This window comes from Neisseria sp. HMSC058F07 (assembly GCF_001810035.1).
In the GTDB taxonomy this organism is placed as follows: domain Bacteria; phylum Pseudomonadota; class Gammaproteobacteria; order Burkholderiales; family Neisseriaceae; genus Neisseria; species Neisseria perflava.
Window position 1 is genome coordinate 1 of the sequence record NZ_KV799693.1, and the last position, 94,707, is coordinate 94,707.

Below are 94,707 nucleotides of genomic sequence, written 5' to 3' on the forward strand. Positions count from 1 at the left end.
CGTAGGTGCGGGTGTGGTTTCTTCTGTAATTGCTTAATTGAGGGATATTGATAAATGGCAAACCAAAAAATCCGTATCCGCCTGAAAGCTTATGATTACAGTCTGATTGACCGTTCTGCGCAAGAAATCGTTGAAACTGCCAAACGTACTGGCGCTGTTGTTAAAGGTCCGATTCCTTTGCCAACTAAAATCGAACGTTTCAACATCTTGCGTTCTCCTCACGTGAATAAAACTTCTCGTGAACAATTGGAAATCCGTACCCACTTGCGTCTGATGGACATCGTGGACTGGACTGACAAAACTACTGATGCACTGATGAAACTGGATCTTCCAGCGGGTGTGGATGTAGAAATTAAAGTTCAATAAGAACTGAAAAACCGAACAGCTTGGCTGTTCGGTTTTTTTATAGAATTCTTAGGCCGTCTGAAAATTGTCAGACATTTGGCAACGCTTCATCCGAAAAAAATGATGGTTTTAAGAAGTTAAATTGAAATTTTTGTTGATATTTCTTTGATTTGTCAATTATAATGGTGGACTTGGTACATCCGTATCAAGTTTAACTTTGTCTGAAAGGCAGGCCAATCGTAGCCCGCCCCTTTACTTAAAAGGAAAATAATCATGACTTTAGGTCTGGTTGGACGCAAAGTTGGTATGACTCGCGTGTTCGACGAACAGGGTGTTTCTGTTCCGGTAACTGTTTTGGATATGTCTGCCAACCGCGTTACACAAGTGAAATCCAAAGATACTGACGGCTACACTGCTGTACAAGTTACCTTTGGTCAGAAAAAAGCTAATCGTGTCAACAAAACTGAAGCCGGTCACTTTGCTAAAGCGAGTGTTGAAGCTGGTCGCGGTTTGGTTGAGTTTGCTTTGACTGAAGAAAAGCTGGCTGAATTAAAAGTCGGTGATGAAATTACCGTTTCTATGTTTGAAGTTGGTCAATTGGTAGATGTAACCGGTACCTCTAAAGGTAAAGGTTTCTCTGGTACGATCAAACGTCATAACTTCGGTGCTCAACGTACTTCCCACGGTAACTCCCGTTCTCACCGTGTTCCTGGTTCTATCGGTATGGCACAAGACCCTGGTCGCGTGTTCCCTGGTAAACGTATGGCAGGTCAATACGGTAACACTAAAGCAACTGTTCAAAAATTGGAAGTTGTGCGTGTTGATGCTGAACGCCAACTCTTGTTGGTTAAAGGTGCTGTTCCGGGTTCGGTTAACAGCGACGTCGTGGTTCGTCCTAGCGTGAAAGTAGGTGCGTAATGGAATTGAAAGTAATTGACGCTAAAGGACAAGTATCTGGCAGCTTGGCTGTTTCTGATGCTTTGTTTGCTCGTGAATACAATGAAGCTCTGGTTCACCAACTGGTTACTGCTTACTTGGCAAATGCCCGTTCTGGTAATCGTGCTCAAAAGACTCGTGCCGAAGTAAACCACTCTACTAAAAAACCATGGCGCCAAAAAGGTACCGGTCGTGCTCGTTCCGGTATGACTTCTTCTCCGCTGTGGCGTAAAGGTGGTCGTGCATTCCCAAACAAACCTGACGAAAACTTCACTCAAAAAGTGAACCGTAAAATGTACCGTGCCGGTATGGCGACTATTTTGTCCCAATTGGCTCGTGATGAACGTTTGTTTGCAATCGAAGCATTGACTGCTGAAACTCCTAAAACCAAAGTTTTTGCTGAACAAGTGAAAAATTTGGGTTTGGAGCAAGTTCTGTTTGTAACTAAACAGCTCGACGAGAATGTTTACTTGGCTTCACGCAACTTGCCTAACGTATTGGTTTTGGAAGCTCAACAAGTTGATCCTTACAGCTTGCTGCGTTACAAAAAAGTCGTTATCACTAAAGATGCAGTTGCACAATTAGAGGAGCAATGGGTATGAATCAACAACGTTTGACTCAAGTAATCTTGGCACCTATCGTTTCTGAAAAAAGCAACGTATTGGCTGAAAAACGTAATCAAATGACGTTTAAAGTTTTGGCAAATGCAACAAAACCTGAAATTAAAGCGGCTGTTGAGCTGCTGTTCGGCGTTCAAGTTGCAGACGTTACTACTGTTACCATTAAAGGTAAAGTTAAACGTTTTGGTCGCACTTTAGGTCGTCGCAGCGATGTTAAAAAGGCTTATGTAAGCTTGGCTGCCGGTCAAGAGTTGGATTTGGAAGCCGCTGCTGCAGCTGCAGATAAGGAATAAACAAAATGGCAATCGTTAAAATGAAGCCGACCTCTGCAGGCCGTCGCGGCATGGTTCGCGTGGTAACAGAAGGTTTGCACAAAGGTGCACCTTATGCACCTCTGCTAGAAAAGAAAAATTCTACTGCCGGTCGTAACAACAATGGTCATATCACTACCCGTCATAAAGGTGGTGGCCATAAACATCATTACCGCGTTGTAGATTTTAAACGTAACAAAGACGGTATCCCTGCAAAAGTAGAGCGTATCGAATATGACCCTAACCGTACTGCATTTATCGCACTGTTGTGCTATGCAGATGGTGAGCGTCGCTACATCATTGCTCCTCGTGGTATTCAAGCCGGTGCAGTATTGGTTTCCGGTGCTGAGGCTGCTATCAAAGTAGGTAACACTTTGCCGATCCGCAATATTCCTGTTGGTACAACTATTCACTGTATCGAAATGAAACCAGGTAAAGGTGCGCAAATTGCGCGTTCTGCTGGTGCTTCTGCGGTATTGCTTGCAAAAGAAGGTGCTTACGCTCAAGTTCGTTTGCGTTCTGGTGAAGTACGCAAAATTAGCGTAAATTGCCGTGCAACTATCGGTGAAGTTGGTAACGAAGAACAAAGCCTCAAAAAAATCGGTAAAGCTGGTGCTAACCGCTGGCGTGGTATTCGTCCGACCGTTCGTGGTGTTGTAATGAACCCTGTTGATCACCCGCATGGTGGTGGTGAAGGCCGTACTGGTGAAGCTCGCGAACCGGTTAGCCCATGGGGTACTCCTGCTAAGGGCTACCGCACTCGTAATAACAAACGCACGGATAACATGATTGTTCGTCGTCGTTACTCAAATAAAGGTTAATTAGTATGGCTCGTTCATTAAAAAAAGGCCCATATGTAGACCTGCATTTGCTGAAAAAAGTAGATGCTGCTCGTGCAAGCAACGACAAACGCCCAATTAAAACTTGGTCACGTCGTTCTACCATTTTGCCTGATTTCATTGGTCTGACTATCGCTGTACACAACGGTCGCACTCACGTGCCTGTGTTTATCAGTGACAACATGGTTGGTCATAAATTAGGTGAGTTCTCATTGACCCGTACCTTTAAAGGCCACTTGGCCGATAAAAAGGCTAAAAAGAAATAAGGTGAATCATGAGAGTAAGTGCACAACATAAAAACGCCCGTATTTCAGCTCAAAAAGCTCGTTTGGTAGCTGATTTGATTCGTGGTAAAGACGTTGCCCAAGCTTTGAATATCTTGGCATTCAGCCCTAAAAAAGGTGCTGAGCTGATTAAAAAAGTATTGGAATCAGCAATCGCCAATGCCGAACACAACAATGGTGCAGACATTGACGAACTGAAAGTGGTAACTATCTTTGTTGACAAAGGTCCAAGCTTGAAACGTTTTCAAGCTCGTGCCAAAGGTCGCGGTAACCGCATCGAGAAACAAACTTGTCATATTAACGTGACAGTGGGCAACTAAGGAAAAGCTATGGGACAAAAGATTAACCCTACAGGCTTTCGCCTGGCGGTAACTAAAGACTGGTCTTCAAAATGGTTTGCTAAAAGCACCGACTTTTCTACTGTTTTGAAACAAGATATTGATGTTCGTAACTACTTGCGTAAAAAACTGGCTAATGCTTCAGTTGGTCGCGTAGTGATCGAGCGTCCTGCTAAATCTGCACGTATTACTATTCACTCTGCTCGTCCAGGTGTGGTTATTGGTAAAAAAGGTGAGGATATTGAAATCTTGAAGCGTGACTTGCAAACTCTGATGGGTGTGCCTGTTCATGTAAATATTGAAGAGATTCGTCGTCCTGAATTGGATGCACAAATCATTGCTGATGGTATTGCCCAGCAGCTTGAAAAACGTGTTCAATTCCGTCGCGCTATGAAACGTGCAATGCAAAATGCAATGCGTTCTGGTGCTAAAGGCATCAAGATCATGACTTCAGGTCGTCTGAATGGTGCTGATATCGCTCGTAGCGAATGGTACCGTGAAGGTCGTGTGCCTTTGCATACTTTGCGTGCGAACGTAGATTATGCAACTAGCGAAGCGCACACTACTTATGGTGTACTGGGTCTGAAAGTTTGGGTTTATACAGAAGGTAATATTAAATCTTCTAAACCTGAGCATGAGAAGAAACAAAGAAAGGCAGGTGGACGTAATGCTGCAGCCAACTAGACTGAAATATCGCAAGCAACAAAAAGGTCGTAATACCGGTATTGCTACTCGCGGTAACAAAGTAAGTTTCGGTGAGTTCGGTTTGAAAGCCGTAGGTCGTGGTCGTTTGACTGCCCGCCAAATCGAAGCTGCTCGTCGTACTATGACTCGTCATATTAAACGTGGCGGTCGTATTTGGATTCGTGTATTCCCTGATAAACCAATTACTGAAAAACCTATCCAAGTTCGTATGGGTGGCGGTAAAGGTAATGTGGAATATTACATTGCTGAAGTTAAACCAGGCAAAGTATTGTACGAAATGGACGGTGTTCCTGAGTCTTTGGCTCGTGAAGCATTTGAATTGGCCGCTGCCAAATTGCCTATTCCTACAACCTTTGTAGTAAGACAGGTGGGTCAATAATGAAAGCAAATGAATTGAAAGACAAATCTATTGAGCAATTAAACTCTGATTTGTTGGACTTGTTGAAAGCTCAGTTTGGCTTACGCATGCAAAATGCAACCGGTCAGTTGGGTAAATCTAGCGAGTTGAAACGTGTACGTCGCGATATTGCTCGTATTAAAACCATTTTAACTGAAAAAGGTGCTAAGTAATGAGCGAAGCTAAAAATGTTCGTACTTTGCAAGGCAAAGTGGTAAGCGACAAAATGGACAAAACTGTTACAGTATTGGTTGAACGTAAGGTTAAACACCCTCTGTACGGTAAAATTATTCGTTTATCAACTAAAATCCATGCCCATGATGAAAACAATCAATATGGCATTGGTGATGTAGTGGTAATCGAGGAATCTCGTCCTTTGTCAAAAACCAAGTCTTGGGTTGTAAAGGAATTGGTTGAGAAAGCCCGTACTGTTTGATTTAAAACACAGTAATGCAGCTTAATAAGAAACGAAGTCTTGCAGCAAAGTTAATTTGCGTGTAAACTTCGTTTCTTATCTTCCAGCTTCTTATGGAAGTTTCTCTCCCTTCGGGATCCAAGACTGGTTTACTAGAACCGTGATGGTTTCATTTAATAAGCAGCTTAAAGTAAGGTGCGAGTTATATGAAAGTGGTAAATTAAGTTGGTTAATTTAAAGGTACTAATATGATTCAAATGCAGACCATCTTAGATGTGGCTGATAACTCTGGTGCGCGTCGCGTAATGTGCATCAAAGTATTAGGCGGATCTAAGCGTCGCTACGCTTCTGTTGGCGACATTATTAAAGTTGCAGTTAAAGATGCAGCCCCGCGTGGTCGTGTCAAAAAAGGTGATGTATACAATGCGGTAGTTGTTCGTACTGCTAAAGGTGTGCGTCGTCCTGATGGTGCGTTAATTAAATTCGATAACAATGCTGCTGTGTTGTTGAATAATAAACTTGAACCTCTGGGTACCCGTATTTTTGGTCCGGTAACCCGTGAATTGCGTACTGAGCGATTTATGAAAATCGTTTCATTGGCGCCTGAAGTATTATAAGGAATAGCGCGATGAATAAAATCATTAAAGGCGATCAGGTTGTAGTGATTACCGGTAAAGATAAAGGTAAGCAAGGTCAAGTAGTTCGAGTATTGGGTGATAAAGTTGTTGTTGAGGGTGTTAATGTTGTAAAACGCCATCAAAAACCTAATCCAATGCGTGGTATTGAGGGTGGCATTATTGCTAAAGAAATGCCTTTAGATATTTCTAATATTGCAATCCTGAATCCGGAAACTAATAAAGCAGACCGTGTTGGTATTAAGCTGATTGAAAATGAAGGCAAAGTTAAACGCGTTCGTTTCTTCAAATCAAATGGCTCTATCATTGGAGCATAAGGAGATAACATGGCTCGTTTGAGAGAGTTTTATAAAGATACAGTTGTTCCTGAATTGGTTAAACAATTTGGTTACAAATCAGTAATGGAAGTTCCACGTATTGAAAAAATCACCTTAAATATGGGTGTAGGTGAAGCTGTTGCTGATAAAAAAGTAATGGAGCATGCTGTTTCTGATTTAGAGAAAATTGCTGGTCAAAAACCAGTTGTTACTGTTGCTCGTAAATCTATCGCAGGTTTTAAAATCCGTGATAACTATCCAGTTGGTTGCAAAGTAACATTGCGTCGTGATCAAATGTTTGAATTCTTAGATCGTTTGATTACTATTGCATTGCCTCGCGTACGTGACTTCCGCGGTGTAAGCGGTAAATCATTTGATGGTCGTGGCAATTACAATATGGGCGTTCGTGAGCAAATTATTTTCCCGGAAATTGAATACGATAAAATCGATGCTTTGCGTGGTTTGAATATTACTATTACAACTACTGCAAAAACTGATGAAGAAGCGAAAGCTTTGTTGTCACTGTTCAAGTTTCCGTTTAAAGGATAATCATGGCTAAGAAAGCACTTATTAATCGTGAGCTGAAACGTCAAGCATTGGCGAAAAAGTTTGCAGCTAAACGTGAGGCAATTTTCGCTGTTATTAATGATGCTAATGCGACTGAAGAAGAACGTTTTGAGGCACGTTTGAAATTTCAATCCATTCCTCGTAATGCAGCACCTGTACGTCAACGTCGTCGTTGTGCTTTAACAGGTCGTCCTCGTGGCACTTTCCGTAAATTTGGTTTGGGCCGTATTAAAATCCGTGAAATCGCTATGCGTGGCGAGATCCCTGGTGTTGTTAAAGCTAGCTGGTAATAGGAGTATAAATAATGAGTATGCATGATCCTATTTCCGATATGTTGACTCGTATTCGCAATGCGCAACGTGCTAATAAAGCAGCAGTTGCCATGCCTTCTTCTAAACTGAAATGTGCAATTGCAAAAGTTCTGAAAGAAGAAGGTTATATCGAGGATTTTGCGGTTTCTGCTGATGCAAAACCGGTATTGGAAATTCAATTGAAATACTATGCAGGTCGTCCTGTGATTGAGCAAATTAAACGTGTTTCACGTCCAGGTTTGCGTATTTACAAAGCATCAAGTGAGATCCCTAGCGTAATGAATGGCCTGGGTGTCGCTATTGTTAGTACTTCTAAAGGTGTAATGACTGATCGCAAAGCCCGTTCTGAGGGTGTTGGTGGTGAGTTGTTGTGCATCGTAGCCTAGTGGAGAAAAGTAAATGTCACGCGTCGCAAAAAACCCAGTGACTGTTCCTGCTGGTGTAGAAGTAAAATTCGGAACAGATGCATTGGTTATCAAAGGTAAAAACGGCGAATTGTCTTTTCCTTTGCATTCCGATGTTGCTATTGAACTGAACGATGGTAAATTGACTTTTGCTGCAAAAAATGACAGTAAACAGGCTAATGCTATGTCTGGTACTGCTCGTGCATTGGTTAATAACATGGTTAAGGGTGTTTCTGAAGGTTTTGAGAAAAAACTTCAATTGATTGGTGTGGGTTATCGTGCCCAAGCTCAGGGCAAAGTTTTGAACTTGTCTTTGGGTTTCTCTCATCCAATCGTATACGAAATGCCTGAAGGTGTTTCTGTTCAAACTCCTAGCCAAACAGAAATCGTTTTGACTGGTGCAGATAAACAAGTGGTTGGCCAAGTCGCTGCTGAAATTCGTGCATTCCGTTCTCCTGAGCCTTATAAAGGTAAAGGTGTTCGTTATGTGGGTGAAGTAGTAGTGATGAAAGAAGCTAAGAAAAAATAATTGAGGTTCACTAATGGATAAACATACAACCCGACTCCGTCGTGCACGCAAAACCCGTGCGCGTATTGCGGACTTGAAAATGGTAAGATTATGTGTGTTCCGCAGCAATAATCATATTTATGCTCAAGTAATTAGTGCTGAAGGTGATAAAGTATTGGCTCAAGCCTCTACATTGGAAGCTGAAGTACGTAGTAGCCTGAAATCAGGTAGTAACGTTGAAGCAGCAGCTGTAGTTGGTAAGCGTATTGCTGAAAAAGCTAAAGCAGTGGGTGTTGAAAAAGTTGCTTTTGACCGTTCAGGTTTCCAATATCACGGTCGTGTGAAAGCTTTGGCTGAAGCTGCACGTGAAAATGGTTTAAGCTTCTAATATTTGGAGACTTTCAGATGGCAAAACATGAAATTGAAGAACGCGGTGACGGCCTGATTGAAAAGATGGTCGCAGTTAATCGCGTGACTAAAGTAGTTAAAGGTGGCCGTATCATGGCTTTCTCTGCACTGACTGTTGTTGGTGATGGTGATGGTCGCATCGGTATGGGCAAAGGTAAATCAAAAGAAGTACCAGTTGCTGTTCAAAAAGCAATGGATCAAGCTCGACGCTCTATGATTAAAGTACCTTTGAAAAACGGTACTATTCATCATGAAGTTATTGGTCGTCATGGTGCTACTAAGGTATTTATGCAACCTGCTAAAGAAGGTAGCGGTGTGAAAGCTGGTGGTCCAATGCGTTTAGTATTTGATGCTATGGGTATTCATAACATTTCAGCTAAAGTACATGGTTCTACTAATCCTTACAATATTGTACGCGCTACATTAGACGGTTTGTCTAAATTGTATACCCCTGCTGATATTGCTGCTAAACGTGGCTTGACAGTAGAAGATATTTTGGGAGCTAACCATGACTGAGCAAAAAAAGATTAAAGTTACATTGGTTAAGAGCCTGATCGGTACAATTGAATCTCATCGTGCATGTGCTCGCGGTTTAGGTTTGCGCCGTCGTGAACATACTGTAGAGGTTTTGGATACCCCTGAAAACCGTGGCATGATCAATAAAATCAGCTACTTGTTGAAAGTGGAGTCTTAATATGTTTTTGAATACTATTCAACCTGCTGAGGGTGCTACTCACGCTAGTCGTCGTGTAGGCCGTGGTATTGGTAGCGGCTTGGGTAAGACAGGTGGTCGTGGTCATAAAGGTCAAAAAAGCCGTTCTGGTGGCTTCCACAAGGTAGGTTTTGAAGGCGGTCAAATGCCTTTGCAACGTCGTCTGCCGAAACGTGGTTTCAAATCTTTGACTGCGGCCGCTAATGCTGAAGTTCGTTTGAGTGAATTGAATCTGATTGCTGTGAACGAGATTGATGTCTTGGTTCTTAAACAAGCTGGTCTGATTCCTGCAACTGCTTCTAATGTAAAAGTTATTGCTTCTGGTGAAATCTCAAAAGCAGTTACCTTGAAAGGTGTAAAAGCTACTAAAGGTGCTAAAGCTGCTATTGAAGCTGCCGGTGGTAAAGTAGAAGAATAAGGCTTGCACTACAGTGGCTAATCAACAATCTTTATCAGGATTATCCAAATTTGGTGATCTGAAAAAACGTCTGGTGTTCCTTTTAGGTGCTTTAGTCGTTTTCCGTATTGGTGCTCATATACCGGTACCGGGCGTAGATGCTGTTGCATTAGCTAAGTTATACGAAGGCGCTGCAAACGGCATATTCGGAATGTTAAATATGTTCTCGGGTGGTTCGTTGGAGCGCTTTAGTATATTTGCAATTGGTATCATGCCTTATATTTCATCGTCGATTATTGTTCAGCTTGCTTCTGAAATTGTTCCTTCTTTAAAAGCTTTAAAGAAGGAAGGTGAGGCTGGTAGGAAAATAATTACGAAATATACTAGGTATGGGACGGTATTATTGGCTGTATTGCAAAGCTTTGGTGTTGCAACATTTGTTTATCAACAAGGTGTTGTTGTAACGAGTTCGCTTGAGTTTCATATTTCTACAGTGGTCTGTTTGGTTACAGGTACTATGTTTCTGATGTGGTTAGGGGAGCAAATTACCGAGCGTGGTATTGGTAATGGTATTTCTTTAATTATTACAGCAGGCATTGTATCGGGTATCCCATCCGGTATTGTTCGGTTATTAACTTTGACTGAACAAGGCTCTATGAGTATGTTGATGGCGGTATCAATTGTGATTGGTATTTTGCTGTTGATCTATGCTGTAGTTTATTTTGAGAGTGCTCAGCGTAAAGTTCCTGTGCATTATGCTAAAAGACAGTTTGGCTCTGGAATAATGCCGGGACAAAGCATTCATATGCCGTTCAAGCTAAATATGGCAGGTGTTATTCCTCCTATTTTTGCTTCCAGTATTATTTTATTTCCATCTACACTTTTAGGTTGGTTTGGTTCAAATAGTACGAATTCTGTTCTTCATAAGGTTGCTGCAATGCTGCAACACGGACAGCCTTTGTATATTGGATTGTTTGCAACAACTATTATCTTCTTCTGCTATTTCTATACTGCTTTAGTATTTAGCCCTAAAGAAATGGCTGAGAATTTGAAGAAAAGTGGTGCATTTGTACCTGGTATTCGCCCAGGTGAGCAAACTTCTAGATATTTGGAAAAAGTTGTACTGAGACTAACATTATTTGGTGCTTTGTATATCACTACAATCTGTCTGATACCTGAATTTTTAACGACAGCATTGAATGTACCTTTCTATTTAGGCGGAACATCTTTGCTTATCTTGGTTGTCGTTACAATGGATTTTAGGACGCAAATCAATTCCTACGTAATGAGCAGTCAGTATGAAGATTTGATGAGTCGTCCAGATATGAAATCTTTATCACGTAAGTAGGCTTATGGCTAAAGAAGATACCATACAGATGCAGGGTGAAATCCTTGAGACTTTGCCCAATGCAACGTTTAAAGTAAAACTGGAAAATGATCATGTAGTACTTGGTCATATCTCTGGAAAAATGCGAATGCACTATATCCGTATTTCTCCAGGTGATAAGGTAACAGTTGAATTAACTCCTTATGATTTAACCCGTGCTCGGATTGTTTTCCGAGCAAGATAAACGATAAAAGGAAATAAAATGCGTGTACAACCTTCTGTAAAGAAAATTTGTCGCAATTGCAAGATTATTCGTCGTAATCGTGTAGTTCGCGTAATTTGTACTGACCCACGTCACAAACAACGTCAAGGTTAAGAAGCTAGTTTTCTTAACTATTGATTTTGTGGTATAGTGACATACTTTGCCCTAAAAAGGAAAAAATATGGCTCGTATTGCAGGGGTAAATATCCCTAATAATGCCCATATCGTAATTGGCCTTCAGGCTATTTATGGTATTGGTGCGACTCGTGCTAAATTGATTTGTGAGGCAGCAAATATTGCTCCTACTACTAAAGCAAAAGATTTGGACGAGGCTCAATTAGACGCTTTGCGTGAGCAAGTTGCTAAATATGAAGTTGAAGGCGATTTGCGTCGTGAAGTAACGATGAGCATTAAACGACTGATGGATATGGGTTGCTATCGCGGCTTCCGTCATCGTCGTGGCTTGCCTTGTCGTGGTCAACGCACTCGCACAAATGCTCGTACCCGTAAAGGTCCGCGCAAAGCGATTGCCGGTAAGAAATAAATTTTAAGGAATTTGATTAATGGCTAAAGCAAACACAGCTTCGCGTGTACGTAAAAAAGTACGTAAAACCGTAAGCGAAGGTATTGTGCACGTTCATGCATCTTTCAACAATACCATCATTACAATCACTGACCGTCAAGGCAATGCATTGTCTTGGGCTACCTCTGGCGGCGCTGGTTTTAAAGGTTCTCGTAAAAGTACACCATTTGCAGCACAAGTTGCAGCAGAAGCAGCTGGTAAAGTTGCCCAAGAGTATGGCGTTAAAAATTTAGAAGTCCGCATTAAAGGCCCTGGCCCTGGTCGCGAATCTTCTGTACGTGCTTTAAACGCTCTTGGTTTCAAGATTACCAGCATTACTGACGTTACCCCGTTGCCTCATAACGGTTGCCGTCCGCCTAAAAAACGTCGTATTTAATATTGGAGTGATTTAAAACATGGCACGTTATATTGGCCCTAAATGTAAATTAGCACGTCGCGAAGGTACGGATCTGTTTTTGAAGAGTGCACGTCGCTCTTTGGATTCAAAATGTAAAATGGATTCTGCACCTGGTCAGCACGGTGCGAAAAAACCACGTTTGTCAGACTACGGTTTGCAATTGCGTGAAAAACAAAAAATCCGTCGTATTTATGGTGTGTTAGAACGCCAATTCCGTCGTTACTTTGCGGAAGCTGATCGTCGTAAAGGTTCTACCGGTGAATTGCTGTTGCAATTGCTGGAGTCCCGTTTGGATAATGTCGTTTATCGTATGGGTTTTGGCTCTACCCGCGCTGAAGCACGTCAATTGGTTTCTCATAAAGCTATCGTTGTAAACGGTCAGGTTGTTAATATCCCTTCTTTCCAAGTTAAAGCAGGCGATGTTGTAGCTGTTCGTGAAAAAGCTAAGAAACAAGTACGTATCCAAGAGGCATTGAGCTTGGCTACTCAAATTGGCTTGCCAAGCTGGGTATCTGTTGATGCCGACAAATTGGAAGGTGTATTCAAAAATATGCCGGATCGCTCAGAATTGTCTGGCGATATTAATGAACAGCTGGTGGTAGAGTTCTACTCTAAATAATGCTAGCTCAATGAGGGACAGTTAAATGCAAAATAGCACAACCGAATTTTTGAAACCTCGTCAAATCGATGTAGATACCTTGTCTTCTACTCGAGCTAAGGTGTCTATGCAGCCATTTGAGCGTGGTTTTGGTCATACTTTAGGTAATGCTTTGCGTCGTATCTTACTGTCATCCATGAATGGCTTTGCCCCAACTGAAGTAGTTATTTCTGACGTATTGCACGAATACTCTACTATTGATGGTGTTCAGGAGGATGTTGTTGACGTTCTCTTGAACATTAAAGGTATCGTATTCAAGCTTCACGGTCGTAACCAAGTTCAGTTGACTTTGAAGAAAACAGGTGCCGGTGCAGTTGTAGCCGGTGATATTGATTTGCCACACGATGTGGAAATCATCAATCCTGAACATGTTATTTGCCACTTGGCTGACAATGGCCAAATCGACATGGAAATTAAAGTAGAGCAAGGTCGTGGTTATCAGTCTGTTTCAGGCCGTCGCGTATTGCGTGATGAGAACAAACAGATTGGTGCGATTCAGTTGGATGCGAGCTTTTCGCCCATCAGTCGTGTTAGCTTTGAAGTTGAACCTGCACGCGTAGAGCAACGCACGGATTTGGATAAATTGGTTTTGGATATTGAAACCAATGGTTCTATTGATCCAGAAGAAGCTGTACGTAGTGCCGCACGTATCTTAATTGACCAAATGTCTATTTTTGCAGATCTGCAAGGTACTCCGGTTGAAGAGGTTGAAGAAAAAGCACCTCCTATCGATCCTATCTTGCTGCGTCCTGTAGATGATTTGGAATTAACCGTACGTTCAGCTAATTGTCTGAAAGCTGAAGATATTTACTATATTGGCGATTTGATTCAACGTACTGAAACCGAGCTTCTCAAGACCCCTAATTTGGGTCGTAAATCTTTGAATGAGATCAAAGAAGTGTTGGCCTCTAAAGGTCTGACATTAGGTTCCAAATTAGAAGCTTGGCCGCCTGTAGGCTTAGAAAAGCCGTAAGTTTGAAGATTAAAGGATAATGACATGCGTCATCGTAATGGCAACCGCAAATTAAACCGTACTAGCAGCCACCGTGCTGCGATGCTGCGCAATATGGCGAATTCCTTGTTGACTCACGAAACCATCGTGACAACTTTGCCTAAAGCAAAAGAATTGCGCCGCGTAGTTGAGCCCTTGATTACCTTGGGTAAAAAACCTTCTTTGGCAAACCGTCGTTTGGCTTTTGACCGCACTCGCGATCGTGATGTTGTAGTTAAATTGTTTGACGAATTGGGTCCACGCTTTGCTGCTCGTAACGGCGGCTATATTCGTGTACTGAAATACGGTTTCCGTAAAGGCGACAATGCTCCTTTGGCATTGGTTGAATTGGTTGATAAAGCAGCTGATTCTGCTGAATAAGCAAATTAATATGAAAGCACTACCTGTTTAGGTGGTGCTTTTTTATTTGGATAGACCCTTTCTCATTTCGCAGTGCTACAATACTTCAACGGGAAACCCTTATTCTATAAGGGTTTCCCGTTTTATTTTGTCTAAAAAAGCAGCCTTAAAATAATAATAGTTGGTCGGAATTTACCCTTTTTTCTTGGATTTTCAGCTCTCCCAACAGCAGTTTCATGGTGGTATATTGCTTTTCTGTTACTTCCAAACAGCGGATTGAGCCTTCTTGCGGTAGGTTTGCACATAGCCTATTGTGGTGTTTTTGCAACGAATCTCGACCTTTGACAATACGGCTGTATACGGAAAGTTGGAGCATTTGGTATCCATCTTTTAAAGGAACTGGCGGAATTGATTGGCGGCTTTGCGCTTGGCCGCCGTGGTAACAGGTAGGTCGAAGAAGACGATAATCCTCATAAATTTAGCCTCACTCATATTGGTATTCTTTCAATGGCAAGATTTCGGGCAGTTTCAGCTGTTTAGCGTTTTTGTTAGTTACGCTGGCTTGAAATGAAGAAATCATTTTGTCGATGGCAGCCAAGGTGCTGAAATGTTGCCGTTCGATGCAGATTTGATAGTGAAGGATCTTGATAAGGTTTTGTTTGAGGTTGGGTGTCAGTTCAGTTTTCAGACGGCCTTGTTTATGCAAATGTATAACGACCAGGTCGGCCAATGGGCGTAAGGGTTCGAGAAAGTCATCGGCGAGGTTGAATGGATTTAGTTCGCTCCTATGAAACAAGCCTAATGCAGGCAACCAACCATATAAGGTCAGGGCGCGTGCTACTGCTGCACGGAGTACGGCGTAGGTGTAGTTCAATGCGGCATTGACGTACGGGTAAACTTTTCCCCAAAGAGGGCTTGGAAGTAGAGGGCGGCAGCTTGGGCTTCACGGTTTCCTGTATCGCCTGAACGGACTTCGACTGCCAAAGTGCGCAGCCGTTTGGTTGCAAGATCATTGCCTGTTTCGTCTGCGACAAATGCTTGATTTAGGATTTTTTGGCGGACGATATGTTGCCAGAGTTGCTTTTTTAAGGGTTCGCTTATATTCAGTTGCAGCTTGAGGATTTTAAGTTGGCGGTGATATTGGGCATAAGGCAGCCATTGTCCGTAGGGTAGGAATTGCTCATCACATGTCAGCAGGGTTGCACTATGATCGGCTAAGGCTGATAAGAGCGGGGCGGTAATTAGGGTTTCGCGGTTTTCGATGATGATAACGGCGATGTCTTCTAATGGTACGGTATGGGACTCGCCGTTTTGTTGAATCAGCAGTTGCCGGCGTTGTAAGGATAATTTACCGCCGTTTTGAATGAGCAGGCTGCGCCAAGTCATGTTTTTCCCCTTATTTTTTATAAAAAATCCCTGCTTCAGGCCGTCTGAAACAGGGATAGATTAATTTAACGGACAGGTGGGCGTTTTTTCAGACGGCATGGTCTGATTTCTTTGCCGAGTTCGTCGATTTGGTATTTTGGGAATGAAAGGGCGGTTTTGACACCGATTCGATATATGCCGTCTTCGTCGAATTTTTGCAGCAGAATCCGTTGTTTTTTACTGCGAGGAAAACGGCTGGTTTCAACACGCGCTTTAAATTCCTGCCATTCGCGGCTGTTGTCTTTGCCGTTGAAGTATTCGTAAGGGGTTTGATTACCTTTGTTTTGGTTTTCGCTGCCCAATACCAGCACTTTATTGTTGAAACTGTCGTCCCATGTGCGCGAGAACGGCAGGGCATGGTCGATTTCGATATAGCCTTTTTCGTTCAGACGGCCTAGGTTGATTTCTTTGCCCGAATACAGGCATTTGCCGTGTTGTTGCTCGTACAGGCGCAGTTTCAGAATATCTTTGGATTTGGGTTCGCCGACAAAATTGGGGAAATACTCTTGGAACTTAGCGGCGGCTTTTTCCCGGTCTTTACGGTTTTCTTCTTGGCGTTTTTCGATTTCTTTGCGGTCTTTAAACGATTTGCCTACTTCCCTTGCCGTTTCAATATGGATACGTGCAGGGGAGCCGTACCGGCGTACAACGGCATTTATGACTTTTCTGGCTTGAGATAAGGCGCGCAAGACGACGGGGTTGCGGATTTCGTCGGCGGGAATCGGCGGCAGATAAATCTTTTCTTCCGCATTTTTCTTGCCGTAATGGTCTCCGTAGATTTCGGCGCAGGCTTCATCGTAACGTTTGCCTTGCTCCATTAGAGGCACAATTCGGCGCAATGCTTTCAAGGAAATTTGGACGAACTTGTCGAAGCTGATGTGTTTTAACAGCGCTTCTAAAATTTCGGGCTGAACACGGTCTTTCAGACGGCCTGTAATGTCTTCATCGGTTTTGAACAGGGAGAATGCCGTGCCGATTTCGTCTTGTAATTCGGGAGAAAGGTTTAATGGGGATTTTTTGTCTTTCAATCCTTCTTTTTCCAGCGCACGGCTGATGGCATGGTAGGCCTTCATTTCCATCAATGTTGAGGCTTCGGCATTGTCTTTACCATAGCGCAAGCCTTTGAAAAAGGCGGTATCTTCTAAACCCAGCAGCTTACGGGCTTGTGCGTAAGTCAGTTTGGATTTTCTGTATGGCTCGTCCATAAGCGTGGCGCGTTCGGTAGTGGTCAATGGCCGCTCGCTGCCTTGCTCTAAAATACGCAGGTTGTTCAGCTTGGTCAGCCAGATGAAACGTCCGGCGGTGTAGGTGTTTTTAGCGGCTTTCGGCTCTGTCGGCTCAAAGGTGCAATACCCCAACATTTTTTGAACAGCATCGCCAGACAGGGCAGGGCGTTGCGCCATCAGCAGGGTTTCAATACCTTCTTTAAGGCCGTCTGAAACATGCGGATTGCCGAATTCTTTTTGTTTTTCAAACAGTAAATTCAGCTCTGCTTGTAAATCTTTGCGGTTGAACGTATGCGAATAATCGCCGCGTTGGTTGCGGATATGGCCGCTTTCTTTCTCAAATTTATTTAAAGCTAATTCGGCTGGTGTGCGGAAATTGCCTGTTTGTAAGGCATGGGCATTGTCGGCTACGCCTTTAAGCAAAGCGCCAAGCTCCTTATCGGCAGTTTCGCCCTCGTTTTTTCTTTGCGACAAATAGCCGCGATGTTTGATTAAATGCAACAAGACTGCCGACCACTCCAAAGGCGTCAGTTTGCGATCTAATGCGGCTGCGCGAAGTTGCCATGGTGTATTCGGTAAGGATTTAATCAAGCCGTTTTCATCAAAATCGGCGGCTTGTAATACGCCTTCGCGTTTCAATAGACGGCGGGCCCGAAGCAGACGGTGGGCGCGACGGCGGGTCAGGCGGCGAACACTGCGTGCCAAGCGTCTTGCCGCTGCGAGAGAGTCGCCTGTTTTCGGTACTTCTGCACGCTCAAATACGCGCACGCCCAAATCAATCAGGCGGATGGGGTTTTCTTCTTCGTTAATTTCTACCATCGCCCAGCCGACGGATGCAATGCCGATATCGAGACCGAGGATGTAGTTGATTGGATTGGGTTTGAATGCAGCCATCAGTTTCTCCGTAATGTGATGTTTGGTAAGTATAAATATATCCTAGGTAAGTATTACTATGCAAATGAAATGCTTGACTGGGTGCCGATTTGGAATTAGAATCCGTCCATATTGTTGCACTGCGAAATGAGAAACGTTGCTACAATAAGGCCGTCTGAAAAGATGTGCCGCAACGCTCTGCCCCTTAAGGCTTCTGCTTTAAGGGGCATCGTTTTATCTAGATGGCAGGGATTAAAAAGGCCGTCTGAAATTTCAGACGGCCTTTGGTATTACCAGATATCGGATTTGATTTTGCGTTTCAAGCCTGGGTGTTCAGAGAGTTTGAACTCTGGGTCTTTACCCATTTTCAGCTTGGCTGTGTAGTCTTTCAACAGCAGGAAGGCAAGTGGTGACAGGAGCAGGATGGCAACGAGGTTAATCCATGCCATGATGCCCATGGCCATGTCTGCCATATCCCATACCAAGGGTACGTTGGCAACTGCGCCGAAGTAGACCCATGCCAAAACCAGCATACGGAAAACGGCGGTAACCAGCCAATGGCTCTTGATGAATTGGACGTTGGACTCAGCATAGGCATAGTTGCCGATAACGGTTGAAAAGGCAAACATAAACAGGATGGCGGCAAGGAAGCCCGCGCCCCATTCGCCTACCTGGCTGACGATTGCCGCTTGGGTCAGCGCCGCACCACTCAGGTCGCCGTAAGGCTGTTGATAGGTCAAGACGATAAAGGCAGTGCATGAGCAGACGATGATGGTATCGACGAAAACGCCCAGCATTTGAATCATGCCTTGGGAGACGGGGTGTTTCACTTCGGCTGCGGCTGCGGCGTTCGGCGCAGAACCCATACCCGCCTCATTGGAATACAGGCCGCGTTTGATACCCTGCATCATGGTGGTCGAAATCAGACCGCCGAGGAAACCGCCTGCAGCCGAATCGAAGTTGAACGCGTTGGAGAAAATCTGATCGAACACATCAGGAATCAGGGAAATATTGGTAGCAATGATGAAGAGTGCTATGACGAGATATAAAACCGCCATCAGCGGAACGATAATTTCCGCGGCTTTAGATACGCGACGGATACCGCCGAAGATAATAGGGGCAGTCAGAATGACCAGGGCGACACCGACATAGTGTTGATCCCAGCCCCATGCCGCTTTGGTGGTATCGGCGATGGTATTGGTCTGTACGGCTTCAAATACAAAGCCGAAACAGAAAATCAGGCTCAGGGCGAACAAAACGCCCAGCCATTTTTGTCCCAGGCCTTGAGTTATGTAGTAGGCAGGACCGCCGCGGAAGTGGTGGTTGTCGTAGTCCCGGACTTTAAAGAGTTGGGCCAGTGAAGATTCGACAAACGCCGAACTCATGCCGATTAAGGCGGTTACCCACATCCAGAATACCGCGCCCGGCCCGCCGAGTTTGATGGCAATCGCCACGCCGGCGATGTTGCCCACGCCTACGCGGCTGGCCAAGCCGGTAACGAATGCTTGGAACGGTGTGATTCCGTGCGGATCATCACCTTGTTTGCGGCCGCCCAGCATTTCTTTGATACTGCGGCCGAAGAGGCGGAATTGTACAAAACCGGTGGTAACGGTGAAAAAGAGGCCTGCGCCTAAAAGCATATATACCAACCCCGACCACATTGGGTCGTTGATGGCGTTTACCCAGCCGTGAAGCTGTTCGAAAAATTGATCCATACAAACCTTTCAGAGTTTTTGCATTTTCAGACAGCCTGTGTGTGTGGGCTGTCCTGTAATTGGATGTATTCTAGCAGACTGTCAACAAACTGAAAAACGTTTACATATTCTTTTTTATATTATGCTTTTGATTATCATGGAATTTTATTATTATAATGTAAAGGAATTGTCGATTTTAATTTTTCCGTTTTACATATTTGAACAAAAAGGCCGTCTGAAAACAGAATCTTGTTTTCAGACGGCCTTGATTTTATTTCAATGTGTTATTCGGGACGCATTTGCGGGAACAGAATCACGTCGCGGATGGTTTGCGAATCGGTCAGCAACATTACCAAGCGGTCGATGCCGATGCCGCAGCCGCCGGTCGGCGGCAGGCCGAATTCCATGGCACGGATGTAGTCGGCATCGTAGTGCATGGCTTCGTCGTCGCCAGCGTCTTTTTGCGCCACTTGTGCCTTGAAGCGTTCGGCTTGATCTTCCGGATCGTTCAACTCGGAGTAGCCGTTTGCCAGTTCGCGGCCGACAACGAAAAGCTCGAAGCGTTCGGTCAAACCCGGTTTGCTGTCGGATGCGCGTGCCAATGGCGATACTTCGACAGGGTAGTCGATGATGAAAGTCGGGTTCCACAGTTTGCTTTCTGCACAACCTTCAAACAGGGCAAGTTGCAGGCTGCCGATGCCCGGAGACGGAGGCAGGCTTTCGCCGTGTTTGACGATTTCTTTTTTCAGCCATTCTTCATCGTTCAACTGCTCGTCGGTGTAGTGCGGATTGTATTTCTTGATGGCTTCGAGAATGGTCAGGCGTTCAAACGGGCTTTCCAAATCGACTTCTTTGCCGTTGTAGCTGATTTTTGCCGTGCCGTTTACCGCGCGGGAAGCGTTGCGGATGATGTCTTCCGCCATTTGCATCATGCGTTCGTAGTCGGAGAAGGCTTCGTAGAATTCGATCATGGTGAATTCAGGGTTGTGGCGTACGGACATGCCCTCGTTACGGAAGCTGCGGTTGATTTCAAACACGCGTTCCAAGCCGCCGACAACCAAGCGTTTCAGATACAGCTCGGGAGCGATGCGCAGATAGAGCGGAATGTCCAAGGCATTGTGGTGGGTAACGAACGGTTTTGCCGTCGCACCGCCCGGAATCGGGTGCATCATTGGGGTTTCAACTTCCAAATAATGCTCGTTGACCATGAAATTGCGCACGGATTGGATGATTTGGCTGCGTTTGATGAAGGTATTGCGTGATTCTTCGTTGGCAATCAAATCGACGTAGCGTTGACGGTATTTGGTTTCCTGATCGCTCAAACCTTTGTGTTTGTCCGGCAGAGGGCGCAGGGATTTGGATAGCAGGCGGATGTTGGACACGCGCACGGTCAATTCGCCGTGGTTGGTTTTGAACAAAGTACCTTCCGCGCCGACGATGTCGCCCAAGTCCCAGTGGTTGAAGTCGTCCAAAACTTCTTGGCTCACACCTTTGTTGTTCAGATAAAGCTGGATTTGACCGGTAACGTCTTGAATGGTGGCGAAGCTGGCTTTGCCCATTTGACGTTTGAGCATCATGCGGCCGGCTACTTTGACGGGAATGCCTTGCGGGTCGAGTTCTTCTTTGCTGATTTCACCGTATTGGGTATGCAGGTCGGCGGCGAAGCTGTCGCGTTTGAAATCGTTAGGGTAGGCGTTGCGTTCTTTGCGGATGTTGTGCAGTTTCTCGCGGCGCAGGGCGATGATTTGGTTTTCGTCCAACTGCGGCTCGATTTGAGGATTGTTTTGTTCGCTCATGGTGTTTTCCGGAAAAATAAGTCAGGCTGCCGGAGTGTTCAGACGGCCTGAATAAAGTGAAAAATTGGCTCTATTTTACGCGATGTCGGTATTTTTTTCTATAAAGCCAGAAAGGCCGTCTGAAACCTGAAAAATCGGTTTCAGACGGCCTTTTGTTTTATGAAGGGCAGTATCGGCAGTTAGATATCGGTTTCTAAATAAACAACTTGGGTTTGCAGATATTCTTCCAAGCCGTGTTTGCCGTCGGCGCCGCCGATACCTGATTTTTTCCAACCGGCATGGAAGCCCTGCATGGCTTCAAAGTTTTCGCGGTTGATGTAGGTTTCGCCGAAACGCAGACGGCGGGTTACATAAAACGCTTCATTCAGATTGGTGGTATAGACGGAGCTGGTCAGGCCGAATTCGCTGTCGTTTGCCAAAGCAATGACTTGATCGAGCGTGTCGAAAGTGGCAACAGGCAGGACGGGGCCGAAGGTTTCTTCCTTCATGATGTCCATGCTGTTGTCGGTATTGGTCAGCAGGGTAGGTTCGAAGAAGTAGCCTTTGCCGTCGGCACGTTTGCCGCCGCAAACCAAAGTTGCGCCTTGTCGAACTGCACGTTCGACTTTCTCGGCAACGGCTTTGACGGCGCGCTCTTCAATCAATGGGCCCATTTCCAGTGCGCCAGGTTCGGCCTTAGCTGGATTGCCGTAGCGCACGCCTTTCATGGCGGCGGTCATTTTTTCAATAAATGCGTCTTTCAGGCTGTTGTGGACATACACGCGTTCGGCGCAGTTACAGATTTGACCAGTATTGCCCACGCGTGAAGCCAAGATGGATTTGACGGCCAGATCCAGGTCGGCATCTTTCAAAACGATGGCAGGGGCTTTGCCGCCCAGTTCCAGTGAGACTTTGGTAATGTTGGCGGCGGCGGCTTCCATCACTTGGCGGCCGGCATCGACAGAACCGGTCAGGCTGACCATGTCGACTTGCGGATGTGATGCCAAGGCATTGCCGATTTCTGCGCCCGGACCGTTGACGACGTTGAATACACCGGCCGGTAAGCCTGAAGCATGAACGATTTCAGCAAAGATGTGGCAGTTAATCGGGGTAACGCTGCTTGGTTTGACGACGATGGTATTGCCGGTTACCAAAGCCGGGCCCATTTTGCGGGCGATCAGGAAGAATGGGAAGTTCCACGGCAAAATGCCGGCGATCACACCTAAAGGACGTTTGAACAATAAAATATTTTCACGCGGGCGGTCGCTCTGGATGATTTCACCTTCATAACGGCGCGCCCATTCGGCTTGGTAGTCGAGATAATCGGCAGTGAACATAACTTCTATGCGTGCCAAATCTTTGGTTTTGCCGCCTTCGGCGACAATGGTGTCGGTCAGCTCGTCGGCACGTTCGCGGATGCCTTGGGCAATTTTGCGCAGGTATGCGCCGCGCTCAACGGCAGGCAAACGCTCCCATGTAGTTTGCGCATCTCTGGCCGCGGCAACGGCACGATCAACATCGGCTTTTCCACCTTTAGGCTCACGCGCGATGACTTCTTCGGTTGCCGGATTCAATACATCACGCCATGTACCGTTAAAGTCGGTTTCAAAGCGGCCGTTGATATACATAGACAGTTGTTTCATCAAACCTTCTCCTGTTGTTGTAGTTGGATGTAGTTTTAGTCTATGCCTAAATTGTCTGGCATACAAGAGGATTTGGCATGGGTTGATGGTAGGTATTTGGAAGTTTTTAGAAAAAGATGTTGGGTGGGGGAGTTGGGTTTGATTGATTCAAGAGGTTGGTGCTGGTGTGATGCCTTGAGTTGCATCCATAACAGCATTGTGACAAAGCTCGGATATTGCTTGATTTTGATGATGAGAAAGGTATCAAGTGAAGAAAGGCTTGATGGAGAATATAAAAAAAACCTGCTTTTTTCAAAGCAGGTTTTCATATTTGGTGGGTCGTGAGCGATTCGAACGCTCGACCAACGGATTAAAAGTCCGCTGCTCTACCGACTGAGCTAACGACCCGATAAGCTGTGCATTATAGGGAGATTGTTTCTTTTCGTCAACTGTTTTTTTGAAATTTTTTTCAAAAAACGTAAACCAGCTGTTATTTGGCGTTAATTCTCCCTTTTTCGAGTATTAATTATGTTATGATTCTCTAATCTGTCAGTTCTGATGGATATTTTTTAGACCAAAGGATATACAACATGAAAAAATTATTGATTGCTGCGATGATGGTGGCTGGTTTGGCTGCTTGTTCTCAAGAGGCGAAACAGGAAACTCAAGAAGCGGCTTCTGCCGTTGCTTCTGATGTGAACGCTGCTGCCGAACACGCGGCTTCTGCTGTCGATGCTGCTTCTTCCGAAGCTAAAGGTGCAGCTGAGCAAGCTGTTTCTGATGTTAAAGACGCTGCTGCAGATGCTAAAGCAACTGCAGATAAAGCAGTTTCTGACGCAAAAGATGCTGCCGGTAAAGCGGTTGAAGAAGCTAAAGATGCAGTTTCTGATGCTAAAGATGCTGCCAAAGACGCAGCTAAAGACGCTATGGGTAAAGCAGCCGATGCGACTCAAGAAGCTGCCGACAAATTGAAAGACGCTGCTAAATAAGCTGGTGTTTGATATTTGAAAAGGCCGTCTGAAATGTTCAGACGGCCTTTTTATATCGGCAGATTATTTCTTCTCTTGCTGACGCGTGTACACCAAAGAAGTCAGGATGGACGCGCCCAGTGCGCCGAAGACGACGGACAGGGAAATTGAGATCGGGATATGTACCCAGTGCATAATCAGCATCTTGATACCGATAAAGCTCAACACGAAAGCCAAGCCGTATTTGAGGAAAATAAAGCGTTCGGCAAAGTCTGCCAGTAAAAAGTACATGGCACGCAGGCCCAAGATGGCAAAAATGTTGGAAGTGAGGACGATGAAAGGGTCGGTGGTTACGGCAAAAATAGCGGGGATGCTGTCCACGGCGAAGATGACGTCGCTCAATTCGATCATAATCAATACCAGCAAAAGCGGTGTAGCGATGCGTTTGCCGTTCTCGATGGTAAAGAATTTTTCACCGTCAAACTGTTGGCTGGTCGGGATGACTTTTTTGAGTAGGGTCAGGATTTTGTTTTGGGAAAGGTCTTCCTCTTCGTCCGATTCGGGTTTCATCATGTGGATGCCGGTATAGAGCAGGAATGCGCCGAAAAGGTAGAGAATCCATTCGAATTGCTGTACCAGTGCCGCGCCGATGAAAATCATGATGGCGCGCAGGACGATGGCGCCGAATACGCCATAGAGCAAGACGCGGTGTTGGAATTTGGGTTCGACTTTGAAGTAGCCGAAAATCATCAGGAAAACGAAGATGTTATCAACGGCAAGGGATTTTTCAAGCACATAGCCGGTGAAGAATTCGAGGACTTTTTCTTTGGCGACAATGGCCCCGTAAGTTGGGTTGCCCGCCAGTTCAAAATAGAGCCAGCCTGCAAACGTGCAGGATACGGCCACCCAAATGCCGCTCCAGGCGAGGGCTTCTTTGATGCTGACTTTGTGGGCACCGTTTTTTTTCAGCGATACCATATCGATGGCGATCATGATTAAGACGGCAATAAAGAAGATGCCGTAAAACATCGGCGAGCCGACGGACGGGTATTGGGTCATAAACAATCCTTGTGTGTGGGATATGGGTAAGGTTTACCAAGACAGGTAGAACATCGCCTTGGCAAAAAAGACGATAAACAGCATATGGCTGAATACGACGGCGTGTATGTATTTCGACCAGCCGACGGTGAGGGTGTGCCGTGCCATTTTGACGACGGCGATGGCAAAATGTACCAAAACGCTTATTGCCAACAGGATTTTGATGCTCAGCATGATGCCGAAAGAGCTGTCGAATGGGTGGTGCAGTATCGGTAGGTAGCGGTTGTACACCATCACGATGCCGCTGATGAACAAGGTAATGACGACAGGCGGCATTACGCGGACGGCACGATAGGACATGGCACGTTCGACTTCGCGGCGCGATTCGCGCGAAACGCGGCCGGTGTGCAAAACGGAGAGAACCAGCATTTCGAAAAATACGCCGCCGACAAAGGCAATCGCGCAATAAACGTGGATGATGTGTGCCAGTGCGTAGATACTCATGACGGGTGTTTCCGGTAATTCAGACAAGTCGTCATTGTATCACTACCGAATGCGGTTGATGTATGCGCAATTTTATGCCAAATATATTAAATTTTATAAATATTCTATTGGAATTTCCGTTTGTTTTTGAAGTTAACCGTTCATCAAAAGCGTTATCTTAGTTTAATCTGTCTTTACTTATCAGAAAATATATTAATGAAAGGTTGTGCCATACTGCTCCATATACAGCTTAACCCCTGATGGAGAATCAAACCATGAAGAAAACTTTTGCAAAAACTGTGACCTTGATCATGCTGGCCGCTTCTTTGGGTGCATGTGCCAATATGACTCAAACCCAACGCAACACTGCTGCTGGTGCGGTATTGGGTGGTGTGGCAGGTAACTTGATTGGTGGCGATACCGGCTCTACCTTGGGTGGTGCGGCTTTGGGTGGTGTTATCGGCAGTCAGGTTCATACCCGCTACTAATCCTTTATTCGGTTAAAAATAAAAAGGCCGTCTGAACATTCAGACGGCCTTTTATTTTGCGGTTTATTCGTTGACGAAGGTTACGCCGGTCAGTTGCGATTGCAAAATGGCAGTGCGCAAAGCAGTCAGTGCTTTCGGACGGACAAAGTTGCGGCGATAGGCTAAAACGACACGGCGGTGCGGTGCATTGCCTTCAAACGGGATAATGCTGAAAAGCATGTGGTCGTTTTCGGTCAATGCGGTAGCCGGCATGACGCTGATAGCCAAACCGCTGGCAACCATGTGGCGGATGGTGTTGATGGAGCTGCCTTGCAGGGTATTGGTCAAACCTTGGATTTTCTGTTTGGAAGCCAATTCGGAACAGCTCGCCAACACTTGGTCGCGCATACAGTTGCCTTCGGACAGCAGCAACACTTGTTCTTCGCCCAAAAGCTGAGGCGTAACGGCATCGAGTTCTTCAAAGTGATGTCCTTTGGGAACAATGACGAAGAAAGGTTCGTCATACAGAGGCTCGGTTACGATGCCCGGCTCTTGGAACGGTTCGGCAACGACGATTGCATCGACATCGCCACGTTTGAGCGACTCGGTCAGGATGTGGGTATAGTTCTCTTCCAGCATCAGCGGCATTTTCGGTGCGGTTTCACGCAGCGCGGTAATGAGCTTGGGCAGAAGGTAGGGGGCAACGGTAAAAATCAGGCCGAGTTTGAACGCACCTTCCAATTCGTTTTGCTCTTCATTGGCAAGGTGCTTGATGAGTTCGGCTTCTTCCAAAACCCGTCGGGCTTGGGCGACAATGCGCTCGCCCGCTTCGGTTGTGATGATGTCGTTGCTGCTACGGTCGAACAGGGATACCGACAGCTCTTCCTCCAGCTTTTTGATGGCGATGGAGAGGGTGGGCTGGCTGACAAAGCAGCGTCGTGCGGCACGTCCGAAGTGACGTTCTTGTGCGACGGCTACGATGTAACGCAATTCGGTCAAGGTCATGTGTTAAGCCTTTTTTTGTTCCGGCAGGGTGATGTTCAGCTCAAGAACGTCCAAGCCGTCTTGTTTCTCTTGGGAGATGCGGATGTCGTCCAATGATACGTTGACGTATTTGGACAGGACCTCCAACAACTCTTTACGCAGGGTCGGCAGATAGTCCGGAGCTTGGCCTTCTTGTGCGCGTTCTTGCGCGATGATGATTTGCAGGCGGTCGCGCGCGACTGTGGCGGTTTTCGGCTTTCTGCCGAACAGCATATCGAGCAGTGACATGTATTAACCTCCGAACAGTCGTTTTAAGAAGCTTTTCTTCTCAGCTTCGAGGAAACGCATTTCGCGGTTTTCACCCAAGAGGCGGGCGATAACGTCCTTGTAGGCTTCTGCTGCTGCGGCATTGTCTTGGTGGATGACAGGTTCGCCGGCGTTGGAAGCTTGCAGGACGTTTTGTGATTCAGGAATCACACCGATCAACGGAATACGCAAGATATCGCAGATGTCTTGTACAGACAGCATTTCGCCTTTAGCCACGCGCTCAGGGGAGTAGCGGGTAATCAGCAAGTGCTCTTTAACAGTACCGCCTTGTTCGGCTTTGCGGGATTTGCTTTGCAAAATGCCCAAGATACGGTCGGAGTCGCGGACGCTGGATACTTCCGGATTGGTGGTAATGATGGCTTCGTCGGCAAAGTAGAGTGCCATCAGTGCACCTTGTTCGATACCGGCAGGGGAATCGCAGATAATGAATTCGAAGCCCATTTTTTCGCTGGCCAGCTCTTTCATCACGTTGTCCACGCCTTCGCGGGTCAGTGCGTCTTTATCGCGGGTTTGCGAAGCGGGCAGGATGTAGAGGTTTTCGCAGTTTTTGTCTTTAATCAGGGCTTGGTTGAGTGTGGCTTCGCCTTGGATGACGTTGATGAGGTCATACACGACGCGGCGTTCGCAACCCATAATCAGGTCGAGGTTGCGCAAACCGACGTCGAAGTCGATTACGGCGGTTTTGTGGCCGCGCAGGGCCAGGCCGGTTGCGATGCTGGCGCTGGTAGTGGTCTTGCCTACGCCGCCTTTACCTGAAGTTACTACGATGATTTTGGACACGATATTTCCTTTTTAAGTACTGATGTTTATTCGGCGTCGATTGCGCTGATAACCAGTCGGTTGTCTTGCAATGATACTTGTACGGGTTTTTTGTGCAGATGCTCGGGCAGGTCTTGCTCGAAGTTGCGGTAGATGCCGGCAACGGAGACTAATTCGGCCTGCATGGAATGAATAAAGATGCGCGCGTTGGTGTTGCCTTTTGCACCGGCCAACGCTCTGCCGCGCATGGGGGCGTAAATATGGATGTTGCCGTCGGCGATAAGCTCCGCACCTTGGCTGACGATGCCGGTAACGATGAGGTCGCCGTTTTCAGCGTAAACCTGCTGGCCGGTACGTACGGGCGTGCTGACCAATACGGTCGGATTATTGATAACGGTGGCTTGTACGTCTTGCGGCTGCGGTGCTTGGCGCGGGGTAGGCGCTGCCTGTGTGTCGGCTGCTTGGGTGGAGTTGCCTTGTTTGAATACCAAGTGGTAACGCGCCGCCGCCGCTGCCCATGTGTCGCTGGTGTGGTGCAGCCCTAAAATTTGCATGCCGTAACGGGCAAACAGGGAAATCATGCCGCCCAAATCGATGGATTCGGGATGGTCGAAATCTTGTACGTCTAAAATGAAGGGAACGAATTCGTCTTGGGATTGGCCTGCCAGTTGGCGCAGGAATTCTTCCAATTCGGTTAGATCTGCGGTGTGCAGATGGATGGATAAGACGTCCAAACGTGACGTTTTTATGTCGAATGCGGGTTTCATTGTAATGAAATAATAAAATTTTTTAATGACGTAAGTTTACCGTGTAAATCTTGGCTATTCAATCTGTTTGGCCGTCTGAAACCAAAATATTTTGTTTGAACGTTTTTTAGCTGTATTTAGTGTGGTTTTTTGGTGTGAACGTAGGTTTCAGACGGCCTTGGGAAAGGGATAGCCGTGTGTGTCGATGTCGTCGGCGGCGGCCCACGGCGTGTGGATGAGGGTGGACGGCAGGTGCGCCAATTCGGGGAGGTAACTGCGGATGTAGCTGCCGTCGGGGTCGATTTGGTGCGAACGGTGGGCATAGCGGACGGTGGCCGTGTCTTGGGCGGCAAGGTGCCAGTTGGCTTGGTTGAGCGCAGGGTCGGTGCCAGTTTGGACGGAGGCTGTCCACGCGATGCCTTGGTTGGGGTCGAAGTTGAGGGCATGGCAGAAATAGTGGGCGCACAGCTGCTGGAGAACGGGGTGTAAGTGGCCGGTGGCTTCGAGGCCGCGGATGGAGGCGTCGATGATGGGCACGCCGGTTTGGCCGTGTCGCCAGTATTCGCGTACCGGGGCGGCATCGGTTGTTTCGGGCAGGCGGCGGTGGTAGGCGAGCTGGTAGCAGTAGTCGCGGAAAATGAGCTTGTCCAGCCACTCGAAATGTCGGTTTGCCAAGCTTTCGGCAGCCAGCAGGCGCGGGGAAATGCAGCCTGCGGACAGGTAGGCATTGAGGAGGCTGGTGTTTTTTCGTGCCGGAAAATTTTGGGTAATCGGGTAGTGAACCAAATTCTGTTTGAACGCGTGCCATTGCGTTAAGGCTGCGGTTTCGCCGCTCTGCTGATAGGCAGGCAATACTGCGCCGGTATGGGCTGGAAACAGTGGAACGTTTTGTCCGATTTGAACAGGCAATTTGGTTTCAGACGGCCTTTGTCCTGAATAAGCCTGCAACCATGCTTGTTTATAGGCGGCAAAATCGGTGTAGGGCAGGCCGTTGGCATCCATGAGGGGGGATTTGGCCAAAATGCCGCGGTCGTTGGCGTGTTGCAGGGCAATGCCTGCTTGGTCGAAATTGTGCCAGAGGTGGTTGTCTTGGCGGATTTCGGCTTCGGTGTAGGCTTCGTCTGTGATGACGGTATGGGCATTAAGCGCAGCAGCCAAGGGGAGGAGGTCTTCGTCGGAAGCGACGACATATAAGGGAATATGGTGTGCCGCCAGACGGGTATGCAGTTCTTGTGCGGCTTGATAATGGAACAGGCTTTGACGCGGATTGTGGTTTTCAGACGGTCTTTGGCTGACCCAGACGCAGGTGATGGGCAAACCGCTTGCAACGGCGGCATTAAGCGCGGCATTGTCATGCAGGCGGAGGTTGCGGCGGAACCAGACAAGGACGTGAGCAGATTTCATGAGCATGTTCCGACGAAAAAGGGGAAACCATTTTATCAGAATCGGCCTCATGTATCAGGCCGTCTGAAAAATCTTTTGGTTTGATTTCGCTATATAATTTTGGTTTTAGCAATGAGGCGGCAACCATGACCGAGCAAACCGTTTTGGCACTCATTACCTGCCAAACTTATCCCGAACCATCGGACAACCTGAAAACATTGGCGGCATGCTTGGAAAGCATGGGCGTGAAAACCGTATTTGATGCGTGGCAAAACCATCCGTCTGCGACGTTTTTACTGCCTTTGTGCGCATGGGATTATGCCGCCGAACCCGAAGCCTTCCGCCAATGGCTGGAACATGCCGGGCAGGCGGGGCAGCGTTTTATCAATCCGCCCGAATTGATGGCTTGGAATATGGAAAAGACTTATTTATGCGATTTGGCGGCGCGCGGAGCGCAAGTGATTCCCAGTGTGTTCGTTCCGCCGCAAAAAGCCGAATTGGCCGACATCCTGAACCAACAGGGCTGGACGGAAGCGGTCATCAAGCCGGCATTTGGGCAGAGCGGCAAAGGCGTGGTTAAAGTTTGTGCGGAGGCATTGGACGTGAACATGGCGGATTATCCGCAAGGTATGATTGTTCAACCATATATCCGCGAAATCGAAACAGCAGGCGAAACATCGCTGGTGTTTTTCAACGGCGCATTCAGCCATGCCGTGCGCCGTCAGCCGCCGCAAGGCGAATGGCGCGCCAACTCGGCCTATGGTGTGTCGGTGTTCGGTATTGAGCCACCCGAGTTTGCCATCAGTGCCGCACAAGATGTACTGGCCGCTTTGCCGCAAATGCCGGTTTACGCCCGAGTGGATGGTACATTGGTCGGTGACACCTTCCTGCTCAATGAGTTGGAACTCATCGAGCCAGCCCTGTATTTGCACACCAGCGAAGGCGCAACGGAACGCTTTGCCCGAGTGCTGGCGCAGTTGCTTGGGCAACATTCATCAACCTGATTTTATCAATATAATTAACAAACCTCAGGCCGTCTGAAAACCATCTTTCAGACGGCCTGAAGCTTTTTAAAACAAGATTTGCATGTTTGTATTTTTCAATAATGTGCCATTTGTCGATTGTGTCATTTTAATTGTTGCAGTCTTAATTGATGGTTGATTAACTTTCATTTGGCATTTTATCTCGGCCGCAGCCTTTATTTTTAGCGGATTGTAAACAATCTGATCGGTCTAAATAGATATCTTTTTAGGGTAAAACCTCAAAAATCTTTTTAAAAAGAAAGATATTGTCTTATTGAATATTCTGTGCTGAAATTACATGACACTACAAAAAGTAGTGCATAAAAAATAAAACAGACAAAGGAGAAAGCCATGCAATTGTTTTTAGACAATCTCAAAGCCTTTTTCGAAACCATCAGCGGCTGGGTCTGGGGACCTATTATGTTGATGCTGCTGGTCGGTACGGGCATTTTGCTGACCGTTTTGCTGAAAGGCTTGCAGTTCACCATGTTGGGTTATGCGCTGAAACAGGCGTTTATGCCGTCAAAGAAGCATGAAGACGGCGAAGACCACGAAGGCGATATTTCCCATTTTGCGGCGTTGATGACCGCGCTGTCTGCCACCATCGGTACGGGTAACATTGCCGGTGTGGCGACTGCGGTGGTAACCGGCGGTCCGGGCGCAGTATTTTGGATGTGGATGACCGCCATTTTCGGTATGGCCACCAAATACGGCGAGGGCGTGTTGGCGGTGAAATACCGCGTCACCAATTCCAAAGGCGAAATGTCCGGCGGCCCGATGTATTACATCGAAAAAGGCTTGGGCAAAAACTGGAAATGGATGGCCGTCGCGTTTGCGCTGTTCGGCACATTCGCTTCCTTCGGTATCGGCAGCTCGGTGCAGTCCAACTCGGTTGCGCAGGCAGTGCAAACCAGCTTCGGCGTCGAACCTGCCTACACCGGTGTGATATTGACTGTATTAACGGCCATCGTGCTTTTGGGCGGCATTAAGGGCATCGCCAAAGCCGCGTCCTTTATCGTGCCTGCCATGGCAGTGTTTTATGTAGTAGGCGGTATTGCCATTATCGCGATTAATTCCGATGTGCTGATGCCTGCCGTCAAACTGATTTTCTCCGATGCGTTTAGTGCGCAAGCCGTGGCCGGCGGCGCTATCGGTACGGTCATCCGCTACGGCGTGGCACGCGGAGTGTTCTCCAATGAGGCGGGTATGGGTTCTGCGCCGATTGCCGCCGCCGCCGCGAAAACCGACCACCCCGTCCGTCAGGCTTTGGTTTCCATGACCGGTACTTTTTTGGACACCATCGTTGTCTGCTCGATTACCGGTATCGTGTTGGTCATGGGTCTGCTCGGCGCAGGCGGCGAGTTTGTGAAACCTGAATTGAGCGGCGCGGCGCTGACAACCGTTACTTTCCAAAAAATGCTGCCCGGCATCGGCGGCTGGATTGTCACCATCGGCCTGATTTTCTTTGCCTACTCAACCATTCTCGGCTGGTGTTATTACGGCGAGAAATGCGCGGTTTACGTCTTCGGCGAGAAGTTTGCCGGTTTGTACCGCGTGGGTTACGTCTCTTCCGTCATGCTGGGTACCGTATTGAGCCTTGATTTGGTGTGGCTGGCTTCGGACACATTTAACGGCTTGATGGCATTGCCCAACCTGATTGCGCTTCTGTTGATGGCGAAAGTCATCGTCAATGAAACGCGCGACTTCAAACAAAAAATCAAAAACGGCGAATTGCCGCATTAATATCCAAGGCCGTCTGAATATGAACATTCAGACGGCCCGATGTATATTAAGTTTGTTTTGAAAAAAGTCAGAGGAGGAGAAAAATGAAAGTGCTTGTTTTAGGTGCTGGTGTTGCCGGCGTATCTTCCGCGTGGTATCTGGCAGAGGCAGGACATGAAGTAACGGTCATCGACCGCGCCGAGGGCGTGGCGATGGAAACCAGTTTTGCCAATGCCGGCCAGCTTTCCTACGGCTATACCACGCCTTGGGCTGCACCCGGTATCCCGACCAAAGCGCTGAAATGGCTGTTTAAAAGCCATCCGCCTTTGCTGTTTCGCCCTGACGGCAGCCTGTATCAAATCGAATGGCTGTGGCAAATGCTGCAAAACTGCACGGCAGCGCGCTATCAAATCAATAAAGAGCGCATGGTCAGGATTTCCGAATACAGCCGTGAAATGTTCCGCCGTTTTGAAGCGCAAACCGGCATGAATTTTGAAGGGCGCAAAAAAGGGACGTTGCAGATTTTCCGCCAAGCCAAAGAAGTCGAAGCGGCAGAACAAGACATTGCCGTTTTGGAACGCTACGGCGTACCGTACCGCCGTCTGAAACCCGAAGAATGCGCAGAGTTTGAGCCTGCGCTGGCGCGCGTTACCACCAAAATTGCCGGCGGCCTGCACCTACCTGCGGACGCGACCGGCGACTGCCACCTCTTCACTGAAAACCTATACAAATTGTGTCAAGAAAAGGGCATACAGTTCCACTTCAACCAAACCATCAGCCGCATCGACCACAATGGGCTGCGCATCAAAGCCGTTGAAACCGAAACAGGGCGGTTTGAAGCAGATGCCGTTGTCTGCGCGCTCGGCTGCTTTAGCAGGACTGTGTTGGCGCAGTTGGATCTCAATCTGCCGATTTATCCCGTCAAAGGCTATTCCTTGACCCTGCCGGTCACCAATTCAGACGGCGCGCCGGTGTCCACCGTTTTAGATGAGAGCTACAAAGTCGCCATCACGCGCTTTGACAACAGAATCCGCGTCGGCGGCATGGCGGAATTGTCGGGCTACGAAATCAAACTGCCCGAAAAACGCCGCGAAACCTTGGCTTTGGTCGTCAACGACTTGTTCCCAGAAGGCGGCGATTTGAGTCAGGCATTGTTCTGGAGCGGCCTCAGACCGATGACGCCCGACAGCACACCGTTAATCGGGCGCACCCGCTTTGATAATCTCTTCCTGAATACCGGCCACGGCACTTTAGGCTGGACCATGTCGCTGGGTTCGGCAAAATTAACCGCCGATATCGTGAGCGGCAAAGATACCGAAATCCGAAGCGACGATTTGAGCCTGTCACGCTATCAGGCTTAAGCTGAAAAGCGATAAGGTTTAGCGGCATTTCAAATTTAAAGGCCGTCTGAAAATTATTTTTCAGACGGCCTTTTGTTTCAAAATCCGGGTATTTAATCAATAAAATAAATAATAACTATTATCATGCGCATTAAAAAGTGTTAGTCTGAACCTGTCCCAGCTTTTAGCGCAGGTTTTCTCATGCCCGATTTTTCGATGTCCAATTTGGCCGTTGCCTTTTCCATCACGTTGGCTGCCGGTTTGTTTACCGTATTAGGCAGCGGCTTGGTGATGTTTTCCAAAACGCCCAATCCGCGTGTGTTGTCGTTTGGTTTGGCATTTGCCGGCGGTGCGATGGTGTATGTTTCCCTGACGGAAATTTTCAGTAAATCCAGTGAGGCGTTCGCTGAAATTTATGATAAAGACCACGCGTTTGCGGCGGCGACCATGGCATTTTTGGCTGGGATGGGCGGCATCGCGCTGATTGACCGCCTGGTGCCGAACCCGCATGAAACCTTGGACGCGCAAGACCCATCGTTTCAAGAAAGCAAACGCCGCCATATTGCGCGAGTCGGCATGATGGCGGCGTTTGCGATTACGGCGCACAATTTCCCCGAAGGCTTGGCGACATTTTTTGCCACCTTGGAAAATCCGGCGGTCGGGATGCCTTTGGCCTTGGCGATTGCCATCCATAATATTCCGGAGGGCATTTCCATTGCCGCGCCGGTTTATTTTGCCACCCGAAGCCGTAAGAAAACGGTATGGGCGTGCCTGCTATCCGGCTTGGCCGAGCCTTTGGGTGCGGCTTTGGGCTATTTGATTTTACAGCCGTTTTTGTCGCCTGCCGTGTTTGGTTCGGTGTTCGGCGTGATAGCCGGCGTGATGGTGTTTTTGGCGTTGGACGAGCTGCTGCCGGCCGCCAAACGTTATTCAGACGGCCACGAAACCGTTTACGGCCTGACAACGGGCATGGCGGTGATTGCCGTCAGCCTGGTATTGTTCCATTTTTAAAACCCGTATGCCAAAGGCCGTCTGAAATGATTCAGACGGCCTTTTTGCGTTATAATCCGCACATCAAAAATAACCTTAATTTCACAAAGTTCCATCATGTTAGACAAATACAATCCAGCCGAAATCGAATCCAAACATTATCAAAACTGGGAAGAGCAAGGCTATTTCCAGCCTGATATGGATTTGACGAAACCGTCTTTCTCCATCCAACTGCCGCCGCCCAATGTAACCGGCACGCTGCACATGGGCCATGCCTTCAACCAAACCATCATGGACGGTCTGACCCGCTACTACCGTATGAAAGGCTGTAACACCGCCTGGATTCCCGGCACCGACCACGCGGGCATCGCCACGCAAATCGTGGTCGAGCGTCAGCTTGCCGCGCAAAACGTGTCCCGTCATGACTTGGGTCGCAAAAAATTCTTGGAAAAAGTGTGGGAATGGAAAGAAGTTTCCGGCGGTACGATTACCCAGCAAATGCGCCGCGTGGGCTGCTCTGCCGACTGGACGCGCGAATATTTCACGATGGACGACGTGCGTGCCGAAACCGTGACCGAAGTGTTTGTGCGCCTGTATGAACAGGGCTTGATTTACCGCGGCAAACGCTTGGTGAACTGGGATCCCGTGCTTGGCACGGCGGTATCGGATTTGGAAGTGGAAAGCGTGGAAGAACAAGGCTCTATGTGGCACATCCGCTATCCGCTGGCGGACAATCCCGCCGAAGCCGTTATCGTGGCGACCACCCGCCCCGAAACGCTGCTGGGCGACGTTGCCGTTGCCGTCAATCCCGAAGACGAACGTTATACCCACTTAATCGGCAAAGAATTAATCCTGCCGCTGACCGGCCGCACCATCCCCGTGATTGCCGACGAATACGTTGAAAAAGATTTCGGCACAGGCTGCGTGAAAATTACGCCTGCGCACGACTTCAACGACTACGAAGTCGGCAAACGCCACGACACGCGTTTGGTTAATGTGTTCGATTTGGAAGCCAAAGTGCTGGCAAACGCCGAAGTGTTTAACTTCAAAGGCGAAGCGCAACCAGGCTTTGCCCTGCCTGAAAAATACGCAGGCTTGGACCGCTTTGTCGCGCGCAAACAAATGGTTGCCGATTTGCAGGAACAAGGCTTCTTGGTCGAAATCAAACCGCACACGCTGATGACGCCGAAAGGCGACCGTACAGGTTCGGTCATTGAGCCGATGCTGACCAGCCAATGGTTTGTCGCCATGTCCGCCACGCCAAACGGCGGCGAGCCTGACAGCGAATTCAAAGGCTTGAGCCTCGCCGACAAAGCCAAAAAAGCCGTCGACAGCGGCGCGGTACGCTTTATCCCTGAAAACTGGGTCAATACCTACAACCAATGGATGAACAACATCCAAGACTGGTGTATTTCACGCCAACTGTGGTGGGGTCATCAAATCCCTGCGTGGTATGACAACGAAGGCAATGTGTACGTTGCCCGCAATCAGGAAGAAGCCGAAAAACAAGCCGGCAAAACCGGTTTGACCCGTGAAGAAGACGTATTGGATACATGGTTCTCCTCCGCGCTTGTGCCGTTCTCCACACTCGGCTGGCCGTCTGAAACCGACGAACTCAAAGCCTTCCTGCCGTCCAATGTCTTGGTTACCGGCTACGAAATCATCTTCTTCTGGGTGGCGCGCATGATTATGATGACCACCCACTTCACCGGCAAAGTGCCGTTTAAAGACGTGTACATCCACGGCATCGTACGCGACCACGAAGGCAAAAAAATGTCCAAATCCGAAGGCAACGTCATCGACCCTGTGGATTTGATCGACGGCATCGACTTGGACAAGCTGCTGGTAAAACGTACCACCGGCCTGCGCAAACCCGAAACCGCGCCGAAAGTGGAAGAAGCCACGAAAAAACTTTTCCTCGAAGGCATTCCGAGCATGGGCGCGGACGCATTGCGCTTCACCATGGCGAGCTACGCCAGCCTCGGCCGCAGCGTCAACTTCGACTTCAAACGCGCCGAAGGCTACCGCAACTTCTGCAATAAATTGTGGAACGCCACCAACTTCGTGTTGATGAACACCGAAGACAAAGACTGCGGCCAAGACGAAATGCAGCCGTTGGCGTTTACCTTTGCCGACCAATGGATTATCGGCAAACTGCAACAAGCCGAAGCCGCCGTTGCCGAAGCCTTTGAAACCTACCGCTTCGACCTTGCCGCACAAACGCTGTACGAATTTGTGTGGAACGAATATTGCGACTGGTACATCGAGCTGGCAAAAGTGCAAATCCAAACCGGCTGCCCGACAACCCAGCGCACCACACGCCGCACCCTCGTGCGCGTACTCGAAACCATCCTGCGCCTGCTGCACCCAATCATGCCGTTCATTACCGAAGAGCTGTGGCAGGTTGTTGCGCCTCTGGCGAATGCCAAAACTGCCGACAGCATCATGTTGGCCGCCTATCCGCAAGCCGATAAAGAAAAAATCGTTCAGACGGCCTTCGACAAAATGGCCGCATTGAAAGACTTGGTGGAAGAAGTACGCAAACTGCGCGGCGAAATGGGTATCGCGCCAAACGTCAAAGCGCCGCTCTTCGTCGAAGGCAGCGCAGAACTCGAAGGCCTGCTCAAATACTTGCCGTCGCTGACCCGACTGACCGAAGCCAAGCTGGTGGACAACCTGCCCGAAGCGGAAGATGCACCTGTCGCCGTCTGCAACGGCGCACGCCTGATGCTGAAAGTCGAAATCGACAAAGCCGCAGAAACCGCCCGTTTGAGCAAAGAAGCCGAGAAGCTGCAAAAAGCCTTGGACAAACTCAATGCCAAACTCTCCAAACCCGGCTACACCGAAAAAGCCCCGGCGCATTTGGTGGAAAAAGATAAAGCCGATTTGACGGAATTGGAAGACAAAATGGCGAAAGTGCAAACTCAGTTGGCGAAGTTGAAAGGGTAGTATTGTTTGGTTGTGAGAAAGGCAGCCTGAAAACGGTGAGGTGATTTTCAGGCTGCTTTAATTAGAAATAAGGAACAAATTATGTTGGTGAATAATGATAAAAAAAGATACAGCTATAACAATATTGATACTAGAAATAAAAAATTTATCCATAAAAATTTTAATAAAACCACTAGCTACCACTCTAACTTTTCCCACTCCAAATTTATCAATGCCTCTTTTATAGGTGCTAAATTTAAATTTAGTTCACTATTTGGCTCTACTTTTGATAATTGTTACTTAAGGGGAACACTATTCAGAAAATGCAACTTAAAAGAATGTATCTTTAAAAATTGTATTATATCATCCTCCTTATTTGAAAACAGCAAACTAGAGAGTTGTTATTTTGAGAATTGCAAAATTCTTAATTCCCCATCATTATCAAATGCTATTTTGCATAATAAAGAAAATATTACTAATGAAATCCTAGAACAGTACCCTCAAGAACATTGTTTCAGTAAACAATTAATTGAAGAGGTTAAGTTACTAAAGAAAAATGAATTCATTCGTAAATCTTCTATTTTGCATTTAAAAAAACAACGGATAGAAACAGTTTCACTAAAAGTTCTCGTAGAAGAGTTTGGTGAAGAATTCTTAATTAATAACCTAAAAAATCTGAATATTATGGTAACTCGCAATTTTTCATCGCTAAGTTACATAACCAACATCTTGAAAAAAATACAGAATAATGATAAAAAGGAATTCCTCGGCTCCACTACGCTTGATATTCCAAAATTGACTGATGAATGCTCGTCTACGGACTGATGCGAGGTTAAGGCTTTCATTTTAAATATGTTGATGGAGGGATTGCCTATGGTGATGGATTGTTTTACTGTTTTAAGTTTTGTTTCATTAGTTGTTTACAAAATTATGTTGAACGTCAATATCAAGTGGTCTAGTGGGGTTCTAATAGCAAGCATAGGTTGGGTCAAGACCCAACAAAACCGTTAAATCATCTGTTTTGTGTTAGATTTTCAACCCAAGTTACCAAAAGGCCGTCTGAAACTTAATTTTCAGACGGCCTTTTTCTTTTTCAATCCATCAAATTCAATCAAACCAAACAATCTGACTTTCATCCACGCTGATGCGGATTTCCTGTCCGGTTTGCGGTTTGTCTGTATCGTGGTCGGCGTGGGGATACCAAATCAAATCGCCGTATTGCGGATGGGCGAGGGTAAGGCGTATGCCTTCGGCTAGGGGGACGGCTTCGCTGATGCGGACGGCTGTGCCGTTCGGGTCGAATCGGATGGCGTGTTGGGGGATGTAGCGTGTGTCGCCGGTGTTGGCCAAACCGAGCAGCAGGGCGGCTTGGGCGTTGACGGGGCGGCGGATAAGGGTTTCCGGCGTGCCGTGTTGGAGGATGCGGCCTTCGTGCATGATGGCGATGGTGTCGGCCATGGTGCAGGCTTCCTCGGCGGAGTGGGTCACGAGGATGGCGGGGATGTTTTGGCTGCGGATGCGTTCGGCGGTCAGGGTGCGCAGGTGGCGGCGCAGGTGGGTGTCGAGGCTGGAGAAGGCTTCGTCTAAGAGCAACAGCGACGGGCGCGTGATTAGGGCGCGTGCGAGGGCGAGGCGTTGCTGTTCGCCGCCGGAGAGGCTTTCGGGTTTGCGTTGCGCTTCGTGTTCCAAACCGATGTCGCGCAAGGCATGCATGGATTGTTCTTCGATTTCGGCTTTGGGCAGACGGCGCATTTTGAGGCCGAAACCGACGTTGTCGAGGGCGGTTAAATGCGGCAAAAGGGCGTAGTCTTGAAACATCAGCGAGATATTGCGTTTTTCAGACGGCATGTCGGTGATGTTGTCGCCGTTGAGCCAGACTTCGCCGCTGTCGGGACGCACTAGGCCGACGATGGTTTTGAGCAGGGTGGATTTGCCGCAGCCGGAGCGGCCGAGTACGGCAAGGATTTCGCCTGCTTCGACGTTTAGGTTGATGTCTTGGGCAACGGTTTTGCTGCCGAAGCGTTTGTTGATGTTTTTGAGTTGCAACATGGTTTCAGACGGCCTTTAAAAATAGGGTCGGCAACGGATGCTGTCGAGCCATGCGGACAGCGGATGTTTGGGGTCAATCAGGCTGTATCGCCGGCAGGCTTCGATCGTGACCAGCTGGGCATCGTGCATCATGTGTCCGCCCAACATGGCATCGAGCAGGGTGGGGATGTCCATCAGTTCAAAACCGGCGACTTCGCCGTCTTGGTTGGCGGGTTGGAAGCCTTCGGGCAGGACGATGTCGAAGATATGCAGGATTTCGTTGTGGACACCGCGGTTAACGGGGCGCAAACTATATATTTGGGCGGTCGGTCGGATATGGGGTGTCAGAGAAGCGGGAATGCCTGCTTCTTCTTCGCCCTCGCGGCAGACAGCTTCAGACGGCCTCTCGCCGCTGCTGATGCCGCCGCCGGTCAGGTTGTCGAGTTTGTTTGGATCGACGGCTTTGTGCGGACTGCGGCGGCCTATCCAAAAGCGCAAACCGTCTTCTGTTTCGACCAATCCGTTCAAATGCACTGCCTGACTCATCAGGCCGAACGGACGGAAGGCTGCGCGTTCGAGTGCGCATAAAGGCTTGCCCGACTGGTCGCAGATGTCGAACTTTTCACCGCGCCAACCTTTGAGCCAACCGCACTCGCGCCATTGTTGCGCCAGCGTTTGTAAACTGTCGCCCATCTGAGCCCAGCTGTCTGTTTCCAAATTCAGGCCGTCTGAAAGGGTTGACTGCCTGCCTGTCCAATCTTGCCCGAGGCGTTCGCGCCATAATGGGTTCAGACGGCCTAAAGGCAGGCCGTTGAGATACAGAATGCACCAATCGTCGGATGCGCCATAGCTTGTCTGCGCCCAATCCCACAATGCGTCGTGGACATCGGGTGTGAATACTTGTTCAAAACGGAAAGACTGAGACATGGCGCATCCTCCAAAAGAACTAAAGATACGTCGATTTTAGCCGTTTACGGCGAATTTGCAAAACAACCGCACTACCCGAAAACCGCTATAATAGAGTAAACCATCCGAAACGAGCACATCATGAGCGAATTGAGCGAAATCCTCGCCTATAACCAACATTTCGTCGAAACGGGCGAATACGAAAAATACTTTACCAACAAATACCCCGGCCGCGAGCTGGCCATTCTTTCCTGCATGGACGCACGCATTATCGAGCTGCTGCCCAATGCGTTGGGCTTGAAAAACGGTGACGCCAAGCTCATCAAAAACGCCGGCGCGTTGGTGACCCACCCTTGGGGTTCGGTGATGCGCAGTTTGTTGGTCGCCGTATTTGAACTCAAAGTCAAAGAAATCATGGTCATTGCCCACCACGACTGCGGTATGCGCGGATTGCATGCCGAAGAGTTCCTCCAACGCGTACACGACAGCAATATCCCCGACGACCGCATCGAAACCCTGCGTAATGCTGGTATCGATTTGGACGGCTGGCTGACCGGTTTTGACAACGTCGAAGACAGCGTGCGCCATACCGTCGAGCTGATTCGCAAACATCCGCTGATGCCCGACAACATCGCCATCCACGGCCTAGTCATCCACCCGACCACAGGCAAGCTCAACCTGATTGTTGACGGCAGCCTGCCTGCTTCAGACGGCCAAAACATCTAACGCAGACACCACCACGAAATGAAAAACATCGGATTATTCGGCGGCACGTTTGACCCCATCCACAACGGCCACCTCCACATCGCCCGCGCCTTCGCCGACGAAATCAGTTTGGACCTTGTCGTCTTCCTGCCGGCAGGCGACCCGTACCACAAAGACAGCACGCGCACGCCGGCACAAGAGCGCCTCAATATGGTCGAACTCGCCATCGCCGACGAGCCGAAATTCGCCGCCAGTGACTGCGACATCGTCCGCGACGGCGCGACTTATACGTTTGACACCGTCCAAATCTTCCGCCAGCAGTTTCCTGGCGCGCAACTGTGGTGGCTGATGGGCAGCGACAGCCTGATGCAGCTGCACACATGGAAAAAATGGCAAACCCTCGTGCGCCAGACCCATATCGCCATCGCCATGCGCCAAGGCGACAACCTCAACAAAACCCCGCGCGAATTGCACGCATGGCTCGGCGAAGCCCTGCAAAACGGCAGCGTCCGCATCCTCAACGCGCCGCTGCACAACACCAGCTCCACCCAAATCCGTGCCGATCTCGCCAAAACCCACCATTCAGACGGCCTGCCGCAACCGGTCGCCCAATACATCCGCCAACACAAACTCTATGGAAAATAGCGTTTATTCAGGCAGATAAGCTATAATGCCGTCTGAAAACATTTCAACTAGGAAAATAATGAACGAACAAGAATTGCAAGACCTGCAAAAAATGGTCGAAGTGGCCGTAAACGCCCTCGAAGACATTAAAGCCAAAGACATCTCTGTTTTGGAAACCCAAGACAAAACCTCCCTGTTCGCCCGCATGATTATTGCCAGCGGCGACAGCACACGCCAAGTCAAAGCACTGGCAAATAACGTTGCCGTCGATTTGAAAGAAGCCGGTTTTGAAATCCTCAGCACCGAAGGCGACAGCGGCGAATGGACGCTTGTCGACGCAGGCGACCTCGTTGTCCACGTCATGCTCCCTGCCGTGCGCGACTTCTACGACATCGACACCTTGTGGGGCGGAGAAAAACCGAGTTTCCACGCCGGTATGCAAAAACCTTGGCACGCCGCCGACTAAAACGGTTTATCCATACAAAGGCCGTCTGAAACTTGAAAGCAAGCAAGTTTCAGACGGCCTTTTGCTATAATTCCATTCTTTTCACATTATTTAATTCATTGCACCATCATGCCGCAACCCGATTTCGCCCAAACCCTCTCCAAAGACCGCCATTTTCTGCGATCTGCCTTTAAGAACCCCAATAAATACGGCGGCCTGGCCAAGGTTGAGGAAAAATACAAAAAATCGCACGACCTCTATCTGCAACGCCTGTCCAAACTGCCCAAGCCCGAATTCGACAACACGCTGCCCGTTCACGAAAAGCTCGACGAAATCAAAAAAGCCATTGCCGAAAATCAGGTAACGATTATTTGCGGCGAAACCGGTTCGGGCAAAACCACGCAGTTGCCCAAGATTTGTTTGGAACTCGGGCGTGGGGCGGCAGGATTGATCGGGCATACCCAGCCGCGCCGTTTGGCTGCGCGTTCCGTAGCAGAGCGGATTGCCGAAGAGCTGAAATCCGAAATCGGCAACGCGGTCGGCTATAAAGTGCGCTTTACCGACCACACCTCGCGCGATGCCTGCGTCAAGTTGATGACCGACGGCATCCTGCTGGCAGAAACCCAGACCGACCATTATCTCGCCGCATACGACACGATTATCATCGACGAAGCGCACGAACGCAGCCTGAACATCGACTTCCTCTTGGGCTATTTGAAACAGCTGCTGCCGCGCCGCCCTGATTTGAAAGTCATCATCACCTCGGCAACGATAGATGCAGAACGCTTCTCCCAACACTTCAACGGTGCCCCTGTTTTAGAAGTGAGCGGACGGACGTATCCCGTCGAAATCCTCTACCGACCGCTGACCAGCAAAGACGAAGACGACGCAGAAGTCGAGCTGACCGACGCAATTGTCGATGCAGCCGACGAATTGGTACGCTATGGCGAAGGCGATATTTTGGTGTTCCTGCCGGGCGAGCGCGAAATCCGCGAAGCCGCCGAAGCCCTGCGCAAATCCACGCTGCGCCGCAACGACGAAATCCTGCCCCTATTCGCACGCCTGTCGCACGCCGAGCAGCACAAAATCTTCCACCCATCAGGCGCAAAACGCCGCATCGTGCTGGCAACCAACGTCGCCGAAACCTCGCTCACCGTACCGGGCATTAAATACGTCATCGACACCGGCCTCGCGCGCGTCAAACGCTATTCCGCACGGGCGAAAGTGGAGCAGCTTCATGTCGAAAAAATCTCCCAAGCTGCCGCCTGCCAACGCTCCGGCCGCTGCGGACGCGTCTCCGCAGGCGTGTGTATCCGACTGTTTTCAGAAGAAGATTTCAACAGCCGCCCCGAATTTACCGCCCCCGAAATCGTCCGCAGCAACCTAGCCGCCGTCATCCTACGCATGGCATCGCTGAACTTGGGCGACGTAGCAGCATTCCCATTTTTAGAAATGCCCGATTCGCGGTATATCAATGACGGTTTTCAGGTATTACTGGAGTTGGGTGCGGTGGAGGCCATCTGAAAAGTAAAAGAAAATGGTAGATTATGTTTCATTTTCAGACGGCCTAAATCATTGAGAAACTAAAAACTATTGAAAAGGGAATATTGGGTTTTAAAACTCAATCGGTAAATTTTTTATTGTGAAATATTAATGATGAAAAAATCTTTCCTCACGCTTGTTCTGTATTCGTCTTTACTTACTGCCAGCGAAATTGCCTATCGCTTTGTATTCGGAATTGAAACTCTGCCGGCGGCAAAAATTGCAGAAACGTTTGCGCTGACATTTGTGATTGCTGCGCTGTATCTGTTTGCGCGTTATAAGGCTTCACGGTTGCTGATTGCGTTGTTTTTTGCGCTCAGCATCATTGCCAACAATGTGCATTACGCGGTTTATCAAAGTTGGATAACGGGCATTAATTATTGGCTGATGCTGAAAGAGGTTACCGAAGTTGGCAGCGCGGGCGCGTCGATGTTGGATAAGTTGTGGCTGCCTGTGTTGTGGGGCGTGTTGGAAGTCGTGCTGTTTTGCAGCCTTGCCAAGTTCCGCCGTAAGACGCATTTTGCTGCCGATATTTTGTTTATTGCGGCGATGTTGCTGATTTTTGGACGTTCATTCAGTACGACGCAGGAACACGGTATTTCGCCCAAACCAACATACAGCCGCATCAAAGCCAATTATTTCAGCTTTGGCTATTTTGTCGGGCGCGTGTTGCCGTATCAGTTGTTTGATTTAAGCAAGATTCCTGTGTTCAAACAGTCTGCGCCAAGCAAAATCGGGCAGGGCAGTGTTCAAAATATCGTCCTGATTATGGGCGAAAGTGAAAGCGCGACGCATTTGAAACTGTTTGGTTACGGACGCGAGACTTCGCCGTTTTTAACCCAGCTTTCGCAAGCCGACTTTAAGCCGATTGTGAAGCAAAGCTATTCCGCCGCTTTGATGACGGCTGTGTCTCTGCCCAGCTTTTTCAATGCGATACCGCATGCCAACGGCTACGAGCAAATCAGCAGCGGCGATACCAATATGTTCCGCCTCGCCAAAGAGCAGGGCTATGAAACGTATTTTTATAGCGCGCAGGCGGAAAATGAGATGGCGATTTTGAACTTAATCGGTAAGAAATGGATAGACCATCTGATTCAGCCGACGCAGCTGGGCTACGGCAACGGCGACAATATGCCTGATGAGAAGCTGCTGCCCTTGTTCGACAAAATCAATTTGCAGCAGGGCAAGCATTTTATCGTGTTACACCAACGCGGTTCGCACGTCCCATACGGCGCATTGTTGCAGCCTCAAGATAAAGTATTCGGCGAAGCCAATATTGTGGATAAGTACGACAACACCATCCACAAAACCGACCAAATGATTCAAACCGTATTCGAGCAGCTGCAAAAGCAGCCTGACGGCAACTGGCTGTTTGCCTATACCTCCGATCATGGCCAGTATGTGCGCCAGGATACCTACAATCAAGGCACGGTGCAGCCCGACAGCTATCTCGTGCCGCTGGTGTTGTACAGCCCGGATAAGGCCGTGCAACAGGCTGCCAACCAGGCTTTTGCACCTTGTGAGATTGCTTTCCATCAGCAACTTTCAACGTTCCTGATTCACACACTGGGCTACGATATGCCGGTTTCAGGTTGTAGCGAAGGCTCGGTAACGGGCAACCTGATTACGGGCGATGCAGGCAGCTTAAACATTCGCGACGGTAAGGCGGAATATGTTTATCCGCAATAAGCGGCGTGAAAACCAATAAAGACAAATTTAGATGATGTCGGGGAAGATGCCCGACCGACAAGACTATGCAAAATATGAAAAACCAAGTACGTGGATCAGGCATTGATGCACGGTCCAATCCAGCCAATGTTTCAGACGGCCTGCAAAACAGTTCGGGCAATACGCGCTACCGTCTGACCAAGCTCGGCGAACAAATGGCGCGCCTGCCCATTGACCCGAAAATCGCGCGCATTTTGCTGGCGGCAAAGAAACACGACTGCATGGCGGAAATATTGGTGATCGCGTCCGCGCTGTCGATTCAAGACCCGCGCGAGCGGCCGCTGGAGGCCCGCGATGCCGCGGCCAAGGCGCATGAACGCTTTACCGACAAGCAATCCGATTTCCTTGCCTATCTGAATATTTGGGACAGCTTCCAGCGCGAACGCGACAAAGGTTTGTCTAACAAGCAGCTGGTGCAATGGTGCCGCCAATATTTCCTGTCGCACCTGCGCATGCGCGAATGGCGCGAGCTGCACCACCAGCTTGCCCAAACCGCGATTGAAATGGGTTTGACCACCAAAGAAGCCGCGTTTCGACAACCTCCTTCCCAAGAGCAATTAAGACCGTCTGAAAGCCAAGGCGACCAAGATTTGGCGGCCAAGCTCAAACAAAAACAACTGGATAAGAAACAACATCGCGCCCAAGTCCGTGCCGCCAAAGAAGCCGGCTACGAACAAATCCACCGCGCCCTGCTGACCGGTCTTATCGCCAACGTCGGCATGAAATCGCCCGACGGCAACGACTACACCGGCGCGCGCGGCAGCCGTTTCCACCTTTTCCCTGCATCAGCCCTGTTCAAAGCCAAACCCAAATGGGTGATGGCGGCAGAATTGGTTGAAACCACGCGCCTTTACGCGCGCGATGTCGCCGTTATCCAGCCCGAATGGATCGAGCAGGAAGCGCTGCACCTCGTCCGCTACCATTATTTCGAGCCGCATTGGGAACAAAAACGCGGCGAAGTCGTCGCCAGCGAACGCGTGACGCTTTACGGCCTGACCGTATTGCCGCGCCGCCCCGTGTCTTACGGCAAAGTTGCGCCCGAAGAAGCGCGCGAAATCTTTATCCGCGGCGCATTGGTGGCGCAGGAAAGCAATCTTCAGACGGCCTTTTTTGCACACAATAAAAAGCTGATTAAAGAAATTACCGAACTCGAACACAAATCGCGCAAGCAAGACGTATTGGTCGATGACGAAGCCCTGTTTGCGTTTTATAACGAACGCCTGCCCGAGCTGGTGTGGAAAGACGCGAAAGGCGGCGTTTGGGGAAGCGAAGAGGGCGGACAAACCCAGTCGGACAAAATGGCCGATCAAAACGGACAAGCAAACCAGCGCAACGCAGGGCGTGTGGTGCAAGCTGCGCACGCGGATTCCAAAGATGCGTCCAGCCGCGAGCGTGAACCGAGTTCACACACCCTACAAAATGTTTCAGACGACCCCAAACCCAAAAAGCAGCCTGCATCTCAAAAAGGCCGTCTGAAACCTTTGCCCCTTGCCGATATCCGCACCTTTGAAGCCTGGCTCAAAACCGCCGAGCGCGACAATCCGCGCCTGCTGTTCCTCAGCCGCGACGATCTGATGCAACACGCCGCCGCACACATTACCGAAGAGCAATTCCCCAAATTCTGGCAAACCGCAGACGGCAAGTTCAAACTTTCCTACCGCTTCGAGCCGCACCATCCGCTCGACGGCGTGACCATGACCGTGCCGCTGACCGTCCTCAACCGCCTGCACGCGCCGTCGCTCGAATGGCTGGTGCCCGGTATGTTGCGCGAAAAAATCCAGCTGCTGATTAAAGCCCTGCCGAAGCAAATCCGCCGCATTTGCGTGCCCGTACCCGATTTCATCACCAAATTTCTCGAAAGCAATCCCGACCGCCAAGCGGCCATCATTCCCCAGTTGGCGCACTTTATCGCCAAAAGTGCCGGCGATATGCGGATTCTCGAGCAAATCGACCAAGACGCATGGGCGGCGCAAGAATTGCCCGAACACTGCTATCTGAATCTGCGCATTATCGACGACGGCGGACAAGAGCTTGCCGGCGGCCGCAAACTGCATGAATTGCAACAACAACTCGGCCAAGCCGCCGCCGTCACTTTCCGCGACAACACCCAAGAATTTGAGCGCGACAACGTGACCACATGGGACATCGGCACCCTGCCCGAATCCATCAAATTCGCACGCGGCAAGCAACAGCTCACCGGCTACCTCGGCCTGCAAAAAGAAAAAGACGGCCGCATCGCCCTGCGCCTGTTCGACACCATAGAAGCCGCCGAACAGGCACACCGTCAAGGCGTAATCGAATTGATGAAGCTGCAATTAAAAGAGCAGGTAAAAGATTTGAACAAAGGCATCCAAGGCTTTACCCAAGCCGCCATGCTGCTCAAACACATCAACGCTGACACCCTGCGCGACGACCTCACCCAAGCCGTTTGCGACCGCGCCTTTATCGGCGAAGACGAGCTGCCGCGCAACGAAAAAGCCTTCAAAGAGCAAATCAAACGCGCTCGCAGCCGCCTGCCCGCCGTCAAAGAAGCCCTCGGCCGCTACTTGCAGGAAACCGCCGCCGCCTACGCCGAACTGAATGGCAAACTCGGCAAACATCCATTGACCCACCTCCTAAGACTACGCCTGCAAACCCTGCTCGCCGCCGGCTTCGCCACCCGCACCCCGTGGGCACAATGGCCGCGCCTGCCCATCTACCTCAAAGCCATGACCCTGCGCCTCGAAAAATACAGCAGCAACCCCGCCCGCGACGCAGCCCGCGAAGCCGATATCCAAGAGCTGGAACAAATATGGCAGGAGAAAACCGACAGCTTGATAAAACAAGGCCTCCCCATTTCAGACGGCCTTGCTGGGTTTAAATGGATGATTGAAGAATTGAGGGTATCGTTGTTTGCGCAAGAGTTGAAGACACCGTATCCGGTGTCGGTGAAGAGGTTGATGAAGGTATGGGATGGACTTAATTAAAGGAAGATGCCGTCTGATTTTTTCAGACGGCATCTTTTATTTCCTCGACCAACCGATTTAATCGCTCCCTACAGATAGCTTTATTTTTTAATTCGCACTCCCAAACGACAATCACTTTGAAACCAATCTTTTCCAGCTCGATTTCATTTTTAATATCACGTTCGCGATTTTTTGTGATTTTTTCCAACCAAAAATCCGTATTGCTTTTCGGGATATGCCCTTTACTGCAAGAGTGCCCATGCCAAAAACAGCCGTGTATAAACACGACTGTTTTATATTTCGGTAAAACGATATCCGGTTTGCCTGCATAGCGTTTATCATTTTTTCGATAACGGAAACCTTGGGAAAAAAGAAATTTCCTTACCAATATTTCAGGTTTGGTTTCTTTACTGTGAATTTTTGACATCACGAAAGAACGTTGGGACGGGGTTAAAATATCAACCATTTAACCATTATTCCAATTCAGAATCCTCTAACCGCCTTTGTAAATGAGATAGTAATCCAAGAGCATCTAAACAATCTTTTTCAGTAAATAGACCAGAGTCTTTTAAATCTACAAATTCGACATGTGCAACAGGGTTACGACATCCCGTGACAACTCCCATTGAAAGATATTTTTGCCCCTCCTCTATCGATGTCAAAGTATCATCAGAAAATTTTTGCCCATTAGGTCTTTGATACTTAGTTGTTACCTTTAACTTTTGCTTTCCTTCTCTCTTTTCCATACCAAATACTTCACCCATGAGCCCCTGATCTCTAGACTGATGACATCCCGATCTATCTCGAGTATTCGAAATATATCTTTTTGCGCTTTCTAAAAATGCTTGATAGTAATTTTGCTGTTCATAATAATGCTTAGACGCATTTTGTATTTCCGAATGTAAACCTCGCCAATGATAATAGGGATATTCAGGGACTAACTTGTGCAATACCCCGACTACTTTTGTGTGTTCAACTTTAGGCAGTTCGGCCTCATCAATATGATCCAATATTTCTTTGACCGACCCCTTTATTTCTTCAGGCAATTTGCTTTGCCAATTATTAACATCTAACCCAGTGCTTTGTTTAACATTCTCATTTCTTTTCTCTTTTCTTTTTTTTCTCCAAGCTTGCTCAAGAACACGAACGATTTCTCCAAGGAAACGCGCAACTGTGAAGTTTTAGGATGTTTCCAATCCAATGATGTCCTGTCAGTAGCAATTAAATCTTCGCTATCATTATCTATAAAATCAACACTTAACCATCCTGTCAGATATGAGTAAAAATGGCTGGATGCGCTATCTATAAAGAATTCAGGGGTATTTACCATTCTGCCATTAGCAAACAACGTAATACCTTTCATATTATTCTTTAATGGCCTTTCCGTCGTGATAAATTTGCCTTTTATTAATTCACCGAATTTATATTGTTCGAATTTTGTAGATAAAACAGGTATGTCTGTTATTAAATCCTCGTATTCCCATTCAAACTCAGGAGTTAAAAGATCATATTTAAGGTTTCCGTCAATAGTTCTTGATTCCGAGCCGTTCAAGCTCATTTTAATTTGGAAATCCCGGGCTGGAAAATCAAACAAGCGGGCAAGATGCTCTACATAATTATCTAACGGATATCCTTGTTTTTTCGTCAGTTCGGTTAAAGTTATGGTTGTTCCGCTTTCGATATTGGATTCAACAGATTCTTTTCGAAACTCCGGTTGATAAATACCCTTACTTCTTCGAATCTCTGCATAATCCAAAGTAAAAGTAACCCGTTCGTTTCCTTGAATAGTAGAGATTTCAATTTTGTTACCCAGCCCGAATAATGCTAATTTACCAAGACCTTTTTTACCCGTTGGAATTCTTCCGCACGGTGAGGCTTGTTTTTCTTCCCTTCTGTTTCGACCGATTCTCAAATAAAAATCATTGATTTCATCGAAGCTCATTCCTATACCATTATCTTTAATAACGATTTTATGCTCCGGTGTATCGAATAACCTAACTTCCACTTCCGTGGCACATGCATCGTAGGCATTCGCTATCAACTCGGCAATCGCAGGAACAGTGTGCGAATACATCTTTACACCCAAATGTTCGATTACGGTTGGCTCGAAACTCATTTTCAATTTTTCTTCAGACATGTTTTCTCCTTTTCTAACATTCGATATTATCAACAATTGCCCTACCTATTTTTTCCGCATACATCGGAGGAACGGCATTACCAATCAAACGGGCTATTTTGTCCCTGCTACCAGCTTTAAAGACATAGTTACGAGGGAACGATTGCAATGTTGCACCTTCGCGCAGGGATAACGCCCTGTCTTCTTCGGGATGGACAAACCGTCCGTTGGAAATACTAAAGAATTTGGTCGTTATGGTAGGTGCGGGTTTATCCCACCATAGCCTACCAAACGTATCCTTAAAGCTATCATCTTTCCCGATAAAACATTTCAGCTGCAATTCGGGAATATGTGCAAAAGCCAAACGATTTCCTCCGTTTTTAGGTATCAAAGCCAATCGTTTCAGATTGATATCGGATAATCCCGCACAGCTATGCATAAAGTCTGTTTCATCTTGGTGCCCCGCAATAATTTTCGGAAAGCCGTTTTCCATTCCCAAAACATCGCGCACCGTAAGCCGTTTGCCCGAATACTTGACCGGCTCCAGCTTTTCTTTGGTTATTCTGTTTGCAATCAAAGTAAACCTCTTACGACTTTGGGGAATTCCGTAATCAGCCGTATTGTGAATACCGAAATGGACGGTAAATCCTTTTTCTTCCAATAATTTTATGAAATTATCAAGCCCGCTTTCTTTCATCCTGCTCAGAATTCCCGGAACATTCTCCACAACAACATATCCGGGATTAAAATATTCTACAAACCGTTGAAACTCCAAAAGCAAACTCTTGGATTTTTCCGATTTTCGTTTGTCTGTTTGAATAACGCTCCAATATTGACAAGGACTACAACCTATAAGAATCAAATCATCATCATCTTTTTTTAAGCCGAGTTCTTTTTCCAATGTTTCAGGCTGCAATTCAAAAATATCAGCCTGTATAAATTTGGCATCTATATTGGCTTCATATGTTTCTTTGCAGCTAGGTTCGTAATCTATTCCAGCTAGAACTTTGATGCCAGCAGATTGCATTCCATAGCTCATTCCTCCGCCACCACAGAAAAAATCAATTGCTTTTAAAAAAGTACCATTCTTCATTTTTATTTAAATAAATGCATTAGTAAAAATTTGTTTTGTATAACATATAATTTGTTGTTTATCAAGAAAAATTAATTTTTTAACTAGTGTGGTCTGTATAGTAAACCGTAGCTTGCATCAAGCCGCGTGTGCACCCAAAGGCACGCACGCAGTCTTCTGAAAAAATATTCTTCCCAATCAAACCAAAGGCCGTCTGAAAGTATTTCCCAACTTTCAGACGGCCTTTTTATATTCATATTTCTATTTATTTTTCCAACCGTGCAATCAGTTCGTCAGCCAAGTCGAGATAAGCTTGGGTGCCTTTGGCGTGGGCATCGTAGGCGAGGGCGGGAAGGCCGTGGCTGGGGGCTTCGGCAAGGCGGATGTTGCGGGGGATGACGGTATCGAAGAGCAGGTTGCCGAAGTGTTGTTTGAGCTGTTCGCTGACTTCGACGACAAGGCGGCTGCGGCTGTCGTACATGGTGCGGACGATGCCGGTTACGTCGAGGTCGGGGTTGATGGCTTGGCGGATTTTGCGGACGGTGGCCACGAGGTCGGAGATGCCTTCAAGGGCGTAGTATTCGCAAAGCATGGGGACGATGACGCCGTTGGCGGCAACTAAGCCGTTGAGGGTGAGCAGGGTAAGGGATGGGGGGCAGTCGATGAGGACGTAGTCGTAGTCGTCGGCAACGAGCTGCAGGGCGTTTTTAAGGCGGATTTCGCGTGCGATTTCTTGGACGAGTTCGACTTCTGCGCCGGCCAGTGTGCGGTTGGCGCCCAATACGTCGTAGCCGCCTTCTTTGCTGCGGACGACGGCGTTGGGGATGTCGGTTTCGCCGAGGACAACTTGGTAAACGCCGTTTTCGATGGTGGCTTTGTTGATGCCGCTGCCTGTGGTGGCGTTGCCTTGTGGGTCGAGGTCGACGACGAGGACGCGGCGGCCTTTGGAGGCCAGGGAGGCGGCTAGGTTGACGGTGGTGGTGGTTTTGCCGACTCCGCCTTTTTGGTTGGCGACGGCGAGGATTTGTGCGCTCATGTGCTTTGCTGTCGTGTTAAGTGTGGATGGCTGGATTGTACCGTTATTCGGTATGCTTGGGTTGTTTTCAGACGGCCTTTTTGCGGATGATGACGATATGGCGTTCGGCATTGAGTTGGGGAACGTGCAATGCTTCGACTTTTTCGACGGCGACGCTTTCGGGCAGTTTGTCGATTTCTTCTTGCGGGTATACGCCTTTCATGGCCGCCCAGTAGCCGCCGTCTTTGAGGAGGTGCTCTGTCCAGTTGACGAAGTCGGCGAGTTCGGCAAAGGCGCGGCTGGTGATGACGTCGGCGCGGCAGTCGGCGGCGGCTTCTACGCGGCCGCTGATGACGCGGACGTTTTTAAGGCCGAGTTCGATGACGGCTTGTTGTAAAAAGGCGGTTTTTTTGGTGTTGGCATCGAGGAGGGTGATGTCGAGGTCGGGGCGGCAGATGGCGGTGGGTATGCCGGGCTGTCCGCCGCCGGAGCCGACGTCGAGCATGGTTTGCGCGTGTTCGATATAGGGCAGGAGGGTCAGGCTGTCGAGCAGGTGGTGGCTGACGGTTTGGGCGGGATCGCGCAGGGCGGTCAGGTTGTAGGTTTTGTTCCACTTTTGCAGCAGGGCGGCATAGTCTAGAAGTTTGGCCTGTTTGGCTTCGTCGATGTCCAAACCCAGTGCCTGTATGCCGTCGCGGAGCTGTTGCGCCTGATTCATTTGTTATTCCTTATTGGTTAAAACGCGTTGGATGTAATGGTAACGGAAAGCATGCCGTCTGAAAATGTTTGCGCCTGTTGAATCAACGTTTCATCTTGTGAAAGACGATGGGCTGCTCCGGTGCGCGCGTGAGCTGTTTGGGCAGGGTCAGCATGGCGATGATCCATACGGAGAGTGTGTAGTAGAACACGCCTTGCCCGCGCATACCGGCCAATGCGGCATTGCCTAAGATGGCTTCAAAAATCAATCCTGCCGCCGCCGAGGCACACGCTGCGACCCCGGCAAGGAAGATGGCGTAACGCGAATGCCGGCGCATCATTTTTTTATACGCCAGCTTGGTCAGTCCGCCGGCAATCGGCAGGTTGAGGAAGGCAAACATGCCGCAGACGAACCATGCAACGGAGTCCTGCCAACCGCTTTGCCATGCCCATGTGCCGTCTTTGACCGTTATCAGCAGGCCTTGGCCGTCTGAAAAGGCGATTTGCACGATATTGTGCAATATCATCGCCAGCGGCAGGGTGAGGAACATCAGTGCGACCAATAGGGGGCGGTAGGGTTTTTCTTGTGTCAGATACATGGCGGTTTGCCTTGTTGTGGGATAAGTCGAAATGATAGCAGATTGGCGGTTGATTCACGTTTGTTAGCGCTGAAATTGCTGACAAAAACGGTCAATTAAAAAAGAAATGAAAAATTCTTTTTTCTTAGCAAACGTTGGCGGATAAAGGTTAAGAAAACGTTTTCAGACGGCCTAATCTCTTATTTTTATATGAACCGAACAGAAAATCTTTGCATTTCTCCGTAAAATCTACTAAATTCTCAATAACATATTATAAAGACCTGAAATCTGGAACCCAAACCGAAACTGCCTCCCGCCATTTACGCTCGGAAACTCAGCAGGCAACAAAAGTTTCACACACAACAAAAATACAAAATAATTCCTATGAAATCAGTTGTTTATAATGATAGATAACCACAAGGCAAACCATGCCTGACTTTAGTAGGAGTAAAACCATGGCTGAAGCAACCGATGTCGTATTAGTAGGCGGCGGCATTATGAGCGCCACTTTGGGCGTATTGCTCAAAGAACTCGAACCATCTTGGGAAATCACCCTGATCGAACGCTTGGAAGATGTAGCGTTGGAATCATCAAATGCATGGAATAATGCCGGTACGGGACACTCTGCGCTGTGTGAATTGAACTATGCGCCCCTGACTGCCGACGGCACGATCGATCCGACCCGTGCCCTCAATATTGCCGAACAATTCCATATCAGCCGCCAATTTTGGGCGACTTTGGTCGAAGAAGGCAAACTGACCGACCGCACTTTCATCAATTCCGTTCCCCATATGTCGCTGGTGATGAACGCCGACCATTGCAGTTATCTGCAAAAACGTTTCGACGTGTTCAAAAACCAAAAACTCTTTGAAAAAATGGAGTTTTCTACCGACCGCGCCAAAATTGCCGAATGGGCGCCGCTGGTTGTCAACGGCCGTGATGAAAACCAATCCATTGCCGCCAACTACTCCGCCGAAGGCACAGACGTCGATTTCGGCAGCCTGACCCGCCAGATGGTCAAATACTTGAGCGACAAAGGCGTAAAAATCAAATTCAACCGTCATGTCGACGACCTCAACCGCGAATCGGACGGCGCATGGGTGCTGAAAACCAGCAGCACCAAAGACGATGACGACCCGTTGACACTCCGCACCCGTTTCGTCTTCCTCGGCGCAGGCGGCGGCGCACTGACCCTGCTGCAAAAATCCGGTATCCCCGAAGGCAAAGGCTACGGCGGCTTCCCTGTTTCCGGCCTCTTCTTCCGCAACAGCAATCCCGAAACGGCCGCGCAACACAACGCCAAAGTGTACGGCCAAGCCTCCGTCGGCGCGCCCCCTATGTCCGTTCCGCATTTGGATACCCGCAACGTGGACGGCCAACGCCATTTGATGTTCGGCCCGTATGCAGGCTTCCGTCCCAACTTCCTCAAACAAGGCTCGCTCATGGATTTGCCGATGTCTATCCACATGGACAACCTCTATCCTATGCTCCGCGCCGGTTGGGCTAATATGCCGCTGACCAAATACCTCTTGGGTGAATTGCGTAAAACCAAAGAAGAACGCTTCACTTCGCTCTTAGAGTATTATCCGGAAGCCAATCCTGACGATTGGGAACTGATTACCGCCGGTCAACGCGTACAAATCATTAAAAAAGACCCGAAAAAAGGCGGTGTACTCCAATTCGGTACCGAAATCGTCGCCCATGCCGACGGCTCGCTGGCCGCATTGCTGGGCGCGTCCCCAGGTGCATCAACCGCCGTACCTTTGATGATTAAGCTGATCAACCAATGCTTCCCAGGTCATGCCGAATCATGGTCAGGCCGTCTGAAAGAATTGGTGCCCGGCTACGGTATCAAGCTGAACGACAATCCGACTTTGGCGGACGAAATCATTAGCTACAACGCGACCGTTTTGGGCATTCATCACTAAATTGAAGCAGACACAAAGGCGGGCATTCTTGCCCGCCTTTTTTCAAACCATTAAAATAACGGCATTCAGGCCGTCTGAAATCTAATCTGCAACAGCATGTTGTACGATTCAAACCCGAAAATCAGCCCCAATAGAAAAACGCCATGACCGATATTCTCAACAAAATCCTTGCCACCAAAGCAGAAGAAGTAGCCGCCCAAAAAGCCGCCGTTTCCTTGGAAGACATCAAAGCCCAAGCGCAGGCTGCTGCGCCGGTTCGCAGCTTTATCGGCTCGATCCGTGAAAAACACGCGCAGAATCTGCCAGCCATTATTGCCGAAGTCAAAAAAGCCAGCCCGAGCAAAGGCCTGATCCGTCCTGATTTTCATCCTGCTGAAATCGCCGCTGCCTATGAAAAAGCCGGAGCGGCCTGCTTGTCCGTGTTGACGGACGAACCTTACTTCCAAGGCTCGCCCGAGTATTTGAAACAGGCGCGTGCGGCCGTGGCGCTGCCGGTCTTGCGTAAAGACTTTATCATCGACGAATACCAAATCTATCAGGCGCGCGCGTGGGGTGCAGATGCAGTTCTTCTGATTGCCGCCGCATTGGAAGCCGAGCAGCTTGAGCGTTTTGAAGCCGTCGCCCACGAATTGGGCATGACTGTCTTGTTGGAGTTGCACGATGCGTCCGAGCTGGAAAAATGCCGCAACATGACCACAGCGCTGTGGGGCGTCAACAACCGCAACCTGCGTACGTTTGAAGTGACCCTGCAACAAACCCTCGACCTCTTGCCTGAATTAAACGGCAAAACCGTTGTAACTGAAAGCGGCATCCGCAACAAAGAAGACGTCGATTTCATGCGCAGCCACGGCGTGCATACTTTCCTGATCGGCGAAACCTTTATGCGAGCCGAAGATATTGAAGCCGAAGTCAAAAAACTGTTCTAAACCTAAAAAACATCAGGCCGTCTGAATTTTCAGACGGCCTGAATCCATTGGAGACGAGAAAAAATGTTTACTGTACAGCGCATTTACGCCTATCAACCCGATTCTAAACAAACCGCCGTCTTTATCGACCGCCTCTATCCGCGCGGCGTCCATAAAGAAGTTTTCGCTACGGCGCTCTGGCTGAAAGACATTACGCCCAGTGCAAACCTGCGCCGCTGGTATCACGAAAATCCGGCTGAGAATTTTGACAGTTTTGTCAGCCGTTATCATGAAGAGCTGCAAGGCGATGCCGAGCAGGCCGCCATCAAGCAGCTGCTGGATTTGGAAAAACAGCACGGCAATATTTTATTGCTGACCGCCGTCAAAGACCCTCGACATTCCCACGTCTCCGCACTGGCTCAATTTTTGGGCACAACGTTTGAATATCGCGATTAAAAAATCAGTGTTTGGGCTGAATACAAAAAGGCCGTCTGAAATCAAGGTTTCAGACGGCCTGCTATTTTCAAATCAAGAAGGATAACGGTGTGCCACCAATTTTCCGTCTATGTATTCGCCGATATAGACTTGTGAGGCTTCAAGGTGGAGGCGGTCGAGTTCCTGTTGCAGCCATTCTTCATCACGCTTAATGATTTCGAGGATGTCGGGGTCAACTTGGCCGTCTGTAATCAGCGGATAGCGCAGGCTTTCGTCGCCGTACTTAATGACGGCGAGCTGGCCGTTTTGTTCCATCACGGCACGTTTGACGGCAGAGATTTCGTAGATGCCGGCGGCGCGGAGTTTGAACATGAGGTCGTGTGCGCTGATGCCGTTTTTCATGCATTCATCGGTTTGGATTTTGCCGTTGACGATAACCCAGACGGATTTGCCGTCAATGATGGATTTGACCCAGCGGTTGTGGTTTTTGATGAATTTCAGGCTCAAGACCAACAGCGTCCACAAAATCAGCACGAGGAAAAATTGCAACAGGCCGACGCTGTCGCTGTAAATCACGCCGCCGATGATGCCGCCGAGTACATAGTTTTGCACTTGGTCCATGGCGGAGGTCGGCGCGAGGTTGCCTTTACCTAAGAGGTTGATTTGCAAAATCAAACCTAAAATACCCATCAGTAGTTTGAGGGCGAGCAGGGAGTATGCTTCCATGTGTGTGTATCCTGTTATTCTTTATCGATGAGTTCGATATTGTTGTTGACCAAATTGATGGGCGTCAGCGTGTAGGCGGAGAAGTCTTGATTGAAATGGACTTCGTAGTATTGGTTTTTGATGCCGATAATCATGCCGTTGAACAGGCGCGTGCTGTTGACGATGATGTCTTGTTTTTCAACTTTTTGGTTTTCAATCAAGGCATTGAGAAAACCCACCATGCGCGAAGTATCGGCGGCAAAGTTTTGACGCTCGCTGTATGAAAGATATTGCGTGCCGCAGATGAGGATGAGCAACAACAGCGCAATAATGCTCAGGTCGCGGTATTTGGTGTCCATGCGGTGGCGCAGGTATTGCGATACGGCGAGCAGGAGGATGACGAGGGCGGCGAAAATCAGGATATATTTCAAGTAGTCGTGGAAATACATATGATTTTCAAGATAAAAGTGAGAAAAGAATTTCATGGTATTTGATAAATTTGGGAAGGGTAATAAGGCCGTCTGAAACTTACATTTCAGACGGCCTTGTCTATTAAACAAGGATGTTGCGTTAAGTTTTCAAAATAGGGTGTTTTTAAAGCGGTATCAGTTGATAAATCCGTCGTCTTTCATTTTCTTTTCGGATATGTATTTAATTGTACATTCATACACATATATATTTTTGATAGGTATTGGGTAGTATCACGGCAAGATCTTCCAGTGTCCAATTTCTATTGGACTGAAAGGTGGGAGAGTTTAATTCTTGCTGTTCGATTTTTTGCCACTCTGTGTTGGCTTTTGGGGCGAATTCTTTGGTAGTTTTTTCGAATGCGCGAATACCGATGCGGTTTCTCTTGCTGTATATTCTGCCTGCCAAGTAACGTTGTTCAGGAAACTCATGCTCATGCCCCTTCAAGTTACCACTGCAATAGTTTTGAGTAGCTTCAGTATCAGCCAGCCGATCGGCATCATGTAAAACAGCAAGATAGTGGCTTTTACCTTGCAAAATCAGCCAAGCTGCAAAGCCATAAGTATTGTATTTATGCTTACCACCGTACACCAAAGATAGCGCAGACCAAATTAATCTATTGGGACTGGCAATGATTGTGCATTCGTACATCTTAAAGAAATAATCGAAATATAATAAATCCTCATCTGGTAAAGATTCCAATAACCGATTCAAGTTTTGGTTGAATTCCCCAATATTGCGAGATTCAGGACGTGCTTGATCAATGATGTTCCAAAAATCGTTGATTGTCATGGCTCCAATCTTCCGAATAATCCGAGACAGGCATAGACGCCGAGTTTAAACACGTTCTTTTTCCAAAATGACGACGTAGGCTTCACGCACGAAAAACAGCAGCATGCGGCGCTGGTCTTTTTCCATGGTAACAACCTTCCAGCCTTGTGAGGCGTGGCTGTTGAGGAAATCGCTGAATTTGACCGGATTGATTTTGGCACTGCCGAAAATCAAGCTGGAAAGCAGGTTCTCTTGATAAATGACGGCTTTATATTCTTTCATTTTATTCCTTTAAAATAAGGGGGCCTTAAAGCCCCCCATGATTCTACTCTTTATTGTTCAACTGCGGCAATACGGAACCTTCGCCCAAGGACAACAAACCGCTTTGCGAGTAAATACCCAGTTTGGAGCGGGTGTCGGTGATGTCGAGGTTGCGCATGGTCAGTTGGCCGATGCGGTCGAGCGGGGTGAACGCGGCGTCTTCGACTTTTTCCATGCTCAGGCGTTCGGGTTGGTAGGTCAGGTTAGGCGATTCGGTGTTCAGAATCGAATAGTCGTTGCCGCGGCGCAATTCGAGGGTAACTTCGCCGGTGATGGCTTTGGCAACCCAGCGTTGGGCGGTTTCGCGCAACATGAGGGCTTGGCTGTCAAACCAACGGCCTTGGTAGAGCAGGCGGCCGAGGCGCAGGCCGTTGATGCGGTATTGTTCGATGGTGTCTTCGTTGTGGATGCCGGTCACCAAACGTTCGTAAGCGATGTGGAACAATGCCATGCCCGGGGCTTCGTAGATGCCGCGCGATTTGGCCTCGATGATGCGGTTTTCGATTTGGTCGCTCATGCCCAAGCCGTGGCGGCCGCCGATGCGGTTGGCTTCGAGGAAGAGTTCGACAGGATCGGCGTATTCTTTGCCGTTCAATGCAACCGGCACGCCTTCTTCAAAGCGCACGCTGACTTCTTCGGGTTTGACTTCGACGTTTTCGTCCCAGAAGGCAACGCCCATGATGGGCTTGACGATTTTGATGCCGCTGTTGAGGAATTCCAAATCTTTGGCTTCATGCGTCGCGCCGAGCATATTGGAGTCGGTAGAGTAGGCTTTTTCAACCGACATTTTGTAGTTGAAGCCGTTGGCAATCAGAAATTCGCTCATTTCGTGGCGACCGCCGAGTTCGTCGATAAATTGTTGGTCGAGCCAAGGTTTGTAGATTTTCAGCGCGGGATTGGTCAAGAGGCCGTAGCGGTAGAAACGCTCGATGTCGTTGCCTTTGTAGGTGCTGCCGTCGCCCCAGATATTCACATCGTCTTCTTTCATGGCGGAAACGAGCATGGTGCCGGTCACGGCGCGGCCCAAAGGCGTGGTGTTGAAGTAGGCGATGCCGCCGGTGGAAACGTGGAACGCGCCGCATTGGATGGCAGCGATGCCTTCGTGTGCCAGTTGTGCGCGGCAATCAATCAGGCGGGCGTTTTCTGCGCCGTATTCCATCGCTTTTTTAGGAATGGCGTTGTAATCGTCTTCGTCAGGTTGGCCGAGGTTGGCGGTGTAGGCATAAGGCAGCGCGCCTTTGAGTTTCATCCACAATAGCGCGGCAGAGGTATCAAGACCGCCGGAGAAGGCGATGCCGACTTTTTGACCGATGGGGAGATTTTGTAAAATGGTATGGTTTTGGCTCATTGGGATTCCTCCAGACTTGAAAAGTTGAAACCATTATCTTATAAATGGAATACATTGTCAGCAATTAGGCCGTCTGAATGTTCGGAGGGCCGTATTAAAGAAACCTCATCATGAACGCTTTTAACCTCATTATCATCGGCGATGAAATCTTGCACGGCAGCCGTCAAGACAAGCACTTCGCCTTTTTTAAATCTTTATTGGAATCGCACGGGCTGAAGCTCAATCAGGTGCAATACCTGCCCGACGAACCCGATTTGTTGGTCAAACAACTGCGCCGCAGTTTTTCAGACGGCCTGCCGACTTTCGTTACCGGCGGTATTGGTTCTACGCCTGACGACCACACGCGCCAAGCCGCAGCGGCTGCTTTGGATTTGCCCGTCGTCCGCCATCCTGAAGCCGCCAAGTTTATCGAAGGCGTGACCCGGAAACGCGGCGAGCCGCTCGATTCGCCGGAACACGCCCAACGCCTGAAAATGGCAGATTTTCCCGAAGGCGCGGAATTGGTGCCCAATCCGTTTAACAACATCGCCGGATTTTCCATCCGCGAGCATTATTTCTTCCCCGGTTTCCCCGTGATGGCGCACCCGATGGCGGAGTGGGTATTGGAAACTTATTACGCCGACCGCTTCAACCAAACCGAACGCGGCAGCCGTAGCGTGTATGTGTTCGACCAACCCGAATCGCGCATTACGCCGATTATGGAACATCTTGAGCGTACCTACGCCGGTGTTCGTTCGTACAGTCTGCCCACCGTGGGCCGTACCGATTCAGACGGCCGTTATACTCCGCCGCATATCGAATTCGGCATCAAAGCGGAAGGCGAGGCCTGCCGCTTGTTGGATGCTGCGTGGGAAGATGCGTTGCAGGGTTTGCAGGCGATTGGCGCGACTTTGAAAGAAACGGTGGAATAATGCACTTATCCCCAGCCCAATCCAGACGCGCACTGACTTTTGTCTCTTTGCTGTTTTTGCCGCCGACCCTCATCATCGGCATTTGGCTGGCGCAATATGGCGGCTTTGCTTTTGAGCCGCCGCTGATGCACGCCGTCCATGCCCACGCAGGAACATGGTTTGACCCGATTGCCACCGTGTTGCACTATCTGGGCAAAACCGCGATTGCCGTGCCGCTGATCGGTGCAGTCGCTGCAGCCCTGTATTTTGCCGATAAGAAGCGCGAAGCACTGTTTTGCGTGTTGGCGGCATTGGTGCCGACTTTGAACATGCTGATTGTGAAGGTTTGGTTTGCCCGCGAACGTCCGCTGCTTTGGCCGCGCCTGATTGAAGAGAGCAATTTTTCCTTCCCCAGCGGCCACAGTACGTTTTCCGCCGCCATTGCCGTCATGCTGATATTGCTTTGCCGCCGCACGCGCTACCGCCGCGCCGCTTGGATAGGCGGTATTTCCTTTGCCCTGTTGACCGGGTTTTCGCGCATTTATTTGGGCGTGCATTATCCCACCGACGTTTGGGCAGGCTGGACCAACGGCACGCTGACTGCCTTGTTGGTGTATATGCTCATCTTCAGGCCGTCTGAAAAATAGAAGAAACGAATTATGAATACACGTTCACCCAACACGCCTTATTGGCTCAGAAACGGCCATGCCGACACTCTATTTGCCAAGTTGCTGCAAGGCAAGGCGCCCGACTACCGCCGCGAGCTTCTGCCCGACAGTACCGGCAAAACCCAAGTTGCCTACGATTTTGTCGACAGTGCCGACCCCGATGCGCCGTTGGTGGTTTTGTTCCACGGACTGGAAGGCAGCAGCGAGAGCCATTACGCGGTCGAGTTGATGAAAGCCGTACAGCAGCGCGGTTGGAACGGCGTGGTTGCCCATTTCCGCAGTTGCGGCGGCATAGAAAACACCGCGCCCGTGTTCTACCACCTAGGCGATACGCCCGAAATCGCCTTTATGCTCAACACGCTGGCACAACGCTATTCAACCATCTATGCCGTCGGCGTTTCTTTGGGGGGCAATGCCCTGGCCAAATATTTGGGCGAGCAGGGCAGCAATGCCGTTCCGCGCTCTTCTGCCGTCGTTTCCGCACCGGTTGATGCGGTAGCGGCAGGTACGCGTTTTGATCAGGGCATGACGCGCTTGATTTACACGCGCTATTTTTTAAATTCGCTGTTGCCGAAAGCCCAGGCGATTCCCCGGTTTCAGGCGGCCTTAAGCCAGCAAAACTGCAAAACGCTTGGCGATTTTGACGACCGCTTTACCGCGCCGTTACACGGTTTTGCCGACCGCCACGATTACTACCGCCGCAATTCTTGCAAACCGTTTCTGAAAGGCGTGGAGACGCCGCTGCTGCTGCTCAATGCCGTCAATGACCCTTTCCTGCCGCCGGAAGCCCTGCCGACCGGGCGGGACGTGTCCTCGGCCGTTACGCTGCTGCAACCGGCATACGGCGGTCATGTCGGCTTCGTTAGCCGCGATCGGGGCCGTCTGAATCTGCAATGGCTGCCGCAAACGGTGTTGGACTATTTCAAGCAGTATCAGCCGTAAATGAAAAAGGACATGTATGCGACATACCCTTAGAGTGTAGAAAGTAAAAAGGCCGTCTGAAAACAAGTTTCAGACGGCCTTTTGAATGGCTTGATTATTTTCCTTTGTTGTCGGCTTTGGCTTCTTTTTTCAGAGAAGCGTACAACTCAGGGTCGCGGTTTTTCAGCAAGGACGCAACGGCCAAGTCGTCACGGTTTACTTTAGCCAAATCGACGCGCTCGATGTGTACCAAACGCAGCAATTCGCGTACAGGTTTAGGCATATTGCGGCCGGATTCGTAACGGGAACCACCGGATTGAGTCACACCGATGCGGCTCCAGAAGTCCATTTGGTTCAGGCCGAGTTTTTTACGGATATCACGGATGTTTTCAATTTTTTCGAACGATTTCATGAATCTTCCTTATTGTGGTATTTGTTGCATGCCTCTAGGCATAAAAATGGGTCTGCAAGAATGCCGGCATCCCTTTTCCTGTAGGCTTTTGGGGTGATATGTGGGCGTATTGCAAATGACTGATCTAGATAATTAGACAGTATATTCGAAAGAAGTTTGCCGCTGTTTGCCATAATTTGTGTAAATATTTCTTAATTCATTATTTCGTATAATTTTTGGCATATAAATCATTAAATTATGCGATTATCTTAAATATGGCGTGGGCAAATTTTTACATAACTAAACAATTCATTATGGGTAAAAACTTAATTTTGAGCTTTTATTCGGTTTGACGGGTCGGGAAAACGGATAAATTTCAGGCCGTCTGAATCTGTATTTTTAGACGGCCTGAAAATTTCTCAAGTTTAAGGCTTGCCGGTGGCAGGGCTGATAGTGAGGATTTCGTAGCCGGTTTCGGTAACCAAGACTTCGTGTTCCCATTGGGCGGAAAGGGAGCGGTCTTTGGTGACCACTGTCCAACCGTCGTTCAGGATGCGCAGGTGGCGTTTGCCTTGGTTGATCATCGGCTCGATGGTAAAAATCATGCCCGGTTTGAGGACGAGGCCCTGACCTTTGCGGCCGTAGTGGACCACTTGCGGCGCTTCGTGGAAACCGCGGCCGATGCCGTGGCCGCAGAATTCTTGAACTACGGAGTAGCCGGCATTTTCGGCAACCTGTTGGCAGGCATAGCCAACATCGCCGAGGGTGGCGCCGGGTTTGACTGCTTCGATACCCGCCATCATGGAGGCATGGGTCACGTCGATCAGGCGTTGGGCAATTGGGGAGACTTTGCCGACGGTAAACATACGGCTGGAGTCGCCGTGGAAGCCGTCTTTTTTGATGGTCAGGTCGATGTTGACGATGTCGCCTTCTTTCAGCGGCTTGTCATCGGGAATACCGTGGCAGATGACGTGGTTGACGGAGGTGCAGCAGGATTTCGGGTAGGGCGGGTTGCCGTAGTTGAGGGGGGCGGGATAACCGCCTTGGACGTTGACGTGGTAGTCGTAAACGAGTTTGTCGATTTCGTTGGTGGTGACGCCGGGTTTGACGAATTGGCCGATGTAGTCGAGGGCTTCGGCGACCAAGCGGCCGAGTTCGCGCATTTTTTCGATTTCTTCGGGGGTTTTGATGATGACTTTGTCCATGAGGTTTCCTTCTTGTTTCAGACGGCATGGGGGCCGTCTGAACGGGACGGGTGTGCCGTCTGTTTAAAACAGGTTGTCGAGATTGTCTTTATTGCGCGGTTTGGTTTGTGGTTTGGCCTCAGGCTCGGCTTTGGGAGTCGGTTTGGACTCGGGGGCTTTGGCTTTTGCCGGTTTGTTTTCTGCTGCTTGTGCGGCCGGTTTGCTGTCTGCGGCTTTGTTTGCTACCGGCTGGCTGTCTGCTTGAGGTGTGTTTTGAGCGGTAGGGCTGTTGTTGTCGGATTGTGTTTTTTCTGATTTGTCGGTTTCGGCGCGTTTGTTTTCTGTGCGTTTGCCGCGGTGTGCGGCAGGACGGTCGTTTTTTGCACCTTCTTCGGCTTTGTCGCTTTTTTCGGTTTGGGGAACAACCGGGTTGCCGGAAGCAGTTTTTTCGTCGCCTTCTTGGGCGGGTTGGACGGTTTCAGGTTCGACAGTGCCGTTGGGGCGCCAAACTTCAATGCGTGTGTCGGTTTGTTCGGCAGGGCTTTTTTCGGGTACGTCGGTTTTACCGGAGTTTAGGGTGCTGAATACGCCGGCGACGAGGGCTGCGACGGCAATAAAGCTGACAAGGAATAAAGCGCGGATTAGGTGTTTGGGCTTAAGTTGGAAAGGGGTTTTATTATTCTTGGACATGATGGGTCGGGTAATCGTTGGAGGAATGGCCGTCTGAATATTCAGACGGCCCCGGGTTGCCTGTGAATCAGTTGGCAACGTAGTTTTGATAGAGGGTCACGACTTTTTGTACGCCGACGGTCGTGCTGACTTTTTGGGTCACGCGGGCTTGTTCGTCAGGCGTGAGGATGCCCATCACATAGGTCACGTTGCCGTAAGTCACGATTTTGACGCGTGCTTGGGTGGCCGGGCTGAGGCCCAACAGGGTGGCGCGGACCTTGGATGTGCCCCAGGTATCGTTAGTCACATCGCCGAGCGAACGCGCTTGTGAGGCAACGGTGATGTAGTTGTACACGCCTTCTGCGGCTTGTTCGGAACGGGCGATGCGTTCAACAAATTGTTTTTCGCCTTCGGTAGCCACTTGGCCGAGCAGGAGCAGGTGGCGGTTGTAGCCGACAACGTTCAGTTTGGGCTTGTAGCCTTGAACTTGGTTGTTTTGGCGCAGGTAGGAGCGTGCGGTGGTTTCGACGCGCAGTGCCATAACGTTGTCGTCGGTTTGCGCGCCGGTGGTGCGGCGGTCGACGGCGGATTTGGTGCCGACGGCTGCACCGCCGATCAGTGCGCCGACGCAGCCGCTCAGACTCAGGCTCAAGAGGGTCGCGGTCAGAACGGGGAGGGCGTAGCGTTTGATATTCTTCATATCCTTTTCCTTGGGTATGGACGGTTGGGTGTTCAGACGGCCTTTAAGGGATGGGCCGTCTGAAAAGAAAGGGTTACATGCCTTCAAGCAGGACGGAGTCGATGCAGTCGCACATGGCGTGAATCAGCAAAATATGGTTTTCCTGAATGCGGGCAGTGCGCGGATAAGGGACGTTGAGCAAAACGTCGGTATCTTTGAGCATGGCGGCGATTTTTCCGCCGTCGCGGCCGGTCATGGCAATGACGTGCATGTCGCGCTCGTGTGCCGCTTTGATGGCTTCGATGATGTTGGTGGAATTGCCGGAGGTGGAGATGCCGACCAATACGTCGCCGGCACGTCCGAGCGCGCGCACTTGTTTGCTGAATACGTGGTCGAAACCGTAGTCGTTACCGATGGCGGTCAGGGCGGAAGTGTCTGTTGTCAGTGCGACAGCGGCCAATTCCATGCGTTCTTTTTCAAAACGACCGGTCATTTCTGCGGCGAAGTGTTGCGCGTCGGCAGCCGAACCGCCGTTGCCGCAGGCCAGGATTTTGCCGTCGTTCATCAGGCATTGCAGCATCAGCTCGGCAGCCTGTGCAGTCGGCTCGACCAGTACTTTTTCGGCTTCTTGCTTGGAGCGGATGCTCTCGGCAAAATGTGCGGAAACGCGTTCTTGTAATGTTGTCATGAGGTTAACCTGTAATATTTTGAATCCATTCGGGCGGGCCGTCGCCCTCAATCAATACCGCGTCCAGGCGGCAGGGCGCATGGTTTAACCCGTGCTTTTGCAGATAATACTCTACACTTCGTTGCAATTTCAATAATTTGGACTGCGAGATGCTGTATGCGACACCACCGAAACCTCGGTTTTTGCGGTATTTTACTTCAACAAACACAATCGTACTGCCGTTTTTGACGATTAAATCGATTTCGCCGTAGGCGCAATGCCAGTTCCGCGCCAGCAGCGAGTAGCCTTTGCCCAGCAGGAATGCCAGCGCCGCATCTTCGGCCGCCGCCCCCTGTTTGTGGTTTAAGCGCATGAAAAGTTTACCCGTTATATAATTATTGTTTTTAAAGAGACGCCGTTTCAGACGGCCTTGAATCTATGTACACAAAACACCTGCAAAAAGCCGTCGACAGCATCGAAAAACAGACATTATACGTTGTCGCCACACCCATCGGCAATTTAGCCGACATAACGTTGCGTGCGCTGGCCGTGCTGCAAAAGGCCGACATGATCTGCGCCGAGGACACCCGTGTTACCGCCCAGCTTTTGAGTGCGTACGGCATTCAGGGAAAACTCGTGAGCGTGCGCGAACACAACGAGCAGCAAATGGCCGACAAAATCATCGCCTATCTTTCAGACGGCCTGAGCGTTGCCCAAGTTTCGGATGCGGGTACGCCTGCGGTTTGCGATCCGGGTGCAAAACTTGCTGCCCGCGTGCGCGAAGCCGGATTTAAAGTGGTGCCTGTGGTCGGCGCAAGCGCGGTCATGGGGGCGTTGAGCGTGGCCGGTGTGACGGAATCCGATTTTTACTTCAATGGTTTCTTGCCGCCTAAGGCTGGCGAACGCCAAAAGCTGCTGGCCAAATGGGCGGAAGCCGATTTTCCGATTGTGATGTTTGAAACGCCGCACCGCATCGAGGCAAGCCTTGCGGATATGGCCGCACAGTTTCCCGAACGCCGTTTGACTTTGGCGCGCGAAATCACCAAAACGTTTGAAACCTTCCTCAGCGGCACGGTTGCCGAAATCCAAGCCGCCCTCAAAAACGACAGCAACCAAACGCGCGGCGAGATGGTGCTGGTGTTGCACCCTTCGGTGAAAGAGAAACACAGCGATTTGCCCGAGGCGGCGCAAAATACCATGAAAATCCTTGCGGCCGAGTTGCCGACCAAACAAGCTGCCGAGCTTGCCGCCAAGATTACCGGCGAGAATAAAAAGGCGCTGTATGATTTAGCGTTGGAGTGGAAACGGATTTCAGACGACGCTTGAGGTCTTGCAGGCTTATTTTTCTCAACCTGTGGTGTGAACGATGCGACGATTTCCTACAGGCAAAACTGGGTATTGTTCGTTATCCGTTTGCCGGTTCTACAGGCTTTATATAGGTAAAGTTCTGTTTGCCGCATTGCTCCCCCCCCCCCCTTGTAATTTACAATGACACTGCATACAACTAGTATGTTCTTAAATCTTTCAATCTACGGGAGTGGACTTATGAAACAAAATATCATCGTTGCCTTATTCGACATCTCCAGCGAAGCTTATCAAGCCTTTTCTGAATTGAAAGCTTACTCGCAGACAACAGATGCTTTGGTGGCACAAGCCGTTTTGATTAAAAAGGAAAATGGTCTGATTATCCCAGCAGAAAGCACCGACTTTACCGCCAATACGGCCGAAAGCGCATGGACGGGCGGCCTCATTGGTTCACTGGTCGGCATCCTCGGCGGTCCTATCGGTGTTCTGTTGGGTGGAGCTACTGGCGCACTCATCGGCAGTGATGTAGGCACTGCCCAAACATTGGGAGAGGGGGCGTTGCTGGAAAATGCAGCCAAAAAACTGGATAACGGCAGTACTGCAATCATTATTTTGGCGCAAGAACTCAACGAAGCTATATTGGATGCTTTCTTCCACCGTTTCAAAACCGTTATTCTCCGGCAAGATGCAGCCGTTGCCCAAGAGGAGGTATTGGCAGCAATAGAAGCGGAGAAAGAAGTGGCACGTCAGGCACACGAAGCGTGGAAAAAACAGCGCAAAGCCGAACGCAAAGCCGAACGCCAAGGGAAAGTGGAAGCCTTCAAGGCCGACATCAAACAAAAATTCGACAAATTGGCAGCCAAGTTGAAATAACACTGCCACCAACCCAAGGTATGTAACCGCTCAAATTTTCCGTTTCGGATGCATGCCAAACCGGTTTGAGGCTACCTGAAAATCTATTTTTCAGGTAGCCTCTCCCTTTTTCATGCCCCGAGACCTTTGCAAAGGTCTCAACCTATGTTATTGCAAAGGTCTCGGCCTTTTTATAATTGGATTTTAGATCGATCCAATAGGTTCAATACGCTTCTAAGTTTGCGTTTCAGACGGCCTCAATGTTTGGCAAACCTGCTTCAACGCTGCCATGCGCTGCGCAAATATTCGATGCAGTCGGTCAGGGCGTAAAACGGGGCGTTGCCGTGATTGGCGTTGGGGTAGAGGGTGAAGCGGACATCCGCGCCGAGGTGGTGCAAAGTGCCGGCAAGGATTTTGGCTTGTGCGACCATGCCGCGGCTGGTTTGGTCGGGACGGTTGTTTCTGCCTTCATGCTCGCCTGCGCCGAGGCGGATGCCGATTCCTTGCGGCAAAGTGTCGGGCAGCCAATCGAGCACGCGGCGGTCTTGCCACCAGATAGACGGCGAAACCAGCAAATAATGGCGGAATCGTTCGGGACGGGTGAACAGGGAATAGAGGCCGTACAGTGCGCCGAACGAATGGCCGAAGACGGCTTGGTTTTGGGTGTCGATGCGGTATTTGCTGTTGAGCAGGGCGGAGAGTTCGTCATCGATAAAGCGGCTGAAGCGTTCGGCTTGGCCGTATTGTTTGCGTTCGGATTCGGGCGCGTTGTCGGGCAGCGGCGGCGTGTAGTCGAGGGCGCGTTGGCTTAAGTCGCGGATGGTGCCGCCGGTGTAGCCGATGCCGACAATCAGACAGGCGGCATGGCTTTTGGTGATGGGGTTGATGAGCAGGGATTGCGCCATATTGAGGATAGCAGGGAAAAAGGCATCCCCGTCAAGAATATACAGCACGGGATAGCCGCCTGCCGGACGCTCGCCGAGTGTCGCGGCTTGAATGCGGTAGGTGCGGCCGGTGTGGGTGGAAGTAAGGGCGGTTTCTTCGGCTTGCAGCAGGGTGGCGGCTTGCCAGTCGGGACGGATGGACATGATGGGGTGCTTTAATCAATGGTTGCTTAAGGGAAAAGGCCGTCTGAACAATGGTTTTCAGACGGCCTTATTGTACGGATTTCTGCCTTTTTAACAATACGCGCGATTAGCGTACGTCAACGTAGGAGCTGCTGTGCAGTTCGCGCAGGAGGTTGGTGGTCGCCTGTTGCGCTTTTTGTTGGGACAGGTATTGGCGGACGGCGTTTTGTTGGCGCTCTTCAGGCGTACCTGCTTCGCGGACGTCGTTCAGCTTGATGATGTGCCAGCCGAATTGGGTGCGGACAGGGGCGCTGATTTGGCCGGGTTTGAGTTTGTGGACGGCTTCTTCAAATGGAGCAACCATCATGCCATCGGCAAACCAGCCCAAATCGCCGCCGTTGCCGGCGCTGCTGTCTTGCGAGTATTGGCGTGCCAAACCGCCGAAATCTGCGCCGCTGCGGGCTTGTGAGTAGATTTTGCGGATGGTGCTTTCTGCGCCGACGGCGGCATTGTCGTTGTCGGCTTTAATGAGGATGTGTTGGGCATGGTATTGGCGCACAGGGTCTGCTTCAGGCAGGGTGACGCCTTGTTGTTTGGCCTGCTCGATGTAGCGTGCCACTTCGGAGTCGCTCACGCGGCTGTTTTGCATGATGGCTTGTTGGCGCACTTTTTCAACAATAATGCTGTCGGCGATGTCTTGACGGACGGCGGCAGACGGGTTTTTGATGTTGGGGTTGTGCGCGATAACGGCTTCGATTTCGCTATCGGTCGCTTGGATGTTGCGGCGTTTGCCTGCTTGGAGGATCAGGGATTGGTTGATCATTTGTGCCAAAACCTGTTGGCGCAGCTCGTTGGCGTCCATTTGCGTGCCTTTAGGCATGGTTTGACGCGCTTGCGCTACGGCTTGCGCTACTTGGCGGTGGGTAATGACTTCGTTGTCGACAACCGCGGCAATGCCGTCTGAAAGATGTACGCCGCTTTGTACGGCAGGCATGGTGGTGGCGCTGACGGCAGCTGCTTTGGCTGCGCGCGCTTTGCCTGCTTTGGCTTTAGGGGCGGCGTGTGCGCCTACTGCGAAAGTGAGTGCGGCGACGAGAATCAGGGGTTTGAAGTTCATTGTTTGACTACCTCGTTGGTTTTGCTGTAACCGGGGATGGCTAAGCGGAGTTTTTCGAATGGGTTGTTGCCGATATTGCTCAAGTCTTTGAGTTGGAGGTTGAAGAATACGGCGTTTTTGTGGCTGTTTTCGCCGGTAACATAGCGTTGGCCGACCAAGCTTGCGCTCCAGCAGCCGCAGTTGCTTTTGTATTCTGCACCGATGAGCATTTCCAGTGGTTTTTTGGCTTCGATTTCGTAGTTGTAACGGGCAACGGCGTACAGGTTTTTACTCAACGGCCATTGGGCGGCAAGGTCGATTTGGCTGAGTCTGTCGTAGAAATAGTCGCCGTTGGCTTGCAGATAGATGCGCTCGTTGCGTCCGTATTTGTAGCGCGCGCTTAAGACTTTGCCGGGTTCGGGGTTGTAGGCAATCCCTGCGGCGTAGCTTTCGGCACGGCTTTGGTTTTGGTTGTAGTGGATGTCCAAGTCGATGCGGATGCTCGGGGTAATGTTGCCGTGTGCAAAGGCTACCCAGTCGGACTGGCTGCGCGGATAACGGCTGACGCTGCCGTCAGGCAGGACGTTGTCGTTTTTGAAGTAAAACTTCTGGCCGATACCTGCACGGAAGAGTTCCGCACCGGTGTTGGGGTTGAGGATGCGGCTTTGTGTGGCCAGCGTCAGGCTGTTGGCCGAATTGATGCGGTCGTTGCCGGAATAAAGGTTTTCGCGGAACAGCTGCGAATAGGTAAAGCTGTTTTCGGAGCTGTCGAAATTGGGCAGGTCGTTTTGGGACTTGGTCGGAATGTAGTTGTAAAACAGGCGCGGTTCGAGCGTTTGCAGGTATTCTCCGCCGAAGAGCCGGGCCCTGCGCTCGAAGGTCAGGCCGCTGTCGACGTTGATGATCGGCAGGACGCGGCTGACATTGCGGCTGCTTTGGCCGTTGAAGCTGTTGAGGCTGTAATAAGTGGCGTGTACGCCGACTTTAGGCCGGATGTAGCCCCATTGGTTGTGGAAGTCCCATTTGACGCTCGGGTAGAGCACCACGCGGCTGCCGTCTTGCTTAGTATCGTGGTCAAAACGGGTGAATTGGCCGAATACGTTGAGTTGCGCTTTGCCGAGATGGCTTTGCCAACGGCCGGTCAGACGGGGCATGATGGCATAAGGCTCGTCTTTATAGCCGTCTTGGTTGGCCAGCGTTTGGTATTTTTGTACGCGCAACGAGCCGTCGAAGCTGCCGCCCAACAGTTTGTCGCTGTAATTGAGCCATGCCTGACGGTCGAGGTTGACGTTGCGCGCGATGTCTTCGCGGCCGTAGAAGTCGCGGTAGTAATCGTCGTCGGAAACTTGGTTGTAGTTGATGCCGCCGCTGATTTTGCTGTTCAGCTGCTGCTGGTGTTTCCATTTGAACTGGTAGCGGTTGTTGTGGACGCTTTTTTGGTCGTTCGGCATCCAGTCGCCATCGACTTCGCCGCTGTAATTCGGCTGCAGATAACGCACTTGGCCGCCCAGTTGCACACCGCGTTTGCTGATGATGCCCGGGCGGATGGTGGCATCCAAATTTGGGGCAAGGTTGAAGTAGTAGGGCAGGCTCAGCTCAAGGCCGTCTGAACCGGTGGCAATGGTCGGAACGAGCAGGCCGCTTTTGCGGTTGCCGTTGATAGGGAAGTCCGCCCAAGGCGTGTAGAGGACGGGGACGCCGCCGAATACCAGCGAAGCGTGTTTGGCCACGCCGATGCCTGTCGATTCATCGGCTTCAATGCTTTGGGCTTGGATATACCAGCTGGCGTCGCCGGGCGAACAGGTGTTGAATTTGGTATTGATGAGTTTGTAGAGGCCTTTGCCTTTGAGTTCGGCTTTTTCGCTGACACTTTGAAGGCGGCGGCCGCCTTGTTCGGTATTGAGGCGCACGGCGGTGCCGGAACCGGTTTGGTTTTTGAGGTTGTAAACCAATTGGTCGCCGGATACGGTCGAACCGTTTTGATACAGGGTGAAGCGGTCGCCGGCGGTAACGGTATCGGCGGCTTGGTCGTATTGCGCCCAATCGGCGTTGAGAACATCGGCATTGCGCTCGACAATGACGTCACCTTCGGCACGGACGCCGACTTGGGTCTGGCCTTCTATTTTATCGGCGTTGACGCGGGTGTAATCGGCAGGCAGGGCAGGCTCGCCGCTGCGTTTGATTTCGGCGGTTTCGGCCGGCTTGGCATCTTCATGGTCGCAAAACAGACAAGTGCTGCCCAAAGAAAGCGGGTCGGCTTCGCTTTGGCCGGTTTTTGCCGGTTTGGATTCGGCGGCGTGGGCAGGGGTATAGTCTTCCGCCTGCGGAACAGAAGCATCTTCCGCGCGCACGGCTGTTGCGCCAAAGCCCATAATTAAGGCGAGTACCAAGGGTTTGAGTGAAAATAAACGAGCCAAAATCGCCCCTTAAATCGGTTTGCCAGTTAGAATAGCGGTTATTGTAACCTGAAATTCTGCGATACCGCTATGCAACGACAAACCGAATTACAAAACTGGCTGGAGTCTGTTTACCCGAACCAGCCGTTCGAATTGAGCTTTGCGGCAGCCGATGCCGACTTCCGCCGCTATTTCCGTGCGACGTTTTCAGACGGCCAGACCGTCATCTGTATGGACGCGCCTCCTGAGAAGATGAGTGTTGCGCCTTATTTGAAAGTGCAAAAACTGTTTAATATGGTTAATGTGCCGCAAGTGCTTCATGTGGATGAAGCGTTGGGCTTTATGGTGTTGAACGATTTGGGCAATACCACATTCCTGACCGCCATGAATCAGGAAAACAGTGAAACCGCCCACAAAGCTCTGCTGCTCGAAGCCATCGATGAACTGATCGAACTACAAAAAGCCAGCCAACCCGGCAAACTGCCGGAATACGACCGCGAAGTCATGCTGCGCGAGATTAACCTGTTCCCCGAATGGTTTGTGGCCAAAGAATTGGGCCGCGAGTTGACCTTCAAACAACGCCAGTTGTGGCAGCAAACTGTCGATATGCTGCTGCCGCCCCTGTTGGCTCAGCCTAAAGTGTATGTCCACCGCGACTTTATTGTCCGCAATCTGATGCTGGCAAAAGGCCGTCCGGGCGTGTTGGACTTCCAAGACGCGCTTTACGGCCCAATTTCCTATGATTTGGTGTCGCTGCTGCGCGATGCATTTATCGAATGGGAAGAAGAATTTGTATTGGACTTGGTCATCCGTTACTGGGAAAAAGCACGCGCTGCCCAGCTGCCTGTGCCTGCCGAGTTTGACGAGTTCTACCGCTGGTTTGAATGGATGGGCGTACAACGCCATTTGAAAGTGGCCGGTATTTTTGCCCGTCTGTACTACCGCGACGGCAAAGACAAATACCGTCCTGAAATCCCGCGCTTCTTGAACTACTTGCGCCGCGTATCCCGCCGTTACAACGATTTGGCGCCGCTGTATGCGTTGCTGGTCGAATTGGTTGGCGATGACGAATTGGAAACAGGCTATACCTTCTAAGCTTGGTTTTTTAAGATTTGATTCCACTTTTCAGACGGCCTGATCAACAAAAGGCCGTCTGAAACCTTTACAGAACACATAAACATGACTTACATGATTTACCCCAAAACCTACGACGTGATTGTCGTCGGTGGCGGCCATGCCGGTACCGAAGCCGCGCTTGCCGCCGCACGCATGGGTGCGCAAACCCTGCTGCTCTCACACAACATCGAAACCCTCGGCCAAATGTCGTGCAACCCCTCCATCGGCGGTATCGGCAAAGGCCACCTCGTACGCGAACTCGACGCATTGGGCGGCGCAATGGCATTGGCAACCGACAAATCCGGTATCCAATTCCGCCGCTTGAATGCCAGCAAAGGCGCGGCGGTGCGAGCTACGCGCGCGCAGGCCGACCGTATCCTATATAAAGCCGCCATCCGCGAAATGTTGGAAAACCAAGAAAACCTCGACCTTTTCCAACAAGCCGTCGAAGACGTAACGCTCGACGGCGAACGCATCAGCGGCGTGGTTACTGCGATGGGCGTGGAGTTTAAAGCACGCGCTGTCGTGTTGACCGCCGGCACGTTTTTGTCCGGCAAAATCCACATCGGTTTGGAAAACTACGAAGGCGGCCGCGCGGGCGATCCAGCCGCCAAATCATTAGGCGGCCGTTTGCGCGAATTGAACCTGCCGCAAGGCCGTCTGAAAACCGGCACGCCGCCGCGTATTGACGGACGCACGATTGATTTCTCCCAACTGACCGAACAGCCCGGCGACACACCCGTTCCCGTAATGTCTGTACGCGGCAGCGCCGATATGCACCCGCGCCAAGTGTCCTGCTGGATTACGCATACCAATTTGAAAACACACGAAATTATCCGTTCAGGCTTCGACCGCAGCCCGATGTTTACCGGCAAAATCGAAGGCGTCGGCCCGCGTTATTGTCCGTCTATCGAAGACAAAATCAACCGCTTCGCCGATAAAGACAGCCACCAGATTTTTCTTGAGCCAGAAGGTTTGACTACGCACGAATACTACCCCAACGGTATCTCCACCAGCCTGCCGTTCGACATCCAAATCGCCCTTGTGCGCAGCATGAAAGGCCTTGAAAACGCCCATATCCTGCGCCCCGGCTACGCCATCGAATACGACTATTTCGATCCGCGCAACCTTAAAGCCAGCCTCGAAACCAAAACCATCCAAGGCCTCTTCTTTGCCGGACAAATCAACGGCACGACCGGCTACGAAGAAGCCGCCGCGCAAGGCCTGCTCGCAGGCGCAAACGCCGTGCAATACATCCGCGAACAAGACCCGCTCCTGTTGCGCCGCGAACAAGCCTATCTCGGCGTATTGGTGGACGACCTCATCACCAAAGGCGTGAACGAACCTTACCGAATGTTCACCAGCCGCGCCGAATACCGCCTGCAACTCAGGGAAGACAACGCCGATATGCGCCTGACCGAGGACGGCTACAAAATCGGCTTGGTGGGTGAAGAACAATGGCGTATGTTCAACGAAAAACGCGAAGCTATCGAACGCGAAATCCAACGTTTGAAAACAACGTGGTACACGCCGCAAAAACTCGCCGAAGAAGAGCAGCTGCGCGTATTCGGCCAAAAACTCAGCCGCGAAGCCAACCTGCACGACCTCCTGCGCCGTCCGAACCTCGACTACGCCGCGCTGATGACCCTGCCCGACGCACAACCTGAAACCGCACTTGCCGACAGCGTGGTCGAACAAGTCGAAATCCAAGTCAAATACCAAGGCTATATCGACCGCCAAAACGAAGAAATCGACAGCCGCCGCGACATCGAAACCTTAAAGCTGCCCGAGGATATTGATTACAGCAAGGTTAAAGGTTTGTCGGCAGAAGTGCAGCAAAAGCTCAACCAGCACAAACCCGAAACCGTCGGCCAAGCCAGCCGCATTTCCGGCGTAACCCCCGCAGCAGTGGCTTTGCTGATGGTGCATTTGAAGCGCGGGTTTAAAGATGCGAAGTAAGTTACCTGAACGCGGAGCAGCCGCAGGTCGGATAATTCTTGTGTTTCGACACATCTGTTACTACAAGATGTCAGATTCAAGAATCTGACTTGCGGTAGGTTTTCAAAGTCTACAAAAGCAGCCTACACATTAAAATTGATGTGTAAAACCCAACCTGAAAATTAAATAAGGAGTAACAATGGGCTTTTCCCTATATTTTTACCGCTTTGAAAATGGCGAACAGGTAGACGGCAACCGTGAAGGTGCAAAATCATTTTTAAACAGCAGGGGACTAGATAGCTGCCTTCGTGATAAGGACGGCAACTATTTAGAGTTTGATAACTGTTCCACAGATTTGGAAATAACGGATTTCAATGATAGGGAATGCCAGTTTGAAGGAAATATTGGCCATGCATATTTAACGGATGAGGAGTGTAGTTTCATCTATGAGTTGTGCCATGCTGCGGATTGGGTGATTGTTAATCCGCAATTTAGCGATACTGAACCCTTATTGATCTTATTAGAACAAGACACTGCACAACATTTGCCGGAAGAATATAGTGATAACTATACCGTCATATCTTCTGGAGAAGAGTTGCAAATGCTGCTTTTAAACGGATTTCATCAGTTTCAAGCTTGGAAAAGCCGTATTCTGTAGCAACTGTATTTTTGCCCGACGGGGTAAAAAATACAGTTGCTACGGCACTAATACTCGATAAATAGTAAAAAGGAGTAAAATTGCAACATTTGATACACAAGATTCAAGAGGTTTAGTCGGTAAACATCTGATTTATCCCTATGATAACGGCTGGAATTATGAAATTTATGTAAAAAATGCCGAACATATGGATTACCATACTCGCCCTTGAAAGGCAGTCTAAAAATATCATTCCAGACAGTTTTATCAATTTATTTTTCAGTTACGGGAATTTTTAAATTCCTTAAGCCCACCTTCAAATTGGAGCTGTATCAATGAAACCCCGACTTTCCCCATTTGCTGCCGTGCTATTTTTGGCCGGAATTTCTGCTGTTCATGCAGCACCCGCTCAAAATGCACAAAAGCAGTGCATTACCCTGAAAAATATCTCTATCACCGATACTGTCATCACTAAAGCCGAATGGTCGAACGGCGAAATCAGTGCCGACAGAATGTCTTCCCTCACTGGTGGTTCAACCAATGTCTTACAGTCCAAACCGCATTGCGTGGTGGAAGGCGAAATTGGCGCGCGCACCGGTGCAGACGGCAAGCATTACGGCACGAAATTCCAACTCAGGCTACCTGAAAATTGGAACGGAGGTTTCCTGTTTCAAGGCGGTGGCGGGGTGGACGGCTTTGTTGCGCCCGCCGTGGGTAGTATCCCCGTACGCACCTCTACCGCTACGCCAGCGCTGATGCGCGGTTATGCCGTAGTTTCTATGGACGGCGGCCACCCCACGCCCACGCCCAACTTCGGCGCAGACCAGCAGGCGCGTTTAGACTTCGCTTACCAGTCCACAGGAAAAGTAACCGTCGTTGCCAAGCATTTGATTCAAAAGATGTATGCCGTTGCGCCGAAACACAGCTATTTCATGGGCTGCTCCAACGGCGGACGTGAAGCGATGATGGCCGCACAACGCTATCCTTTAGAATTTGACGGTGTGATTGCCGCCAATCCCGGCTTCCGTCTGTCGCGTGCTGCCGTCGCCCAACAGTGGGATTATCAACAGTTCATGAAAATTGCCCCCAAAGACGCGCAGGGCAACAAAATCCTGGCTAATGCCCTGACCCAAGCTGATTTGGACAAAGTGAGCGAAGCGGTGAAAAACCGCTGCGACGCACGCGACGGTCTGAAAGACGGCGTGATTAACGCATGGGAAAGCTGCGATTTCAAAGCCGAACACGCCGGTCTCTCCCCCGCCAAAACCGCAGCCCTTAAAGCCGTGATGGACGGCGCACGCGACTCACGCGGCAACCAGATTTACAGCGGCTGGTATTACGATGTGGGTATGAATCAGCCCGACTGGCGTAAATGGAAGCTCGGCAGCTCGCAAACCGCCAAGCCTGATTCACGCGGCGTAACGCTCGGCGCAGGTTCGCTTACTTGGTATTTCATGACTCCCGCCATGCCGAACTTTGATTTGAGCAAATTCGATTTTGACCGCGATACGCCCAAAACATACCAAACCGGCGCAATTAACGATGCGGTGTCCACCGATTTGAGCAGCTTCCGCGCACGCGGCGGCAAACTGATTGTGATCACCGGCGTGTCCGACCCCGTGTTTTCCGCCAAAGACCAAGTGGCATGGTTCCGCCAAATGAATGCCGACACGCCAAGCGCCCAAAGCTTCAGCCGCCTGTTTATGATACCCGGCATGAACCACTGCGGCGGTGGCCAAGCCTTCAATGATGTAGATCCGCTCACACTTTTGGAAAATTGGCATGGCAAAAACCAAGCCCCCGAGCGCATGATTGCACAAGGGAAATCCTTCCCGAATAAACAAATGCCGATTTGCGCCTATCCGAAAGTCGCCACTTATACCGGCGGGAATGAAAATAAAGCAGATAGCTTTGAATGCCGCTGATTGATGTAAAAGAGAAATATAAAACAGAATAAAGGCCGTCTGAAACTTTCAGACGGCCTTTATTTATCAGGGGATTGACGGTATTGCACCTTATTTCATTAATTTTTTAAAGAGTTCAGATTGTCAGCAAGATGGGTGTGTTCTGATGAAAAAATGAAGAAGCAAACGTTTTTTCAGGACGCGTCATAAGCTGCCGCTTTTTCGAGCAGTTTTACCCTTGCCTGCGGCCATTCCTCACGCAGCAGGCTGTATTCAACCGTATCGCGCACGCTGCCGTCTTTCCGCAGCTTGTGGCAGCGCAAGATGCCGTCTTGGTGTGCACCCAAGCGTTCGATGGCGCGTTGGGAGGCGGTATTGAGGTTGTCGGTCTGCCAGCAGACGCAACGGCAGTTTAAAGTGTCGAAAACGTAGTCGAGCAACATGATTTTGCAGGCGGTATTGATGTGCGTGCGCTGTGCCGACAGGGCATACCATGTGAAACCGATGTAGAGGCGTGGGATGGCGGGGTCGATGTGGTAAAGCGAAGTTGAGCCGACAATTTTTCCCGTGTCTTCGTCGATGACGGCAAAGGCGAGGCGGGTTTGTATGGCGGTGCGGATATAGTCAGCTACTTGGTGGGGTTCGGGCACGGTGGTTACGTTCAGCTTCCAAACTTCGCCGTCGCAAACTGCTTCGCGCAAACCGGCTTCGTGTGCCGTTGTTAAAGGTTCGAGACGGACGCGGTCAAAGGATAAAACGGGAGTGGATGAGAAATCAGTCATGGAGGTTTCCTTTGTATTTGATAGTTTGAGTTTTCAGACGACCTTTTATAGTGTCTTAGCGGACAGCATCTCTGAGGTCGTCTGAAAGCTATTGATTAATGATGTTTGAACACCAGCACGCCCAACTCCGATACAAACCCGTCCAGCGGCAGGTCGTGCGGTTCGGTCGGCAGTGTGTCGGTCAGTTGGCAGCCGAAGCCTACGCCCAGGGTTTGGGTTTGCAGGCGGTATTTCATGGCGGAGAGAGTGGCGTCGTAATAGCCGCCGGCTTGTCCGAGGCGGTAGCCGCGTTTGTCGATGCCGACGATGGGGACAATCAGTAGGCTGAGTTGGTGGACGCGGATTTTTTTGCCGGTGAATTGGGGGACATGCAATTTGGCGCGGCCGCGTTTGCGTTCTTGTTTGGCGCCGTCGGCAGGGTAGGGGGTGAACCACATCCGCCGCGTGTTCGGTTCGATATAGGGCAGGTAGAGTTTTGCGCCGCGTTTTTGTGCGGCACGGACAAAGCCGTCCAATCGCAATTCCTTGCCCATCGGCCAATACACGCCGATTTTCCGTCCTTTTTTGATGTAGGGCTTGAGCAGGCGGTTGATGGTTTCGGTGGCGGCGTTGCGCTCGTCTGCGCTCATTTGGGCGCGTGCGCGGCGGAACTGTTTGCGTAATGCCGATTTTTCGGGATTCCTCATTTTCAGACGGCCTTTCGGGATTGCGGTAGAATGTTGCGATTATAACGATTTTGTTAACATTCAAACAGGACGCACACAATGTGGCACATTGTCGCCATCGGCTACCTTTTTGTTGCCGTGATGTTTTCCGCCGCGCAGCCGAGTATTGCACGCGCGTTGATTTATTTGGTTTTTTGGGCAGTGTTGCCCACCGTGTTCACGGTCTTCGTCGTGACCATCCGCCGCCGCAACCGCCTGATGAAACGGCAGGAGCAGGCGGAGTTTGAAGCGGCTCGCCAAAAGGCGGTACAGACGGATGAAAAACAGGACGGAAAGGTATAAAATCCCTTTTCAGACGGCCTCTTATCCGCTATAATCCGTCAGTTTTCCATTTCGGAAACACTCTTTTATTTTTTAAAACTTATGCCCACTTTCGCCGAAGGGTGCTTGACAATAGGCGCCGCCTATCAAGTTCTATGCGATTGAATGTGTGCTCTTTAACCCTTTCAAGGAAATAACATGTCTCAAATTACTATGCGTCAGATGATTGAAGCCGGTGTTCACTTCGGTCACCAAACCCGTTTCTGGAACCCGAAAATGGCTCAATACATTTTCGGTGCGCGCAACAAAATCCATATCGTAAACTTGGAAAAAACCCTGCCGATGTTCCAAGAGGCGCAAGAAGCCGTACGTCGTCTGGTTGCCAACAAAGGTACAGTATTGTTCGTAGGTACTAAACGCCAAGCCCGCGACATCATCCGCGAAGAAGCTACCCGTGCCGGTATGCCTTTCGTTGATTACCGCTGGTTGGGTGGTATGCTGACTAACTACAAAACCGTTAAGCAATCCATCAAACGCCTGGAAGAAAAAACTGCTGCCCTGGAAAACGCTGCTGAAGGCGGTTTCAACAAAAAAGAAATTCTGGAAATGCAACGCGACGTTGAAAAACTGGAACGTTCTTTGGGCGGTATCAAAAACATGAAAGGCCTGCCTGACGCGATTTTCGTTATCGATACCGGCTACCAAAAAGGTACTCTGGTTGAAGCTGAAAAACTGGGCATCCCTGTTATCGCCGTAGTCGATACCAACAACAGCCCTGACGGCGTGAAATACGTTATCCCTGGTAACGATGACTCCGCTAAAGCTATCCGCCTGTACTGCCGCGGCATCGCTGACGCAGTTTTGGAAGGCAAAAACCAAGCGCTGCAAGAAACTGTAGCCGCTGCCCAAGAAGCTGCTGCCGAGTAATTCGGTACACAGAAGAGGGGCGTTATGCCCCTTTTCTCAAATCCCGTTCTGAAATCCGTTTCAGACGGCCACTATTTCCAAACACGGCAATGGCCGTGTTCCCAAAAATCTAGGAGATTCAAAATGGCAGAAATTACTGCAAAAATGGTTGCCGACCTGCGCGCCGCTACCGGCCTGGGCATGATGGAATGCAAAAAAGCCTTGGTTGAAGCTGAAGGCAACTTCGACAAAGCCGAAGAAATCCTGCGTATTAAATCTGGTGCGAAAGCCGGTAAACTGGCTGGCCGTACTGCTGCCGAAGGCGTATTGGCTTACGCGATCAACGGCAATGTCGGCGCATTGGTTGAAGTAAACTGCGAAACCGACTTCGTTGCTAAAGACGCCGGCTTCGTAGAATTTGCCAACTTCGTTGCTAAAACTGCTGCCGAGAAAAAACCGGCTTCTGTTGAAGAACTGAGCGAACTGGTTGAAGCAGAACGCAAAGCCATCATCGCTAAATTGGGCGAGAACATGTCTGTTCGCCGCTTCCAAGTGATCGACACTGCCAACCAACTGGTTGCCTACATCCACGGTGCTTTGGCTACCGAAGGCGTATTGGTTGAGTACAAAGGCTCTGAAGACGTAGCACGCAAAATCGGTATGCACATCGTTGCCGCTAAACCACAATGCGTAAGCGAAGCCGAAGTAGATGCTGAAACCGTTGAAAAAGAACGCCACATCTACACTGAACAAGCTATCGCTTCCGGCAAACCTGCCGACATCGCCGCTAAAATGGTTGAAGGCCGTATCCGCAAATTCTTGGCTGAAATCACTCTGAACGGCCAAGCGTTCGTGATGAACCCTGACCAAACTGTTGCCCAATTCGCTAAAGAAAACGGCACTGAAGTGATCAGCTTCGTACGCTACAAAGTAGGCGACGGTATCGAGAAAGCTGTTGTTGACTACGCAGCCGAAGTTGCTGCCGCTGCTAAAGTGTAAGGCACTTATGAAAAAGAAAGCACCTAGATTCCAAACGAATCAGGGTGCTTTTTTTTGAGAAAACCGTTTACGGTACCTATTTTAAGACGACCGAATATAAAGGCCGTCTGAAAACCAAAACAATAATAGAACGACACACCATATCATTGTAATCCGACCGTTTGAAATTCAGACGACCCAAACTCCGACCGACGACATTCAAGAAAGCAAGGTATCCCATGACACAGCAAATCAAATACAAACGCGTATTACTGAAACTCTCCGGCGAATCTCTGATGGGTTCCGATCCGTTCGGCATCAATCACGATACCATCGTTCAAACTGTCGGCGAAATTGCCGAAATCGTGAGAATGGGCGTGCAAGTCGGTATCGTTGTCGGCGGCGGTAACATTTTCCGCGGCGTATCTGCACAAGCAGGCAGCATGGACCGCGCCACTGCCGACTACATGGGCATGATGGCAACCGTGATGAACGCGTTGGCACTCAAAGACGCATTTGAAACTTTGGGCATCAAAGCGCGCGTACAATCCGCACTGTCTATGCAGCAAATTGCTGAAACATACGCCCGTCCTAAAGCCATTCAATATTTGGAAGAAGGCAAAGTCGTGATTTTCGCTGCCGGTACCGGTAACCCATTCTTCACGACCGACACTGCCGCTGCATTACGCGGCGCGGAAATGAACTGCGACGTGATGCTCAAAGCCACCAACGTCGACGGCGTGTACACCGCAGACCCGAAAAAAGACCCATCTGCAACACGCTACGAAACCATTACTTTTGACGAAGCCTTGTTGAAAAACCTCAAAGTGATGGATGCCACTGCTTTTGCCCTCTGCCGCGAACGCAAGCTCAATATCGTGGTATTCGGTATTGCTAAAGAAGGCTCGCTCAAACGCGTGGTAACCGGCGAAAACGAAGGTACACTGGTTCACTGCTAATCATTGAAAGGCCGTCTGAAACAGTCGAACGGGATACATTCGGCTTTCAGACGGCCTTTTATTTTCAGTCGGTTGCATGGGTATTGGCTCATGGTTTGAAAAGGTTAAGAACTTGCTTGACCATAATGCCCAACCGACAATTCGATAACAAAGGATACTCCATGAATATCACCGTCTTGGCTGTCGGCACGAAAATGCCGCGTTGGGTGGATGAAGCCGTCGGCGAGTACGCCAAACGCTTCGGGCGCGATGTTAATTATGCGCTGAAAGAAATCAAGCCAGAGAAACGCGGCGCGGGTGTGAATGCGGCTCAGGGCATGGCGGCTGAAGAAAAACGCCTGCTGGAAGCCATACCGCAGGGCGCGTTTTTGGTGGTATTGGACGAGCGCGGCAAAGCGCCGACTTCGGTCGAATTGGCGCAACATTTGAAAAGCTGGCAGCAAAACGGCGAACACGTCTGCTTTATTATCGGCGGCGCAGACGGCATGACCGACCGTTTGAAACAGCAGGCAAATATGATGATGCGCCTTTCCAGCCTGACCTTGCCGCACGGTATGGTGCGCGTTTTGCTGACCGAGCAGCTTTATCGCGCCGTTTCGATTTTGCACAACCATCCGTATCATCGGGAATAATCCGCTTTGAGTGCAGGGATAAGAAGGCAATGCCGCCTTGTCGGTTTAACGCGGGGTTGAACCTGCTTTCAGACGGCCTGATTTTTCCGCATGAATCCTTTATAATCGTTTCTTTGATAAATCAACATCTTTCGGGAGAACCCAAATGTCCGATTTCCGTCAAGACTTCCTCAAATTCGCTTTGGCACAAAATGTGTTGAAATTCGGCGAATTTACGACCAAGGCCGGCCGTCAGTCGCCTTATTTTTTCAATGCCGGTTTGTTCAATGACGGCGCATCGACTTTGCAGCTGGCGAAGTTTTACGCCGAGGCCATTATTGCCAGCGGCGTGAAATTCGATATGCTGTTCGGCCCAGCCTATAAAGGCATTATTTTGGCGGCGGCAACAGCGATGATGTTGGCGGAAAAAGGCGTAAACGTACCGTTTGCCTACAACCGCAAAGAAGCCAAAGACCACGGCGAGGGCGGCGTGTTGGTGGGTGCGCCTTTGAAAGGCCGCGTGCTGATTATCGATGATGTGATTTCCGCCGGTACATCCGTGCGCGAGTCGGTCAAACTGATTGAGGCCGAAGGCGCAACGCCTGCCGCAGTGGCTATTGCGCTCGACCGCATGGAAAAAGGCACGGGCGAATTGTCGGCGGTGCAGGAAGTCGAAAAACAATACGGCCTGCCGGTGGTTTCGATTGCCAACCTGAATGACTTGTTCACGCTCTTGCAAAACAATGCCGAATTTGGCGGCTTCTTCGAGCCGGTCAAAGCCTATCGCGAACGTTACGGCGCGGTTTAAACCATAACATCATGCTCAGGTCGTCTGAAAACTGTTTCAGACGGCCTGAAACATTAGCTAAAATATATATTTTTGATTCAATACACTTACGGAAAATACTCATGCCTGCTTGTTCTTGTCCTCATTGTAAAACACCACATTGGGTGAAAGATGCCCAGTTGAACGTGGCGCAGGGTTTCGTGGTCTGCACGCGTTGTTCGGGGATGTTTAAGGCCAAGGATTATCTGTCGGGCAACCTGCCGGCCGATCCGGCCCATCTGCCTGTGGCGGTAACGGATGTGCGCCTCGTGCATAACATCGGCGCGCAAATTCTCAAGCATTCCAAACTCTCGCGCAAAGAAATTTCCGATTTGCTCAATAGCGCGCTTAAGGAAGAGCCCAAGGCGGAAGAGCAGGCGGCGGTCAAAACGCGCAAGGACGGTTTCAACTGGACTTTGGCATCGTTGATTGCGCTGACGGTTTTGATTATGCAACTCTTTTATCTTGCCCTGCTATGAGTGCCATCGCCCATTTTGTCGCCAGCTTTCGCGAGGCCGCGCCCTATATCCAATATTTGCGCGGCAAAACCATGGTGGTCGGCGTGACCGACAGCTTGTTGGAAGGCGAAACCTTGATTCGTTTGGCCGCAGATTTGAATCTGTTGGCCAGCTTGGGCTTGCGTTTGGTCTTGGTACACGGTTCGCGGCATTTGCTCGACAAATTGGCTTCGGGTCGGAATTTTGTTCCAAAATACAGCGGCAGCCGTCGGATTACCGATGAAGCGACCCTGATGGAAGTGAAGCAGGTGGCGGGGATTATCCGCAGCGATGTGGAAGCCGCCTTGTTCAGCAGCGTATCTGCGCAGCAACGGAGCAAGCCGCCGGTTATTGCGTGCGGCAACTTTATTACCGCCCGTCCGTTGGGCGTTATCGACGGTGTGGACATGGGCTATACCGGTACCGTCCGCAAAATCGACGCGGAAGAAATCCGTTTGCGCTTGGATAGCGGCGCGGTGGTGCTTATCAGCCCTTTGGGACATTCGTACAGCGGCAAAACCTTCAACCTGAGTATGTGCGAAACCGCGCAGGAAGTGGCCATGGCTTTGCAGGCGGAGAAACTGGTTTTCTTGACTGAAGAAGCCGGTATTCGTCGTGCCGACGGCTCGTTGGCCAATACTTTGTCTGTCGGCGAAGTGCAGGAGCTGATACGCGACAATCCCGATGCGCCGGCCGATTTGCTGCATGCGGCGGTAGGCGCGTTGGAAAACGGCGTATCGCGAGTGCAGATTCTCAACGGCCGTGAAGACGGCAGCCTGTTGCGCGAGCTGTTTACCCGCGAGGGCAGCGGTACATCTATTGCGCGTGAGCCGTTTGTTTCCATCCGTCAGGCACGCAGCGACGACATTCCGCACATCATCGCCTTAATCCGTCCGTTGGCGGAACAAGGCATCTTGTTACACCGCAGCCGCGAGTATTTGGAAAACCATATTTCTAGTTTTTCCGTATTGGAACACGATCAAAACATTTACGGCTGCGTGGCGTTGAAAACCTTTTCCGAACCGGACTGCGGCGAATTGGCCTGCCTGGTGGTGTCGCCCGAAGCGCGCGATGGAGGCTATGGCGAATTGCTGTTGGAACATCTGTTTCAAAAAGCACGCACCTTAAATATCAAAACGCTTTTCGCCTTATCCACACACACGGGCGAATGGTTTGTCGAACGGGGCTTTCAGACGGCCTCAGCCGATGACCTGCCTGCCGAACGCCGGCAGGAATATAATGCCAACGGCCGAAATTCCAAAGTATTTGTTTATGACTTGCAGGCCGTCTGAAAAACTTCAATCTATTATCCGTTTTTAAAAATTACTCAAATCTTATGTTGAAAATCATCTCTGCCAACGTCAACGGCATCCGCTCCGCCTATAAAAAAGGTTTTTATGAATACATCGCCGCTTCCGGTGCCGACATCGTCTGCGTGCAGGAACTGAAAGCTCAAGAAGCTGACCTGTCAGACGATATGAAAAATCCGCACGGTATGCACGGCTACTGGCATTGCGCCGAAAAGCGCGGTTACAGCGGCGTGGCGGTGTACAGCAAACGCAAACCCGACAATGTGCAAATCGGCATGGGCATTGAAGAATTTGACAGGGAAGGCCGTTTTGTCCGTTGCGATTTCGGCAAGTTGTCGGTAATTTCGCTGTATCTGCCCAGCGGCAGCAGCGCGGAAGAGCGCCAACAAGTGAAATACCGCTTTTTGGACGCGTTCTATCCCATGCTCGAAGCCATGAAAAACGAAGGGCGCGACATCGTCGTCTGCGGTGACTGGAATATTGCCCACCAAAACATCGACTTGAAAAACTGGAAGGGCAATCAGAAAAATTCGGGCTTCTTGCCTGAAGAGCGCGAATGGATAGGCAAAGTTATCCACAAGCTCGGTTGGACGGATATGTGGCGCACACTTTATCCCGATGTGCCGGGCTATACCTGGTGGAGCAACCGCGGACAGGCGTATGCGAAAGATGTCGGGTGGCGCATAGATTATCAGATGGTTACGCCGGAGTTGGCCGCCAAAGCCGTTTCCGCACATGTTTATAAAGATGAAAAATTCTCGGATCACGCCCCTTTAGTTGTGGAGTATGACTATGTTGCCGAATAAGGTTTTTGGTAAATATGATTGGAATATAAACGGCAAAACCGGCATAGGCGCGGCGTGGGTCGTGGCGGCATTTGTATTGCCTATGCTGGTGTGGGCAGTGTTTATGCTGGCGCGGATGTCCGGCTGGGTTGCGCCGACCAAGGCCAATCCGACTTGGGCGTTGGTATGGCTGCTGTTTTCACTGCCTTGCCTGCTGATTGCGGCCAAATGCTTTGCTTGGAAGGGCTGGCGGCTGATTGCCAACATCGTACTTTGTCTGGCGACTTGTGCCATCCTCAGCGTGCCTGCCGCATTGCTGATTGCATTTACACTCAACGACTTGCTCAAATAGGCCGTCTGAAATGCAGAGCTTCGAACTCGAAGAAATGGCACTGTTTCTGATACGCGATGCGGATGAAGCGGAAATGTGGATAGACCGCTGGGCGGTCAGCTATCCGATTGTTCAAACCGCCGAAGCCGATAGTCGGCAAACCATTTCCGAATGGCAACACGCTATTCAGACGGCCTTCGACCATATTGTGAGCAAAAATATTGCCGTCGTGGCTCATGGTGCCGGTGTGTCCGCATTTTTGGCATGGCTGTACCAAGCCGACATCCTGACGCAAAAACGCCTGACCAATATTATTTTGGTCTCGCCGCGTCCAGAAGCTTTTCCCGAGGACGAAATCCATACGTTCCAACGTGTCCGTTGCCCTTGTCGTACAGCGCTGGTTATTGCCGAAACAAACGGCACGCCACGCGATTGGGCGCAAGAGCAGGCAAACCGGTGGCACGCGCGCCTGCTTCAATCGCCGCATTCCGGCCAGTTAAACGGCGCACTCGGCGGCTGGCAATGGGGCATGAAGCTGATGCAGGAAATGCTGTTGAGTTAATAGTTTAGAAGTGTCTATCAAGAAGAGAGGCCGTCTGAAACCGATATGAGTTTCAGACGGCCTTTGTTTGTAAATATCATGTTAAATATAATTAAAAGAAATCATTCTCATTTCTTTTATGGGGCAATATAATTCGGTTGTTCCGTTAAATTGAGTATAAAAATGCAAATACCATTTCATTTGGCTTTATTACCCACGCTGATTATCGCTTCCTTCCCTGTTGCCGCCGCCGATACGCAGGACAATGGTGAACATTACACCGCTACTTTGCCCACTGTTTCTGTGGTTGGACAGTCCGACACCAGCGTACTCAAAGGCTACATCAACTACGACGAAGCCGCCGTTACCCGCAACGGACAGCTCATTAAGGAAACGCCGCAAACTGTCGATACGCTCAACATCCAGAAAAACAAAAACTACGGCACGAACGATTTGAGTTCCATCCTCGAAGGCAACGCTGGCATCGACGCTGCCTACGATATGCGCGGCGAAAGCATTTTCCTGCGCGGTTTTCAAGCTGACGCATCCGATATTTACCGCGACGGCGTACGCGAAAGCGGGCAGGTCCGCCGCAGCACCGCCAACATCGAGCGCGTGGAAATCCTGAAAGGCCCGTCTTCCGTCCTTTACGGCCGCACCAACGGCGGTGGCGTTATCAACATGGTCAGCAAATACGCCAACTTCAAACAAAGCCGTAATATCGGTGCGGTTTATGGTTCGTGGGCAAACCGCAGCCTGAATATGGACATCAACGAAGTGCTGAACAAAAACGTCGCCATCCGCCTTACCGGCGAAGTCGGGCGCGCCAATTCGTTCCGCAGCGGCATAGACAGCAAAAACGTCATGGTTTCGCCCAGCATTACCGTCAAACTCGACAACGGCTTGAAATGGACGGGGCAATACACCTACGACAATGTGGAGCGCACGCCCGACCGCAGCCCGACCAAGTCCGTGTACGACCGCTTCGGACTGCCTTACCGCATGGGTTTCGCCCACCCGAATGATTTTGTCAAAGACAAGCTGCAAGTTTGGCGTTCCGACCTCGAATACGCCTTCAACGACAAATGGCGCGCCCAATGGCAGCTTGCCCACCGCACGGCGGCGCAGGATTTCGACCATTTTCATGCAGGCAGCGAAAACGGCAGCCGAATCAAACGCAACTACGCCTGGCAGCAAACCGACAACAAAACCCTGTCGTCCAATTTCACGCTCAACGGCGACTACAACATCGGCCGTTTTGAAAACCACCTGACCGTAGGCATGGATTACAGTCGCGAACACCGCAACCCGACATTGGGTTACAGCCGCGCTTTTACTGCCTCCATCGACCCTTACGACCGCGCAAGCTGGCCGGCTTCGGGTAGACTGCAACCCGTCCTCACCCAAAACCGCCACAAAGCCGACTCCTACGGCATCTTTGTGCAAAACATCTTCTCCGCCACGCCTGATTTGAAATTCGTCCTCGGCGGCCGTTACGACAAGTACACCTTCAATTCAGAAAACAAACTCACCGGCAGCAGCCGCCAATACAGCGGTCACTCATTCAGCCCCAACATCGGCGCAGTGTGGAACGTAACGCCCGCCCACACGCTCTACGCCTCGTATAACAAAGGCTTCGCGCCTTATGGCGGACGCGGCTATTTGAGCATCGACACTTCGTCTTCCGCCGTGTTCAACGCCGATCCCGAGTACACCCGCCAATACGAAACCGGCGTCAAAAGCAGTTGGCTGGACGACCGTCTCAGCACCACATTGTCCGCCTACCAAATCGAACGTTTCAATATCCGCTACCGCCCCGACGCGCAAAATGATCCCTATACTTGGGCAGTCGGCGGTAAACACCGTTCGCGTGGCGTGGAATTGTCCGCCATCGGGCAAATCATTCCCAAAAAACTCTATCTGCGCGGTTCGTTGGGCGTGATGCAGGCGAAAGTCGTTGAAGACAAAGACAATCCCGACCGAGTGGGCATCCATTTGAATAACACCAGCAACGTTACCGGCAACCTGTTTTTCCGTTATACCCCGACCGAAAACCTTTACGGCGAAATCGGCGTAACCGGTACGGGAAAACGCTACGGTTACGACTCAAGAAACAAAGAAGTGACCACACTTCCAGGCTTTGCCCGAGTTGATGCCATGCTCGGTTGGAACCATAAAAATGTTAACGTTACCTTTGCCGCGGCCAATCTGCTCAATCAAAAATATTGGCGTTCGGATGCCATGCCGGGTAATCCGCGCGGCTATACTGCCCGGGTAAATTACCGTTTCTGATGAAATTAGGCAAAGGCCGTCTGAAAATAAGGCTATGATCTAAGCCATATTTCAGACGGCCTTTTATAAAGGTTGAAATAAAACTAAACACATTTTTTCACTCAAATCGAACACACCTCCAACAAAATGCCATAAAATCCGCCCATTGATTTGAATGTAAAGAGATACCTATGAAACTGAAAACCTTAGCCTTGACCTCATTAACCCTGTTGGCATTGGCCGCTTGCGGCAAACAGGCGGAAACCAGCGTTCCGGCAGACAGCGCCCAAAGCAACACATCTGCTCCGGCAGCCCCTGCCGCATTGACCGAAGGTGTCAATTACACCGTATTGTCCAATCCGATTCCGCAACAGCAGGCCGGCAAAATCGAAGTATTGGAATTCTTCGGCTACTTCTGCCCGCATTGCGCCCATCTTGAGCCTGTCTTGAGCGAGCACATCAAAACGTTTAAAGACGATACCTATATGCGCCGGGAGCATGTCGTGTGGGGTGATGAAATGAAACCTTTGGCACGTTTGGCGGCCGCAGTGGAAATGGCCGGTGAATCAGATAAAGCCAACAGCCATATTTTCGATGCGATGGTTAACCAAAAAATCAACTTGGCCGATACCGATACCCTGAAAAAATGGTTGTCCGAGCAAACCGCGTTTGACGGTAAAAAAGTATTGGCTGCATTTGAAGCGCCCGAAAGCCAAGCGCGTGCGGCTCAAATGGAAGAGTTGACCAATAAATTCCAAATCAGCGGTACACCGACCGTGATCGTCGGCGGCAAATACCAAGTCGAATTTAAAGACTGGCAGTCCGGCATGACCACGATTGACCAGTTGGTGGACAAAGTACGCGAAGAGCAGAAAAAGCCGCAATAATTTAAAGGCTGAATGAGTAAAGGCCGTCTGAAAATAGGATTTCAGACGGCCTTTTATATTAGACGTTATAGAAGAAATGGTTGCTTAAGGCCTCATGATTTTAAATCTGAATACAAAACCAAAACGCCGTCTGAAACTTTTCAGACGGCGTTTTCTGTCAAATCGGCTTACAAACCTGGGAACATGCCTTTCATTCCCTTCATGCCTTTAGCCAAGCGCATCAGTTTGCCCAAGCCGTTGCCGCTGAACATCTTCATCATTTGTTGCATTTGTTCAAACTGTTTGAGCAATTTGTTCACTTCCTGCACGGTCGTGCCCGCACCCATTGCAATACGGCGTTTGCGGCTGGCTTTGAGCAGGGCAGGGTTGGCGCGTTCTTTTGGAGTCATCGAGTTGATGATGGCTTCTACTTTGCCCATCGCTTTTTCAGCCGTGCCTTCGGGGATTTGTTTCGATATTTGACCCAGTTCGCCCGGCATTTTCGACATCAGGTTTTCCAAGCCGCCCATATTGCGCATCTGTTGGATTTGTTCTTTAAAGTCATTGAGGTCGAAGCCTTTGCCTTTTTGCAGCTTTTTCGCCATTTTGGCGGCGGCTTCTTCATCAATACCTTTTTGAACGTCTTCAATCAGGGTCAATACGTCGCCCATGCCGAGGATACGGCTGGCAAGACGGTCGGGATGGAAAGGTTCGAGGCCGTTGATTTTCTCGCCGACACCAATAAATTTAATTGGTTTGCCGGTCACATGGCGTACGGACAATGCCGCACCGCCGCGCGAGTCGCCGTCCATCTTGGTCAATACGACACCTGTCAGCGGTAGGGCTTCATTAAATGCCTGAGCAGTGTTTACTGCATCCTGACCCAACATGGCATCAATAACGAACAAAGTTTCAATCGGGTTGACTGCCGCATGAAGCGCTTTGATTTCGTTCATCATCTCTTCATCGATTGCCAAACGGCCAGCGGTATCGACCATCAATACATCGTAAAAATGTTTTTTAGCGTAATCAACGGCGGTAGTTGCAATCTCAACCGGTTTTTGGTTGGTGTTGGATGGGAAAAAGTCCACGCCGACCTGTTCGGCCAACAGGCGCAGCTGTTCAATCGCGGCAGGGCGGTAAACGTCGGCGGATACCACCAAGACTTTTTTCTTCTGATCGTTTTTCAGCAGGCGGGCGAGTTTGCCGACGGTTGTTGTTTTACCGACACCCTGCAAACCGGCCATCAAAACGATGGCAGGCGGTGAAACCGATAAATCCAGCGTTTTGTTTTCCTTGCCCATCAATTCGACTAAGGCTTGGTTGACCACGCCGATAAAGGCTTGGTCAGGCGTCAGGCTGCCGACGACTTCTTGGCCAAGGGCCTGTTCTTTGACTGTGTTGACGAATTCTTTAACGACGGGCAATGCAACGTCGGCTTCCAGCAGGGCAAGACGAACCTCGCGCAAGGCTTCTTTAATATTGTCTTCGGTCAGCGTTGATTGGCCGCGAATATTTTTAAGTACCTTGCTGAAGCGGTTGGTTAGGTTGTCTAACATACTTATCCTTGATAATGAGAATAGCTGCCCAATATAGGGCATTCTTTGTTAAAATAAAATTCGGATTATTTTACACGATAGTCCGAAGTTATGCTTCAAGAACACAAATACGCACACCAAGGCCGTCTGAAACCCTGCCGGCTGTCCGTCTAGTGTTCACACCTCTATTGAGAAAGATATTTATGCCGATTGTCTTAATCTGCCTTATGCTGGTGTATGCCGGATTGGGTGCATTTTCCTGGTTGCAACATAAAAAGCACAATAATAAATCTTACCCGCTGAAAACCGAGCTGCTGATTTTGAGTGGCGCATTATTGGTACATGGCGCAGCATTGATGTTCCCAGTATTGCAGGATAGGGTATTGATTACCGGTTTTGGCTATTCGCTCAGCCTGATAGTCTGGCTGATGCTGATGATGTACTGCTTGGGTAGCTTCTTTTATTGTCTGCGCGGTGTGCAACTCTTATTGTATCCCTGTGCTGCATTGACCTTATTGCTGGGTTTCCTTTTCCCGGGAGATTTCACAGGTCGTCAAATTGTAGACTTATTGCCGCTATCGCACATTGCATCATCATTGCTCGCATACGGATTGTTTGGCATCGTTACCTTATTTGCCATCCTGATCCTTTTGCTCGACCGCAATCTGCACAAACGCCGTTTTTCCGCATTAGTTAGTTTCTTGCCGCCATTATTGAGTTTGGAAAAACTTATGTTCCAAGGTATGTGGGCAGGATTCGTTTTATTGACCTATTCAGTTATCAGCGGGACGTTTTTTGCCGAAGCCATTTTCGGCAAACCCATGACCTTCACGCATAAAACCATCTTCAGTATTATGTCGTGGCTGATTTATGGCGCATTATTGTTGAAACACAGCATGACCGCATGGCGCGGCAAGAAAGCCGCCGTTTGGACTATTGTCGGATTTGTCAGTCTGATTTTTGCCTATGTGGGCAGTAAATTTGTCCTAGAAATTGTCCTTCAACGTATTGGATAAATAGAAACCATAAAAAAAGGCCGTCTGAAAGAGCATTTCAGACG

The 94,707-nt window shown here is 49.8% G+C and carries 106 protein-coding genes, 1 tRNA gene and 3 pseudogenes; 70 read left to right on the forward strand and 40 right to left on the reverse strand.

From position 1 onward, the window contains the following. Window positions 1-54 precede the first annotated feature (54 nt). From rpsJ to rplQ, 29 genes are all read left to right on the forward strand, one after another. Complete coding sequence (rpsJ, locus tag HMPREF2696_RS06760) at window positions 55-366, forward strand: 30S ribosomal protein S10 (protein WP_002642322.1); 312 nt, start codon at window positions 55-57, stop codon at window positions 364-366. Window positions 367-618: 252 nt separating this feature from the next. Then, entirely contained in the window at window positions 619-1,263 is a 645-nt protein-coding gene (rplC, locus tag HMPREF2696_RS06765) for a 50S ribosomal protein L3 (protein WP_004520188.1), read from the forward strand. Further along, window positions 1,263-1,883 (forward strand): 50S ribosomal protein L4, encoded by a 621-nt coding sequence (gene rplD, locus HMPREF2696_RS06770; protein ID WP_003684798.1) that lies wholly within the window; start codon window positions 1,263-1,265, stop codon window positions 1,881-1,883. Before rplC ends, rplD begins: the two co-directional genes overlap by 1 nt. Next, window positions 1,880-2,194, forward strand: a complete 315-nt coding sequence (gene rplW, locus HMPREF2696_RS06775) for a 50S ribosomal protein L23 (RefSeq protein ID WP_002243944.1) — start codon at window positions 1,880-1,882, stop codon at window positions 2,192-2,194. The genes rplD and rplW overlap by 4 nt, the downstream gene beginning before the upstream one ends. A 5-nt stretch (window positions 2,195-2,199) precedes the next feature. Further along, window positions 2,200-3,033: a 50S ribosomal protein L2 gene (gene rplB / locus HMPREF2696_RS06780; protein WP_003684813.1), complete on the forward strand. Its 834-nt coding sequence runs from the start codon at window positions 2,200-2,202 to the stop codon at window positions 3,031-3,033. Window positions 3,034-3,038: 5 nt separating this feature from the next. Beyond that, the gene (rpsS, locus tag HMPREF2696_RS06785; RefSeq protein ID WP_002215422.1) at window positions 3,039-3,317 is read left to right on the forward strand and encodes a 30S ribosomal protein S19; all 279 of its coding nucleotides are present in this window, start codon (window positions 3,039-3,041) and stop codon (window positions 3,315-3,317) included. A gap of 8 nt (window positions 3,318-3,325) precedes the next feature. Further along, window positions 3,326-3,655 carry a 50S ribosomal protein L22 gene (gene rplV / locus HMPREF2696_RS06790; RefSeq protein ID WP_003749277.1) on the forward strand — a complete coding sequence of 110 codons (330 nt, stop codon included), beginning with the start codon at window positions 3,326-3,328 and terminating at the stop codon, window positions 3,653-3,655. A gap of 9 nt (window positions 3,656-3,664) precedes the next feature. Continuing rightward, the gene (rpsC, locus tag HMPREF2696_RS06795; protein ID WP_004520189.1) at window positions 3,665-4,357 is read left to right on the forward strand and encodes a 30S ribosomal protein S3; all 693 of its coding nucleotides are present in this window, start codon (window positions 3,665-3,667) and stop codon (window positions 4,355-4,357) included. Beyond that, a complete protein-coding gene (gene rplP, locus HMPREF2696_RS06800; RefSeq protein ID WP_003684741.1) occupies window positions 4,341-4,757 on the forward strand; it encodes a 50S ribosomal protein L16 in 417 nt (138 codons plus the stop codon). The genes rpsC and rplP overlap by 17 nt, the downstream gene beginning before the upstream one ends. Further along, window positions 4,757-4,948 (forward strand): 50S ribosomal protein L29, encoded by a 192-nt coding sequence (gene rpmC / locus HMPREF2696_RS06805; RefSeq protein ID WP_003684705.1) that lies wholly within the window; start codon window positions 4,757-4,759, stop codon window positions 4,946-4,948. Before rplP ends, rpmC begins: the two co-directional genes overlap by 1 nt. Then, a complete protein-coding gene (rpsQ, locus tag HMPREF2696_RS06810) occupies window positions 4,948-5,211 on the forward strand; it encodes a 30S ribosomal protein S17 (protein WP_003684766.1) in 264 nt (87 codons plus the stop codon). The genes rpmC and rpsQ overlap by 1 nt, the downstream gene beginning before the upstream one ends. A gap of 227 nt (window positions 5,212-5,438) precedes the next feature. Beyond that, entirely contained in the window at window positions 5,439-5,807 is a 369-nt protein-coding gene (gene rplN / locus HMPREF2696_RS06815; protein WP_002215434.1) for a 50S ribosomal protein L14, read from the forward strand. Window positions 5,808-5,818: 11 nt separating this feature from the next. Continuing rightward, entirely contained in the window at window positions 5,819-6,142 is a 324-nt protein-coding gene (gene rplX, locus HMPREF2696_RS06820; protein ID WP_004520190.1) for a 50S ribosomal protein L24, read from the forward strand. Between the two features lie 9 nt (window positions 6,143-6,151). Beyond that, a complete protein-coding gene (rplE, locus tag HMPREF2696_RS06825; protein WP_003684750.1) occupies window positions 6,152-6,691 on the forward strand; it encodes a 50S ribosomal protein L5 in 540 nt (179 codons plus the stop codon). Between the two features lie 2 nt (window positions 6,692-6,693). After that, the gene (rpsN, locus tag HMPREF2696_RS06830; protein WP_003684736.1) at window positions 6,694-6,999 is read left to right on the forward strand and encodes a 30S ribosomal protein S14; all 306 of its coding nucleotides are present in this window, start codon (window positions 6,694-6,696) and stop codon (window positions 6,997-6,999) included. A gap of 14 nt (window positions 7,000-7,013) precedes the next feature. Further along, window positions 7,014-7,406 carry a 30S ribosomal protein S8 gene (gene rpsH / locus HMPREF2696_RS06835; RefSeq protein WP_003684738.1) on the forward strand — a complete coding sequence of 131 codons (393 nt, stop codon included), beginning with the start codon at window positions 7,014-7,016 and terminating at the stop codon, window positions 7,404-7,406. Between the two features lie 13 nt (window positions 7,407-7,419). After that, the gene (rplF, locus tag HMPREF2696_RS06840) at window positions 7,420-7,953 is read left to right on the forward strand and encodes a 50S ribosomal protein L6 (RefSeq protein WP_004464590.1); all 534 of its coding nucleotides are present in this window, start codon (window positions 7,420-7,422) and stop codon (window positions 7,951-7,953) included. Window positions 7,954-7,966: 13 nt separating this feature from the next. Beyond that, entirely contained in the window at window positions 7,967-8,320 is a 354-nt protein-coding gene (gene rplR, locus HMPREF2696_RS06845) for a 50S ribosomal protein L18 (RefSeq protein ID WP_003749287.1), read from the forward strand. 17 nt (window positions 8,321-8,337) lie between these two features. After that, a complete protein-coding gene (gene rpsE / locus HMPREF2696_RS06850; RefSeq protein ID WP_003684704.1) occupies window positions 8,338-8,856 on the forward strand; it encodes a 30S ribosomal protein S5 in 519 nt (172 codons plus the stop codon). Next, window positions 8,849-9,034 (forward strand): 50S ribosomal protein L30, encoded by a 186-nt coding sequence (rpmD, locus tag HMPREF2696_RS06855; protein WP_003684808.1) that lies wholly within the window; start codon window positions 8,849-8,851, stop codon window positions 9,032-9,034. Before rpsE ends, rpmD begins: the two co-directional genes overlap by 8 nt. A gap of 1 nt (window position 9,035) precedes the next feature. Next, window positions 9,036-9,470: a 50S ribosomal protein L15 gene (gene rplO, locus HMPREF2696_RS06860; RefSeq protein ID WP_004520192.1), complete on the forward strand. Its 435-nt coding sequence runs from the start codon at window positions 9,036-9,038 to the stop codon at window positions 9,468-9,470. A gap of 13 nt (window positions 9,471-9,483) precedes the next feature. After that, on the forward strand, window positions 9,484-10,797 hold the full coding sequence (secY, locus tag HMPREF2696_RS06865; protein ID WP_004520193.1) for a preprotein translocase subunit SecY: 1,314 nt from the start codon (window positions 9,484-9,486) through the stop codon (window positions 10,795-10,797). Window positions 10,798-10,801: 4 nt separating this feature from the next. Beyond that, entirely contained in the window at window positions 10,802-11,020 is a 219-nt protein-coding gene (gene infA / locus HMPREF2696_RS06870; protein ID WP_003684714.1) for a translation initiation factor IF-1, read from the forward strand. 18 nt (window positions 11,021-11,038) lie between these two features. Beyond that, on the forward strand, window positions 11,039-11,152 hold the full coding sequence (rpmJ, locus tag HMPREF2696_RS11285; protein WP_003697674.1) for a 50S ribosomal protein L36: 114 nt from the start codon (window positions 11,039-11,041) through the stop codon (window positions 11,150-11,152). A gap of 67 nt (window positions 11,153-11,219) precedes the next feature. Then, on the forward strand, window positions 11,220-11,582 hold the full coding sequence (gene rpsM / locus HMPREF2696_RS06875; protein WP_003749295.1) for a 30S ribosomal protein S13: 363 nt from the start codon (window positions 11,220-11,222) through the stop codon (window positions 11,580-11,582). Window positions 11,583-11,601: 19 nt separating this feature from the next. Continuing rightward, window positions 11,602-11,997 carry a 30S ribosomal protein S11 gene (gene rpsK / locus HMPREF2696_RS06880; RefSeq protein WP_002216249.1) on the forward strand — a complete coding sequence of 132 codons (396 nt, stop codon included), beginning with the start codon at window positions 11,602-11,604 and terminating at the stop codon, window positions 11,995-11,997. Between the two features lie 19 nt (window positions 11,998-12,016). Continuing rightward, on the forward strand, window positions 12,017-12,637 hold the full coding sequence (gene rpsD / locus HMPREF2696_RS06885) for a 30S ribosomal protein S4 (protein ID WP_003749296.1): 621 nt from the start codon (window positions 12,017-12,019) through the stop codon (window positions 12,635-12,637). Between the two features lie 25 nt (window positions 12,638-12,662). Then, the gene (gene rpoA, locus HMPREF2696_RS06890; RefSeq protein ID WP_070588189.1) at window positions 12,663-13,649 is read left to right on the forward strand and encodes a DNA-directed RNA polymerase subunit alpha; all 987 of its coding nucleotides are present in this window, start codon (window positions 12,663-12,665) and stop codon (window positions 13,647-13,649) included. A 24-nt stretch (window positions 13,650-13,673) separates the two neighbouring features. Then, window positions 13,674-14,048 (forward strand): 50S ribosomal protein L17, encoded by a 375-nt coding sequence (gene rplQ, locus HMPREF2696_RS06895; protein ID WP_039862272.1) that lies wholly within the window; start codon window positions 13,674-13,676, stop codon window positions 14,046-14,048. A 145-nt stretch (window positions 14,049-14,193) separates the two neighbouring features. Here rplQ and cas2 read toward each other — a convergent pair. The 7 genes and pseudogenes from cas2 to HMPREF2696_RS06930 all read right to left on the reverse strand — a co-directional run bounded on the left by cas2 (window position 14,194) and on the right by HMPREF2696_RS06930 (window position 23,050). After that, window positions 14,194-14,519 (reverse strand): annotated as a pseudogene (cas2, locus tag HMPREF2696_RS06900) (CRISPR-associated endonuclease Cas2). After that, a pseudogene (cas1, locus tag HMPREF2696_RS06905) lies at window positions 14,512-15,413 on the reverse strand (type II CRISPR-associated endonuclease Cas1). Before cas1 ends, cas2 begins: the two co-directional pseudogenes overlap by 8 nt. Window positions 15,414-15,589: 176 nt before the next feature. Beyond that, window positions 15,590-17,572 (reverse strand): annotated as a pseudogene (gene cas9, locus HMPREF2696_RS06910) (type II CRISPR RNA-guided endonuclease Cas9); the annotation flags it as partial. A 269-nt stretch (window positions 17,573-17,841) separates the two neighbouring features. After that, entirely contained in the window at window positions 17,842-19,266 is a 1,425-nt protein-coding gene (locus HMPREF2696_RS06915; protein ID WP_004520201.1) for an alanine/glycine:cation symporter family protein, read from the reverse strand. A 263-nt stretch (window positions 19,267-19,529) separates the two neighbouring features. Beyond that, the gene (gene lysS, locus HMPREF2696_RS06920; RefSeq protein ID WP_049336982.1) at window positions 19,530-21,041 is read right to left on the reverse strand and encodes a lysine--tRNA ligase; all 1,512 of its coding nucleotides are present in this window, start codon (window positions 21,039-21,041) and stop codon (window positions 19,530-19,532) included. A gap of 179 nt (window positions 21,042-21,220) precedes the next feature. Then, window positions 21,221-22,663: an aldehyde dehydrogenase gene (gene aldA, locus HMPREF2696_RS06925; protein ID WP_070588191.1), complete on the reverse strand. Its 1,443-nt coding sequence runs from the start codon at window positions 22,661-22,663 to the stop codon at window positions 21,221-21,223. A gap of 311 nt (window positions 22,664-22,974) precedes the next feature. Next, window positions 22,975-23,050: transfer RNA gene (locus HMPREF2696_RS06930), tRNA-Lys, on the reverse strand. 182 nt (window positions 23,051-23,232) lie between these two features. Between HMPREF2696_RS06930 and HMPREF2696_RS06935 the strand changes: the two genes are divergently transcribed. Further along, a complete protein-coding gene (locus HMPREF2696_RS06935) occupies window positions 23,233-23,631 on the forward strand; it encodes an Ag473 family lipoprotein (protein ID WP_070588192.1) in 399 nt (132 codons plus the stop codon). Window positions 23,632-23,694: 63 nt separating this feature from the next. Here the strand turns inward: HMPREF2696_RS06935 and HMPREF2696_RS06940 are convergent, their stop codons facing one another. Then, window positions 23,695-24,669: a TerC family protein gene (locus HMPREF2696_RS06940; RefSeq protein ID WP_070588194.1), complete on the reverse strand. Its 975-nt coding sequence runs from the start codon at window positions 24,667-24,669 to the stop codon at window positions 23,695-23,697. Between the two features lie 33 nt (window positions 24,670-24,702). Beyond that, window positions 24,703-25,152, reverse strand: a complete 450-nt coding sequence (locus HMPREF2696_RS06945) for a CopD family copper resistance protein (RefSeq protein ID WP_049330770.1) — start codon at window positions 25,150-25,152, stop codon at window positions 24,703-24,705. A gap of 254 nt (window positions 25,153-25,406) precedes the next feature. Here HMPREF2696_RS06945 and HMPREF2696_RS06950 point away from each other — a divergent pair, with 254 nt between their 5' ends. Beyond that, window positions 25,407-25,619, forward strand: a complete 213-nt coding sequence (locus HMPREF2696_RS06950) for a glycine zipper 2TM domain-containing protein (RefSeq protein WP_003684747.1) — start codon at window positions 25,407-25,409, stop codon at window positions 25,617-25,619. A 63-nt stretch (window positions 25,620-25,682) separates the two neighbouring features. Here HMPREF2696_RS06950 and HMPREF2696_RS06955 read toward each other — a convergent pair whose 3' ends face one another. The 5 genes from HMPREF2696_RS06955 to HMPREF2696_RS06975 all read right to left on the reverse strand — a co-directional run bounded on the left by HMPREF2696_RS06955 (window position 25,683) and on the right by HMPREF2696_RS06975 (window position 29,818). Beyond that, the gene (locus HMPREF2696_RS06955) at window positions 25,683-26,603 is read right to left on the reverse strand and encodes a hydrogen peroxide-inducible genes activator (RefSeq protein WP_004520212.1); all 921 of its coding nucleotides are present in this window, start codon (window positions 26,601-26,603) and stop codon (window positions 25,683-25,685) included. Window positions 26,604-26,606: 3 nt separating this feature from the next. Then, a complete protein-coding gene (gene minE, locus HMPREF2696_RS06960) occupies window positions 26,607-26,870 on the reverse strand; it encodes a cell division topological specificity factor MinE (protein WP_003680625.1) in 264 nt (87 codons plus the stop codon). Between the two features lie 3 nt (window positions 26,871-26,873). Continuing rightward, on the reverse strand, window positions 26,874-27,689 hold the full coding sequence (gene minD / locus HMPREF2696_RS06965; RefSeq protein WP_004520213.1) for a septum site-determining protein MinD: 816 nt from the start codon (window positions 27,687-27,689) through the stop codon (window positions 26,874-26,876). Between the two features lie 26 nt (window positions 27,690-27,715). Further along, a complete protein-coding gene (gene minC, locus HMPREF2696_RS06970; protein ID WP_004520214.1) occupies window positions 27,716-28,435 on the reverse strand; it encodes a septum site-determining protein MinC in 720 nt (239 codons plus the stop codon). Between the two features lie 147 nt (window positions 28,436-28,582). Beyond that, a complete protein-coding gene (locus HMPREF2696_RS06975; RefSeq protein ID WP_065422610.1) occupies window positions 28,583-29,818 on the reverse strand; it encodes an FAD-binding domain-containing protein in 1,236 nt (411 codons plus the stop codon). Between the two features lie 125 nt (window positions 29,819-29,943). Here HMPREF2696_RS06975 and HMPREF2696_RS06980 point away from each other — a divergent pair, with 125 nt between their 5' ends. The 6 genes from HMPREF2696_RS06980 (at window position 29,944) to HMPREF2696_RS07005 (ending at window position 38,624) form a co-directional block, all read left to right on the forward strand. Then, window positions 29,944-30,801: an ATP-grasp domain-containing protein gene (locus HMPREF2696_RS06980; protein ID WP_004520216.1), complete on the forward strand. Its 858-nt coding sequence runs from the start codon at window positions 29,944-29,946 to the stop codon at window positions 30,799-30,801. Between the two features lie 369 nt (window positions 30,802-31,170). Then, the gene (locus tag HMPREF2696_RS06985; protein ID WP_004520217.1) at window positions 31,171-32,562 is read left to right on the forward strand and encodes an alanine/glycine:cation symporter family protein; all 1,392 of its coding nucleotides are present in this window, start codon (window positions 31,171-31,173) and stop codon (window positions 32,560-32,562) included. An 83-nt stretch (window positions 32,563-32,645) separates the two neighbouring features. Then, window positions 32,646-33,902, forward strand: coding sequence for a D-amino acid dehydrogenase (locus HMPREF2696_RS06990; RefSeq protein WP_004520219.1), 1,257 nt, complete (start codon window positions 32,646-32,648; stop codon window positions 33,900-33,902). 180 nt (window positions 33,903-34,082) lie between these two features. After that, window positions 34,083-34,892, forward strand: coding sequence for a zinc transporter ZupT (gene zupT, locus HMPREF2696_RS06995; RefSeq protein ID WP_004520220.1), 810 nt, complete (start codon window positions 34,083-34,085; stop codon window positions 34,890-34,892). Window positions 34,893-34,988: 96 nt separating this feature from the next. Beyond that, entirely contained in the window at window positions 34,989-37,820 is a 2,832-nt protein-coding gene (locus HMPREF2696_RS07000) for a valine--tRNA ligase (RefSeq protein WP_070588195.1), read from the forward strand. A gap of 81 nt (window positions 37,821-37,901) precedes the next feature. Beyond that, the gene (locus tag HMPREF2696_RS07005; RefSeq protein WP_070588197.1) at window positions 37,902-38,624 is read left to right on the forward strand and encodes a pentapeptide repeat-containing protein; all 723 of its coding nucleotides are present in this window, start codon (window positions 37,902-37,904) and stop codon (window positions 38,622-38,624) included. Window positions 38,625-38,906: 282 nt separating this feature from the next. Here the strand turns inward: HMPREF2696_RS07005 and HMPREF2696_RS07010 are convergent, their stop codons facing one another. Both HMPREF2696_RS07010 and HMPREF2696_RS07015 read right to left on the reverse strand, forming a co-directional pair. After that, window positions 38,907-39,848, reverse strand: a complete 942-nt coding sequence (locus HMPREF2696_RS07010) for an ABC transporter ATP-binding protein (protein ID WP_070588198.1) — start codon at window positions 39,846-39,848, stop codon at window positions 38,907-38,909. Between the two features lie 15 nt (window positions 39,849-39,863). Further along, window positions 39,864-40,754 (reverse strand): NUDIX hydrolase, encoded by an 891-nt coding sequence (locus tag HMPREF2696_RS07015; RefSeq protein ID WP_070588200.1) that lies wholly within the window; start codon window positions 40,752-40,754, stop codon window positions 39,864-39,866. Between the two features lie 120 nt (window positions 40,755-40,874). Here HMPREF2696_RS07015 and HMPREF2696_RS07020 point away from each other — a divergent pair, with 120 nt between their 5' ends. The 6 genes from HMPREF2696_RS07020 (at window position 40,875) to HMPREF2696_RS07045 (ending at window position 48,743) form a co-directional block, all read left to right on the forward strand. Next, complete coding sequence (locus tag HMPREF2696_RS07020; RefSeq protein ID WP_049322449.1) at window positions 40,875-41,459, forward strand: beta-class carbonic anhydrase; 585 nt, start codon at window positions 40,875-40,877, stop codon at window positions 41,457-41,459. Between the two features lie 18 nt (window positions 41,460-41,477). After that, window positions 41,478-42,083 (forward strand): nicotinate-nucleotide adenylyltransferase, encoded by a 606-nt coding sequence (gene nadD, locus HMPREF2696_RS07025; RefSeq protein ID WP_004520227.1) that lies wholly within the window; start codon window positions 41,478-41,480, stop codon window positions 42,081-42,083. 58 nt (window positions 42,084-42,141) lie between these two features. Further along, entirely contained in the window at window positions 42,142-42,528 is a 387-nt protein-coding gene (rsfS, locus tag HMPREF2696_RS07030) for a ribosome silencing factor (protein ID WP_002246503.1), read from the forward strand. A 108-nt stretch (window positions 42,529-42,636) separates the two neighbouring features. After that, window positions 42,637-44,031 (forward strand): ATP-dependent RNA helicase HrpA, encoded by a 1,395-nt coding sequence (gene hrpA, locus HMPREF2696_RS07035; protein WP_004520228.1) that lies wholly within the window; start codon window positions 42,637-42,639, stop codon window positions 44,029-44,031. 129 nt (window positions 44,032-44,160) lie between these two features. Next, window positions 44,161-45,738, forward strand: coding sequence for a lipooligosaccharide phosphoethanolamine transferase (gene lpt3 / locus HMPREF2696_RS07040; RefSeq protein ID WP_141746356.1), 1,578 nt, complete (start codon window positions 44,161-44,163; stop codon window positions 45,736-45,738). A gap of 65 nt (window positions 45,739-45,803) precedes the next feature. Then, window positions 45,804-48,743, forward strand: a complete 2,940-nt coding sequence (locus tag HMPREF2696_RS07045) for a DUF3418 domain-containing protein (protein WP_070588201.1) — start codon at window positions 45,804-45,806, stop codon at window positions 48,741-48,743. 22 nt (window positions 48,744-48,765) lie between these two features. On the opposite strand, the gene HMPREF2696_RS07050 is transcribed toward HMPREF2696_RS07045, so the two are convergent. The 7 genes from HMPREF2696_RS07050 to HMPREF2696_RS07075 form a co-directional block, all read right to left on the reverse strand. Further along, window positions 48,766-49,188 (reverse strand): very short patch repair endonuclease, encoded by a 423-nt coding sequence (locus tag HMPREF2696_RS07050; protein ID WP_070588203.1) that lies wholly within the window; start codon window positions 49,186-49,188, stop codon window positions 48,766-48,768. 7 nt (window positions 49,189-49,195) lie between these two features. Next, a complete protein-coding gene (locus tag HMPREF2696_RS11820; protein ID WP_249967839.1) occupies window positions 49,196-49,768 on the reverse strand; it encodes a TIGR02391 family protein in 573 nt (190 codons plus the stop codon). 23 nt (window positions 49,769-49,791) lie between these two features. Then, complete coding sequence (locus HMPREF2696_RS11825; protein ID WP_249967840.1) at window positions 49,792-50,859, reverse strand: ATP-binding protein; 1,068 nt, start codon at window positions 50,857-50,859, stop codon at window positions 49,792-49,794. 13 nt (window positions 50,860-50,872) lie between these two features. Beyond that, window positions 50,873-51,931 carry a DNA cytosine methyltransferase gene (locus HMPREF2696_RS07060; protein WP_070588204.1) on the reverse strand — a complete coding sequence of 353 codons (1,059 nt, stop codon included), beginning with the start codon at window positions 51,929-51,931 and terminating at the stop codon, window positions 50,873-50,875. 244 nt (window positions 51,932-52,175) lie between these two features. After that, window positions 52,176-52,946, reverse strand: coding sequence for a ParA family protein (locus HMPREF2696_RS07065; protein WP_049336841.1), 771 nt, complete (start codon window positions 52,944-52,946; stop codon window positions 52,176-52,178). Window positions 52,947-53,013: 67 nt separating this feature from the next. Next, entirely contained in the window at window positions 53,014-53,643 is a 630-nt protein-coding gene (rsmG, locus tag HMPREF2696_RS07070) for a 16S rRNA (guanine(527)-N(7))-methyltransferase RsmG (protein ID WP_036493627.1), read from the reverse strand. Window positions 53,644-53,725: 82 nt separating this feature from the next. Beyond that, window positions 53,726-54,220 (reverse strand): hypothetical protein, encoded by a 495-nt coding sequence (locus tag HMPREF2696_RS07075; protein ID WP_070588206.1) that lies wholly within the window; start codon window positions 54,218-54,220, stop codon window positions 53,726-53,728. Window positions 54,221-54,654: 434 nt separating this feature from the next. Between HMPREF2696_RS07075 and HMPREF2696_RS07080 the strand changes: the two genes are divergently transcribed. From HMPREF2696_RS07080 to HMPREF2696_RS07090, 3 genes are all read left to right on the forward strand, one after another. After that, entirely contained in the window at window positions 54,655-56,127 is a 1,473-nt protein-coding gene (locus HMPREF2696_RS07080) for a malate:quinone oxidoreductase (protein WP_070588207.1), read from the forward strand. Between the two features lie 143 nt (window positions 56,128-56,270). Continuing rightward, a complete protein-coding gene (trpC, locus tag HMPREF2696_RS07085; RefSeq protein WP_070588209.1) occupies window positions 56,271-57,053 on the forward strand; it encodes an indole-3-glycerol phosphate synthase TrpC in 783 nt (260 codons plus the stop codon). Between the two features lie 63 nt (window positions 57,054-57,116). Next, window positions 57,117-57,488 carry a DUF488 domain-containing protein gene (locus HMPREF2696_RS07090; protein ID WP_049336845.1) on the forward strand — a complete coding sequence of 124 codons (372 nt, stop codon included), beginning with the start codon at window positions 57,117-57,119 and terminating at the stop codon, window positions 57,486-57,488. A gap of 72 nt (window positions 57,489-57,560) precedes the next feature. Here HMPREF2696_RS07090 and HMPREF2696_RS07095 read toward each other — a convergent pair whose 3' ends face one another. The 5 genes from HMPREF2696_RS07095 to argG all read right to left on the reverse strand — a co-directional run bounded on the left by HMPREF2696_RS07095 (window position 57,561) and on the right by argG (window position 61,080). After that, a complete protein-coding gene (locus HMPREF2696_RS07095) occupies window positions 57,561-58,193 on the reverse strand; it encodes a DUF421 domain-containing protein (RefSeq protein WP_049336846.1) in 633 nt (210 codons plus the stop codon). Between the two features lie 14 nt (window positions 58,194-58,207). Beyond that, window positions 58,208-58,657, reverse strand: coding sequence for a DUF3290 domain-containing protein (locus tag HMPREF2696_RS07100; protein ID WP_049336847.1), 450 nt, complete (start codon window positions 58,655-58,657; stop codon window positions 58,208-58,210). 178 nt (window positions 58,658-58,835) lie between these two features. Then, window positions 58,836-59,432 carry a DUF4240 domain-containing protein gene (locus HMPREF2696_RS07105; RefSeq protein WP_003749374.1) on the reverse strand — a complete coding sequence of 199 codons (597 nt, stop codon included), beginning with the start codon at window positions 59,430-59,432 and terminating at the stop codon, window positions 58,836-58,838. A gap of 45 nt (window positions 59,433-59,477) precedes the next feature. Next, complete coding sequence (locus tag HMPREF2696_RS07110) at window positions 59,478-59,693, reverse strand: DUF4177 domain-containing protein (RefSeq protein WP_036493650.1); 216 nt, start codon at window positions 59,691-59,693, stop codon at window positions 59,478-59,480. A gap of 43 nt (window positions 59,694-59,736) precedes the next feature. Further along, the gene (argG, locus tag HMPREF2696_RS07115; RefSeq protein ID WP_070588210.1) at window positions 59,737-61,080 is read right to left on the reverse strand and encodes an argininosuccinate synthase; all 1,344 of its coding nucleotides are present in this window, start codon (window positions 61,078-61,080) and stop codon (window positions 59,737-59,739) included. A 110-nt stretch (window positions 61,081-61,190) separates the two neighbouring features. On the opposite strand from argG, the gene HMPREF2696_RS07120 reads away from it, so the two are divergent. From HMPREF2696_RS07120 to HMPREF2696_RS07130, 3 genes are read left to right on the forward strand one after another with little or no spacing between them, the layout of a single operon-like run. Beyond that, window positions 61,191-61,991 (forward strand): competence/damage-inducible protein A, encoded by an 801-nt coding sequence (locus HMPREF2696_RS07120; protein ID WP_070588212.1) that lies wholly within the window; start codon window positions 61,191-61,193, stop codon window positions 61,989-61,991. Beyond that, complete coding sequence (locus HMPREF2696_RS07125) at window positions 61,991-62,617, forward strand: phosphatase PAP2 family protein (protein ID WP_070588213.1); 627 nt, start codon at window positions 61,991-61,993, stop codon at window positions 62,615-62,617. Before HMPREF2696_RS07120 ends, HMPREF2696_RS07125 begins: the two co-directional genes overlap by 1 nt. 12 nt (window positions 62,618-62,629) lie before the next feature. Beyond that, the gene (locus tag HMPREF2696_RS07130; RefSeq protein WP_070588215.1) at window positions 62,630-63,580 is read left to right on the forward strand and encodes a YheT family hydrolase; all 951 of its coding nucleotides are present in this window, start codon (window positions 62,630-62,632) and stop codon (window positions 63,578-63,580) included. A gap of 94 nt (window positions 63,581-63,674) precedes the next feature. Here HMPREF2696_RS07130 and HMPREF2696_RS07135 read toward each other — a convergent pair whose 3' ends face one another. The 6 genes from HMPREF2696_RS07135 to HMPREF2696_RS07160 form a co-directional block, all read right to left on the reverse strand. Continuing rightward, a complete protein-coding gene (locus tag HMPREF2696_RS07135) occupies window positions 63,675-63,971 on the reverse strand; it encodes a helix-turn-helix domain-containing protein (RefSeq protein ID WP_003680641.1) in 297 nt (98 codons plus the stop codon). Window positions 63,972-64,375: 404 nt separating this feature from the next. After that, window positions 64,376-65,155: a type I methionyl aminopeptidase gene (map, locus tag HMPREF2696_RS07140; protein WP_036493672.1), complete on the reverse strand. Its 780-nt coding sequence runs from the start codon at window positions 65,153-65,155 to the stop codon at window positions 64,376-64,378. A gap of 63 nt (window positions 65,156-65,218) precedes the next feature. Then, the gene (locus HMPREF2696_RS07145; protein WP_070588216.1) at window positions 65,219-65,824 is read right to left on the reverse strand and encodes a prolipoprotein diacylglyceryl transferase; all 606 of its coding nucleotides are present in this window, start codon (window positions 65,822-65,824) and stop codon (window positions 65,219-65,221) included. Window positions 65,825-65,891: 67 nt separating this feature from the next. Beyond that, window positions 65,892-66,503, reverse strand: coding sequence for a BON domain-containing protein (locus tag HMPREF2696_RS07150; protein ID WP_039862284.1), 612 nt, complete (start codon window positions 66,501-66,503; stop codon window positions 65,892-65,894). A 73-nt stretch (window positions 66,504-66,576) separates the two neighbouring features. Next, window positions 66,577-67,170 (reverse strand): phosphoheptose isomerase, encoded by a 594-nt coding sequence (locus HMPREF2696_RS07155; protein WP_004520249.1) that lies wholly within the window; start codon window positions 67,168-67,170, stop codon window positions 66,577-66,579. Between the two features lie 4 nt (window positions 67,171-67,174). Further along, on the reverse strand, window positions 67,175-67,522 hold the full coding sequence (locus HMPREF2696_RS07160; protein ID WP_004520250.1) for a YraN family protein: 348 nt from the start codon (window positions 67,520-67,522) through the stop codon (window positions 67,175-67,177). A 65-nt stretch (window positions 67,523-67,587) separates the two neighbouring features. On the opposite strand from HMPREF2696_RS07160, the gene rsmI reads away from it, so the two are divergent. Both rsmI and HMPREF2696_RS07170 read left to right on the forward strand, forming a co-directional pair. Further along, a complete protein-coding gene (gene rsmI, locus HMPREF2696_RS07165; protein WP_070588217.1) occupies window positions 67,588-68,475 on the forward strand; it encodes a 16S rRNA (cytidine(1402)-2'-O)-methyltransferase in 888 nt (295 codons plus the stop codon). Window positions 68,476-68,694: 219 nt separating this feature from the next. After that, window positions 68,695-69,327 (forward strand): DUF1269 domain-containing protein, encoded by a 633-nt coding sequence (locus tag HMPREF2696_RS07170; RefSeq protein ID WP_049343748.1) that lies wholly within the window; start codon window positions 68,695-68,697, stop codon window positions 69,325-69,327. Window positions 69,328-69,584: 257 nt separating this feature from the next. Here the strand turns inward: HMPREF2696_RS07170 and HMPREF2696_RS07175 are convergent, their stop codons facing one another. The 3 genes from HMPREF2696_RS07175 to HMPREF2696_RS07185 all read right to left on the reverse strand — a co-directional run bounded on the left by HMPREF2696_RS07175 (window position 69,585) and on the right by HMPREF2696_RS07185 (window position 73,886). Next, the gene (locus tag HMPREF2696_RS07175; RefSeq protein WP_070588219.1) at window positions 69,585-70,394 is read right to left on the reverse strand and encodes an alpha/beta hydrolase; all 810 of its coding nucleotides are present in this window, start codon (window positions 70,392-70,394) and stop codon (window positions 69,585-69,587) included. Between the two features lie 106 nt (window positions 70,395-70,500). Further along, window positions 70,501-71,490 carry a peptidylprolyl isomerase gene (locus HMPREF2696_RS07180; RefSeq protein ID WP_070588220.1) on the reverse strand — a complete coding sequence of 330 codons (990 nt, stop codon included), beginning with the start codon at window positions 71,488-71,490 and terminating at the stop codon, window positions 70,501-70,503. Next, window positions 71,487-73,886, reverse strand: a complete 2,400-nt coding sequence (locus tag HMPREF2696_RS07185) for an LPS-assembly protein LptD (RefSeq protein WP_367119520.1) — start codon at window positions 73,884-73,886, stop codon at window positions 71,487-71,489. Before HMPREF2696_RS07185 ends, HMPREF2696_RS07180 begins: the two co-directional genes overlap by 4 nt. Window positions 73,887-73,955: 69 nt before the next feature. On the opposite strand from HMPREF2696_RS07185, the gene amgK reads away from it, so the two are divergent. The 5 genes from amgK (at window position 73,956) to HMPREF2696_RS07205 (ending at window position 79,481) form a co-directional block, all read left to right on the forward strand. Further along, complete coding sequence (gene amgK / locus HMPREF2696_RS07190; protein ID WP_070588223.1) at window positions 73,956-74,960, forward strand: N-acetylmuramate/N-acetylglucosamine kinase AmgK; 1,005 nt, start codon at window positions 73,956-73,958, stop codon at window positions 74,958-74,960. An 84-nt stretch (window positions 74,961-75,044) separates the two neighbouring features. Next, window positions 75,045-76,940: a tRNA uridine-5-carboxymethylaminomethyl(34) synthesis enzyme MnmG gene (gene mnmG, locus HMPREF2696_RS07195; RefSeq protein ID WP_070588225.1), complete on the forward strand. Its 1,896-nt coding sequence runs from the start codon at window positions 75,045-75,047 to the stop codon at window positions 76,938-76,940. 178 nt (window positions 76,941-77,118) lie between these two features. After that, window positions 77,119-77,577, forward strand: coding sequence for a hypothetical protein (locus tag HMPREF2696_RS07200; protein WP_049336864.1), 459 nt, complete (start codon window positions 77,119-77,121; stop codon window positions 77,575-77,577). A gap of 79 nt (window positions 77,578-77,656) precedes the next feature. Next, window positions 77,657-77,788 carry a phenolic acid decarboxylase gene (locus tag HMPREF2696_RS12015; protein WP_079453712.1) on the forward strand — a complete coding sequence of 44 codons (132 nt, stop codon included), beginning with the start codon at window positions 77,657-77,659 and terminating at the stop codon, window positions 77,786-77,788. 103 nt (window positions 77,789-77,891) lie between these two features. Beyond that, window positions 77,892-79,481, forward strand: coding sequence for a tannase/feruloyl esterase family alpha/beta hydrolase (locus HMPREF2696_RS07205; protein WP_053088472.1), 1,590 nt, complete (start codon window positions 77,892-77,894; stop codon window positions 79,479-79,481). Between the two features lie 173 nt (window positions 79,482-79,654). On the opposite strand, the gene HMPREF2696_RS07210 is transcribed toward HMPREF2696_RS07205, so the two are convergent. Together HMPREF2696_RS07210 and HMPREF2696_RS07215 are read right to left on the reverse strand one after the other, a co-directional pair. Further along, window positions 79,655-80,242 carry a GNAT family N-acetyltransferase gene (locus HMPREF2696_RS07210; RefSeq protein ID WP_070588227.1) on the reverse strand — a complete coding sequence of 196 codons (588 nt, stop codon included), beginning with the start codon at window positions 80,240-80,242 and terminating at the stop codon, window positions 79,655-79,657. 95 nt (window positions 80,243-80,337) lie between these two features. Continuing rightward, window positions 80,338-80,928 carry a 5-formyltetrahydrofolate cyclo-ligase gene (locus tag HMPREF2696_RS07215; protein WP_070588228.1) on the reverse strand — a complete coding sequence of 197 codons (591 nt, stop codon included), beginning with the start codon at window positions 80,926-80,928 and terminating at the stop codon, window positions 80,338-80,340. Window positions 80,929-81,006: 78 nt separating this feature from the next. Between HMPREF2696_RS07215 and HMPREF2696_RS07220 the strand changes: the two genes are divergently transcribed. The 13 genes from HMPREF2696_RS07220 to HMPREF2696_RS07280 all read left to right on the forward strand — a co-directional run bounded on the left by HMPREF2696_RS07220 (window position 81,007) and on the right by HMPREF2696_RS07280 (window position 92,130). Beyond that, window positions 81,007-81,249 (forward strand): hypothetical protein, encoded by a 243-nt coding sequence (locus HMPREF2696_RS07220; RefSeq protein ID WP_004520263.1) that lies wholly within the window; start codon window positions 81,007-81,009, stop codon window positions 81,247-81,249. Between the two features lie 177 nt (window positions 81,250-81,426). Then, entirely contained in the window at window positions 81,427-82,155 is a 729-nt protein-coding gene (rpsB, locus tag HMPREF2696_RS07225) for a 30S ribosomal protein S2 (RefSeq protein WP_002230071.1), read from the forward strand. 123 nt (window positions 82,156-82,278) lie between these two features. Next, window positions 82,279-83,133 carry a translation elongation factor Ts gene (gene tsf, locus HMPREF2696_RS07230; protein ID WP_002223203.1) on the forward strand — a complete coding sequence of 285 codons (855 nt, stop codon included), beginning with the start codon at window positions 82,279-82,281 and terminating at the stop codon, window positions 83,131-83,133. A gap of 218 nt (window positions 83,134-83,351) precedes the next feature. After that, window positions 83,352-84,071, forward strand: a complete 720-nt coding sequence (gene pyrH / locus HMPREF2696_RS07235) for a UMP kinase (protein ID WP_003708812.1) — start codon at window positions 83,352-83,354, stop codon at window positions 84,069-84,071. A 161-nt stretch (window positions 84,072-84,232) separates the two neighbouring features. Beyond that, window positions 84,233-84,703, forward strand: coding sequence for a 23S rRNA (pseudouridine(1915)-N(3))-methyltransferase RlmH (rlmH, locus tag HMPREF2696_RS07240; RefSeq protein ID WP_036493712.1), 471 nt, complete (start codon window positions 84,233-84,235; stop codon window positions 84,701-84,703). Window positions 84,704-84,848: 145 nt separating this feature from the next. After that, the gene (pyrE, locus tag HMPREF2696_RS07245; protein WP_003682682.1) at window positions 84,849-85,490 is read left to right on the forward strand and encodes an orotate phosphoribosyltransferase; all 642 of its coding nucleotides are present in this window, start codon (window positions 84,849-84,851) and stop codon (window positions 85,488-85,490) included. 101 nt (window positions 85,491-85,591) lie between these two features. Beyond that, the gene (locus tag HMPREF2696_RS07250; RefSeq protein WP_039862294.1) at window positions 85,592-85,987 is read left to right on the forward strand and encodes an MJ0042-type zinc finger domain-containing protein; all 396 of its coding nucleotides are present in this window, start codon (window positions 85,592-85,594) and stop codon (window positions 85,985-85,987) included. Continuing rightward, window positions 85,984-87,297 carry an amino-acid N-acetyltransferase gene (gene argA, locus HMPREF2696_RS07255; RefSeq protein WP_070588229.1) on the forward strand — a complete coding sequence of 438 codons (1,314 nt, stop codon included), beginning with the start codon at window positions 85,984-85,986 and terminating at the stop codon, window positions 87,295-87,297. The genes HMPREF2696_RS07250 and argA overlap by 4 nt, the downstream gene beginning before the upstream one ends. Before the next feature lie 44 nt (window positions 87,298-87,341). Beyond that, complete coding sequence (locus tag HMPREF2696_RS07260; RefSeq protein ID WP_003684015.1) at window positions 87,342-88,121, forward strand: exodeoxyribonuclease III; 780 nt, start codon at window positions 87,342-87,344, stop codon at window positions 88,119-88,121. Next, window positions 88,108-88,452, forward strand: a complete 345-nt coding sequence (locus HMPREF2696_RS07265) for a hypothetical protein (RefSeq protein ID WP_070588230.1) — start codon at window positions 88,108-88,110, stop codon at window positions 88,450-88,452. The genes HMPREF2696_RS07260 and HMPREF2696_RS07265 overlap by 14 nt, the downstream gene beginning before the upstream one ends. Before the next feature lie 10 nt (window positions 88,453-88,462). Further along, window positions 88,463-88,993 (forward strand): alpha/beta hydrolase, encoded by a 531-nt coding sequence (locus HMPREF2696_RS07270; protein WP_070588232.1) that lies wholly within the window; start codon window positions 88,463-88,465, stop codon window positions 88,991-88,993. Window positions 88,994-89,155: 162 nt separating this feature from the next. After that, window positions 89,156-91,264, forward strand: a complete 2,109-nt coding sequence (locus HMPREF2696_RS07275; RefSeq protein ID WP_070588243.1) for a TonB-dependent receptor — start codon at window positions 89,156-89,158, stop codon at window positions 91,262-91,264. A 170-nt stretch (window positions 91,265-91,434) separates the two neighbouring features. Then, the gene (locus tag HMPREF2696_RS07280) at window positions 91,435-92,130 is read left to right on the forward strand and encodes a thiol:disulfide interchange protein DsbA/DsbL (protein ID WP_003749428.1); all 696 of its coding nucleotides are present in this window, start codon (window positions 91,435-91,437) and stop codon (window positions 92,128-92,130) included. A 167-nt stretch (window positions 92,131-92,297) separates the two neighbouring features. Here HMPREF2696_RS07280 and ffh read toward each other — a convergent pair whose 3' ends face one another. Next, window positions 92,298-93,668 (reverse strand): signal recognition particle protein, encoded by a 1,371-nt coding sequence (ffh, locus tag HMPREF2696_RS07285; RefSeq protein WP_049336875.1) that lies wholly within the window; start codon window positions 93,666-93,668, stop codon window positions 92,298-92,300. Between the two features lie 182 nt (window positions 93,669-93,850). On the opposite strand from ffh, the gene HMPREF2696_RS07290 reads away from it, so the two are divergent. Next, the gene (locus tag HMPREF2696_RS07290) at window positions 93,851-94,663 is read left to right on the forward strand and encodes a cytochrome C assembly family protein (RefSeq protein WP_049336876.1); all 813 of its coding nucleotides are present in this window, start codon (window positions 93,851-93,853) and stop codon (window positions 94,661-94,663) included. Window positions 94,664-94,707 lie beyond the last annotated feature (44 nt).

Excerpts from the sequence above, each read along its gene's own strand:
- rpsM (WP_003749295.1), top strand. The coding sequence starts at position 11,220 with ATGGCTCGTATTGCAGGGGTAAATATCCCTAATAATGCCCATATCGTA.
- infA (WP_003684714.1), top strand. The coding sequence starts at position 10,802 with ATGGCTAAAGAAGATACCATACAGATGCAGGGTGAAATCCTTGAGACT.
- rpsS (WP_002215422.1), top strand. The coding sequence starts at position 3,039 with ATGGCTCGTTCATTAAAAAAAGGCCCATATGTAGACCTGCATTTGCTG.
- rplB (WP_003684813.1), top strand. The coding sequence starts at position 2,200 with ATGGCAATCGTTAAAATGAAGCCGACCTCTGCAGGCCGTCGCGGCATG.
- rsfS (WP_002246503.1), top strand. The coding sequence starts at position 42,142 with ATGAACGAACAAGAATTGCAAGACCTGCAAAAAATGGTCGAAGTGGCC.
- HMPREF2696_RS07015 (WP_070588200.1), bottom strand. The coding sequence starts at position 40,754 with ATGTCTCAGTCTTTCCGTTTTGAACAAGTATTCACACCCGATGTCCAC.
- tsf (WP_002223203.1), top strand. The coding sequence starts at position 82,279 with ATGGCAGAAATTACTGCAAAAATGGTTGCCGACCTGCGCGCCGCTACC.
- lysS (WP_049336982.1), bottom strand. The coding sequence starts at position 21,041 with ATGAGCGAACAAAACAATCCTCAAATCGAGCCGCAGTTGGACGAAAAC.
- HMPREF2696_RS06935 (WP_070588192.1), top strand. The coding sequence starts at position 23,233 with ATGAAAAAATTATTGATTGCTGCGATGATGGTGGCTGGTTTGGCTGCT.
- HMPREF2696_RS07020 (WP_049322449.1), top strand. The coding sequence starts at position 40,875 with ATGAGCGAATTGAGCGAAATCCTCGCCTATAACCAACATTTCGTCGAA.
- HMPREF2696_RS07175 (WP_070588219.1), bottom strand. The coding sequence starts at position 70,394 with ATGTCCATCCGTCCCGACTGGCAAGCCGCCACCCTGCTGCAAGCCGAA.
- rplN (WP_002215434.1), top strand. The coding sequence starts at position 5,439 with ATGATTCAAATGCAGACCATCTTAGATGTGGCTGATAACTCTGGTGCG.
- HMPREF2696_RS07125 (WP_070588213.1), top strand. The coding sequence starts at position 61,991 with ATGCACTTATCCCCAGCCCAATCCAGACGCGCACTGACTTTTGTCTCT.
- HMPREF2696_RS07260 (WP_003684015.1), top strand. The coding sequence starts at position 87,342 with ATGTTGAAAATCATCTCTGCCAACGTCAACGGCATCCGCTCCGCCTAT.
- rplF (WP_004464590.1), top strand. The coding sequence starts at position 7,420 with ATGTCACGCGTCGCAAAAAACCCAGTGACTGTTCCTGCTGGTGTAGAA.
- rpsD (WP_003749296.1), top strand. The coding sequence starts at position 12,017 with ATGGCACGTTATATTGGCCCTAAATGTAAATTAGCACGTCGCGAAGGT.
- HMPREF2696_RS07135 (WP_003680641.1), bottom strand. The coding sequence starts at position 63,971 with ATGAAATCGTTCGAAAAAATTGAAAACATCCGTGATATCCGTAAAAAA.
- HMPREF2696_RS06945 (WP_049330770.1), bottom strand. The coding sequence starts at position 25,152 with ATGAGTATCTACGCACTGGCACACATCATCCACGTTTATTGCGCGATT.
- HMPREF2696_RS07095 (WP_049336846.1), bottom strand. The coding sequence starts at position 58,193 with ATGGAAGCATACTCCCTGCTCGCCCTCAAACTACTGATGGGTATTTTA.
- HMPREF2696_RS07170 (WP_049343748.1), top strand. The coding sequence starts at position 68,695 with ATGAAACAAAATATCATCGTTGCCTTATTCGACATCTCCAGCGAAGCT.
- rsmI (WP_070588217.1), top strand. The coding sequence starts at position 67,588 with ATGTACACAAAACACCTGCAAAAAGCCGTCGACAGCATCGAAAAACAG.
- argA (WP_070588229.1), top strand. The coding sequence starts at position 85,984 with ATGAGTGCCATCGCCCATTTTGTCGCCAGCTTTCGCGAGGCCGCGCCC.
- HMPREF2696_RS07110 (WP_036493650.1), bottom strand. The coding sequence starts at position 59,693 with ATGAAAGAATATAAAGCCGTCATTTATCAAGAGAACCTGCTTTCCAGC.
- HMPREF2696_RS07220 (WP_004520263.1), top strand. The coding sequence starts at position 81,007 with ATGTGGCACATTGTCGCCATCGGCTACCTTTTTGTTGCCGTGATGTTT.
- HMPREF2696_RS07155 (WP_004520249.1), bottom strand. The coding sequence starts at position 67,170 with ATGACAACATTACAAGAACGCGTTTCCGCACATTTTGCCGAGAGCATC.
- rplQ (WP_039862272.1), top strand. The coding sequence starts at position 13,674 with ATGCGTCATCGTAATGGCAACCGCAAATTAAACCGTACTAGCAGCCAC.
- rpsJ (WP_002642322.1), top strand. The coding sequence starts at position 55 with ATGGCAAACCAAAAAATCCGTATCCGCCTGAAAGCTTATGATTACAGT.
- HMPREF2696_RS06955 (WP_004520212.1), bottom strand. The coding sequence starts at position 26,603 with ATGACCTTGACCGAATTGCGTTACATCGTAGCCGTCGCACAAGAACGT.
- zupT (WP_004520220.1), top strand. The coding sequence starts at position 34,083 with ATGCCCGATTTTTCGATGTCCAATTTGGCCGTTGCCTTTTCCATCACG.
- map (WP_036493672.1), bottom strand. The coding sequence starts at position 65,155 with ATGGACAAAGTCATCATCAAAACCCCCGAAGAAATCGAAAAAATGCGC.
- minE (WP_003680625.1), bottom strand. The coding sequence starts at position 26,870 with ATGTCACTGCTCGATATGCTGTTCGGCAGAAAGCCGAAAACCGCCACA.
- HMPREF2696_RS07105 (WP_003749374.1), bottom strand. The coding sequence starts at position 59,432 with ATGACAATCAACGATTTTTGGAACATCATTGATCAAGCACGTCCTGAA.
- HMPREF2696_RS07075 (WP_070588206.1), bottom strand. The coding sequence starts at position 54,220 with ATGTATCTGACACAAGAAAAACCCTACCGCCCCCTATTGGTCGCACTG.
- HMPREF2696_RS06950 (WP_003684747.1), top strand. The coding sequence starts at position 25,407 with ATGAAGAAAACTTTTGCAAAAACTGTGACCTTGATCATGCTGGCCGCT.
- lpt3 (WP_141746356.1), top strand. The coding sequence starts at position 44,161 with ATGATGAAAAAATCTTTCCTCACGCTTGTTCTGTATTCGTCTTTACTT.
- HMPREF2696_RS07210 (WP_070588227.1), bottom strand. The coding sequence starts at position 80,242 with ATGACTGATTTCTCATCCACTCCCGTTTTATCCTTTGACCGCGTCCGT.
- HMPREF2696_RS06990 (WP_004520219.1), top strand. The coding sequence starts at position 32,646 with ATGAAAGTGCTTGTTTTAGGTGCTGGTGTTGCCGGCGTATCTTCCGCG.
- rsmG (WP_036493627.1), bottom strand. The coding sequence starts at position 53,643 with ATGAATCAGGCGCAACAGCTCCGCGACGGCATACAGGCACTGGGTTTG.
- trpC (WP_070588209.1), top strand. The coding sequence starts at position 56,271 with ATGACCGATATTCTCAACAAAATCCTTGCCACCAAAGCAGAAGAAGTA.
- rpsC (WP_004520189.1), top strand. The coding sequence starts at position 3,665 with ATGGGACAAAAGATTAACCCTACAGGCTTTCGCCTGGCGGTAACTAAA.
- HMPREF2696_RS07100 (WP_049336847.1), bottom strand. The coding sequence starts at position 58,657 with ATGAAATTCTTTTCTCACTTTTATCTTGAAAATCATATGTATTTCCAC.
- HMPREF2696_RS07000 (WP_070588195.1), top strand. The coding sequence starts at position 34,989 with ATGTTAGACAAATACAATCCAGCCGAAATCGAATCCAAACATTATCAA.
- rplP (WP_003684741.1), top strand. The coding sequence starts at position 4,341 with ATGCTGCAGCCAACTAGACTGAAATATCGCAAGCAACAAAAAGGTCGT.
- rplR (WP_003749287.1), top strand. The coding sequence starts at position 7,967 with ATGGATAAACATACAACCCGACTCCGTCGTGCACGCAAAACCCGTGCG.
- hrpA (WP_004520228.1), top strand. The coding sequence starts at position 42,637 with ATGCCGCAACCCGATTTCGCCCAAACCCTCTCCAAAGACCGCCATTTT.
- HMPREF2696_RS07200 (WP_049336864.1), top strand. The coding sequence starts at position 77,119 with ATGGGCTTTTCCCTATATTTTTACCGCTTTGAAAATGGCGAACAGGTA.
- ffh (WP_049336875.1), bottom strand. The coding sequence starts at position 93,668 with ATGTTAGACAACCTAACCAACCGCTTCAGCAAGGTACTTAAAAATATT.
- rpsK (WP_002216249.1), top strand. The coding sequence starts at position 11,602 with ATGGCTAAAGCAAACACAGCTTCGCGTGTACGTAAAAAAGTACGTAAA.
- HMPREF2696_RS07160 (WP_004520250.1), bottom strand. The coding sequence starts at position 67,522 with ATGCGCTTAAACCACAAACAGGGGGCGGCGGCCGAAGATGCGGCGCTG.
- amgK (WP_070588223.1), top strand. The coding sequence starts at position 73,956 with ATGCAACGACAAACCGAATTACAAAACTGGCTGGAGTCTGTTTACCCG.
- rpsN (WP_003684736.1), top strand. The coding sequence starts at position 6,694 with ATGGCTAAGAAAGCACTTATTAATCGTGAGCTGAAACGTCAAGCATTG.
- HMPREF2696_RS07090 (WP_049336845.1), top strand. The coding sequence starts at position 57,117 with ATGTTTACTGTACAGCGCATTTACGCCTATCAACCCGATTCTAAACAA.
- HMPREF2696_RS06985 (WP_004520217.1), top strand. The coding sequence starts at position 31,171 with ATGCAATTGTTTTTAGACAATCTCAAAGCCTTTTTCGAAACCATCAGC.
- rplO (WP_004520192.1), top strand. The coding sequence starts at position 9,036 with ATGTTTTTGAATACTATTCAACCTGCTGAGGGTGCTACTCACGCTAGT.
- HMPREF2696_RS07250 (WP_039862294.1), top strand. The coding sequence starts at position 85,592 with ATGCCTGCTTGTTCTTGTCCTCATTGTAAAACACCACATTGGGTGAAA.
- HMPREF2696_RS07145 (WP_070588216.1), bottom strand. The coding sequence starts at position 65,824 with ATGTCCAAGAATAATAAAACCCCTTTCCAACTTAAGCCCAAACACCTA.
- HMPREF2696_RS07180 (WP_070588220.1), bottom strand. The coding sequence starts at position 71,490 with ATGAACTTCAAACCCCTGATTCTCGTCGCCGCACTCACTTTCGCAGTA.
- HMPREF2696_RS11825 (WP_249967840.1), bottom strand. The coding sequence starts at position 50,859 with ATGTCTGAAGAAAAATTGAAAATGAGTTTCGAGCCAACCGTAATCGAA.
- HMPREF2696_RS06980 (WP_004520216.1), top strand. The coding sequence starts at position 29,944 with ATGACCGAGCAAACCGTTTTGGCACTCATTACCTGCCAAACTTATCCC.
- HMPREF2696_RS07130 (WP_070588215.1), top strand. The coding sequence starts at position 62,630 with ATGAATACACGTTCACCCAACACGCCTTATTGGCTCAGAAACGGCCAT.
- HMPREF2696_RS07120 (WP_070588212.1), top strand. The coding sequence starts at position 61,191 with ATGAACGCTTTTAACCTCATTATCATCGGCGATGAAATCTTGCACGGC.
- rplD (WP_003684798.1), top strand. The coding sequence starts at position 1,263 with ATGGAATTGAAAGTAATTGACGCTAAAGGACAAGTATCTGGCAGCTTG.
- rpsQ (WP_003684766.1), top strand. The coding sequence starts at position 4,948 with ATGAGCGAAGCTAAAAATGTTCGTACTTTGCAAGGCAAAGTGGTAAGC.
- HMPREF2696_RS07205 (WP_053088472.1), top strand. The coding sequence starts at position 77,892 with ATGAAACCCCGACTTTCCCCATTTGCTGCCGTGCTATTTTTGGCCGGA.
- mnmG (WP_070588225.1), top strand. The coding sequence starts at position 75,045 with ATGACTTACATGATTTACCCCAAAACCTACGACGTGATTGTCGTCGGT.
- rplC (WP_004520188.1), top strand. The coding sequence starts at position 619 with ATGACTTTAGGTCTGGTTGGACGCAAAGTTGGTATGACTCGCGTGTTC.
- rplX (WP_004520190.1), top strand. The coding sequence starts at position 5,819 with ATGAATAAAATCATTAAAGGCGATCAGGTTGTAGTGATTACCGGTAAA.
- rpmD (WP_003684808.1), top strand. The coding sequence starts at position 8,849 with ATGACTGAGCAAAAAAAGATTAAAGTTACATTGGTTAAGAGCCTGATC.
- rpsE (WP_003684704.1), top strand. The coding sequence starts at position 8,338 with ATGGCAAAACATGAAATTGAAGAACGCGGTGACGGCCTGATTGAAAAG.
- HMPREF2696_RS07265 (WP_070588230.1), top strand. The coding sequence starts at position 88,108 with ATGTTGCCGAATAAGGTTTTTGGTAAATATGATTGGAATATAAACGGC.
- HMPREF2696_RS07270 (WP_070588232.1), top strand. The coding sequence starts at position 88,463 with ATGCAGAGCTTCGAACTCGAAGAAATGGCACTGTTTCTGATACGCGAT.
- HMPREF2696_RS07045 (WP_070588201.1), top strand. The coding sequence starts at position 45,804 with ATGCAAAATATGAAAAACCAAGTACGTGGATCAGGCATTGATGCACGG.
- HMPREF2696_RS07010 (WP_070588198.1), bottom strand. The coding sequence starts at position 39,848 with ATGTTGCAACTCAAAAACATCAACAAACGCTTCGGCAGCAAAACCGTT.
- rpsB (WP_002230071.1), top strand. The coding sequence starts at position 81,427 with ATGTCTCAAATTACTATGCGTCAGATGATTGAAGCCGGTGTTCACTTC.
- rplV (WP_003749277.1), top strand. The coding sequence starts at position 3,326 with ATGAGAGTAAGTGCACAACATAAAAACGCCCGTATTTCAGCTCAAAAA.
- HMPREF2696_RS07275 (WP_070588243.1), top strand. The coding sequence starts at position 89,156 with ATGCAAATACCATTTCATTTGGCTTTATTACCCACGCTGATTATCGCT.
- HMPREF2696_RS06940 (WP_070588194.1), bottom strand. The coding sequence starts at position 24,669 with ATGACCCAATACCCGTCCGTCGGCTCGCCGATGTTTTACGGCATCTTC.
- rpoA (WP_070588189.1), top strand. The coding sequence starts at position 12,663 with ATGCAAAATAGCACAACCGAATTTTTGAAACCTCGTCAAATCGATGTA.
- HMPREF2696_RS07065 (WP_049336841.1), bottom strand. The coding sequence starts at position 52,946 with ATGAGCGCACAAATCCTCGCCGTCGCCAACCAAAAAGGCGGAGTCGGC.
- rpsH (WP_003684738.1), top strand. The coding sequence starts at position 7,014 with ATGAGTATGCATGATCCTATTTCCGATATGTTGACTCGTATTCGCAAT.
- pyrH (WP_003708812.1), top strand. The coding sequence starts at position 83,352 with ATGACACAGCAAATCAAATACAAACGCGTATTACTGAAACTCTCCGGC.
- argG (WP_070588210.1), bottom strand. The coding sequence starts at position 61,080 with ATGAGCCAAAACCATACCATTTTACAAAATCTCCCCATCGGTCAAAAA.
- HMPREF2696_RS07060 (WP_070588204.1), bottom strand. The coding sequence starts at position 51,931 with ATGAAGAATGGTACTTTTTTAAAAGCAATTGATTTTTTCTGTGGTGGC.
- HMPREF2696_RS06915 (WP_004520201.1), bottom strand. The coding sequence starts at position 19,266 with ATGGATCAATTTTTCGAACAGCTTCACGGCTGGGTAAACGCCATCAAC.
- HMPREF2696_RS07050 (WP_070588203.1), bottom strand. The coding sequence starts at position 49,188 with ATGGTTGATATTTTAACCCCGTCCCAACGTTCTTTCGTGATGTCAAAA.
- HMPREF2696_RS07005 (WP_070588197.1), top strand. The coding sequence starts at position 37,902 with ATGTTGGTGAATAATGATAAAAAAAGATACAGCTATAACAATATTGAT.
- HMPREF2696_RS07280 (WP_003749428.1), top strand. The coding sequence starts at position 91,435 with ATGAAACTGAAAACCTTAGCCTTGACCTCATTAACCCTGTTGGCATTG.
- nadD (WP_004520227.1), top strand. The coding sequence starts at position 41,478 with ATGAAAAACATCGGATTATTCGGCGGCACGTTTGACCCCATCCACAAC.
- rplE (WP_003684750.1), top strand. The coding sequence starts at position 6,152 with ATGGCTCGTTTGAGAGAGTTTTATAAAGATACAGTTGTTCCTGAATTG.
- rpmC (WP_003684705.1), top strand. The coding sequence starts at position 4,757 with ATGAAAGCAAATGAATTGAAAGACAAATCTATTGAGCAATTAAACTCT.
- HMPREF2696_RS06975 (WP_065422610.1), bottom strand. The coding sequence starts at position 29,818 with ATGAAATCTGCTCACGTCCTTGTCTGGTTCCGCCGCAACCTCCGCCTG.
- minC (WP_004520214.1), bottom strand. The coding sequence starts at position 28,435 with ATGAAACCCGCATTCGACATAAAAACGTCACGTTTGGACGTCTTATCC.
- rlmH (WP_036493712.1), top strand. The coding sequence starts at position 84,233 with ATGAATATCACCGTCTTGGCTGTCGGCACGAAAATGCCGCGTTGGGTG.
- HMPREF2696_RS07080 (WP_070588207.1), top strand. The coding sequence starts at position 54,655 with ATGGCTGAAGCAACCGATGTCGTATTAGTAGGCGGCGGCATTATGAGC.
- rplW (WP_002243944.1), top strand. The coding sequence starts at position 1,880 with ATGAATCAACAACGTTTGACTCAAGTAATCTTGGCACCTATCGTTTCT.
- HMPREF2696_RS07150 (WP_039862284.1), bottom strand. The coding sequence starts at position 66,503 with ATGAAGAATATCAAACGCTACGCCCTCCCCGTTCTGACCGCGACCCTC.
- rpmJ (WP_003697674.1), top strand. The coding sequence starts at position 11,039 with ATGCGTGTACAACCTTCTGTAAAGAAAATTTGTCGCAATTGCAAGATT.
- aldA (WP_070588191.1), bottom strand. The coding sequence starts at position 22,663 with ATGAAACAACTGTCTATGTATATCAACGGCCGCTTTGAAACCGACTTT.
- pyrE (WP_003682682.1), top strand. The coding sequence starts at position 84,849 with ATGTCCGATTTCCGTCAAGACTTCCTCAAATTCGCTTTGGCACAAAAT.
- HMPREF2696_RS07215 (WP_070588228.1), bottom strand. The coding sequence starts at position 80,928 with ATGAGGAATCCCGAAAAATCGGCATTACGCAAACAGTTCCGCCGCGCA.
- HMPREF2696_RS07290 (WP_049336876.1), top strand. The coding sequence starts at position 93,851 with ATGCCGATTGTCTTAATCTGCCTTATGCTGGTGTATGCCGGATTGGGT.